Source organism: Butyrivibrio sp. X503 (assembly GCF_003625475.1).
Lineage (GTDB): Bacteria > Bacillota > Clostridia > Lachnospirales > Lachnospiraceae > Butyrivibrio.
The window spans coordinates 346,028-461,370 of record NZ_RAIQ01000003.1 but is presented as its reverse complement, the minus strand read 5'-3'; the positions used below and the strand labels follow the sequence as shown (position 1 = coordinate 461,370).

124 protein-coding genes, 2 pseudogenes and 1 other annotated feature (2 of these 127 running past the window's edge) are annotated in these 115,343 nt (G+C 42.4%); of the genes and pseudogenes, 111 read left to right on the top strand and 15 right to left on the bottom strand.

Translation table 11 applies throughout. The features are described from left to right. Positions 1-199, top strand: the 3' portion of a protein-coding gene (locus D6853_RS07590; protein ID WP_022778055.1) for a hypothetical protein. The gene continues 137 nt to the left of window position 1, outside the view; the window shows 199 of its 336 coding nt (coding positions 138-336); its start codon lies beyond the left edge, outside the window; its stop codon occupies positions 197-199. Between the two features lie 162 nt (positions 200-361). Then, a complete protein-coding gene (gene glf / locus D6853_RS07585) occupies positions 362-1,558 on the top strand; it encodes a UDP-galactopyranose mutase (RefSeq protein WP_120657396.1) in 1,197 nt (398 codons plus the stop codon). A 135-nt stretch (positions 1,559-1,693) separates the two neighbouring features. Here the strand turns inward: glf and fliD are convergent, their stop codons facing one another. Beyond that, a complete protein-coding gene (gene fliD, locus D6853_RS07580; protein WP_120657395.1) occupies positions 1,694-3,004 on the bottom strand; it encodes a flagellar filament capping protein FliD in 1,311 nt (436 codons plus the stop codon). A gap of 245 nt (positions 3,005-3,249) precedes the next feature. Between fliD and D6853_RS07575 the strand changes: the two genes are divergently transcribed. From D6853_RS07575 to D6853_RS07480, 20 genes are all read left to right on the top strand, one after another. After that, positions 3,250-5,220, top strand: a complete 1,971-nt coding sequence (locus tag D6853_RS07575) for a hypothetical protein (protein ID WP_120657394.1) — start codon at positions 3,250-3,252, stop codon at positions 5,218-5,220. 73 nt (positions 5,221-5,293) lie between these two features. Continuing rightward, positions 5,294-6,973 carry a hypothetical protein gene (locus D6853_RS07570; RefSeq protein ID WP_120657393.1) on the top strand — a complete coding sequence of 560 codons (1,680 nt, stop codon included), beginning with the start codon at positions 5,294-5,296 and terminating at the stop codon, positions 6,971-6,973. 2 nt (positions 6,974-6,975) lie between these two features. Beyond that, positions 6,976-7,770 carry a biotin--[acetyl-CoA-carboxylase] ligase gene (locus D6853_RS07565; protein ID WP_120657392.1) on the top strand — a complete coding sequence of 265 codons (795 nt, stop codon included), beginning with the start codon at positions 6,976-6,978 and terminating at the stop codon, positions 7,768-7,770. A gap of 79 nt (positions 7,771-7,849) precedes the next feature. Further along, the gene (locus D6853_RS07560; protein WP_243108314.1) at positions 7,850-8,371 is read left to right on the top strand and encodes a biotin transporter BioY; all 522 of its coding nucleotides are present in this window, start codon (positions 7,850-7,852) and stop codon (positions 8,369-8,371) included. 173 nt (positions 8,372-8,544) lie between these two features. Then, the gene (rpmG, locus tag D6853_RS07555; RefSeq protein WP_120657390.1) at positions 8,545-8,694 is read left to right on the top strand and encodes a 50S ribosomal protein L33; all 150 of its coding nucleotides are present in this window, start codon (positions 8,545-8,547) and stop codon (positions 8,692-8,694) included. Positions 8,695-8,724: 30 nt separating this feature from the next. Continuing rightward, a complete protein-coding gene (secE, locus tag D6853_RS07550) occupies positions 8,725-8,979 on the top strand; it encodes a preprotein translocase subunit SecE (RefSeq protein WP_120657389.1) in 255 nt (84 codons plus the stop codon). Between the two features lie 16 nt (positions 8,980-8,995). Then, a complete protein-coding gene (nusG, locus tag D6853_RS07545) occupies positions 8,996-9,631 on the top strand; it encodes a transcription termination/antitermination protein NusG (RefSeq protein WP_120657388.1) in 636 nt (211 codons plus the stop codon). A 144-nt stretch (positions 9,632-9,775) separates the two neighbouring features. Beyond that, positions 9,776-10,201, top strand: coding sequence for a 50S ribosomal protein L11 (gene rplK / locus D6853_RS07540; protein WP_022765113.1), 426 nt, complete (start codon positions 9,776-9,778; stop codon positions 10,199-10,201). A 13-nt stretch (positions 10,202-10,214) separates the two neighbouring features. Beyond that, on the top strand, positions 10,215-10,904 hold the full coding sequence (gene rplA, locus D6853_RS07535; RefSeq protein ID WP_120657387.1) for a 50S ribosomal protein L1: 690 nt from the start codon (positions 10,215-10,217) through the stop codon (positions 10,902-10,904). Between the two features lie 100 nt (positions 10,905-11,004). Next, a complete protein-coding gene (locus D6853_RS07530) occupies positions 11,005-12,255 on the top strand; it encodes a CapA family protein (protein ID WP_120657386.1) in 1,251 nt (416 codons plus the stop codon). Between the two features lie 41 nt (positions 12,256-12,296). After that, positions 12,297-12,426: a sequence feature (ribosomal protein L10 leader region), on the top strand. Between the two features lie 24 nt (positions 12,427-12,450). After that, entirely contained in the window at positions 12,451-13,068 is a 618-nt protein-coding gene (rplJ, locus tag D6853_RS07525; RefSeq protein WP_120657385.1) for a 50S ribosomal protein L10, read from the top strand. Positions 13,069-13,137: 69 nt separating this feature from the next. Continuing rightward, positions 13,138-13,515 (top strand): 50S ribosomal protein L7/L12, encoded by a 378-nt coding sequence (gene rplL / locus D6853_RS07520; RefSeq protein WP_120657384.1) that lies wholly within the window; start codon positions 13,138-13,140, stop codon positions 13,513-13,515. A 329-nt stretch (positions 13,516-13,844) separates the two neighbouring features. Then, positions 13,845-17,717, top strand: coding sequence for a DNA-directed RNA polymerase subunit beta (gene rpoB, locus D6853_RS07515; protein WP_120657383.1), 3,873 nt, complete (start codon positions 13,845-13,847; stop codon positions 17,715-17,717). Between the two features lie 53 nt (positions 17,718-17,770). Next, positions 17,771-21,496, top strand: a complete 3,726-nt coding sequence (gene rpoC, locus D6853_RS07510) for a DNA-directed RNA polymerase subunit beta' (RefSeq protein WP_120657450.1) — start codon at positions 17,771-17,773, stop codon at positions 21,494-21,496. A gap of 215 nt (positions 21,497-21,711) precedes the next feature. Further along, positions 21,712-22,131, top strand: a complete 420-nt coding sequence (gene rpsL, locus D6853_RS07505; protein WP_092247259.1) for a 30S ribosomal protein S12 — start codon at positions 21,712-21,714, stop codon at positions 22,129-22,131. Positions 22,132-22,262: 131 nt separating this feature from the next. Continuing rightward, complete coding sequence (gene rpsG, locus D6853_RS07500; RefSeq protein WP_026515646.1) at positions 22,263-22,733, top strand: 30S ribosomal protein S7; 471 nt, start codon at positions 22,263-22,265, stop codon at positions 22,731-22,733. A 36-nt stretch (positions 22,734-22,769) separates the two neighbouring features. Continuing rightward, the gene (gene fusA, locus D6853_RS07495; RefSeq protein ID WP_120657382.1) at positions 22,770-24,887 is read left to right on the top strand and encodes an elongation factor G; all 2,118 of its coding nucleotides are present in this window, start codon (positions 22,770-22,772) and stop codon (positions 24,885-24,887) included. 99 nt (positions 24,888-24,986) lie between these two features. Next, complete coding sequence (gene tuf / locus D6853_RS07490; RefSeq protein ID WP_120657381.1) at positions 24,987-26,177, top strand: elongation factor Tu; 1,191 nt, start codon at positions 24,987-24,989, stop codon at positions 26,175-26,177. A 163-nt stretch (positions 26,178-26,340) separates the two neighbouring features. Further along, positions 26,341-27,381: a hypothetical protein gene (locus tag D6853_RS07485; RefSeq protein WP_120657380.1), complete on the top strand. Its 1,041-nt coding sequence runs from the start codon at positions 26,341-26,343 to the stop codon at positions 27,379-27,381. A 121-nt stretch (positions 27,382-27,502) separates the two neighbouring features. Continuing rightward, complete coding sequence (locus D6853_RS07480; protein ID WP_120657379.1) at positions 27,503-28,213, top strand: GTP pyrophosphokinase; 711 nt, start codon at positions 27,503-27,505, stop codon at positions 28,211-28,213. Here D6853_RS07480 and D6853_RS07475 read toward each other — a convergent pair whose 3' ends face one another. Then, the gene (locus D6853_RS07475; RefSeq protein WP_120657378.1) at positions 28,214-29,077 is read right to left on the bottom strand and encodes a class I SAM-dependent methyltransferase; all 864 of its coding nucleotides are present in this window, start codon (positions 29,075-29,077) and stop codon (positions 28,214-28,216) included. 512 nt (positions 29,078-29,589) lie between these two features. Here D6853_RS07475 and rpsJ point away from each other — a divergent pair. The 34 genes from rpsJ to D6853_RS07305 all read left to right on the top strand — a co-directional run bounded on the left by rpsJ (position 29,590) and on the right by D6853_RS07305 (position 50,089). Further along, positions 29,590-29,901, top strand: coding sequence for a 30S ribosomal protein S10 (gene rpsJ, locus D6853_RS07470; RefSeq protein WP_013279995.1), 312 nt, complete (start codon positions 29,590-29,592; stop codon positions 29,899-29,901). A gap of 181 nt (positions 29,902-30,082) precedes the next feature. Then, positions 30,083-30,766: a 50S ribosomal protein L3 gene (gene rplC, locus D6853_RS07465; protein WP_092247238.1), complete on the top strand. Its 684-nt coding sequence runs from the start codon at positions 30,083-30,085 to the stop codon at positions 30,764-30,766. Between the two features lie 26 nt (positions 30,767-30,792). Beyond that, positions 30,793-31,416 (top strand): 50S ribosomal protein L4, encoded by a 624-nt coding sequence (gene rplD, locus D6853_RS07460; RefSeq protein ID WP_120657377.1) that lies wholly within the window; start codon positions 30,793-30,795, stop codon positions 31,414-31,416. Beyond that, on the top strand, positions 31,416-31,715 hold the full coding sequence (gene rplW / locus D6853_RS07455; protein ID WP_120657376.1) for a 50S ribosomal protein L23: 300 nt from the start codon (positions 31,416-31,418) through the stop codon (positions 31,713-31,715). The genes rplD and rplW overlap by 1 nt, the downstream gene beginning before the upstream one ends. 101 nt (positions 31,716-31,816) lie before the next feature. Beyond that, positions 31,817-32,659 carry a 50S ribosomal protein L2 gene (rplB, locus tag D6853_RS07450; protein WP_120657375.1) on the top strand — a complete coding sequence of 281 codons (843 nt, stop codon included), beginning with the start codon at positions 31,817-31,819 and terminating at the stop codon, positions 32,657-32,659. 11 nt (positions 32,660-32,670) lie between these two features. Further along, positions 32,671-32,961: a 30S ribosomal protein S19 gene (gene rpsS / locus D6853_RS07445; RefSeq protein ID WP_092247228.1), complete on the top strand. Its 291-nt coding sequence runs from the start codon at positions 32,671-32,673 to the stop codon at positions 32,959-32,961. 28 nt (positions 32,962-32,989) lie between these two features. Beyond that, a complete protein-coding gene (rplV, locus tag D6853_RS07440) occupies positions 32,990-33,385 on the top strand; it encodes a 50S ribosomal protein L22 (RefSeq protein ID WP_442857313.1) in 396 nt (131 codons plus the stop codon). 19 nt (positions 33,386-33,404) lie between these two features. Beyond that, positions 33,405-34,076 (top strand): 30S ribosomal protein S3, encoded by a 672-nt coding sequence (gene rpsC / locus D6853_RS07435; protein ID WP_022778093.1) that lies wholly within the window; start codon positions 33,405-33,407, stop codon positions 34,074-34,076. Next, positions 34,076-34,507: a 50S ribosomal protein L16 gene (gene rplP, locus D6853_RS07430; RefSeq protein WP_092247225.1), complete on the top strand. Its 432-nt coding sequence runs from the start codon at positions 34,076-34,078 to the stop codon at positions 34,505-34,507. Before rpsC ends, rplP begins: the two co-directional genes overlap by 1 nt. Beyond that, the gene (rpmC, locus tag D6853_RS07425; RefSeq protein ID WP_092247222.1) at positions 34,504-34,713 is read left to right on the top strand and encodes a 50S ribosomal protein L29; all 210 of its coding nucleotides are present in this window, start codon (positions 34,504-34,506) and stop codon (positions 34,711-34,713) included. Before rplP ends, rpmC begins: the two co-directional genes overlap by 4 nt. A gap of 31 nt (positions 34,714-34,744) precedes the next feature. Further along, positions 34,745-34,999, top strand: a complete 255-nt coding sequence (rpsQ, locus tag D6853_RS07420; protein ID WP_013280005.1) for a 30S ribosomal protein S17 — start codon at positions 34,745-34,747, stop codon at positions 34,997-34,999. A gap of 21 nt (positions 35,000-35,020) precedes the next feature. Continuing rightward, positions 35,021-35,389 carry a 50S ribosomal protein L14 gene (gene rplN, locus D6853_RS07415; protein ID WP_013280006.1) on the top strand — a complete coding sequence of 123 codons (369 nt, stop codon included), beginning with the start codon at positions 35,021-35,023 and terminating at the stop codon, positions 35,387-35,389. 13 nt (positions 35,390-35,402) lie between these two features. After that, on the top strand, positions 35,403-35,732 hold the full coding sequence (rplX, locus tag D6853_RS07410; RefSeq protein ID WP_120657374.1) for a 50S ribosomal protein L24: 330 nt from the start codon (positions 35,403-35,405) through the stop codon (positions 35,730-35,732). Positions 35,733-35,754: 22 nt separating this feature from the next. Then, positions 35,755-36,297 (top strand): 50S ribosomal protein L5, encoded by a 543-nt coding sequence (gene rplE, locus D6853_RS07405; protein WP_120657373.1) that lies wholly within the window; start codon positions 35,755-35,757, stop codon positions 36,295-36,297. Positions 36,298-36,317: 20 nt separating this feature from the next. Then, on the top strand, positions 36,318-36,503 hold the full coding sequence (locus D6853_RS07400; protein ID WP_022764364.1) for a type Z 30S ribosomal protein S14: 186 nt from the start codon (positions 36,318-36,320) through the stop codon (positions 36,501-36,503). A 178-nt stretch (positions 36,504-36,681) separates the two neighbouring features. Then, entirely contained in the window at positions 36,682-37,083 is a 402-nt protein-coding gene (gene rpsH / locus D6853_RS07395) for a 30S ribosomal protein S8 (RefSeq protein ID WP_026490024.1), read from the top strand. Between the two features lie 15 nt (positions 37,084-37,098). Further along, positions 37,099-37,638, top strand: a complete 540-nt coding sequence (gene rplF / locus D6853_RS07390) for a 50S ribosomal protein L6 (RefSeq protein ID WP_092247211.1) — start codon at positions 37,099-37,101, stop codon at positions 37,636-37,638. 21 nt (positions 37,639-37,659) lie between these two features. Beyond that, positions 37,660-38,028: a 50S ribosomal protein L18 gene (gene rplR, locus D6853_RS07385; RefSeq protein WP_092247208.1), complete on the top strand. Its 369-nt coding sequence runs from the start codon at positions 37,660-37,662 to the stop codon at positions 38,026-38,028. 18 nt (positions 38,029-38,046) lie between these two features. Beyond that, a complete protein-coding gene (gene rpsE, locus D6853_RS07380) occupies positions 38,047-38,556 on the top strand; it encodes a 30S ribosomal protein S5 (RefSeq protein WP_092247205.1) in 510 nt (169 codons plus the stop codon). A 15-nt stretch (positions 38,557-38,571) separates the two neighbouring features. Next, positions 38,572-38,766, top strand: coding sequence for a 50S ribosomal protein L30 (rpmD, locus tag D6853_RS07375; RefSeq protein WP_092247202.1), 195 nt, complete (start codon positions 38,572-38,574; stop codon positions 38,764-38,766). 127 nt (positions 38,767-38,893) lie between these two features. Next, the gene (rplO, locus tag D6853_RS07370) at positions 38,894-39,334 is read left to right on the top strand and encodes a 50S ribosomal protein L15 (RefSeq protein ID WP_026655616.1); all 441 of its coding nucleotides are present in this window, start codon (positions 38,894-38,896) and stop codon (positions 39,332-39,334) included. Further along, positions 39,334-40,656 (top strand): preprotein translocase subunit SecY, encoded by a 1,323-nt coding sequence (gene secY / locus D6853_RS07365; protein WP_120657372.1) that lies wholly within the window; start codon positions 39,334-39,336, stop codon positions 40,654-40,656. The genes rplO and secY overlap by 1 nt, the downstream gene beginning before the upstream one ends. Before the next feature lie 86 nt (positions 40,657-40,742). After that, the gene (locus D6853_RS07360; RefSeq protein ID WP_120657371.1) at positions 40,743-41,387 is read left to right on the top strand and encodes an adenylate kinase; all 645 of its coding nucleotides are present in this window, start codon (positions 40,743-40,745) and stop codon (positions 41,385-41,387) included. 17 nt (positions 41,388-41,404) lie between these two features. Beyond that, positions 41,405-42,157 (top strand): type I methionyl aminopeptidase, encoded by a 753-nt coding sequence (gene map / locus D6853_RS07355; RefSeq protein ID WP_120657370.1) that lies wholly within the window; start codon positions 41,405-41,407, stop codon positions 42,155-42,157. A 27-nt stretch (positions 42,158-42,184) separates the two neighbouring features. Beyond that, entirely contained in the window at positions 42,185-42,403 is a 219-nt protein-coding gene (gene infA / locus D6853_RS07350) for a translation initiation factor IF-1 (RefSeq protein WP_013280019.1), read from the top strand. A gap of 78 nt (positions 42,404-42,481) precedes the next feature. Continuing rightward, positions 42,482-43,573, top strand: a complete 1,092-nt coding sequence (locus tag D6853_RS07345) for a GGDEF domain-containing protein (protein ID WP_120657369.1) — start codon at positions 42,482-42,484, stop codon at positions 43,571-43,573. A 108-nt stretch (positions 43,574-43,681) separates the two neighbouring features. After that, a complete protein-coding gene (locus D6853_RS07340) occupies positions 43,682-44,767 on the top strand; it encodes a GGDEF domain-containing protein (protein ID WP_158588692.1) in 1,086 nt (361 codons plus the stop codon). Between the two features lie 110 nt (positions 44,768-44,877). After that, entirely contained in the window at positions 44,878-46,293 is a 1,416-nt protein-coding gene (locus D6853_RS07335; protein ID WP_120657367.1) for a uracil-xanthine permease family protein, read from the top strand. 133 nt (positions 46,294-46,426) lie between these two features. After that, positions 46,427-46,540, top strand: a complete 114-nt coding sequence (rpmJ, locus tag D6853_RS07330) for a 50S ribosomal protein L36 (protein ID WP_013280022.1) — start codon at positions 46,427-46,429, stop codon at positions 46,538-46,540. A 204-nt stretch (positions 46,541-46,744) separates the two neighbouring features. Next, entirely contained in the window at positions 46,745-47,113 is a 369-nt protein-coding gene (rpsM, locus tag D6853_RS07325; protein WP_092247182.1) for a 30S ribosomal protein S13, read from the top strand. Positions 47,114-47,198: 85 nt separating this feature from the next. Then, positions 47,199-47,606, top strand: a complete 408-nt coding sequence (gene rpsK / locus D6853_RS07320) for a 30S ribosomal protein S11 (RefSeq protein WP_092247179.1) — start codon at positions 47,199-47,201, stop codon at positions 47,604-47,606. A gap of 171 nt (positions 47,607-47,777) precedes the next feature. Beyond that, positions 47,778-48,368, top strand: coding sequence for a 30S ribosomal protein S4 (gene rpsD / locus D6853_RS07315; RefSeq protein ID WP_120657366.1), 591 nt, complete (start codon positions 47,778-47,780; stop codon positions 48,366-48,368). A 58-nt stretch (positions 48,369-48,426) separates the two neighbouring features. Next, the gene (locus tag D6853_RS07310) at positions 48,427-49,386 is read left to right on the top strand and encodes a DNA-directed RNA polymerase subunit alpha (protein WP_092247173.1); all 960 of its coding nucleotides are present in this window, start codon (positions 48,427-48,429) and stop codon (positions 49,384-49,386) included. A gap of 166 nt (positions 49,387-49,552) precedes the next feature. After that, a complete protein-coding gene (locus tag D6853_RS07305) occupies positions 49,553-50,089 on the top strand; it encodes a bL17 family ribosomal protein (RefSeq protein WP_120657365.1) in 537 nt (178 codons plus the stop codon). A gap of 113 nt (positions 50,090-50,202) precedes the next feature. Here D6853_RS07305 and D6853_RS07300 read toward each other — a convergent pair whose 3' ends face one another. Both D6853_RS07300 and D6853_RS07295 read right to left on the bottom strand, forming a co-directional pair. Continuing rightward, positions 50,203-51,198 (bottom strand): substrate-binding domain-containing protein, encoded by a 996-nt coding sequence (locus D6853_RS07300; RefSeq protein ID WP_120657364.1) that lies wholly within the window; start codon positions 51,196-51,198, stop codon positions 50,203-50,205. 14 nt (positions 51,199-51,212) lie between these two features. Beyond that, positions 51,213-53,204, bottom strand: coding sequence for a methyl-accepting chemotaxis protein (locus tag D6853_RS07295; protein ID WP_120657363.1), 1,992 nt, complete (start codon positions 53,202-53,204; stop codon positions 51,213-51,215). Positions 53,205-53,402: 198 nt separating this feature from the next. On the opposite strand from D6853_RS07295, the gene D6853_RS07290 reads away from it, so the two are divergent. Beyond that, the gene (locus D6853_RS07290) at positions 53,403-53,753 is read left to right on the top strand and encodes a DUF1622 domain-containing protein (protein ID WP_120657362.1); all 351 of its coding nucleotides are present in this window, start codon (positions 53,403-53,405) and stop codon (positions 53,751-53,753) included. Here the strand turns inward: D6853_RS07290 and D6853_RS07285 are convergent, their stop codons facing one another. Next, on the bottom strand, positions 53,754-54,689 hold the full coding sequence (locus D6853_RS07285) for a M15 family metallopeptidase (RefSeq protein ID WP_120657361.1): 936 nt from the start codon (positions 54,687-54,689) through the stop codon (positions 53,754-53,756). It lies immediately after the preceding gene. A gap of 98 nt (positions 54,690-54,787) precedes the next feature. Between D6853_RS07285 and D6853_RS07280 the strand changes: the two genes are divergently transcribed. From D6853_RS07280 to D6853_RS15400, 22 genes and pseudogenes are all read left to right on the top strand, one after another. Then, positions 54,788-55,648 carry an energy-coupling factor transporter ATPase gene (locus D6853_RS07280; protein WP_120657360.1) on the top strand — a complete coding sequence of 287 codons (861 nt, stop codon included), beginning with the start codon at positions 54,788-54,790 and terminating at the stop codon, positions 55,646-55,648. Next, a complete protein-coding gene (locus D6853_RS07275) occupies positions 55,632-56,483 on the top strand; it encodes an energy-coupling factor transporter ATPase (protein WP_120657359.1) in 852 nt (283 codons plus the stop codon). The genes D6853_RS07280 and D6853_RS07275 overlap by 17 nt, the downstream gene beginning before the upstream one ends. Beyond that, a complete protein-coding gene (locus tag D6853_RS07270) occupies positions 56,477-57,283 on the top strand; it encodes an energy-coupling factor transporter transmembrane component T family protein (RefSeq protein WP_120657358.1) in 807 nt (268 codons plus the stop codon). Before D6853_RS07275 ends, D6853_RS07270 begins: the two co-directional genes overlap by 7 nt. Beyond that, positions 57,280-58,059 (top strand): tRNA pseudouridine(38-40) synthase TruA, encoded by a 780-nt coding sequence (truA, locus tag D6853_RS07265; protein ID WP_199713008.1) that lies wholly within the window; start codon positions 57,280-57,282, stop codon positions 58,057-58,059. Before D6853_RS07270 ends, truA begins: the two co-directional genes overlap by 4 nt. Before the next feature lie 239 nt (positions 58,060-58,298). Beyond that, positions 58,299-58,727 (top strand): 50S ribosomal protein L13, encoded by a 429-nt coding sequence (rplM, locus tag D6853_RS07260; protein WP_026515581.1) that lies wholly within the window; start codon positions 58,299-58,301, stop codon positions 58,725-58,727. Positions 58,728-58,748: 21 nt separating this feature from the next. Then, positions 58,749-59,147 (top strand): 30S ribosomal protein S9, encoded by a 399-nt coding sequence (rpsI, locus tag D6853_RS07255; RefSeq protein WP_092247147.1) that lies wholly within the window; start codon positions 58,749-58,751, stop codon positions 59,145-59,147. A gap of 294 nt (positions 59,148-59,441) precedes the next feature. Then, complete coding sequence (locus tag D6853_RS07250; protein ID WP_243108313.1) at positions 59,442-60,050, top strand: hypothetical protein; 609 nt, start codon at positions 59,442-59,444, stop codon at positions 60,048-60,050. A 371-nt stretch (positions 60,051-60,421) separates the two neighbouring features. Then, entirely contained in the window at positions 60,422-60,577 is a 156-nt protein-coding gene (locus D6853_RS15625) for a gamma-glutamyl-gamma-aminobutyrate hydrolase family protein (RefSeq protein WP_120657357.1), read from the top strand. Beyond that, a complete protein-coding gene (locus D6853_RS07240) occupies positions 60,574-62,517 on the top strand; it encodes an NAD(+) synthase (protein WP_120657356.1) in 1,944 nt (647 codons plus the stop codon). The genes D6853_RS15625 and D6853_RS07240 overlap by 4 nt, the downstream gene beginning before the upstream one ends. A 30-nt stretch (positions 62,518-62,547) precedes the next feature. Further along, a complete protein-coding gene (locus D6853_RS07235; RefSeq protein WP_120657355.1) occupies positions 62,548-63,537 on the top strand; it encodes a guanosine polyphosphate pyrophosphohydrolase in 990 nt (329 codons plus the stop codon). A gap of 404 nt (positions 63,538-63,941) precedes the next feature. Continuing rightward, complete coding sequence (locus D6853_RS07230) at positions 63,942-65,300, top strand: circularly permuted type 2 ATP-grasp protein (protein WP_330541802.1); 1,359 nt, start codon at positions 63,942-63,944, stop codon at positions 65,298-65,300. Next, a complete protein-coding gene (locus D6853_RS07225) occupies positions 65,282-65,956 on the top strand; it encodes an alpha-E domain-containing protein (RefSeq protein WP_120657354.1) in 675 nt (224 codons plus the stop codon). The genes D6853_RS07230 and D6853_RS07225 overlap by 19 nt, the downstream gene beginning before the upstream one ends. 95 nt (positions 65,957-66,051) lie before the next feature. Beyond that, a complete protein-coding gene (locus tag D6853_RS07220) occupies positions 66,052-66,747 on the top strand; it encodes a transglutaminase-like domain-containing protein (protein ID WP_158588691.1) in 696 nt (231 codons plus the stop codon). Further along, positions 66,740-67,714, top strand: coding sequence for a M14 family metallopeptidase (locus tag D6853_RS07215; RefSeq protein WP_120657352.1), 975 nt, complete (start codon positions 66,740-66,742; stop codon positions 67,712-67,714). The genes D6853_RS07220 and D6853_RS07215 overlap by 8 nt, the downstream gene beginning before the upstream one ends. Next, on the top strand, positions 67,714-68,646 hold the full coding sequence (locus D6853_RS07210; protein ID WP_120657351.1) for a M14 family metallopeptidase: 933 nt from the start codon (positions 67,714-67,716) through the stop codon (positions 68,644-68,646). The genes D6853_RS07215 and D6853_RS07210 overlap by 1 nt, the downstream gene beginning before the upstream one ends. Positions 68,647-68,892: 246 nt before the next feature. Further along, positions 68,893-69,993: a Fic family protein gene (locus tag D6853_RS07205; protein WP_330541800.1), complete on the top strand. Its 1,101-nt coding sequence runs from the start codon at positions 68,893-68,895 to the stop codon at positions 69,991-69,993. Beyond that, positions 69,980-70,219, top strand: a pseudogene (locus tag D6853_RS07200) (tyrosine-type recombinase/integrase); the annotation flags it as partial. The gene D6853_RS07205 and the pseudogene D6853_RS07200, both read left to right, overlap by 14 nt. A gap of 42 nt (positions 70,220-70,261) precedes the next feature. Then, a complete protein-coding gene (locus D6853_RS07195; protein WP_120657349.1) occupies positions 70,262-70,744 on the top strand; it encodes a GNAT family N-acetyltransferase in 483 nt (160 codons plus the stop codon). A gap of 32 nt (positions 70,745-70,776) precedes the next feature. Further along, positions 70,777-71,076, top strand: coding sequence for a hypothetical protein (locus D6853_RS07190; RefSeq protein WP_120657348.1), 300 nt, complete (start codon positions 70,777-70,779; stop codon positions 71,074-71,076). A 78-nt stretch (positions 71,077-71,154) separates the two neighbouring features. Next, a complete protein-coding gene (locus D6853_RS07185; RefSeq protein ID WP_120657347.1) occupies positions 71,155-71,751 on the top strand; it encodes an NAD(P)H-dependent oxidoreductase in 597 nt (198 codons plus the stop codon). 76 nt (positions 71,752-71,827) lie between these two features. After that, positions 71,828-72,280 (top strand): GNAT family N-acetyltransferase, encoded by a 453-nt coding sequence (locus D6853_RS07180; RefSeq protein ID WP_330541795.1) that lies wholly within the window; start codon positions 71,828-71,830, stop codon positions 72,278-72,280. Between the two features lie 451 nt (positions 72,281-72,731). Then, on the top strand, positions 72,732-72,896 hold the full coding sequence (locus D6853_RS15400) for a hypothetical protein (protein ID WP_199713007.1): 165 nt from the start codon (positions 72,732-72,734) through the stop codon (positions 72,894-72,896). A gap of 3 nt (positions 72,897-72,899) precedes the next feature. Here the strand turns inward: D6853_RS15400 and D6853_RS07175 are convergent, their stop codons facing one another. Then, positions 72,900-73,451 (bottom strand): TetR/AcrR family transcriptional regulator, encoded by a 552-nt coding sequence (locus D6853_RS07175; protein ID WP_120657345.1) that lies wholly within the window; start codon positions 73,449-73,451, stop codon positions 72,900-72,902. 151 nt (positions 73,452-73,602) lie between these two features. Here D6853_RS07175 and D6853_RS07170 point away from each other — a divergent pair, with 151 nt between their 5' ends. The 4 genes from D6853_RS07170 to D6853_RS07155 all read left to right on the top strand — a co-directional run bounded on the left by D6853_RS07170 (position 73,603) and on the right by D6853_RS07155 (position 77,466). Next, positions 73,603-74,421: an EFR1 family ferrodoxin gene (locus D6853_RS07170; RefSeq protein ID WP_120657344.1), complete on the top strand. Its 819-nt coding sequence runs from the start codon at positions 73,603-73,605 to the stop codon at positions 74,419-74,421. 65 nt (positions 74,422-74,486) lie between these two features. Beyond that, on the top strand, positions 74,487-75,338 hold the full coding sequence (locus D6853_RS07165; protein WP_120657343.1) for a class I SAM-dependent methyltransferase: 852 nt from the start codon (positions 74,487-74,489) through the stop codon (positions 75,336-75,338). Positions 75,339-75,451: 113 nt separating this feature from the next. After that, positions 75,452-76,759: a GGDEF domain-containing protein gene (locus D6853_RS07160; RefSeq protein WP_120657342.1), complete on the top strand. Its 1,308-nt coding sequence runs from the start codon at positions 75,452-75,454 to the stop codon at positions 76,757-76,759. Between the two features lie 56 nt (positions 76,760-76,815). Then, complete coding sequence (locus D6853_RS07155) at positions 76,816-77,466, top strand: class I SAM-dependent methyltransferase (RefSeq protein WP_120657341.1); 651 nt, start codon at positions 76,816-76,818, stop codon at positions 77,464-77,466. A 68-nt stretch (positions 77,467-77,534) separates the two neighbouring features. On the opposite strand, the gene D6853_RS07150 is transcribed toward D6853_RS07155, so the two are convergent. Then, a complete protein-coding gene (locus tag D6853_RS07150) occupies positions 77,535-79,034 on the bottom strand; it encodes an alanine/glycine:cation symporter family protein (RefSeq protein WP_120657340.1) in 1,500 nt (499 codons plus the stop codon). 183 nt (positions 79,035-79,217) lie between these two features. Here D6853_RS07150 and D6853_RS07145 point away from each other — a divergent pair, with 183 nt between their 5' ends. The 3 genes from D6853_RS07145 to D6853_RS07135 are packed head-to-tail and all read left to right on the top strand — an operon-like array spanning position 79,218 to position 81,530. Beyond that, on the top strand, positions 79,218-80,738 hold the full coding sequence (locus tag D6853_RS07145) for a PP2C family protein-serine/threonine phosphatase (protein WP_120657339.1): 1,521 nt from the start codon (positions 79,218-79,220) through the stop codon (positions 80,736-80,738). A gap of 24 nt (positions 80,739-80,762) precedes the next feature. Then, positions 80,763-81,188 carry an ATP-binding protein gene (locus tag D6853_RS07140; RefSeq protein WP_243108312.1) on the top strand — a complete coding sequence of 142 codons (426 nt, stop codon included), beginning with the start codon at positions 80,763-80,765 and terminating at the stop codon, positions 81,186-81,188. Positions 81,189-81,230: 42 nt separating this feature from the next. Further along, positions 81,231-81,530, top strand: coding sequence for an STAS domain-containing protein (locus D6853_RS07135; protein ID WP_120657338.1), 300 nt, complete (start codon positions 81,231-81,233; stop codon positions 81,528-81,530). Positions 81,531-81,617: 87 nt separating this feature from the next. Here D6853_RS07135 and D6853_RS07130 read toward each other — a convergent pair whose 3' ends face one another. Genes D6853_RS07130 through D6853_RS07120 form a run of 3 tightly spaced genes read right to left on the bottom strand, consistent with a single transcriptional unit; the run spans position 81,618 to position 82,768 of the window. Further along, complete coding sequence (locus tag D6853_RS07130; RefSeq protein ID WP_120657337.1) at positions 81,618-82,145, bottom strand: hypothetical protein; 528 nt, start codon at positions 82,143-82,145, stop codon at positions 81,618-81,620. Continuing rightward, entirely contained in the window at positions 82,135-82,434 is a 300-nt protein-coding gene (locus tag D6853_RS07125; protein WP_158588690.1) for a polymorphic toxin type 44 domain-containing protein, read from the bottom strand. The genes D6853_RS07130 and D6853_RS07125 overlap by 11 nt, the downstream gene beginning before the upstream one ends. Then, the gene (locus D6853_RS07120; protein ID WP_120657335.1) at positions 82,394-82,768 is read right to left on the bottom strand and encodes a hypothetical protein; all 375 of its coding nucleotides are present in this window, start codon (positions 82,766-82,768) and stop codon (positions 82,394-82,396) included. Before D6853_RS07120 ends, D6853_RS07125 begins: the two co-directional genes overlap by 41 nt. 239 nt (positions 82,769-83,007) lie before the next feature. Here D6853_RS07120 and D6853_RS15395 point away from each other — a divergent pair, with 239 nt between their 5' ends. The 6 genes and pseudogenes from D6853_RS15395 (at position 83,008) to D6853_RS07090 (ending at position 87,015) form a co-directional block, all read left to right on the top strand. Further along, entirely contained in the window at positions 83,008-83,181 is a 174-nt protein-coding gene (locus D6853_RS15395) for a hypothetical protein (protein ID WP_199713006.1), read from the top strand. Then, positions 83,120-83,472: pseudogene (locus D6853_RS15620) on the top strand (ribose-phosphate pyrophosphokinase-like domain-containing protein); the annotation flags it as partial. The gene D6853_RS15395 and the pseudogene D6853_RS15620, both read left to right, overlap by 62 nt. 412 nt (positions 83,473-83,884) lie before the next feature. Then, positions 83,885-84,784: a polymorphic toxin type 44 domain-containing protein gene (locus D6853_RS07105; protein ID WP_207667211.1), complete on the top strand. Its 900-nt coding sequence runs from the start codon at positions 83,885-83,887 to the stop codon at positions 84,782-84,784. Continuing rightward, positions 84,750-85,247, top strand: a complete 498-nt coding sequence (locus D6853_RS07100; RefSeq protein ID WP_120657333.1) for a hypothetical protein — start codon at positions 84,750-84,752, stop codon at positions 85,245-85,247. Before D6853_RS07105 ends, D6853_RS07100 begins: the two co-directional genes overlap by 35 nt. A gap of 120 nt (positions 85,248-85,367) precedes the next feature. Further along, positions 85,368-85,580, top strand: a complete 213-nt coding sequence (locus D6853_RS07095) for a helix-turn-helix domain-containing protein (RefSeq protein WP_120657332.1) — start codon at positions 85,368-85,370, stop codon at positions 85,578-85,580. A gap of 118 nt (positions 85,581-85,698) precedes the next feature. Further along, positions 85,699-87,015, top strand: a complete 1,317-nt coding sequence (locus D6853_RS07090; RefSeq protein WP_120657331.1) for an ATP-binding protein — start codon at positions 85,699-85,701, stop codon at positions 87,013-87,015. Positions 87,016-87,109: 94 nt separating this feature from the next. On the opposite strand, the gene D6853_RS07085 is transcribed toward D6853_RS07090, so the two are convergent. After that, positions 87,110-88,480 (bottom strand): right-handed parallel beta-helix repeat-containing protein, encoded by a 1,371-nt coding sequence (locus D6853_RS07085; protein WP_120657330.1) that lies wholly within the window; start codon positions 88,478-88,480, stop codon positions 87,110-87,112. Between the two features lie 174 nt (positions 88,481-88,654). On the opposite strand from D6853_RS07085, the gene D6853_RS15585 reads away from it, so the two are divergent. The 6 genes from D6853_RS15585 to D6853_RS07055 all read left to right on the top strand — a co-directional run bounded on the left by D6853_RS15585 (position 88,655) and on the right by D6853_RS07055 (position 95,287). Continuing rightward, entirely contained in the window at positions 88,655-90,022 is a 1,368-nt protein-coding gene (locus D6853_RS15585; RefSeq protein ID WP_120657329.1) for an ElyC/SanA/YdcF family protein, read from the top strand. Positions 90,023-90,139: 117 nt separating this feature from the next. Next, positions 90,140-91,330 (top strand): CobW family GTP-binding protein, encoded by a 1,191-nt coding sequence (locus tag D6853_RS07075; protein WP_120657328.1) that lies wholly within the window; start codon positions 90,140-90,142, stop codon positions 91,328-91,330. Then, the gene (locus D6853_RS07070; protein WP_158588689.1) at positions 91,323-92,255 is read left to right on the top strand and encodes a TIGR03943 family putative permease subunit; all 933 of its coding nucleotides are present in this window, start codon (positions 91,323-91,325) and stop codon (positions 92,253-92,255) included. The genes D6853_RS07075 and D6853_RS07070 overlap by 8 nt, the downstream gene beginning before the upstream one ends. Positions 92,256-92,455: 200 nt before the next feature. Next, positions 92,456-93,238 (top strand): formate/nitrite transporter family protein, encoded by a 783-nt coding sequence (locus tag D6853_RS07065; RefSeq protein ID WP_120657326.1) that lies wholly within the window; start codon positions 92,456-92,458, stop codon positions 93,236-93,238. Positions 93,239-93,404: 166 nt separating this feature from the next. Next, on the top strand, positions 93,405-94,580 hold the full coding sequence (locus D6853_RS07060; RefSeq protein ID WP_120657325.1) for an iron-containing alcohol dehydrogenase: 1,176 nt from the start codon (positions 93,405-93,407) through the stop codon (positions 94,578-94,580). 140 nt (positions 94,581-94,720) lie between these two features. Beyond that, positions 94,721-95,287 carry a hypothetical protein gene (locus tag D6853_RS07055; protein ID WP_120657324.1) on the top strand — a complete coding sequence of 189 codons (567 nt, stop codon included), beginning with the start codon at positions 94,721-94,723 and terminating at the stop codon, positions 95,285-95,287. Positions 95,288-95,668: 381 nt separating this feature from the next. Here D6853_RS07055 and D6853_RS07050 read toward each other — a convergent pair whose 3' ends face one another. After that, positions 95,669-97,288: a mannitol dehydrogenase family protein gene (locus D6853_RS07050; RefSeq protein WP_120657323.1), complete on the bottom strand. Its 1,620-nt coding sequence runs from the start codon at positions 97,286-97,288 to the stop codon at positions 95,669-95,671. A gap of 2 nt (positions 97,289-97,290) precedes the next feature. Next, on the bottom strand, positions 97,291-98,367 hold the full coding sequence (gene uxuA, locus D6853_RS07045; protein ID WP_120657322.1) for a mannonate dehydratase: 1,077 nt from the start codon (positions 98,365-98,367) through the stop codon (positions 97,291-97,293). 160 nt (positions 98,368-98,527) lie between these two features. Between uxuA and D6853_RS07040 the strand changes: the two genes are divergently transcribed. Together D6853_RS07040 and nudC are read left to right on the top strand one after the other, a co-directional pair. After that, entirely contained in the window at positions 98,528-99,451 is a 924-nt protein-coding gene (locus D6853_RS07040; protein WP_120657321.1) for a helix-turn-helix domain-containing protein, read from the top strand. Beyond that, a complete protein-coding gene (gene nudC / locus D6853_RS07035) occupies positions 99,448-100,350 on the top strand; it encodes an NAD(+) diphosphatase (protein ID WP_120657320.1) in 903 nt (300 codons plus the stop codon). The genes D6853_RS07040 and nudC overlap by 4 nt, the downstream gene beginning before the upstream one ends. A 31-nt stretch (positions 100,351-100,381) precedes the next feature. On the opposite strand, the gene D6853_RS07030 is transcribed toward nudC, so the two are convergent. Continuing rightward, the gene (locus D6853_RS07030) at positions 100,382-101,677 is read right to left on the bottom strand and encodes an adenylosuccinate synthase (RefSeq protein WP_120657319.1); all 1,296 of its coding nucleotides are present in this window, start codon (positions 101,675-101,677) and stop codon (positions 100,382-100,384) included. A gap of 223 nt (positions 101,678-101,900) precedes the next feature. Here D6853_RS07030 and D6853_RS07025 point away from each other — a divergent pair, with 223 nt between their 5' ends. The 8 genes from D6853_RS07025 to D6853_RS06990 all read left to right on the top strand — a co-directional run bounded on the left by D6853_RS07025 (position 101,901) and on the right by D6853_RS06990 (position 112,627). Then, the gene (locus D6853_RS07025) at positions 101,901-103,619 is read left to right on the top strand and encodes a methyl-accepting chemotaxis protein (protein WP_120657318.1); all 1,719 of its coding nucleotides are present in this window, start codon (positions 101,901-101,903) and stop codon (positions 103,617-103,619) included. A 134-nt stretch (positions 103,620-103,753) separates the two neighbouring features. After that, positions 103,754-104,695 carry an ArsR/SmtB family transcription factor gene (locus D6853_RS07020; RefSeq protein ID WP_330541776.1) on the top strand — a complete coding sequence of 314 codons (942 nt, stop codon included), beginning with the start codon at positions 103,754-103,756 and terminating at the stop codon, positions 104,693-104,695. Positions 104,696-104,707: 12 nt separating this feature from the next. Continuing rightward, positions 104,708-105,601 (top strand): HAD family hydrolase, encoded by an 894-nt coding sequence (locus D6853_RS07015; protein WP_120657317.1) that lies wholly within the window; start codon positions 104,708-104,710, stop codon positions 105,599-105,601. A gap of 153 nt (positions 105,602-105,754) precedes the next feature. Continuing rightward, positions 105,755-107,989, top strand: a complete 2,235-nt coding sequence (locus D6853_RS07010; RefSeq protein ID WP_120657316.1) for a T7SS effector LXG polymorphic toxin — start codon at positions 105,755-105,757, stop codon at positions 107,987-107,989. A gap of 11 nt (positions 107,990-108,000) precedes the next feature. After that, entirely contained in the window at positions 108,001-108,726 is a 726-nt protein-coding gene (locus D6853_RS07005) for a hypothetical protein (RefSeq protein WP_120657315.1), read from the top strand. A 17-nt stretch (positions 108,727-108,743) separates the two neighbouring features. Beyond that, a complete protein-coding gene (locus D6853_RS07000; RefSeq protein WP_120657314.1) occupies positions 108,744-109,973 on the top strand; it encodes a hypothetical protein in 1,230 nt (409 codons plus the stop codon). A gap of 26 nt (positions 109,974-109,999) precedes the next feature. Beyond that, positions 110,000-111,085: a hypothetical protein gene (locus D6853_RS06995; RefSeq protein ID WP_120657313.1), complete on the top strand. Its 1,086-nt coding sequence runs from the start codon at positions 110,000-110,002 to the stop codon at positions 111,083-111,085. A gap of 69 nt (positions 111,086-111,154) precedes the next feature. Continuing rightward, complete coding sequence (locus D6853_RS06990; RefSeq protein ID WP_120657312.1) at positions 111,155-112,627, top strand: hypothetical protein; 1,473 nt, start codon at positions 111,155-111,157, stop codon at positions 112,625-112,627. Between the two features lie 23 nt (positions 112,628-112,650). On the opposite strand, the gene D6853_RS06985 is transcribed toward D6853_RS06990, so the two are convergent. Next, a complete protein-coding gene (locus D6853_RS06985; RefSeq protein WP_092248523.1) occupies positions 112,651-113,535 on the bottom strand; it encodes a LysR family transcriptional regulator in 885 nt (294 codons plus the stop codon). Between the two features lie 203 nt (positions 113,536-113,738). Here D6853_RS06985 and D6853_RS06980 point away from each other — a divergent pair, with 203 nt between their 5' ends. The 3 genes from D6853_RS06980 to D6853_RS06970 form a co-directional block, all read left to right on the top strand. Continuing rightward, positions 113,739-114,221: a hypothetical protein gene (locus D6853_RS06980; RefSeq protein ID WP_092248520.1), complete on the top strand. Its 483-nt coding sequence runs from the start codon at positions 113,739-113,741 to the stop codon at positions 114,219-114,221. 30 nt (positions 114,222-114,251) lie between these two features. Then, the gene (locus D6853_RS06975) at positions 114,252-114,857 is read left to right on the top strand and encodes a TetR/AcrR family transcriptional regulator (protein WP_120657311.1); all 606 of its coding nucleotides are present in this window, start codon (positions 114,252-114,254) and stop codon (positions 114,855-114,857) included. Between the two features lie 230 nt (positions 114,858-115,087). After that, positions 115,088-115,343: the start of a phosphoribosylformylglycinamidine synthase gene (locus D6853_RS06970; RefSeq protein WP_120657310.1), read on the top strand. It continues 3,551 nt past the right edge of the window; the window shows 256 of its 3,807 coding nt (coding positions 1-256); the start codon lies at positions 115,088-115,090; its stop codon lies beyond the right edge, outside the window.

The window sequence follows — 115,343 nt, the reverse complement described above, 5'->3', positions numbered from 1 at the left end:
AACAGTTATTAAGATGTGTGATCGTTTGAACCTTAACCCCGTTGATTTCTCAACACTTGAGCAGGGAACAGACCTTGGAAAGAAGATCGTAGAGAATCGTGTTATGCAGCAGTACGTTAAGCTTAACAAGGCAGGACGTAAGAAGATCCTTGATATGATGGGAGATTTCTCACAGCTTGATAAGTACCAGGCTGACTGATTTACAAGTAATTTGGGTTTATGAGCGCTGCATTGGCAGTAGGTTATAATTTATTATATGGTATGATTAACACCGCGGATTTGGTATAATAAAGTCCGCGGTGTTATTAGTTTGCCGCGAGAGCGGAACTTCCGCATTACCTTTTATTATGGAGGATCATACATGAAATACGATTATTTAGTTGTCGGCGCAGGCCTTTTTGGCGCTGTATTTGCCAGATTCATGGCTGAGAACGGCAAGAATGTCCTTGTTATCGACAAGAGGGACAATATCGCCGGCAATATTTATACAGAGGAAAAGATGGGCATCAACGTTCATAAGTACGGCGCTCATATTTTCCACACATCGGATAAGGAAGTATGGGAGTATGTGAACAGGTTTGCAGAGTTCAACAATTACATCAACAGTCCTGTTGCCGTTTACAAGGATGAGCTCTACAATCTTCCTTTTAACATGAATACTTTCAGCAAGATGTGGAATATCAAGACTCCCGCTGAGGCCAAGGCTATCATCGACAAGCAGGCAGATGAGGAGAAAAAGAAGATCAATGAGAAGAAGGGTACGGATACCTTCACTGCGGATAATCTCGAGGAGCAGGCTCTTTCGCTTGCGGGCAGAGATATCTATGAAAAGCTTGTAAAGGGCTACACGGAGAAGCAGTGGGGCAGAGATTGTACGGAGCTTCCGGCGTTTATCATAAAGCGTCTTCCCATGAGATTTATCTATGACAACAACTACTTTAACGACAGATTCCAGGGGATTCCCATGGGCGGATATACCAAGATGGTTGAAAAGATATTGCTTATGTCCGGAGATGAGAAGGTAAGCGGCTCGATCACGGTCAAGACAGGTGTTGATTACTATGATTTCGTTAAGCTTGCGGGCAATGTTCCCGCTGAGCCTTTTGAATCGGTTAACGGAGACTCTTTTGACAAGATCCTGTTTACAGGTATGATCGATGAGTTCTTTGGCTACAAGCTCGGAACTCTTGAGTACAGGTCTCTTAGGTTTGAGACCGAGGAGCTCCCCGATGTGGACAACTATCAGGGCAATGCGGTTGTAAATTACACGGAGCGCGAGATTCCTTATACAAGGATTATCGAGCACAAGCATTTCGAATACGGTCAGGGCAAGGGAACGATCATCACGAGAGAGTATCCCGCCGATTGGAAGCACGGCGATGAGCCTTATTATCCGATGAACGATGACAAGAACAATGAGCTCTACAAGAAGTACACCGAGCTTGCCAAGGAGTTCCCGAATATCCTCTTTGGAGGAAGACTTGGTCAGTACAAGTATTACAACATGGATCAGGTCGTAAGAGCGGCACTTGATATGTGCAAGGAGCTTGGAGTATAAGCACATTTTGATATGCTATAAACGGTCGTTTACACATATTTTTCTGCAAAAAAGAAGCAACACGCTGATGGAGCGTGCTGCTTCTTTTCTATGAGATCAAGTCACCTACCTGCAGATAGGGACTCTTAACTATGTTTAGCTGTAATTGTTGAACATCATTCCGGAATACTCGCTGGTTATGTAAGGCGATGTCGTGTTTTTCGTGGATTCCGGGTTCTTGTAATTAACAACCGGCCTGTCTATGTACTTCATCGGGTCTACCGAAATGTCTTTTGCCTTCTTGATAAGAGCATCCGTGAAGTTCTTGATCGACGAAAGCTGTCTGTTGTCGAGCGAAGCTTCGATGGCCTGCTTCAAAAGCTCTTCGTCAACCTCTATCGTTCCTTCACCGGTAAATGATATTCCGATGTCCTCGCAGCCTGTCATGTACAGCTTGGCGATTCCGATTGCTTCGGTCTTGACTCTTTCGCTCTTAAACTTGTCGTTGTTTTCGCCGACGGTATCGGTCACGAAGCTGTTGTAGCTGTCCATGATCGACATTATGTGACGGCGAAGCGCCTCGTTGTCCTTCATAACGCCTACGTGTATCGGCTTTCCGGGATCGGTCACGTCGCTAATCTGAATGTCGAACTTGGAACCTACCGTAAAGTGATTGGACACGGCGCTCTTTTCCTCACCGTTAAGGGTGAAGAGAGCGTTGGATGCGGGCCTTAGTACATTATCAAGTCCAAGTGCCGCCACAGCGCCTTTTCCAAGGTCGCCTGAGGTTTCATATATATCGAACTGGTTAAAAGAGCCTTCTCTTACGCCGGTTCTCGTTGATGTGATCTCGATGGCGCCAAATCCGTTCTCAAATTCGGTGATCTTGGCTTTAAGTCCGACGTCCGCTTTATTTATCAGTCTTTCGAGCTTTTGAAGAACGTCGATGTTCTTGTCGGAATCGTAGATATTGAATTGGAACTCGAATTCCTGCTCGCCGATCCTTACGTCAAATGCATAGCTTCCTTCCGTGAGGGCTGCCTTCTCTTCGAGAGGAAGAGGGTGTCCCTGATTGGTCTGAACGGAAGCCAGCTGCGTAACTTCAATGTCAAATCCGATAACACCGACATCCTGATCGGGAGTTTTGCCGATATAAGAAGCGGCAACTCTTCCGGGATCCGTCGTGAATGCGGAAGTGTGCGTGAGCGAAGATCTGTCTTCCTGATCGCTCAAACTGAAAATATTGCCCTGAAGCTGTCTTGCACGCTCTTTTATATCAATCGCATCATTGCGGGATTCGTCATCATTGGTCAAAAGATATAGAGGGGATTGTTTGTTGTGTTTAGCTATAGACTTATACACATCCCGAAGCTCATCTTTTCGATGCGCGTCAGCATGTGTGACATCTTTGGATACGTAATCCTGTATGAAATGGTTATAAACACCATTTAAAGATATGCCTGCCATACGTGCCCCTCCTTTCTTCCGTGATAACGTGCGCAATATATACTCTGCCAATCCATTGACATCAGTCGCACGAGGGCATGTTTAGCCACCTTTAGTTACTTACATTATATTTTTTATTGGTCAATTGTCAACTGTTTTTTATCACAAAATCGAAGATTTTACAAAAAATTTATATATGATATCTTGTAAATTGCTTTTGCACCCACGCTCATACTATAATGATGAGGTGTAAAGGACGGACTACTATGATATTTGCGATCACTGTTGTGGCGATGCTTTTGCTTTCGGCCACGTTTTCATATAAATATAAAGATTCTTTTTATAATACTTTGCCTTTGTCGCTTGTTATTACGATGCTGGTGCTCTATGTGCTGGCGTTTTTTAGGGGAATGCGGCTTATAGGTGTACTTTCCGTGCTGTTTATAGCGGCTTTGGGCATTTGCTTCTATCTTAAGACCTGTGTTTTGGCTTCTAAAGGAGTAGGCAGAAGGGACGTGGCAAAGAACAAGCTAAAAGAGTTCTTTTCTATGATCCCAGGGGCAGAGCTTGCTGCTTTTGCGCTGTTTCTTTTTGCTGTAAGACTTCTTACCGGTGATATGGTCTTTAATTGGTGGGATGACATCAATTTCTGGTCTTCGGATGCCAAGCAGCTCTTTTATCTGGGAGGATTCCCCGGAAAATACGGCAATGTTTCACCTGAGTTTGGCGATTATCCGCCCGCGGGCTCTCTGATAAAGTGGCTTTTCCTTCAGATCTCGCCGGGTGAGTACGATGAGAGCATTCAGTTCTTTGGATATTTCACGATGAATCTGATTTTCCTGCTTCCGTTGTACGGGGCGGTGAAGAGAGGGATCAATAAGATGATTGCGCAGCGGGTTGTACGCTATGCTTTTTGCGTGATCACGTTTCTTGCGATAGTTCTTTTTCCCGGCGTGTTCAGCGGGATCATCTACTACGGAACGCCTGCGGATGTGACGATGGCGATAGTTTACGGCGCACTGCTGTATATGATTCTTGAAGGCGATGTTAGCGGTCCGTTTTACTACGTCAGGATATTCCTTATGACTTCGATGCTTCTTTTGACCAAGTCCGTAGGAATAGAGTGGGCGATCTTTGCACTGGTATTTTACTTTATTATGAAAAGAAAGAGCGGCATCAGGGGCATAGTTCTTACCGTTCTCGGAAGCGGAGCGGTTTACGGAAGCTGGCTTTTGTTCTGCCTGCTAAACAGACGTGTCGCCAAGCTCACGGGCGCAGGGATAAAGATGGCTACGTCGGGAACGTATGAAGCGCCCGCGAACGCGCTTGATAAGGCGAAGTTCTTTACGCAGGGCTTTTGGACGATGCCTATCCATGCCGACAGCAATCTGTCTTTGGATATTTCAACAGGTGTCGTTGTCATATTGATATTTGCGGCGATAGTTGTTTTGGGCACGACTAAGATCATCAAGAAAAAAGAGGCGGTGAAGCTAGCAATCTTCATGGCTGTGACGGCTCTTTTGACCTATGGGATCATCTTCCTTGCGCATATTTCGATATTTATGACGGAAGATCAGTATCTGGATGCGTTTGCAATGTCGATTTCGATTTCGCGCTACGGATGTCCGTTCGCGCTGGGCGGAGTGTATCTGCTGATGTGCATGTACTATGAAGGAAAAGCGGGAGCGAACCGCGCGGGACAATCTGCATCAGCAAGTTCGGATTCTGATTCCGGCAGCAGATTTTCTGCAATCCGTACCTGCCTTGCTACATCCGCGTTTGCGATTTTTGTTTTCCTTACAGCCAATTACGTCGGCTTTTTCGGATATCTTTTTGATCATAAGCAGGCGATGGAAGAGAATGCGGCCTACGTTGACGAGATGGTCGGAGAAGACGGCAAGGCGCTTGCGGAGACTGTTTTTGCGAATAAAGAGCTCTGGGGCAAAAGAGTTCTCGTTATGCGCGACGGTCACACCTATCACTGGGTTCACAACGCTTATATAAGCGGCAAGGCATCTCCCGTTGCGCTTGTCTATGACGGCTTTATCGCTGAGGAAGACAGCGCCGAGGCGATGGCGAGGAAGATCGCGGAAAGCCATGCTTCGTATTTATATATAGAAGATGATGAGATGCTTTCGAAGGATCTTTTTACTCCTTTATTAAAAGAGGGGGCAGATTTCGAAAGCAGGAAAGTGTATAGTATTACTTATGTAAATGGCGGCGTCCTCCTGGAATGATCAGGCGCGCCGATCATATAAAGCTCCTCTGTCTGCGAGGATAAAACAACTTATAAAGGAAAGGTAATAACAAATGAAGAAAAGTATTTTTATCGGAATTGCCGGTGCTGCAGTGATGCTTTTGTCGGCATGCGGCGAAACTGATGGTGCGGAGAATGTAAGCGAAGCACAAGTGTCGCAGGAAGCATCAAATGATTCTTCGGCGGAGGCGGCATCGGAAGATACAGCTTCGGATGAAAGCTCTTTGGAGAAATCAGACAGTGGCAATGATGGAGCCTCGATTTCCGATGAGGATTGGAAAGAGTGCTACAGAGCATTTTTAAAAGAACTTGACGGTGGCGGGCAGTTTTCTCTTTTTGACCTTGATAACGATGGCGTTCCCGAGCTCTTTTTGGATGCTGATTCAAAAGGAACCAAAGAGATCTATGCGTATGACGGATCATCGAATACCGTTAAGACCACAGATGTTTACTGCGGATATCATACATCGGGATCTATCATGCTAAGGCAGATCAAGGATACAAATTATTTCATTACCGGACCTGCATTTAGCGAGGATACGGTTCTGTATAAATTTGAAAACGGTGAAGCCAAGCAGATTATAGGCTGCGGAATGGGGGCAGAGGAAAAACCATATTATTATTCCGACAGCTTTGAAAAAGAGATCACCAAAGAAGAGTTTGAAAAGACATTTAAAGACAGCACCGGAATTGAGTGGACGGCTTCTTTGCCGGGGCTTAAAGGTGACCTTGGTTTGACCGAATATCTTTCCAAGGATCTTTCGGATGATGCTTTTTATACTCCTTTTAGCGAAGCGGACAAAGAGCTCACGGCAGAAGCTGTGGGTGAGATCCCGTACTATCAACAGTATGAAATATATTCGAATTATGTATCTGCAAAGGAAAGATGGGAAGCGGATGTTGATGAACAGTCGCAAAAATTATACGATTCATTTTTGCAGGGAAAAGAAAAGGCGGTGTTCTCGGCGGACGGAGATATAAGCCAGTACATTGAGTTTTCCGAGTTTTTGACAGACGGGAAAGCATATACGATCGACGAAATTATCGCAGGGGTTACTTCTCCGGGACAATACGGCGAGCGCTGGAATTTTAATAAATACAAAGAATATTATGTGGATTGCGGCCTTGACGGGAAGCTTGAATTGGATGTATGCCTTGAGTATGATTCGGAATTTACTCCCGAATTTGTTGTGACAAATATAAACGGTAAGCTAAAGATATGTTTTTGCTGCGATTCCTGGAGCAGGAGTGAGACTAATGTTTTTTATAGCGGCAAGATATCATCCTTCGGCTCATCGGGAGCGACATCGCACGGCGGAAGGACGGGTTATATTGATGCCGACGGCGTTTATCATTTTTGGTATAGAACACATGAAGAGTATAACGGCCAAAACTGTGGTGGCGTAATTGAGGATTTCCCGGGGCTTGATGAAAATCTTCAGGTTATAGAAGAGAGTATACGTTTTGAAAATTACGAAGGTTATGATAAAGAATTAGAAAAGAAATACAATTATTACTATTTCTATATTGTTGATAAGGATGACAATGATATCGAGGATGACCCTGCTTCCGCTGACAATCCTTATGATATCGTGCGTAAAGCCTACAAGGATGCGGGATATAATGTCACCACTTACGAAGAAGCCGAAAAAATGAAGACAGATGCCCGCAAAAAGATTGGGCTTACTGATGAGATTTACAACTACGGAGATGAGTATAAGCCGGAGGAGTAGTAATGACTTCAAAAGAAAAGGTGCTTGAATTTCTTGAATCGAATAAAGGAAAGTATATCTCGGGCGAAGCCGTTGCGGAGTCGCTTGAGCTTTCGAGGACTGCGGTCTGGAAAGCGGTAAATGAGCTTCGAAAAAGCGGCTACGAGATCGAGGCTGTGAGCAACAAGGGCTATATGCTGGGGGAGTCCAGCGATATTCTGTCGGCAGCAGGCATAATCTCTTTTCTCCCGCACGAGTACCAAAAGGCTTACAAGGACGAGGAGCTTATTTGCGTCTACGACACGGTCGGTTCTACGAACCGCTTGGCAAAAGAGCTTGCTATCGCAGGAGGCGACCACGGCTCCGTTATCATAGCGAACGTGCAGACGGATGGGCATGGAAGAAGTGACCACAGCTTCTTTTCTCCAAAGGGCGGTCTGTACATGAGCATATTATTGAGACCCGAATATATGGATATCGGAGAGCTTAAGCCCGACGCTGTTACGATGGCGGTCGGAAACAGCGTCTGTGAGGCAATAGAGGATCTGACGGGAGTTTGTCCCACTCTTAAGCCTGTGAACGACCTTTATATAGGAGATAAGAAAGTCTGCGGAATCCTAACTGAAGCAGGAAGCGAGTTTGAAACGGGACTTGTTCAGTGGATAGTTGTCGGCATCGGCATTAACTTTGATTCTGACATAAGCTCTTTTCCCGACGAGATAAAAGATATCGCGACAAGCCTGTTTGAACCCGGCAAAGCCGCGGTGTCCAAGAACAAGCTTGCAGCTGAGATAATAGGAAGAATTGCTGATCTGTAAAAAGAAATTGTCAACCATTAATATATATAGGTTGACAATTAGCTTTTGTTCAATTACTATGTCTTTTGGAGGTGGAAACATGAAGACCAAAAGACTTGTTATTTGCGCACTGTTTGCTGCGCTTTTGTGTATATCTGCGTATTTGAGCATACCCACAATGCTTCCGATGGCGCCCAAGATCACAATGATGAATTTTGTGGTGTTTCTGATAGCGCTTCTTTTCCCCGGATATGAATCCTTTCTTATAGGAATAGTTTGGTTCCTTCTGGGGACTGTCGGACTTCCGGTGTTTATCGGAGGCGGCGCGGGAGTCGGATATCTTGTTGCACCTTATGGCGCATATACCTGGGCATTTCTGATCGTGTTCCTGGTTCTTCCTATTATAAGAGGAAAAAAATACAACAGAATTTGGTACAGCGTTTGCGGCATAATAGGAGTGCTTATAATTGATATAGTAGGTATGCTGTGGCTTATGCATTCTATGAGCTACGATCTTAAAACGGGATTGCTTATGGGATTCGTTCCTTTTATCCCACTTGATCTGTTAAAAGCCGTTGTGGCGGCGCAGGTAATTCCCGCATTCAGAAAGGTGCTTGATTAAGGTACCTGCGCGGAATCTGTAAGTTGTTTGGATATTTGGGAAAAAGACGCAAATTTCCGTTGACGAAGATAAAACAGTATGATATATTAGACAAGCGACATGAGATTTACGTCTTTTTTTTATGCAAAAAATTATAGTGGCGATTTAGAAGAGTACACGCCGGAGGTGAGATAATGCGTACAAGAATTACACTTGCTTGCACAGAATGCAAGAACCGTAACTATGACACAACCAAGGATAAGAAGACACATCCTGATCGTGTTGAGATGAAGAAGTATTGCCCTTTCTGCAAGAAGCACACTTTACATAAAGAAACAAAGTAATTTCATCCTTTTAGGAGGGAGACTACGGGTATGGAAGAGACCAAGGTAGTAGAAAACAAGTCCACATCTTCTAAGAAGAATTCAGGCAAGGGATTTTTTGCCGGATTGGGTTCTTTCTTTTCAGGAGTAATGGCTGAGTTTGGCAAGATCATTTGGCCTAGCCAGAATGATATGATCAAACAGACAACAGCAGTTATTGTTGTTTCTGTTATTTGCTGCGCGTTGATAGCTGTATTGGACTATGCGTTTGGATATGGAATGAATTTTCTCACATCTATATTCTAAATAATAAGGAGATAATATGTCAGAAGAAATGGAAAAGTCTTTTGAATCTGATGAGGTATTATCAGATGAGGTCGTTAACGCTGAGAACACTGAGAGCGAAGTAACGGCTGATACACAGAGTACTGATACAAACGAGAATGCTCATTGGTACGTTGTTCATACATATTCAGGCTATGAGAAGAAGGTTAAGGACAACCTTGAGAGCGCTATCATCAACAGACACCTTGAGGATCAGATCTTTGAAGTAAGGATCCCTCTTCAGGATGTAGTTGAGGTTAAGAACGGCGTTCGCAAGAATGTTCAGAGGAAGATGTTCCCCGGATACGTTCTTGTCAACATGGATATGAATGATGAGACTTGGTACGTTGTTCGTAACACACGTGGCGTTACAGGTTTCGTAGGACCCGGAAGCAAGCCCGTTCCGCTTACAGATGCAGAGATCAAGCCTCTTGGAATCAAGACAGATACAGTTTCTGTTGATTTCGGTGTTGGCGATGAGATCGCAGTAGTGGCAGGTGTTTGGAAAGATACTGCCGGAGTTGTTCAGAGAATGGATTTTGGTAAGCAGACCGCTACCATCAATGTAGATCTCTTTGGACGTGAGACACCGGTTGAGATCAGCTTCGCTGAGGTCAGAAAGATCGACCGCTGATCATTTTTGAGATTTTTATTTGATATTTAGGCATTATTATGCTTGAATATATATTGCTCGTTCATACGGGCATGTAACCGCTGGAGTGGGAGCATTGTTCCCCGGGAATAATGCGCCGACCACATATTTTCAGGAGGTGCCATAATGGCAAAGAAAGTCGAAGGATATATTAAGTTACAGATCCAGGCTGGTAAAGCAACACCAGCACCACCGGTTGGACCCGCACTTGGTCAGCACGGTGTAAACATCGTTGAATTCACAAAGCAGTTCAACGCACAGACAGCAGATAAGGGTGACGTTATCATCCCTGTTGTTATCACAGTTTATGCAGACAGAAGTTTCACATTCATCACAAAGACTCCACCTGCTGCAGTTCTTCTTAAGAAGGCAGCTAAGATTCAGAAGGGTTCAGGAGTTCCTAACAAGACTAAGGTTGCAACCGTTTCTAAGGAAGATGTTAGAAAGATTGCAGAGACAAAGATGCCTGACCTTAATGCTGTTGACATCGAGGGTGCTATGAGCATGATCGCTGGTACAGCACGTAGCATGGGAATCGTAGTAGAAGACTGATGGAGGATGAGAGATGAAACACGGAAAGAAATACTTAGAAGCTGCTAAGCTTATTGATAAGACTCAGCAGTATGAAGCCGCTGATGCAATAGCTCTTGTTAAGAAGTCTGCTACTGCAAAGTTTGACGAGACTGTAGAGCTTCACATCAGAACAGGTTGTGACAGCCGTCACGCTGATCAGCAGATCAGAGGCGCTGTTGTTCTTCCTAACGGAACAGGTAAGACAGTTAAGGTTCTTGTATTCGCTAAGGGTACAAAGCTTGATGAGGCACAGGCTGCCGGCGCAGATTATGTTGGTGGCGAGGAGCTTATTCCTAAGATCCAGAACGAAGGATGGCTTGATTTCGACGTTGTAGTAGCAACACCTGACATGATGGGTGTAGTTGGACGTCTCGGTAAGGTTCTCGGACCTAAGGGACTTATGCCCAACCCTAAGGCTGGCACAGTTACTATGGACGTAACTAAGGCTGTTAACGATATCAAGGCTGGTAAGATCGAGTACAGACTTGATAAGGCTAATATCATCCACGTTCCTGTTGGAAAGGCATCTTTCACAGAGGAGCAGCTTGAGCAGAACTTCAACGCTCTTATGGATGCTATCACAAAGGCTAAGCCTTCATCAGTTAAGGGTCAGTACCTCAAGAGCATCACTCTTGCAACAACAATGGGCCCCGGCGTAAAGGTTGTAGCTAACAAGTATTGATTACTTGCATAAAAGATTTTTAAAGGAAACGCAGTAATGCGTTTCCTTTTTTAGTGGTTGTAACAGACAAAACCACAAAATATGGTATAATAACCACGATATGAGCAGATACTATGATGATAACAGACATAACGGAAATGATTCCGCCACCATAAAGCTTTTCCTTATAACACTTGCAATAGTGCTTGTGGTGGGAATTTCGGCTCTTTTCATAATTAAGAGTATAAAGAACAACCACTCATCGGATCACGGATTTCTTGCAGGTGCCTGGGAGGATATACCCGAGGCGGGTTACGCTATGAACGCAGCGGTAACGGATGAGGAGTCTGCCAAGAAAGCACTGGAGATCCCGGAAGAGGATAAAGCATATACGCATAAGATCGCTACGTACGATGATGAGGCTGTGACCATCGGCTTTGCGGGTGATATTTTGTTTGATGAGAATTATGCGGTAGGCGATAAGTTCAAAAGAAACGGCGACACTGCGGAAGGTATAGTCGGAAGCAACCTTCTGGAAAAGATGCGCGGCGTTGACATCATGATGATCAACAACGAGTTCCCATATTCCAACAGAGGAACACCCACAGAGGGAAAGACTTATACTTTCAGAGCGCGTCCCGAGACTGCAGGTATACTTACGACTATGGGCGCTGACATTGTCTCGCTAGCCAACAACCACGCATATGACTATGGAGAAGCGGCCCTCGTAGATTCTTTTTCCCATATAAGCGATCAGGGAATAGTTTATGCCGGAGCGGGCAATAATATAGAAGAAGCGTCTCATCCTGTTTACTATGTAACGGAGAGCGGAATGAAGGTCGCTTTTATCTGCGCGACTCAGATAGAAAGGCTTGACCATCCCGATACAAGAGGAGCGACGGAGGATTCTCCCGGAGTTTTCAGATGCTTCAACGATGAACTTCTTCTTGATAAGATCAGGGAAGCCCGCGAGAAGAATGCTTACGTTATAGTCTTTGTCCACTGGGGAACCGAGAGTACGACAGAAGTTGACTATCTTCAGAGAGATCAGGCAAAAGAGATCGCGGATGCCGGAGCGAATCTGATAATCGGCGCACATCCTCATGTGCTTCAGAAGATTGAATATGTAGGAAATGTTCCTGTTGTTTACAGTCTTGGCAATTTCATATTTAATTCAAAGACCCTGGATACGGGAATGGTCGTAACAACGCTTCACAAGAACGGAGCCGTAAACCTTCGTTTTGTTCCTGCAATCCAGAGCGGCTGCACAGTAAATGAAGCGGAAGGTGAAGAGCGCAGCAGGATCCTTGGATGGATGAGGAGTATATCACCCGGAGTAAATATTGACGAAAAAGGATATATTAGTCCTTGACAACATATATCTAATATGATAAATTATCTAAGGTTGTCCGTGAAAACACGGAAACCGTGCCGAAGACAGCAGGTGTTCCGAGAGGAACGTAAAGTGAAAGCGCCTGCCGAGGAAAAGTTATGATTAGACTTTTAGCCTCTCGATGTCTTCGAGAGGTTTTTTTTCGGCGGTTAATTCTATAAGGAGGTAAAAAGAATGGCAAAGGTTGAACTTAAAAAGCCTGTAGTTGATGAGATTTCAGAGAAGATTAAAGACGCACAGGCGCTCGTACTTGTAGATCACCGCGGACTTACTGTTGCACAGGATACTGAGCTTCGTAAGAAACTTCGTGAAGAAGGCGTTACATATAAGGTTTACAAGAATACGATGATGAACTTCGCATTCAAGGGAACAGATTTCGAGCAGCTTAAGGATCTCCTTAACGGACCCAGCGCTATGGCTGTATCTACTAACGATCCTGCAGCACCCGCTCGTGTTCTTTACAACTTCGCTAAGACAGCGAAGGCCCTTGAGATTAAGGGTGGTGTTATAGAAGGAAAGTTCTATGACGCACAGGGAATGAGCGAGATCGCTTCTATTCCTTCAAAGGAAGTTCTTCTTTCCAAGTTGCTTGGCTCTATGCAGTCACCTATCGCAAACTTCGCTCGTGTTATCAATCAGATCGCAGAGAAGGGCGGTGCCGGTGAGGCAGCTCCCGCAGAGGAAGCAGCACCTGCAACTGAGGAAGCAGCTCCCGCAGCAGAAGAGGCAGCACCTGTTGAGACAGCAGAGGCTCCCGCAGCTGAGACAGCTGAAGCACCTGCAGCAGAGTGATCTGAGCATTGCTTCATGAACTAATTTAAACAAAACTAATTTATTGATTATTATACGGAGGTATATAAAATGGCAAAGTTATCTACAGCAGAAATCATTGATGCTATCAAAGAGTTAACAGTTCTTGAGTTAAACGAGCTTGTAAAGGCTTGTGAGGAAGAGTTCGGCGTATCTGCAGCAGCAGGCGTTGTAGTTGCAGCAGCTGGTGCTGGCGCAGGTGCAGGCGGAGAAGAGAAGTCTGAGTTCAACGTTGAGCTTACAGAGGTTGGACCTAACAAGGTTAAGGTTATCAAGGTTGTTCGTGAGATCACAGGTCTTGGACTTAAGGAAGCAAAGGATCTCGTAGACGGAGCTCCTAAGATGATCAAGGAGAACGCAGCTAAGGCTGAGGCTGAGGACATCAAGGCTAAGGTTGAGGCTGAGGGCGCTAAGGTTACTCTCAAGTAAGTGATATAAGCTTAAAAGCAAAAGGTCTATCACATGTTTACATGTGATAGACCTTTTATTTTTAAGCAAAACGTATATGAGGAAGTAGCACGATAGTGCGGATTCCGAATATACGTAGGATTGCGAGAGTGCGAAGCACGAAGCAATCCGTATATCACTTTTACAGGGCACTCATACTTCCTTGAAAAAAGTCCTTGACATCAAAAAAAACTAGAAGTACAATGGAAAATGCACTATTGTGGTGTAATGGGTCTTTTTGCGCGCTTTTTTAAAGTGCCGGAACAGACTCTGCAATATATATCAATACTAAAAGAACGGGGTGAATGTCAATGGAAAAAAACAGATTACATCCTACCGGCTCTGGTAAGAACATACGAATGAGCTTCCAGCGCCAGAAGGAAGTCCTGGAGATGCCGAACCTGATTGAAGTTCAGAAGAATTCATATCAGTGGTTTCTTGACGAAGGCTTGAAGGAAGTCTTTGACGATATCTCTCCTATTGAGGACTACAGTGGCAAACTCAGTCTGGAATTTGTTGATTTCAAGCTTTGCGAGGATGAGATCGACAAGAATAAGAATACGATTGAGAAGTGCAAGGAGAGAGATGCAACATTTGCTGCACCTTTAAAGGTAAAGGTTCGTCTTCATAATAAGGAGAAGAACGAGTTTACCGAGCATGAGATTTTTATGGGTGACCTCCCTCTCATGACTGCAACAGGTACCTTTGTAATCAACGGAGCTGAGCGTGTTATCGTCAGCCAGTTGGTACGTTCACCCGGTATCTATTACGATATTACATACGATAAGATCGGTAAGGAGCTTATTGCATGTACCGTTATCCCTAACAGAGGTGCATGGCTTGAGTACGAGACCGATTCCAATGACGTATTCTATGCAAGAGTAGACAGAACGAGAAAGGTTCCCGTTACTGTTCTTATTAGAGCGCTCGGAATCGGAACAAATGAAGAGATTCTTGAACTCTTCGGCGACGAGCCTAAGATTCAGGGCAGTTTTTCAAAAGACCCTTCTACAGATTATCAGAGTGGTCTTCTTGAGCTGTACAGAAAAATACGTCCCGGTGAGCCTCTTTCTGTTGAGAGTGCAGAGAGCCTTATCAACGCTATGTTCTTTGATGCAAGAAGATATGATCTTGCCAAGGTTGGTAGATATAAGTTCAATAAGAAGCTTCACTTCAAGAACCGTATCAACGGACACGTTCTCGCTGAGGATGTAGTTGATGAGTTCACAGGTGAGATGATCGCTTCAGCAGGAACCAAGGTAGACCGTGCTCTTGCTACAGAGATCCAGAACTGTGCTATTCCTTACGTATTCCTTCAGGAGGAAGAGCGCAACGTTAAGGTTCTTTCCAATATGATGGTAGACATCACACACTTCATTGACTGTGATCCTGCCGAGCTTGGAATCAACGAGGATGTTTACTATCCCGTACTTAAAGAGATCCTTGATGAGTACACAGCCAAGAACGACCCCGAAGGACTTGCTGAAACCATCAAGAAGCGCGTACATGATCTTATTCCCAAGCACATTACAAGAGAAGATATCATTGCTTCTATTAACTATAATATTCATCTTGAATACGGCATCGGTAACGATGATGATATCGACCACCTCGGAAACAGACGTATCCGTTGCGTAGGCGAGCTTCTTCAGAATCAGTACCGTATCGGACTTTCAAGACTTGAGAGAGTGGTTCGTGAGAGAATGACAACTCATGATACTGAGGAAGTATCACCTCAGATCCTTATCAACATCAAGCCTGTACAGGCTGCTGTTAAGGAGTTCTTCGGTTCATCACAGCTTTCACAGTTCATGGATCAGAACAACCCTCTCGGTGAGCTCACTCACAAGAGACGTCTTTCAGCACTTGGTCCCGGTGGTCTTTCAAGAGACAGAGCCGGATTCGAGGTTCGAGACGTTCACTATACACACTATGGTCGTATGTGTCCTATCGAGACACCTGAAGGACCTAACATCGGTCTTATCAACTCACTCGCAAGCTATGCAAGAGTAAACGACTATGGTTTCGTTGAGGCACCTTATCGTAAGGTTGACCAGTCAGACCCTGAGAATCCCAGAGTAACTGACGAGGTTGAGTATCTTACAGCCGACGAAGAAGATAATTACCATGTAGCTCAGGCTAATACTCCTCTTGATGAGAACGGTTTCTTCAAGAGAAATACAGTATCCGGCCGTTACAGAGAAGAGACATCCGCATATCCCAAGACAGCATTTGAGTATATGGACGTGTCTCCCAGAATGGTATTCTCAGTTGCTACAGCACTTATTCCTTTCCTTGAGAACGACGATGCTAACCGTGCCCTCATGGGATCAAACATGCAGCGTCAGGCAGTGCCGCTTCTTACAACAGAAGCTCCTGCAGTAGGAACAGGTATGGAGCGCAAGGCAGCCGTTGACTCAGGTGTCTGCGTTGTCGCAAGAAAAGCCGGAACTGTTGACTTTGTTGACAGCAAGCTTATCCAGATGACATACGATGACGGTGAGAAGGAAGAGTTCCACCTCATTAAGTTCCAGAGATCCAACCAGAGTAACTGCTACAACCAGAGACCCATCGTATTCAAGGGCGACCACGTTGAGGCAGGACAGGTTATCGCAGACGGTCCTTCAACTTCACAGGGAGAGCTCGGTCTTGGTAAGAACCCTCTTATCGGTTTCATGACATGGGAAGGTTACAACTACGAGGACGCTGTTCTTCTTTCAGAAAGACTTGTTCGTGATGATGTATTTACATCTGTACATATAGAAGAGTACGAGGCAGAGGCTCGTGAGACCAAGCTCGGACCCGAAGAGATCACACGCGACGTTCCCGGTGTCGGCGACGACGCACTCAAGGATCTCGACGATCGCGGAATCATCCGTATCGGCGCAGAGGTTCGTGCCGGTGACATCCTTGTAGGTAAGGTTACTCCTAAGGGAGAGACAGAGCTTACAGCTGAGGAGAGACTCCTTCGCGCGATCTTCGGTGAGAAGGCAAGAGAGGTTAGAGATACATCTCTTAAGGTTCCTCACGGAGAATACGGTATCGTTGTTGATGCCAAAGTATTTACTAGAGAAAACGGTGATGAGCTATCACCCGGTGTTAACCAGGCTGTTCGTATCTACATCGCTCAGAAGAGAAAGATCTCTGTAGGTGATAAGATGGCCGGACGTCACGGTAACAAGGGTGTCGTTTCAAGAGTACTTCCTATAGAAGATATGCCTTATCTTCCTAACGGCAGACCTCTTGATATCGTGCTTAACCCCCTCGGCGTTCCTTCCCGTATGAATATCGGACAGGTCCTCGAGATTCACCTTTCACTTGCTGCCAAGGCACTTGGATTTAACATCGCAACACCTATTTTTGACGGTGCTAACGAGAAAGACATTCAGGATACTCTTGAGATGGCTAACGATTACGTTAACAGCTCATGGGAAGATTTTGAAAAGAAATATAAGGATCTTGTAAATCCCGAGATCATGGATTATCTCTATGAGAACAGGGATCACAGAGAGCTCTGGAAGGGTGTACCGATCAGATCCGACGGAAAGGTACAGCTCCGTGACGGTAGAACAGGACAGAAGTTTGACAGTCCCACAACTATCGGACACATGCATTACCTCAAGCTCCACCACCTCGTTGACGATAAGATCCACGCACGTTCAACCGGCCCTTACTCACTTGTTACACAGCAGCCTCTCGGCGGTAAGGCACAGTTCGGTGGACAGCGTTTCGGAGAGATGGAGGTTTGGGCTCTCGAGGCTTATGGTGCTGCATATACACTTCAGGAGATTCTTACAGTTAAGTCTGATGACGTTGTAGGACGTGTTAAGACTTACGAGGCTATCATCAAGGGAGATAACATCCCTGAACCCGGTGTGCCTGAGTCATTCAAGGTTCTTTTGAAAGAACTTCAGTCACTTGGTCTTGATATCAAGGTTCTCCGTGAGGACAACACAGAAGTTGAGATCAAAGAGAGTGTAGATTACACAGAATCCGATTATCGTTATGAGATCGAAGGCGATACTTCGGGACGTGACTACGGCCAGGAATCATTTGAGGCAAACGGATATACTCAGCAGAGATTTGATGAGAGCGGCGAGCTCGTATCAGAGGTCGAGGATTCCGGAAGCTTCGATTCGGATGAAGATTTCGATGATTTTGGCGATGCATCCGATGACGAGTAATTTGCAGTAACTAATAAAGCAAAGAAAAGAGGTTACGAATGTCTGATTCAACTATGAATAAAGCAATAAATGAAGCTTCAAGCGGAAGATCAACACAGCAGCAGACTTATCAGCCGATGACTTTTGATTCCATCAAGATTGGTCTTGCTTCTCCTGAGAAGATCAGAAGCTGGGTACACAGAATAGATAACGATCCACTCAGTGGACAGGTTACTAAGCCTGAGACAATCAACTACAGAACATTAAAGCCTGAAAAAGACGGTTTGTTCTGCGAAAGAATTTTTGGACCTACCAAGGACTGGGAATGTCACTGCGGTAAGTACAAAAAGATCAGATATAAGGGTGTTGTCTGCGACCGTTGCGGCGTAGAGATCACCAAATCAAGCGTACGTCGTGAGAGAATGGGATACATCGAGCTTGCAGCTCCCGTATCACATATCTGGTACTTCAAGGGAATTCCCAGCAGAATGGGACTTATCCTTGACCTTTCACCCCGTGTTCTTGAAAAAGTATTGTATTTTGCTTCCTATATAGTACTTGATCCCGGTGAGACAACACTTGAGTACAAGCAGGTTCTCTCCGAGAAGGAGTATCAGGATGCGAGAGAAGAGTGGGGCGGCAAGTTCCGCGCAGGTATGGGCGCTGAGTCCATCAAAGAGCTCCTTCTCGATATCGATCTTGAGAAAGAGTACCAGGAGTTAAAAGAGGGTCTTGATACTTCAAGCGGACAGAAGAGAGCAAGAATTATCAAGAGACTTGAGGTTGTAGAGGCATTCAGAGAGTCAGGAAACCTTCCTGCATGGATGATCATGGACTGCATCCCGGTTATTCCTCCGGATCTTCGTCCTATGGTTCAGCTTGATGGCGGACGTTTCGCTACATCTGACCTTAACGATCTTTACAGAAGAATCATTAACAGAAACAACAGACTTAAGAGACTTATGGATCTCGGAGCTCCCGACATCATCGTTCGTAACGAGAAGAGAATGCTCCAGGAGGCTGTTGATGCACTTATCGATAACGGTAGAAGAGGAAGACCTGTAACAGGACCCGGTAACAGAGCACTTAAGTCACTTTCTGACATGCTTAAGGGTAAGTCGGGACGTTTCCGTCAGAACCTTCTCGGTAAGCGTGTAGACTATTCAGGACGTTCGGTTATCGTCGTTGGACCCGAACTTAAGATTTATCAGTGCGGACTTCCTAAGGAAATGGCTATCGAGCTCTTCAAGCCTTTCGTTATGAAAGAACTTGTTTCCAGAGGAATCTCACAGAACATAAAGAACGCCAAGAAGCTCGTTGAGAGACTTGATGAGCAGGTTTGGGACGTTCTCGAGGATGTAATCAAAGAGCACCCTGTTATGCTTAACCGTGCTCCCACACTTCACAGACTTGGTATTCAGGCATTTGAGCCTATCCTTGTAGAAGGTAAAGCTATTAAGCTTCATCCTCTTGTATGTACACCTTTCAACGCCGACTTCGACGGTGACCAGATGGCTGTACACCTTCCATTGTCAGTAGAGGCACAGGCTGAGTGCAGATTCCTTATGCTCTCACCTAACAACCTTCTTAAGCCTTCTGACGGTGGCCCTGTAAACGTTCCTACACAGGATATGGTACTTGGTATTTACTACCTCACACAGGAAAGACCCGGAGCCCTTGGCGAAGGAAAAGTATTCAAGAGCGTAGATGAGGCTATTCTTGCATACGAGAACGGTTACATTACACTTCAGTCAAGAATTAAGATCAGAATAGAGAAGAAGAACGCCGAAGGTGAGGTTTCTACAGGATTTGCAGAATCAACACTCGGAAGATTCCTCTTCAACGAGATCATTCCTCAGGATCTTGGCTTTGTAGACAGAACCAATCCCGAGAATACATTCAAGCTTGAAGTTGACTTCATGGTTGGTAAGAAACAGCTTAAGCAGATCGTTACCGCTATGATCAATACACATGGTACATTCGCAACTGCAGAGGTTCTTGATAATATCAAGGCAACAGGTTACCACTACTCAACAAGAGCAGCTATGACTGTTTCCATCGCCGATATGACAGTGCCTCCTCAGAAGCAGCAGATGCTTGATGAAGCTCAGGCAACTGTTGATAAGATCGCTGCTAACTATCGCCGTGGTCTCATCACAGACGAAGAGCGTTATCGTGCGGTAGTTGATACTTGGATGGAGACCGATAAAGAGCTCACAGAAGTGCTTCTCGCAGGTCTTGATAAGTACAACAACATCTACATGATGGCTGACTCAGGTGCCCGTGGTAGTAACCAGCAGATCAAGCAGCTTGCAGGTATGCGTGGACTTATGGCCGATACAACAGGTCGTACCATCGAGCTTCCTATCAAGTCTAACTTCCGTGAAGGACTTGACGTTTTGGAATACTTCATGTCAGCGCACGGTGCTCGTAAGGGACTTTCAGATACGGCTCTTCGTACAGCCGATTCCGGATACCTTACACGTCGAATGGTAGACGTATCTCAGGAGCTTATCATTCGTGACATCGATTGCTGCGAAGGTAAGGAAGTAATCCCCGGAATGACCGTTAAGGCATTCATGGACGGAAAAGAGACAATCGAGCCTCTTAAGGACAGAATCACAGGAAGATATTCCTGCGAGACTATAAAAGATAAGGACGGCAACGTTCTTGTTAAGAAGAATCACATGATCACTCCTTCAAGAGCCGAGAAGATTCTTACAATAGGTGTCAATGCTAAGGGACAGCCTGTTGATGCAGTTAAGATCCGTACAATCCTTACTTGCCGTTCACACAACGGAATCTGTGCTAAGTGCTACGGCGCTAACATGGCAACAGGTGAGGCAGTTCAGGTCGGCGAGGCAGTTGGTATCATCGCTGCTCAGTCAATCGGTGAGCCCGGTACACAGCTTACCATGAGAACATTCCACACAGGTGGTGTTGCCGGTGGCGATATCACACAGGGTCTTCCCCGTGTCGAGGAGTTGTTCGAGGCAAGAAAGCCTAAGGGACTTGCGATTATCTCAGAGCTTGACGGTCAGGTTGAGATCAGAGATACAAAGAAAAAGCGTGAAGTTATCGTAACCAACGATGAGACAGGCGAGTCAAAAGCTTATCTTATCCCTTACGGATCACGTATCAAGGTTCAGGACGGAACAACCATTGAAGCAGGTGATGAACTTACAGAAGGTTCAGTTAACCCTCACGATCTTCTTAAGATCAAGGGAATCCGTGCAGTACAGGATTATCTCTTAAGAGAAGTTCAGAGAGTTTACCGCTTACAGGGTGTTGATATCTGCGATAAGCACATCGAGGTTATCGTTCGTCAGATGCTCAAGAAGGTAAGAATCGACGAGAGCGGAGATACAGATTTCCTTCCCGGAACACTTGTTGATGTTCTTGATTTCGAGGATAAGAACGAGGCACTCATCTCTGAGGAGAAGAGACCTGCGGAAGGTAAGCAGGTAATCCTTGGTATCACCAAGGCAGCACTTGCAACCAACTCATTCCTTTCAGCAGCATCATTCCAGGAGACAACCAAGGTTCTTACTGATGCAGCTATCAAGGGTAAGGTTGATCCTCTTATCGGACTTAAAGAGAACGTTATTATCGGTAAGCTTATTCCTGCCGGAACAGGTATGAAGAGATACAGAAACACAGCTCTTAATACTGACGCTAACTTCGAAGATGCTGAGAAGCTCATTCTCAAGAAGAAAAAGAAAGAGGTTGAGCAGGAAGCGGTAGCCGAGGAAGAAATCGAGATCGATGACGAACTTTCGGTATCCGATGACGAAGAGTAATTCATAAGATTTAATTGTTCCTGCGAACCATGCGTGGTTCGCGGGAACGTGTTATGAAAAAATCTGTTGACAACAAAATAATAACTCTTTATAATTCATAATTGCGTGTATAAACGAAGGGGTGAAACTATGCCCTTTTGTTTTATGCTATAAATCGCGGGTTATGAACTCGCTTTTTATATTAGTTTTTCTTATCAAAATAGGAGGTAAAAGGAATGCCAACATTTAACCAGTTAGTTAGAAAGGGTCGTCAGACATCTGTAAAGAAGTCTACAGCACCTGCGTTGCAGAAGGGTTTTAACTCTCTTCACAAGAAGGCAACTGCAACAGCTTCTCCTCAGAAGCGTGGTGTTTGCACAGCTGTTAAGACTGCAACCCCTAAGAAGCCTAACTCTGCTCTGAGAAAAATCGCCAGAGTACGTCTTTCTAACGGTATTGAGGTAACAAGCTACATTCCCGGAGAAGGTCACAACCTTCAGGAGCATAGCGTTGTTCTTATCCGTGGCGGAAGAGTTAAGGATCTCCCTGGTACAAGGTATCACATTATCAGAGGTACTCTTGATACTGCAGGTGTAGCCGACAGAAAACAGGCTCGTTCTAAGTATGGCGCTAAGAAGCCTAAGGCTGCCAAGTAATTTATTTTAAGTAACAGATCTAATTTTAAAGTGTTGGTGTTCTATTCTATATATTAAGTAGTAAAGAAACCGCACGTACACTAAATTAGTGAGTACCGTTGATTTTAGCAATTCTAAAGGAGGGAAGAACCGTGCCGCGTAAAGGACATATTGTAAAACGTGACGTATTAGCAGATCCTTTATACGATAACAAGGTTGTAACCAAGCTTGTTAACCAGGTAATGCTCGATGGTAAGAAGGGCGTTGCTCAGAAGATCGTATATGGTGCATTTGCACAGGTAGAAGAGAAGGGTGGAAAGCCCGCTCTTGAAATTTTCGAGGGAGCTATGAATAACATCATGCCCGCTCTCGAAGTAAAAGCAAGACGTATTGGTGGTGCTACATACCAGGTTCCTATTGAGGTTAGACCAGACAGACGTCAGGCTCTTGCACTTCGTTGGCTTGTAACTTTCTCACGTGCAAGAGGCGAGAAGACTATGGTAGACAGACTCGCTTCAGAGATTATGGATGCATACAATAACACTGGTGCAGCTGTAAAGAGAAAAGAAGACATGCACAAGATGGCAGAAGCAAACAAGGCATTCTCACACTACAGATTCTAATCTGGTGAGATTTCAGATTTTTAGGAGGAAGAACCTTTGGCTGATAGACAATACCCATTGGAGAGAACCAGGAACATCGGTATCATGGCTCATATCGACGCAGGTAAGACTACTCTTACAGAGCGTATTCTTTACTATACCGGTGTAAACTATAAGATTGGTGAGACCTATGAAGGTACTGCTACCATGGACTGGATGGAACAGGAGCAGGAAAGAGGTATCACAATCACATCCGCAGCTACAACATGCCACTGGACACTTCAGGAAAACGGTAAGACTAAGCCCGGCGCTCTTGAGCACCGTATCAACATCATTGATACACCCGGCCACGTAGACTTCACCGTTGAGGTTGAGCGTTCACTTAGAGTACTTGACGGCGCTGTAGGCGTATTCAGTGCTAAGGAAGGTGTTGAGCCTCAGTCTGAGAACGTTTGGCGTCAGGCTGACGGATTTAATGTTCCTCGTATGGCATTCATCAACAAGATGGATATCATCGGAGCAAACTACTACGGAGCAGTTGAGCAGATCCGTAACAGACTTAAGAAAAATGCTATTATGATCGAGATTCCTATCGGAGCTGAGGATCAGTTCCAGGGTGTTATCGACCTTTTCGAGATGCAGGCATACATCTACAACGACGATAAGGGTGAGGATGTTACTATCGGTGAGATCCCCGCTGACCTTAAGGACGACGCTGAGCTTTATCATGGCGAACTCGTTGAGAAGATCTGCGATCTTGATGAAGATCTTATGATGGAGTACCTTGAGGGTAACGAGCCTTCTAAGGAGGAGCTCAAGGCTGCACTTCGTAAGGCTACTTGCGAATGTAGAGCATTCCCTGTTTGCTGCGGTTCAGCGCACAAGAACAGAGGTATCCAGAAACTTATCGACGCAGTTATCGAATTCATGCCTTCACCTGTTGATATCCCTGCTTGTAAGGGTACAGACATGGATGGCAACGAAGTTGAGATTGAGTCAACAGATAATGGACCTTTTGCAGCCCTTGCATTCAAGATTGTCAGCGATCCTTTCGTAGGAAAGCTTGCATTCTTCCGTGTATATCGTGGTACAGCAAACTCAGGTTCATATGTACTTAACAGCTCAAAAGATAATAAGGAACGTCTTGGACGTATTCTTCAGATGCACGCTAACAAGAGATCAGACCTTGATAAGGTTTACTCAGGTGATATCGCTGCTGCAGTTGGACTTAAGAACACTGTAACAGGTGACACACTTTGCGATGAGAAGAATCCTGTTATCCTTGAGTCTATGGAATTCCCTGATCCTGTTATCGAGCTTGCTATCGAGCCTAAGACTAAGGCCGGTCAGCAGAAGCTTGACGAGGCTCTTCAGAAGCTTGCTGAAGAAGATCCTACATTCAGAGCTCACACTAACTCTGAGACAGGTCAGACAATCATTGCCGGAATGGGTGAGCTTCACCTTGACATTATCGTAGACAGACTTCTTCGTGAGTACAAGGTTGAGGCTAACGTTGGTGCTCCTCAGGTTGCATATAGAGAGGCACTTACAAAGGCAGTTGATATTGAGTCTAAATATGCTAAGCAGTCCGGTGGACGTGGACAGTACGGACATTGTAAAGTTCGTTTCGAGCCCATGGATGCCAACGGAGACAATCTTTACCAGTTCGATAGCGAAGTTGTCGGCGGTGCTATTCCTAAGGAATTCATCCAGCCTATCAGCGAAGGTATCGAAGAGGCTATGAAGGCCGGAACACTTGGTGGATATCCTGTTGTAGGTGTACACGCTACTGTATACGACGGATCATATCACGAAGTCGACTCTTCAGAAATGGCATTCCACATCGCCGGATCTATGGCGTTCAAGGATGCTATGCAGAAGGGTGCACCTGTTCTTCTTGAGCCTATCATGAAGGTTGAGGTAACTATGCCCGAGGAATACATGGGTGACGTTATCGGTGATGTAAACTCACGTCGTGGACGTGTAGAAGGTATGGACGATCTCGGCGGCGGTAAGATCGTAAGAGCTTATGTTCCTCTTGCTGAGATGTTCGGATACGCTACAGACCTTCGTTCAAGAACTCAGGGTCGTGGTAACTACTCAATGTTCTTTGAGAAGTATGAGCCCGTTCCTAAGAACGTTCAGGAGAAAGTTCTTACAAATAAGGCGAAATAATTATTGATAAAACGCCGAAGTTTTAATATAATCGATGTAGTCGGTTAAATTATGTATGTAAATGTTGATTAACATTTAACCTAAGGAGGATATTTAGAAATGGCAAAAGCTAAGTTTGACAGAAGCAAACCACACGTTAACATTGGTACAATCGGACACGTTGACCATGGTAAGACAACTCTTACAGCTGCAATCACAGCAGTACTTGCTGACAGAGGATTCAGCCCTGCAGTTGCATTTGATCAGATTGATAAGGCTCCCGAAGAGAAGGAGAGAGGTATCACAATCAACTCTGCACACATCGAGTATGAGACAGAGAAGAGACACTATGCACACGTTGACTGCCCTGGCCACGCTGACTATGTAAAGAACATGATCACTGGTGCAGCTCAGATGGATGGTTCTATCCTCGTTGTTGCTGCTACTGACGGTGTTATGGCACAGACTAAGGAGCACGTTCTTCTTGCTCGTCAGGTTGGTGTTCCTTACATCATCGTATTCATGAACAAGTGTGATATGGTTGATGATCCTGAGCTTCTTGACCTCGTTGAGATGGAGATCAGAGACCTTCTTACAGAGTATGAGTTCCCCGGAGATGACACACCTATCATCCGTGGTTCAGCTCTTAAGGCTCTTGAGGATCCTAAGTGCGAGTGGGGCGACAAGATCGTTGAGCTCATGAACACAGTTGACGAGTACATCCCTGAGCCTACTCGTGAGACAGATAAGCCTTTCCTTATGCCTGTTGAGGACGTATTCACAATCACAGGACGTGGAACAGTTGCTACTGGTAGAGTAGAGAGAGGTTCACTTAACCTCAACGACGAAATCGAAATCGTTGGTATCAAGGAAGAGACATCTAAGTCTGTTGTAACAGGTATCGAGATGTTCCGTAAGACAATGGATTACTGCGAGGCTGGTGACAACGTAGGTCTTCTTCTTCGTGGTGTTGACCGTGAAGGTATCCAGAGAGGTCAGGTTATCACAAAGCCCGGCACAGTAACTTGCCATACAAAGTTCACTGCTGAGGTTTACGTTCTTACTAAGGACGAGGGTGGCCGTCATACACCTTTCTTCACAAACTACAGACCTCAGTTCTACTTCAGAACAACTGACGTTACAGGTGTCTGCAACCTTCCCGATGGTGTTGAGATGTGCATGCCTGGTGACCACGTAACAATGTCTATCGAGCTTATTCACCCCATCGCTATGGAGCAGGGTCTTAAGTTCGCTATCCGTGAGGGTGGACGTACAGTTGGATCAGGTAAGGTTGCTACAATCGTAGAGTGATCTACCTTCTAGCTTTTAGCTAAATGCAAATATAAAGAGCTTCGAGCCTTGTGCCCGGAGCTCTTTTTTATTTGCTTTTTCTATAAACATTCACCGAGTTTAAACCGATATATACGATATAAGGATAACTATACATATTTATCACTAACACAGGAGGAACCTTATGCGTATACAACAGAACACGGATGTTCAGAATAATCTTTATCCCTCACAGGAGCCGATCGATCCCGACAAAGTCAAAACAAGTGACAAAGGGAAGAATGTTTCTGTGTCAGGAGCCAATCTCAAGATTCAGAGCTTGCTTGAGCAGCGTCAGGACTTTGCTAAAAAGAATGCGCTTAAGATCGTAGCGGATGCATTTGACGGAGAGAAGAAGCTTGATGCTCAAATGCAGTCAATAAAGGATCAGATAAAATCCCTTTCTGAAGAATTAAATGAAATGAAAGAGCAGCACAAAGCGGACAATGCCATGCTCAAAGAGCTCATGTCTGAATATGGGGTTGAACCTACAAGTAGAGAGTATATTGAACTTGAGGGGTACGCCGAGAGAGCACGGAGTACTGATCCCGATACTCAGCTTTCTTTAGATGAATATAACAATCTAACTGAGTTTCAGAAGAAAGCATTGTACTATGTCTCTTCGGACCAAGATAAAACAAAAGAAATGAGGGATATAGAGAATAAGATGGCATCACTCGTCTGCGGCTATGCGGACATCAAGAGAGAACGCCTTAAATCCAATGATATGCTCGATGCCCAAAAGGAAGCTGATAATATTATGGACGCATCCACTAAGGAAGCGATAGCTCTTTTGACAAGCGACGCAGTCGAGAATATCGATGAAGAGCAGAAAGAGCGCGAAGAGGAAGCCAAGGAAGCTGCAGAAGAGAAGAAAGAGGAAAAGAAGAAAGAAGCCAAGAAGCTGGAGAAAGAGGCTCAGTTGCAGGAACTTATCGAGAATATAAAAGATAGAACAGAACTCGGACATACAACCGGCGCCGATGCTAAGAGAGCAATAGCCAGAAGAGAACGCGCGGAGGCAGAGGAGAATAATCCCGATAATTATAAGAAAGTGGTTATCACAGAGGAAAGGTCGCTTGAAGACGTGCAGGAAGATGTCAACATTGAGATAACCAACATCCTCAATAAGCTGAGTCTTTTATCCAATGATGTAAAAGGAGCTTCCATAGATAATCAAGTGTAAAATGTGTTCAAACGCCTAAAAACACGCAAGATTAGTAGTATTTTTATAATTAGTTCATAGAATGTTTAAGGCTTGCTGCTATACTGAACTTACGAGAACTACAAGAAAAGGAGTGAAGTCTATGGCAGTAAAACACGTCGACTATTCCAAGATAGATTTTGCTAAGCAGGGGGGAGATGGGAGTATCACACACAGTGATCTCGAGAATCTTCTCAAAATGAAAGATCAGTATAAAGATTTTCAGCTTCTGATGATGAAATATGATTGTGCTTTGTCGGAAGTCAGGACCAAGCTGGATGTACTCAACAAAGAGCTTTCGCTTCGAAACAACAGAAACCCTTTTGAGGCGATCAAGATGAGAATAAAGACTCCAATGAGTATCTACAACAAGTTGGAGGCAAAAGGACTTGATTTTTCACTGGATAATATAAAAAAGAACATATCGGACATCGCAGGTATAAGAGTCATTTGCTCGTTTGTCGATGACATTTACATGCTCGCCGATTGCCTTGCCAAGCAGGATGACATTGAGGTAATACAGAAAAAAGATTACATTGAAAAGCCCAAGAAGAGCGGTTACAGGAGCTTACACCTTATTATCGAGGTTCCTATATTCTTAACTCAGGAAAAAGAGTTTATGAAGGTGGAAGTTCAGTTCAGAACAATCGCAATGGACTTCTGGGCAAGTCTTGAACACAAGATGAAATATAAAAAGAACATCGAAAACCAGGATGTGATTTCCGATGATCTTAAGTTTAGCGCAGATCTTATAAATCAGCTCGATCTTAGAATGCAGCAGATACGAGAAAAGATCGATGCAAGCGAAGAATAATTATTTAGCTGTCCATCTTCCGCTTGCGCCGCAGGGAAGAACGAGACCGTTGTTTTTAACCGGAAGACCGATCTCATTTGCTTCAATTGTTCCGGGATGTATCGGATCAAGAACAGTATGAAGCATGTATGAAAGAACTGCGGGCTGTAAACCGGTTGTATACGAATTTATAAGGAAGAAAAGAGGATTATCCGAAAGGAGCTTACTCGTAAGCTGAATAAAAGGAAAAACAGATTCCTCAATCTTCCAGATCTCACCTTTGGGTCCTCTTCCGTAAGAAGGAGGATCCATTATTATGCCGTCATATTTGTTTCCTCTTCTTATTTCTCTTTCTACGAATTTAACGCAGTCATCTACGAGATATCTGATGGGGGCATCGGCAAGACCTGAGGAAGCCGCATTCTCTTTTGCCCAAGCTACCATGCCCTTGGCAGCGTCAACGTGTGTGACGCTTGCACCGGCTTTGGCGGCCGATACAGTGGCGCCTCCCGTATAAGCAAAGAGGTTGAGAACCTTGATCGGGCGATCGGCCTTCTTTATTAAAGAAGAAAACCAATCCCAGTTTGCAGCCTGCTCCGGGAAAAGACCCGTATGCTTGAAGCTGAAGGGCTTAAGATTAAAAGTAAGATCCTTATAATTAATAGTCCATTCCTCCGGAAGCTTGTGGAACTCCCACTCGCCGCCGCCTTTATTGCTTCTGTGATAATGTCCGTTGGGCTTCTTCCATCCGAAGTGTTTCTTTTCAGTGTTCCATATTACCTGAGGATCCGGTCTTACAAGCAGGTAGTCGCCCCATCTTTCGAGCTTCTCGCCGCTTGAGGTATCGATGACCTCATAATCTTTCCATCCGTCTGCAATCCACATATCTTAGTGCCTTTCTGTTTATATTATGAACAATGTCTTTTTACCTATATATAATATGATTCTAACTCATGTCCATCGTGAATGATATCACGATAATTACCGTCATTCCAATGAAATGGCAAAAGAGATTAAAATAGATCAAGTAAAATGGGCAAAAAACATTGATTTTGCGATTAAAGTGATTAATTTATAAAAAGAGGTTGCATATATCGGAAAAATGTTTTATAGTATAAGACGCTGTGACATGATAGCTATGAAGCGTGAGGTTGCTGCTTTATCCAGTTAAGCAGGTTTTCCGTGGAGCGAATGTCTAGAGGCTGCCGAGCAGCCAAACAAACTGACGACAAGTCACTGTACAGTAATTTAAGTCTGCCGACTAACCCAAGGCAGAAACGACGTGTAGAAGTTTTACAGCTTTAATTTGGTTTATTGCTTAGGACACACACGGGAGAGTGTACAGTCACCGCTTGTCGTACTTAATTCAAAAGTGCGAAAAGGAGGCGACTTTTTTTATGGCAAATCAGGTAATGAGAATTACACTTAAGGCATATGATCATCAGCTTGTTGATGCATCTGCCAAGAAGATCATCGAGACAGTCAAGAAGAACGGTTCTCAGGTAAGCGGACCTGTTCCCCTTCCTACAAAGAAGGAAGTTGTTACTATCTTAAGAGCTGTTCATAAGTATAAGGATTCAAGAGAGCAGTTCGAGCAGAGAACACACAAGAGACTTATCGATATCATTACACCTACTTCCAAGACAGTAGAGGCTCTTCAGAGACTCGAGATGCCTGCAGGTGTAAACATTAACATCAAGATGAAGTAATACATATAAGAAGTATTACATTATCTAATAAAGTAACTATTTATTTTAAACCTCTACTAGTATGATGCGAGACGCATGATGCCGTGATAACTGGAGAATTGTTCAAAACGTTGCGGAACAATTGAAGCGACATTGCGAATGAAGTAAGCATCCGCTGTAGACGTAATAAGGAGGTAAAAACATGAAGAAGGCTATTTTAGCTACAAAAGTCGGAATGACTCAGATCTTCAAAGAGGACGGTTCACTCGTTCCTGTAACAGTTCTTCAGGCAGGACCTTGTGTTGTTACACAGATCAAGACTGTTGAGAACGACGGTTACAGCGCTGTCCAGGTTGGCTTTGTTGACAAGAAGGAAAAGGTTGTTAACAAGGACAAGAACGGAAACAAGACAATTTATCATCGCCACGGTGCTACCAAGGCTGAGCAGGGTCACTTCAAGAAGGCAGGAGTTTCTTGCAAGAGATATGTAAGAGAGTTCAAGCTTGAGAACGCTGCAGAGTATGAGCTTGGTGCAGAGATCAAGGCTGATGTATTTGCTGAAGGCGACAAGATCGACGCTACAGCAATTTCAAAGGGAAAAGGATTCCAGGGCGCCATCAAGAAGAATGGTCAGCACAGAGGACCCATGGCTCACGGTTCCAAATTCCACCGTCATCAGGGTTCTAATGGTTCATCTTCAGATCCCAGCCGCGTATTTAAGGGTAAGGGAATGCCCGGTCACATGGGTAGTGTGAAAGTAACAGTTCAGAATCTTGAGGTTGTTAGAGTAGACGCAGACAAGAACCTTATTCTTGTAAAGGGCGCTATTCCCGGACCTAAGAAGGGACTTGTTACCATCAAGGAAACCGTTAAGGTTATCGGATAATAGAACACGAAAGGAGGACCATACAGATGGCTAATGTATCTGTTTACAATATGGAAGGCAAAGAAGTTGGTAAGCTTGATTTAAGCGATGCTATCTTCGGAGTTGAAGTAAATGAACATCTCGTACACATGGCAGTTCTTCAGCAGCTCGCTGACAAGCGCCAGGGTACACAGAAAGCAAAGACACGTTCTGAAGTTTCAGGAGGCGGAAGAAAGCCTTGGAGACAGAAGGGAACAGGTCATGCTAGACAGGGATCTATCAGAGCTCCTCAGTGGAAGGGCGGCGGAGTTGTATTTGCTCCCGTTCCGAGAGATTACTCTTTCAAGATGAACAAGAAAGAGAAGAGAGCTGCTCTTAAGTCTGCTCTTACAGATAAGGCTCAGAACAACAACATCATCGTAGTTGACGAGCTTAAGTTCGATGAGATCAAGGCTAAGAAGTTCGCAGAGGTTATGAACAACCTCAAGGCTACACGTAAGGCTCTTGTAGTTCTTGCAGACAATGACAAGAACGTAGTTCTTTCAGCAAGAAACCTTGCAGAGGCTAACACAACACTTACAAACACACTTAATGTTTATGATATCGTAAACGCTAGGACACTCGTTCTTACAAAGGACGCAGTAGCTAAGATAGAGGAGGTGTATTGCTAATGGCAGCATTACAGTATTATGACGTAATCCTTAAGCCTGTAATTACTGAGAAGAGCATGGCAGGTATGAGCGAGAAGAAGTACACTTTCCTTGTAAATCCTGAAGCAAACAAGACACAGATCAAGGAAGCTGTAGAGAAGATGTTCGAAGGAACAAAAGTTGCTAAGGTTAACACTCTCAATGCCAACGGCAAGAAGAAGAGACGTGGAATGACAATCGGCTTCACAGCTAAGACTAAGAAAGCGATCGTTCAGTTAACTGATGACAGCAAGGACATCGAAATCTTCCAGGGACTTTAATTTTTAGACGACTATAAACTATACGTGCGAATCCAACTTAAGTCCGGGATTCAAGTGCGACAAGCACCATGCACGTGATAAACAAAAAAGGAGAAAATATCATGGGAATTAAGAAATACGGCCCATATACCCCATCCAGAAGAAATATGACCGGTTCAGATTTCTCAGAGATCACAAAGAAGACTCCCGAGAGATCACTCGTTGTTTCTAAGAACAGCAAGGCCGGACGTAACAACCAGGGTAAGATCACTGTTAGACATCGTGGATGCGGCGGCAGAGTTAAGTACAGAATTATAGATTTCAAGAGAAATAAGGACGATATGACTGCAACAGTTATCGGTATCGAGTACGATCCTAACAGATCTGCTAATATCGCACTTATTCAGTACGAGGATGGAACAAAAGCATACATCCTTGCACCTAACGGTCTTACAGACGGAATGAAAGTTATGAACGGCGCTAACGCTGAGATCAGAGTTGGTAACTGCCTTCCTCTTTCAGCAATTCCCGTCGGTGAAAACGTACACAACATTGAGCTTTATCCCGGAAAGGGCGGCCAGATGGTTCGTTCAGCCGGAAACGCTGCACAGCTCATGGCTAAAGAAGGTAAGTACGCAACACTTCGTCTTCCTTCAGGCGAGATGAGAATGGTTCCTATCGAGTGCAGAGCAACAATCGGTGTTGTAGGAAACGGTGATCACAACCTTATTAACTATGGTAAAGCCGGAAGAATCCGTCACATGGGTATCAGACCTACAGTTCGTGGTTCTGTTATGAACCCTAACGACCATCCTCACGGAGGTGGTGAAGGTAGAGCACCTATTGGACGTTCTGGCCCTTGCACACCTTGGGGCAAGCCTGCTCTTGGTTACAAGACACGTAAGGCTAAGAAGGCTTCAAACAAGCTGATCGTAAGAAGAAGAAACGGTAAAGCCATCAAATAAGGAGGAATAAAATGTCTAGATCACTTAAAAAGGGACCTTTTGCAGACGCAAGCCTGCTCAAGAAGATAGATGCTATGAACGCAGAGGGCCAGAAGCAGATAGTTAAGACTTGGTCACGTCGTTCTACAATTTTCCCGTCTTTTGTTGGACACACAATAGCTGTTCATGACGGAAGAAAGCATATTCCTGTATATGTTACTGAAGATATGGTTGGACACAAGCTTGGTGAGTTTGTTCCCACAAGAACATTCAGAGGACATGCCGGAAGTTCTCCCGTTGAGAGAAAGAGCAGCATTAACTAAGAAGTGTCAATGAAAGGAGGTCAAATCCATGGAAATGGAAATCAAGCATAGATCAAAAATCAAAAGAGAAAGAAATCGTGACAATAAAGAGACAAGACCTTTTGCAAAGTTATCTTACGCAAGAATACCTGTTCAGAAGGCATGCTTTGTCATGGATGCTATCAGAGGTAAGGACGTTGAGACTGCACTTGCAATCCTTCAGTACAACCCCAGATATGCTTCAAGCGTAATCTACAAGCTCTTAAACAGTGCTGTAGCTAACGCAGAGAATAATAAGGGAATGAACAGAGCAAACCTCTTTGTTGCTGAGTGCACTGCAAGCAACGGCCCTATCATGAAGAGAATTCAGCCCAGAGCTCAGGGCAGAGCATACAGAATCAACAAGAGAATGAGCCATCTGACTGTTATTTTGGACGAGAGATAATTGAAAGGAGAAGCGAAAAATGGGACAGAAAGTTAATCCTCATGGCCTCAGAGTCGGTGTTATCGCTGACTGGGATTCCAAGTGGTACGCTGAATCTGGCGATTTCGCCAATAATCTTGTAGAAGATTACAATATCAGAAAATTTCTGAAGAAGAAGTTATATGCAGCTGGTGTTTCTAAGATCGAGATCGAGAGAGCATCAGATAGAGTTAAGGTTATCGTTTACACAGCTAAGCCCGGTGTTGTTATCGGTAAGGGCGGTGCTGAGATCGAAGTAACCAAGAAAGAGCTTTCAAAGCTCACAGACAAGAAGGTTCTTGTTGATATCAAAGAGATCAAGAAGCCCGATAAGGATGCACAGCTTGTTGCAGAGAACATCGCTCAGCAGCTCGAGAACCGTGTATCATTCAGAAGAGCAATGAAGTCTTGCATGAGCAGAACCATGAAGACAGATGCACTTGGTATCAAGGCATGCTGCTCAGGCCGTCTCGGCGGTGCTGATATCGCTCGTTCAGAGTTCTACAGCGAGGGAACTATTCCTCTTCAGACACTCAGAGCAGATATTGATTATGGATTTGCTGAAGCAGATACAACTTACGGCAAGGTTGGTGTTAAGGTATGGATCTACAAGGGAGAAGTACTTCCGACCAAGGCTGGTGAGAATTCAGATAAGGAAGGGAGCGATAAATAATGTTAATGCCAAAGAGAGTTAAGCACCGCAAGCAGTTCCGCGGTTCAATGGCTCATAAAATTACTCGTGGTACTACAATCACTTATGGTGAGTACGGAATTGTTGCGCTTGAGCCTTGCTGGATCAATTCAAACCAGATTGAGGCAGCTCGTATAGCTATGACACGTTTCATCAAGCGTGGTGGTAATGTTTGGATCAAGATTTTTCCTGACAAACCAATCACATTAAAGCCTCTTGGAACACGTATGGGTTCCGGTAAAGGTGCAGTAGATAGATGGGTAGCTGTTGTTAAGCCCGGTCGTGTAATGTTCGAAATCGGTGGAGTTGCCGAGGCCGATGCTAGAGAAGCTCTTCGTCTTGCGACACATAAGCTTCCTTGCAAATGCAAGATCGTTTCAAAGGCTGATTTGGAAGGCGGTGTATCTAAATGAAAATAAATAAGTATGTAGACGAGCTTAAGGCTAAGTCTGTTGATGAGCTTCAGACAGAGCTTGTATCAGCTAAGAAGGAACTTTTTAATTTAAAATTCCAGAACGCTACAAACCAGTTGGATAATACAGCAAGAATCAAAGAAGTAAGAAGAAATATTGCAAGAATCCAGACTGTAATCACACAGAATGCTAAGGCTGCTAACTAAGCCTTTTGCCTAATCTAAAAGGAGAATAATCGTGGAAAGAAATTTAAGAAAAACGCGTGTTGGAAAAGTAACAAGCGATAAGATGGACAAGACCATCACAGTTTCCATTGAGGACCATGTTAAGCATCCTCTTTACAAGAAAATCGTGAAGAGAACATATAAGCTTAAGGCTCATGACGAGAACAATGAGTGCCGTATCGGTGACACAGTTAAAGTCATGGAAACAAAGCCTATCTCCAAAGATAAGAGATGGAGACTTGTATCCATTATTGAACGTGCAAAGTAATACGAAAAAAGGAGAAATATCATGATTCAGCAGGAAAGTAGACTGAAGGTCGCTGATAACACCGGTGCGAAAGAGCTTCTCACTATCCGTGTTATGGGTGGATCTACAAGAAGATATGCGAGAATCGGCGACACTATCGTTGCTTCCGTTAAAGAAGCAACACCCGGCGGAGTTGTAAAGAAGGGTGATGTTGTAAAGGCTGTTGTCGTTCGTACTGTTAAAGAGACACGTCGTAAGGACGGTTCCTACATCAGATTTGATGAGAACGCTGCTGTTGTTATCAATGAAGATGGTACGCCTAAGGGAACACGTATTTTTGGACCCGTAGCCAGAGAGCTTCGTGAGAAGAAATTCATGAAGATCCTTTCTCTTGCTCCGGAAGTATTATAAGGAGGCGCCCATAATGTCAACATGTAAGATTAAGAAGGGCGATACTGTAAAGGTTATCGCCGGTAGAGAAATCGACAAGGAAGGCAAAGTTCTTTCTGTTGATCCTAAGAACGGTAAGGTTGTTGTAGAGGGTATCAATAAGGTTACAAAGCATGAGAAGCCTTCAGCAAAGAACCCTAACGGCGGAATTGTAGAGAGCGAAGCTGCTCTTGATATCTCAAACGTTGTGTATCTTCACAAGGGCAAGCCTACCAGAATCGGCTTCAAGGTTGAGAAGGACGAGAACGGTAAGGTTGTAAAGAAGAACCGCATCGCTAAAAAGACCGGTGAGGTTATTGACTAATTTTGGAAGGAGGTATTAAACGTTGAGTAGTAGATATAAAGATTTATACAAGAACGAGATCGTTGATGCTATGACCAAGAAGTTCGGTTATAAGAACGTTATGCAGGTACCTAAGCTCGACAAGATCGTTGTAAATATGGCAGTTGGAGAAGCTAAGGAGAATGCTAAGCTTCTTGAGAACGCTGCAAACGATATGGCTATCATCACAGGCCAGAAGCCTATCTATACAAAGGCTAAGAAGTCAATCGCTAACTTCAAGTTGAGAGAGGGCATGCCTATCGGATGTAAGGTTACACTCCGTGGCGAGAAGATGTACGATTTCCTTGATCGTCTCGTAAACCTTGCTCTTCCCAGAGTTCGTGACTTCAGAGGAGTTAATCCTAACTCTTTTGACGGAAGAGGAAACTATGCACTTGGACTTAAAGAGCAGCTCATCTTCCCTGAGATCGAGTATGATAAGATCGATAAGACAAGAGGTATGGATGTAATTTTCACAACAACAGCTAAGACAGACGAAGAGGCTCGTGAGCTTCTCAGACTGTTCAATATGCCTTTTGCAAAGTAATTATAGGAGGGAAATAACACATGGCTAAATTATCCATGAAGTTGAAACAGCAGATGAAACCTAAGTTCTCTACACGTGCATACAACCGTTGTAAGATCTGTGGTCGTCCTCATGCTTATCTTAGAAAGTACGGAATCTGCAGAATTTGCTTCCGTGAGCTTGCATATAAGGGCGAGATTCCTGGTGTTCGTAAGGCATCTTGGTAATTCTGTAGTTTTATAGTTAACTTTTATTTGTTAGGGTCATTAAAACAAAATGCATACACGCTTGCGTGTTAAGCATTTTGCGTATGACGCCTATATATTTAAACATTGCGGCTTCGTGTCTCTGCTCAATTCGGGGAGTAGTAAGGCGAAGCAAGAATAATTAAGGAGGCAATTTAAAATGGCAATGAACGATCCTATTGCAGATATGCTTACAAGAATTCGTAACGCAAATACTGCAAAGCATGACACTGTTGATGTTCCTTCTTCAAAGATGAAGCTTGCGATTGCAAACATTCTTCTTGATGAGGGTTATATTAAGAAGCTTGATGTTGTTGAAGATGGCGCTTTCAAGAATCTTCACATCACACTTAAGTACGGTGCAGACAGAAACGATAAGGTTATTACAGGCCTTAAGAGAATCTCAAAACCCGGTCTTCGTGTATACGCAGGCAAGGATGAGCTTCCCAGAGTATTAGGCGGTCTTGGTATTGCGATCATTTCAACAAACCAGGGCGTTGTAACTGATAAAAAAGCAAGAGAGCTCCAGGTTGGTGGCGAAGTTCTTGCATTCATTTGGTAAATTGGAGGTACGGGCATGTCACGAATCGGAAAAATGCCAATCGCAGTTCCTGCTGGAGTTACAGTAGAAGTTGCAGAAAATAATAAGGTGACTGTTAAGGGACCTAAGGGTACCCTTACAAGAGTATTCCCTGCTGAGATTTCTTTCTCACAGGCAGATGGTCAGATCGAAGTTAAGAGACCTGACGATCAGAAGAAGACAAGAGCTTTACACGGTCTTTCAAGAAGCCTTCTCAACAACATGGTTGTTGGTGTAACAGATGGTTTCGAGAAGAAGCTCGAGGTTAACGGTGTAGGTTACAGAGCTGCTAAGAATGGTAAGACACTCTCTCTTACACTTGGTTATTCACATCCCGTTGAACTTACTGATCCTGAAGGAGTTGAGACAGTAGTTGAGGGACAGATAATCACTGTTAAGGGAATCGACAAAGAGGCTGTTGGCCAGCACGCTGCTATCATCAGAGAGAAGAGAGCTCCCGAACCTTATAAGGGCAAAGGAATCAAGTACATTGATGAAGTTATCAAGCGTAAGGTTGGTAAGACAGGTAAGAAGTAATTAAGATAAGGAGAGTGCAAAATGGTTAGTAAAGAATCAAGACAGAAAGTTCGTGCTAAAAAGCACATGAAGATTCGTAATCGTTTCAGCGGAACAGCTGAGAGACCACGTTTAGCAGTATTTAGAAGCAATAATCATGTTTATGCACAGGTTATTGATGATGTTGCCGGCAAGACAATTGTTTCTGCTTCAACTCTTGAAAAAGATATCAAGGCAGAGCTCAAGAATACAGACGACATTGAGGCTGCTACAAAGATCGGTAATGTTGTAGCAAAGAGAGCATTAGATAAGGGCATCAAGGCCGTTGTATTTGACAGAGGTGGATATATCTACCACGGAAAAGTAAAAGCTTTAGCTGATGCTGCCAGAGAAGCTGGCCTTGAATTCTAAGAAGGGAGAAAACACAATATGAAGCGTACAATAGTTGATGCTAGTCAGCTTGAATTGACAGATAAAGTTGTAACCATCAAGCGTGTTACTAAGGTTGTTAAAGGTGGACGTAACATGAAGTTCACTGCACTTGTTGTTGTAGGTGATAACAACGGACACGTTGGTGTTGGTCTGGGCAAGTCTACTGAAGTCCCGGACGCTATCCGTAAGGGTAAGGAAGATGCTACAAAGAATCTCATCACAGTTCCTCTTGATGAGAACAACAGTATCACACATGATTTCGTAGGTAAGTTCGGCTCTGCTGAAGTTTTACTTAAGAGATCACCCGAAGGTACCGGTATCATCGCCGGAGGTCCCGCTCGTTCAGTATGTGAGCTTGCAGGAATCAGAAATATCAGAACAAAGTCACTTGGTTCTAACAATAAGCAGAATGTTGTTTATGCTACAATCAATGGCCTTGCTCAGCTTAAGACACCTGAAGAAGTAGCAGCTAAGCGCGGTAAGTCCGTTGCTGATGTAACTGCTTGATAGGAGGAAAAATCAATGGCAAAGAGTAGTGATAAGAAGCTTAAGATCACATTGGTTAAGTCCACAATCGGAGCTATTCCTAAGCAGGTGGCAACAGTTAAATCAATGGGATTTAAGAAGCTTAACAGTTCTGTTGAACTTCCCGATAACTCAGCAACAAGAGGACAGATTCAGCAGATCAGACATCTTGTAAAAGTTGAAGAAATCTAATTTTTAGATTATTCTAGATTACATGTAAATAGTATCCGGGGCTGCTCTATGTATACGCGAGTGGCAGATAGCGATATCGGCTGCGCTGAGCGGTACGAGCTCCGGAGTTAAATGAAGGAGGAATATCATGGAATTATCAAACTTAAGACCTGCTGAAGGTTCTGTACAGAGCGATAATTTTAGAAGAGGCCGTGGACATGCTTCAGGAAACGGTAAGACAGCCGGTAAGGGTCACAAGGGTCAGAAGGCTCGTTCAGGAGCTCCCAGACTTGGCTTTGAAGGTGGTCAGATGCCCCTTTTCAGAAGACTTCCCAAGAGAGGTTTCAAGAATATCAATCATAAGAATATCGTAGGAATCAACGTAAGCGCTCTTGAAGTATTTGACAACGGAGCAGTTGTGGATGTTCAGGCACTCAAGGATCAGGGTATCATCAAGAAAGAGCTTGATGGTGTAAAGATTCTTGGAAACGGAGAATTTACTAAGAAGCTTACGGTTAAGGCAAATGCGTTCAGCGCAGCTGCTAAAGAGAAAATCGAGGCACTTGGTGGAACAACAGAGGTGATCTAATGTTTAAGTCCCTAATGAATGCATTAAAGGTCAAAGAGATCAGAATGAAAATTCTTTTCACTCTCTTTATGCTTGCAGTAATCAGACTTGGATCGGCTATTCCTGTAACAGGAGTTAATATCGAGGTTTTCAAAAGTTGGTATGCAAGTCTTACAGATGGTGATAATCTTGGCTTTTTGGATCGATTCACCGGTGGATCGTTTGAGAGTATGTCAATACTTGCTCTCAGCATCACACCTTATATCACATCATCCATTATAGTTCAGCTCCTTACAATTGCTATTCCCAAGTTTGAGGAATGGCAGAAAGACGGAGAGGACGGAAGAAAGAAGCTTACAAAGCTTACAAGGTTCTTTACTATTGCTCTTGCACTTGTAGAGTCTGTTGCGATGGCAATCGGATTCTCAAGAACAAAAGATATGCTTGTGGAAGGCAATAAGGTATTCCTTGTAATTGAGATTGTAGCTGCACTTACAGCCGGTAGTGCATTCCTGATGTGGATTGGCGAAAGAATCACAGACAAAGGGGTTGGAAACGGTATTTCAATAGTTCTGACCATAAACATTCTTTCAAGAATGCCCAATGATATAGCGGCACTCTTCAAACAGTTTGTGATCGGTAAGCCTATTGCTAGGGGAGTGGTTTCTGCAATAATTATTCTTGCAGTAATCGTTATAATGGTTGTATTGGTAGTAGTTCTTAATGGCGCTGAGCGTAGAATTCCTGTTCAGTATGCCAAAAAGATACAGGGTAGAAAGACCTACGGTGGAAACCGTTCGGAGATTCCCCTTAAAGTTAATACAGCAGGCGTTATGCCTATTATTTTCGCAATGTCACTTTTCCAGTTCCCCGGTCTTATATTACAGTTAACAGGTAATAAAGGAAACGAATTCTGGACTGAAGTTGTGAATTATCTTAGCCAGAGTAACTGGTGTAATCCCAATCACTGGAACTATTCGATTGGATTAGTGGTATATATTCTTTTGCTTATCTTCTTTGCGTATTTCTATACGTCAATTACTTTCAATCCTATTGAGATTGCAGAGAACATGAAGAAGCAGGGCGGATTTATACCCGGAATCAGACCCGGAAAGCCCACAAGCGAATATCTTACAAACATTCTGAACTACATTATCTTTATCGGAGCTTGCGGACTCACCATCATCGGTGTGCTTCCCATCTTCTTTAACGGTATGTTCGGAGCTAAGGTTTCATTTGGAGGAACCAGCCTTATCATCGTGGTAAGCGTTATCCTTGAGACAATCAAGCAGATTGAATCTCAGATGCTGGTTCGCAATTACAAAGGCTTTTTGGAAGACTAATTTTTTGTAACTAAAAAGAGGTACAGGACTCGCCATGTGCGAGTCTTGCAACCTCTTATTCTACTTTTAGAGAAGGATAGTGATTTATGAAAATTATTATGTTAGGCGCACCCGGCGCGGGAAAAGGAACACAGGCTCAGATGATCGCGGAGAAGTACAACATTCCCCACATCTCAACAGGAGATATCTTCAGAGCAAATATCAAGAATGGAACTGAGCTTGGCAAGAAGGCCAAGGAGTTTATGGATAAAGGACAGCTCGTTCCCGATGAGCTTACAGTAGAGCTTTTGCTTGACAGAGTAGCTAATAAGGATTGTGAGAACGGCTATGTTCTTGATGGTTTCCCACGTACCATCCCTCAGGCAGACGTACTTGATGCCGAACTTACAAAGCTTGGTGACAAGGTTGACTTTGCCATCAATGTAGATGTTCCGGATGAGAATATCGTTCGCAGAATGTCAGGAAGAAGAGCATGTCTTAAGTGTGGTGCTACCTATCATATTGAGCATATTAAGCCACAGAAAGACGGAATCTGCGATAAGTGCGGAAGCGAGCTTGTACAGAGAGATGATGACAAGCCCGAGACAGTTCAGAACAGACTCAGCGTTTATCATGAGCAGACTCAGCCTCTTATTGATTATTATGAGAAAAAAGGTATCTTAAAATCTGTAGACGGAACTAAGGATATGCAGGTTGTATTTAATGATATCGTTAGCATTTTGAATGCTTAAGGTCTTGGTGTTAATATATGTCTATAAGTATTAAAACAGATAATGAAATAGACCTTATGCGACAGTCAGGGCATCTTTTGGCTAAGGTTCATGAAGAACTTCATGCCGCTCTTCGCCCCGGTATCTCGACTTATGAGCTCGACGAGATCGGGGAAAAGACTATCCGTGCTCTTGGCGGAATACCTAATTGTAAGAACTACGAAGGTTTTCCGGCATCTGTGTGCATATCCGTAAACGACGAGGTCGTTCATGGAATACCAAGCAGAGACAGAATCCTGCAAGAAGGAGACATAGTCTCTTTTGATACGGGACTTATATATAAGGGGTATCATTCTGATGCGGCAAGAACTTGGGGTGTCGGCAAGATAAGCGATGAGGCGCAGAAACTCATTGATGTTACCAGAGAGAGCTTTTTTGAAGGAATTAAAAAGGCTAAGGCGGGAAACAGGCTGTATGATATATCTGCGGCAATAGATGCTTATATTAAGCCACATGGCTACGGCATAGTCAGAGAACTCACAGGACACGGCATCGGAACAAGTCTTCACGAGGAACCTACGGTTCCCAATTATAAGCAGTGGAGACGAGGAATCAAGCTTAAGAAAGGCATGACAATATGTGTGGAACCCATGATTACAATGGGTGAGCGCTATGTCGGCTGGCTTGACGATGAGTGGACTGTTGTTACAGTAGACGGTTCATATGCGGCACATTATGAGAATACCATCGCCATCACGGATGGTGAACCGGAGATATTAACCATTATTTGATTTAAATTTGTAATAAGGAGATAAAAGATGTCAAAGGCTGATGTTATTGAAATCGAAGGAAAAGTAATCGAGAAGCTTCCCAACACCATGTTTCAGGTAGAGCTTGAGAACGGACACGTTGTTCTTGCTCATATCAGTGGTAAGCTCCGCCAGAACTTCATCAGAATTCTTCCCGGAGATAAGGTTACTCTCGAGCTTTCACCTTATGATCTTACAAAAGGAAGAATTATCTGGAGAGATAAATAATTATTTATCCGAATAAATAAAATAGTATAATAAAAATATAGTTGTATAATTTAACGCCTGTTCTTGTGTGAGGGATTCATGATACAGAAAATTTTCGACAGATATTTCGACAGCGTTTCGTTCATACATCATAGCAAGAAAAGGATAGCGGAGGACAACATTAGAAATACGGGGGATCTTATAATATTTCTCACTTGCGTATGCCTTTTGCTTCTTTGTTTATCGTTCTTGTTTTCAGGGAACTATCCGGTTTATGCTGCGCAGATAGTGCTTTGTCTTATCGCGGCAGGCATAGCCTTTTTTCAGAGAGTATTCTTGAGCAATATTACCGAGAGCTTTGTACTCACCAGGATTTATTGCTTTATATTCTATGCTTGGATCATACTAAGCTATTCGTATGTCGATATTATTCACAACACTGAATCCAGATGTATTTTCTTTCCGTTTGCCATGGTTGCGTTTACGGCTGTCTACGTGGACAACTTTGTGGAGACAACCTGGTTCAAGGTGCTACTTACGGCAATCTACGGTGCCATGGACTATGTCTTAAGACCGTATTATGATGTTCGAAAGGATATCATGATCGCTGTAACGGCAGTTCTTATCTCATGCTTTTGCTATTATGAGATCATAGATCTGGCTGCGGATAAGGGTGAAGACAGGAAGAGACTGGTTCAGAGAAGTACGACGGATCTTCTCACAGGCGTACTCAACAAGCTTTCTTTTGAGGAGCGATGCAACGAATATCTCACCAACAGGATAGCCGGTGCGAAATGTGTTCTTTTCATATTTGATCTGGACAATTTTAAATACGTCAACGATCATTACGGACACCAGACAGGCGATAAGGTTATAAAGACCTTTTCCCAGATCCTGCAGGGCTATTTTCATCCCAACGATGTTATAGGCAGAATCGGAGGCGATGAATTCATGGTACTTGTAATGGGTGAGATGCCGGAAGGATTTACCGAGCGCAGATGTCGAAGCGTACTTCATGAGTTTAAGACGACTACGATTGATGAGGCCTCGGGACTTACGTGCAGTATAGGAATCGTTGAGGATACCTGGGGACGCAATTTTACCCAGTTGTATCACGCTGCGGATGAAGCTTTGTATAAGGCCAAAAAGAGCGGAAAAGCTAAATTCTGCATATCTGAAAGCGTTTTATGAGCTTTTTTTCATAACTTAATAAATGTTTTATTGTACAAAATCGAGCCATGTCTTATAATTTTATGTATAGACATGGCTTTTTCTTTGTGTGTACAAGAGGATATCCAAATGTTAGAGAGATTTTATCGAGTATACGAGGGAAGCAATTTTTTTATTGCTTATAATGAGAAAAAGATAGCATCGGACAATATTAAAGCGGTTGAGCAGTCGCCAATCTTTATTACGCTCAGCATACTCATTTATTTTGTAGTATCCTGGTGCTGTAATCTGACAATACAGTTCGATGCATTTCTGTTTGTTCCCGTGATCGTGGTCGGCTTGTGCTATCTTGCGTACAGGCAGGCCGTTCCGTTCATACGCATAAGTTTTAACAGGGTAAGAGTTTTTTCGCTCGCGTTTTATTCTGTTATCTTTCTTGCGTTCGGGCTTACGGAAGCGTATATCAAACCTTCAAGAATGTCTGTGATATTGCCGATCGGAATATTTATAATCACTTCGGTATATCTCGATTATTTCGTGCGAATGCTTATATATAAGATAGGACTAGCACTTGTCTTTCTTTCAGCTGATTATTGGATAAAAAGAAATCCCGTGATCCGCGAGGATATTATCTTTATCGCACTTTCCATAATGGTCACGAGCCTTTGCTATTATGTGCTCATGAATAACATAACGGACAGAAGTGAAGTGACGCACGATATGGAGAAAAAGAGTAAGACGGATATACTCACGGGTCTTTTGAACAAAAATTCTTTTGAAGAACGAAGCAAGGAATATATCACGGAGAGAAATCCGGGCGCAAAAGCAACACTGTTTGTTTTTGATTTTGATGATTTTAAGTATATAAACGAGGACTACGGCCATCAGATCGGTGATGAGGCGCTTAAGCATTTTGGTGCTATTCTTAGAGAGTATTTTCACCCAAGCGACGTTGTCGGTCGTGTCGGCGGTGATAAGTTCATGGTGCTTGTAATGGGCGAGATGCCTGAGACCTTTATAGAAAAGAGATGTAAGAATATCCAGCAGGATCTTGCAAAGTTAAAGATCGAAGACGCCAAGGGCTTTTCTTGCAGTATCGGAATATGCGAGGACAAGAATTCGCATTCTTTCGAGGAGCTCAAAAACATGGCGGGACGTGCTTTGTTTGAGGCAAAAGAGAGAGGAAAAGGCTGCCATGTGGTGAAGCACGGATGACAAAAAACATTACGAAAAAATGCGCGTAAGTATGATATAATCTTGAATGACGGGCAATCTACCGTCGTTCAAGATTTCTTTTTATTTCTTTATTTTTATGGAGGATTGTTATGGGTGAAAAGAGACAGGCTATTTATGATGCAACAACGTTGGGGAAACCGAAGATGGCTATTTTGGGATTACAGCACATGTTTGCCATGTTCGGAGCAACTATTTTGGTTCCGATCCTTGTAAACGGATATTTCCAGGGTGAAGGACTTTCGGTACAGGTTACACTTCTTTTTGCGGGACTGGGAACTCTCCTATTCCACGTTTTTTCCAAATTTAAGGTTCCTGCTTTTCTGGGATCGTCATTCGCCTTTTTGGGCGGCTTTTCAACAGTAGCAAATTTAAATACAGGCAAATATGCCAATATGACTTACGGAGAGAAGTTACCGTATGCCTGCGGCGGAATCGTTATTGCGGGGCTTTTGTACCTTGTACTTGCGGTTGTCATAAAGCTTGTGGGAGTTAAGAAGGTTATGCGTTTTCTTCCGCCTGTTGTTACCGGACCTATCATTATGTGTATAGGACTTTCGCTTGTACCTTCTGCTATCAGTAATGCGTCAGCCAATGTATTCCTTGCATTTGTGGCGCTTGCGGTAGTTGTTATATTTAATATTTGGGGAAAAGGAATGTTCAGGATCATTCCCATACTTATGGGCGTTGTAATTGCTTATGTCGTTGCTCTTATCATGCAGGCTATAGGCTTTACCAATGCTGACGGAAGCGCGATCATCAACTTTGAGCCTATCGCACAGGCAAGCTGGGTTGGACTTCCTCCTTTCCTTATTGCCAAATTTGACATTACATCCATCTTTGTCATGGCACCTATCGCTATTGCAACTATGATGGAGCACGTTGGAGATATTTCAGCTATTTCCGCGACAACAGGAAATAACTTTATCGAAGATCCCGGTCTTCACAGAACTCTTTTCGGAGACGGACTTGCTACAGCAGTGGCAGGACTGTTTGGTGGCCCTGCAAATACAACATACGGCGAAAATACCGGTGTTCTTGAGCTTTCAAAGGTTTACGATCCCAAGGTAGTTCGTATCGCAGCTTGCTATGCTATTGTTATCAGCTTTATCCCCAAGATTTCTGATGTTATCGGAACAATGCCTACAGCGATCATCGGAGGAATAAGCTTCATATTATACGGAATGATCTCAGCCATCGGCGTAAGAAACGTTGTAGAGAACAAGGTTGACTTTACCAAGTCAAGAAACCTTATTATCGCTGCGATAATCCTTGTTTCCGGACTTGGCTTTACAAACGGTATTACGTTTGGCGGAAGCTTTCATTTCTTTGGATTCTATGCAGTAATGCCTTATATTACACTTACACCACTTGCAATAGCAGCTATACTCGGCATTCTTCTCAATATCATCCTCCCCGGAAACGATTACAATTTCGGCGAGAACTTTAAGGGTGACATCAACCGAGGAGTAAGCTTCAACAACAACGCTCAGGATGATGAAAACTAATATCGAAATATTGTAAAAAATCTATTGCCTATTGACTTTGATTATGTTACTATGTTAAATGGTCTTTTTATTTAGAGGGGATATTATGCCCTTCTTTAAGCATTATGCTGTACCATGCAGGAAAGGAGTAACAATGAAAGTTAGGTCTTCTGTTAAGCCTATGTGCGAGAAGTGCAAGGTTATTAAGAGAAAGGGCGTTATCAGAGTTATCTGCGATAACCCTAAGCACAAACAGAGACAGGGATAATTCGAGCCGTTTTCGGATTACTTTTTGATACCAATATAGAACATGCTGATCTATAGCGTATTGGAAAGATCGGATGATCCTGTCCGGTTGGGCATGTCATTTGCCCCAATCAAACAAGTAACCGCTCCGGGGTATTTTGATCGGAGCAAGAGAAGATAAGCTTCTCACAACTATTATTTATATTTATTCAATGGAGGAATTAAAATGGCTCGTATTGCAGGTGTAGATTTACCCAGAGATAAGCGAGTAGAGATCGGTTTGACATATATCTACGGAATCGGTAGAACAAGCTCAAACAAGATTCTTGAAGCAGCAAAAGTAAATCCGGACACACGTGTTCGTGATCTTACAGATGAAGAAGTTAAGAGAATTGCCGAGATTATCGGTAGCGACTACGATGTAGAAGGTGACCTTAGAAGAGAGATCGCTATGAACATCAAGAGACTTTCAGAGATCGGATGTTTCAGAGGAATCCGTCACAGAAGAGGACTTCCTTGCCGTGGTCAGAGAACTAAGACAAACGCAAGAACAAGAAAAGGACCGAAGAGAACAATCGCAAACAAGAAGAAATAATTTTTCTTTATTGTATCTGAGCATGGCAGATGAGCGAAGTAACATTATAACTAGTATTTATAGGAAGAAAGTAGGTTAGTTTAAAATGGCAAATCAGAAAGCAACTGCAGCTAAGAAATCAGCTGCAAAGAAACGTGTCAAGAAAAACGTTGAACACGGACAGGCACACATTCAGTCATCTTTCAATAACACTATCGTTACATTGACAGATGCTGCAGGAAACGCTCTTAGCTGGGCAAGTGCCGGCGGTCTGGGATTTAAGGGTTCAAGGAAATCTACTCCTTATGCTGCACAGGTAGCTGCAGAGACAGCAACTAAGGCTGCGCTTGTACATGGCCTTAAGACTGTTGATGTATTCGTTAAGGGACCCGGATCAGGAAGAGAGGCTGCAATCAGAGCCCTCGCTGCAAGTGGTCTTACAGTTACATCTATCACAGACGTAACACCTGTACCTCATAACGGATGCCGCCCGCCTAAGCGTCGTAGAGTGTAAGCAATAAAGGGGTGGAAACACATAAATTTGTGTGCTTCACAACATCAATGTAGTTACATGTGCATATATAGATTTATAGATGTATATTAAAACTCGTTGGACGAAGGTGCGCAAACACTGTAAACAACATCAGACGACCGAGGTTGTCTGAGAAAAAGAAAGGAGCCAAACATGGCAGTAAACAGAGTTCCCGTATTAAAGAGATGCAGATCTCTCGATCTGGATCCTACATTCCTTGGATATGACAAGAAGTCCAAGAGAACATCTTCAAGAACAGGTAAGAAGAGTGAGTATGCTCTTCAGCTTCGTGAGAAGCAGAAGGCTAAGTTCATCTATGGCGTTCTTGAGAAGCCTTTCAGAAACTACTATGACAGAGCTGATAGAATGAAGGGTCAGACAGGTGCAAACCTTATGACTATTCTTGAGACAAGACTTGATAACGTAGTTTTCAGAATGGGATTTGCAAGAACAAGAAGAGAGGCTAGACAGGTTGTTCTTCACAAGTTCATCACTGTTAACGGCAAGGTGATCAACGTTCCTTCATACCTTATCAAGGCAGGAGACGTTATCGAAGTTAAGGATGCTGCTAAGAATATCCAGAGATTCAAGGATATCGCAGAAATCACTGCAGCAAGACTCGTTCCTGAGTGGCTTGATGTTAACAAGGAGAGCCTCAAGGGTACAATCAAAGAGCTTCCTTCAAGGGATATTATCGACGTTCCCGTTGACGAGATGCTTATCGTCGAGTTGTACTCTAAGTAATTAGTAGGGCACATATAATAAATAACTTGTTGACTAAGCACATAAGGAGGGTATATCAGTGTTTGATTTTGAAAGACCAAATATTGAAGTTGCTGAGATCTCAGATGATAAGAAATATGGTAAATTCGTAGTAGAGCCTCTTGAGAGAGGTTACGGTATTACACTGGGCAATTCCCTTCGTAGGATTATGCTCTCATCACTTCCCGGAGCAGCAGTAAGCCAGGTTAAGATCGAAGGCGTTCTGCATGAGTTCAGTTCTATTCCCGGAGTAAAGGAAGATGTAACTGAGATCATTATGAATATCAAGAATCTTTCCATTAAGAATTCTTCAGATACCAATGAGCCTAAGACTGCATACATTGAGTTCAGCGGCGAGGGTGTTGTAAAGGCTTCTGATATTCAGGTTGACCAGGATATTGAGATCATGAATCCCGATCAGGTTATCGCTACACTTTCCGGAAAAGATGCTAAGCTCTACATGGAGCTTACAATCACAAAGGGAAGAGGTTATGTAAGTTCTGACAAGAATAAGTCAGGAGATCTTCCTATCGGAGTGATCGCAATCGATTCTATCTACACACCTGTAGAGAGAGTTAACGTAACTGTAGAGAATACTCGTGTAGGTCAGGTAACTGATTTTGATAAGCTTACACTTGATGTTCACACAGACGGTACACTTGCTCCCGACGAGGCTGTAAGCCTTGCGGCTAAGGTACTCAGTGAGCATTTAAGCCTGTTCATCGATCTTTCCGAGAATGCTAAGACCGCTGAGGTTATGGTAGAGAAGGAAGATGACGAGAAGGGCAAGGTTCTCGAGATGTCAATTGATGAGCTTGAGCTTTCAGTTCGTTCATTCAACTGCCTCAAGAGAGCAGGCATCAATACCGTTCAGGAACTTGCAAACAAGACTCCTGATGATATGATGAAGGTTCGTAATCTTGGACGTAAGTCACTTGAGGAGGTTCTTGCTAAGCTTGATGAGCTCGGACTTTCACTCAGAATAGACAGCGAACAGTAATATCTATATGAATTGATATGATATCCGCGGAGGGTAAATCCGATGCGTACCAATGCGGATTCTCATAATGGACAATGCAACAACATCATAAAAGTAAGACCGATGCGCATTTTGTGATGTACCACTGCAAGGGGAACCTTGCGAATGAGAAAGGATGTAAATAAACATGGCAATGTACAGAAAGCTTGGAAAAGCAACAAAGCCCAGAAGAGCACTTCTTCGTAACCAGGTAACAGCACTTCTTTACAACGGAAAGATTGTTACCACAGAGGCAAGAGCAAAAGAGATCAAGAAGATCGTAGAGCCTATGATCACTCTTGCAGCTAAGGAAAAAGACAACTTCGAGACACTTACAGTTGATTGCAAAGTTCCTGAGAAGGACAAGGACGGCAGAAGAGTAAAGGAAGTTGTTGACGGTAAGAAGGTTACTAAGTACACAACCGTTAAGAAGGAAATCAAGAAGGATATGCCTTCACGTATGCACGCAAGAAGACAGCTTCTTAAGACTCTTTATCCTGTACTTGATGTTCCTCAGGAGAACAAGGGAAGAAAGAGAAACACTAAGGAAGTTGACCTTGTAGCAAAGCTTTTCGATGAGTACGGACCTAAGTACGCTGATCGTAAGGGTGGTTACACAAGAATCATCAAGATCGGCCAGAGAAAAGGCGATGCAGCTATGATGGTTGTTCTTGAGCTTGTTTAATACTTGCTTGTATATTTAATGAGATTTAAAAAGAGATTTCAGAGCATATGCCCTGAAATCTCTTTTATTTTGCCTAAATTCGATTTTTCTTTTTATCTTATAATGAATATTGATTATTTGTATTGATCGATGTTCTGAGGCGTTATAGGAACAAATGGAACCCATACATACTTAAGGTCTTCTGTTGAACCTGACATCGATGATACGGATCCGCCTTTTGCCAATGTGATGGCACAGTCAACTGATACGTTTGCCTGTGACACGGTATCCTGAAGAACCGTCATATACATATCGCCGCTTCTGATGGCTGCGCAGCCGTCCACAGTAGCGTCGATACCTGCTACAAGCTTTTTGTGAGTATCATATCCATTATCCTGTAGCCATTTAATGGCGCCTATTGCCATAGGGTCATTGTTGCAGATGATACAGTCAAAGTCTTGCTTGGTCTTTTTAAAGATTTCAAGCTGGTCATACGCTACGGTATCAGACCAATCTGCGTGATCTACGAATACATAGTTTACATTTACTCCGTTATCAAGGAAGAAGTATTTAACGGCATTTGTACGCTGAGGAACAGCGGCATGGCCCTTCATTCCTTCTAAGATGATGACATTCATAGACTGAGGCTTTCCAAGGCCGTTCCAGATATATTCAGCCTGGAATCTTCCGGCGTCCTGCTCGAAAGAGCCTACATAAACGTATCTGTCACCCTTTAGATAATCGGAATCGGGTTCGTTGTTTATGAAGACAATTGGAAGATTGCCCGCTGCATTTTCCATCTGAAGGATAGTAGTAGCATCAGCCAGTCTGCATATAATGGCGTTATAGCCTTGGCCTTCTGCATCAGCGATCTGCTTCATCTGAATCTCGGGATCGCTCTGACAATACACGGTATCGATCGTACAGCCCGTTTCTTTAGCTCTCTGGTCGATCGTCTCGCAAAGAGTATTAAGGAATGTATCTGTATCGTCATGGAGACACATTAGTATTTTGGTGCCGTTTCCGTTAATTGAGCCGGCGGCGGATTTTGCACCGCAACCTGTGACAGAAAGAGCAAGCAGTATGCTGCAAAGCAGAAAAGCCACTGATTTTTTAATTCGATTTTTCATAATTGGTCTCCTTATTAAATCTTGAACTGCTGTACATAGGATGTAAGTGTCTCGGAAGTGCTTGCCAGTTTGTGTGAATTGTCAGCGACATCCTGGCTGTGCTGGGTTATGTTGTTGGCCTGCTCAACCATTCTGCGGCTGGTCTCTTGGATTTCATCAGTACTTGCGGCCTGTTCTTCCGAAATGGCTGCTACATTACTTGCAACATCATCAACCTTCTGTACATCCTGTATCATGAGGTCAATAAGTTCATTGGACTTTTCAATGTTCTGATAGATCTGGTCGAATGTTTCAACAGCGGTATTGATAAGATCGCTGTTTGCTTCGATATTCTTGGCACTGGTCTCTGCCTGTTCAACAACGCTGTCGATAGCTCTTCTTACATCATCAATAAGCTTTGCGATATTTTCGGCACTTGCTGCGGAGTTCTGAGCAAGTTTACCGATCTCGGTAGCGACAACCGCAAATCCTTTACCGGTCTCACCCGCACGGGCTGCCTCGATAGAAGCATTGAGTGAAAGAAGGTTGGTCTGCTCGGCAATCTCGGCGATAAGACCAACGATATTTGTGATCTCTTCCGAAGCCTTGCCTACTTCGTTGATTGAATTTACAAGCTGATCATTACTTGTCTTGATATCCTGCATCGCTTCAGCAAGCTGTTCCATGTCGTCTCGGCCTTTTTTACTGATCTCGACAGTTTCTTTCATGCTGTCATTGGCCTGCATGGAATTATCACGTGTATCTGAAACAACCATAGCAAGAGTAGTTGCGTTTTGAGCGATCTCATTAACCGCAACTGCAAGCTGGTCAACTGTATTATTAAGATTCTGCATAGCTTCAGACTGTGACTGTGAAGCTTCAAACATGCTCTTGGATACAATATCAGAGTTATCCGACTGCTCTTTTAGCACCTTGGATTCATCGTTGATGGTACTGAGCATCTTTCTCATGGACTGAACGAATTCGTTAACCTTATTGCCCATGACACCGATCTCATCGTTGCTTTCCTGCTTGACATCAATGGTAAAGTCACCTGCTGACATATCTGAGATGTTCTTGGTGATTCCGCCAAGAGGAGCGATAACCTTAGATACCATGAAGTTAATAAGTAATACAATGAGAATAATTGCTATGATCCCAACAATGATAAGAGTGGTAACCAGACCGGTCACGTCCTTCATAATGGTGTCTTTATCAACATATGAAACGAGGACCCAATCGGTTCCGGCAATCTGCTTTAAAGCAACTACGTTATTATCTAAGGTGACTGTCATGTAGTTTCTTGCGATGACTCTTTCGGCAATATCAGCCATGAGCTTATCACTGTCACCGGTAGTAAGCTTGGTAGAAACTCTGTTTTTATCTCTGTGAGCAAGGATCGTATTATCCGTAAGATCAACAAGGAAAGAAGAAGCCTGATCCATCTTTACTCGTGAATTAACGATGATACTGATCTGATCGAGTGAAAGATCCGCAGCAATGACCTTAAGATCGTCTGAGCCGTCGTTAATGATACCGGAAGCACTTATAACGCTGACACCGTCAGCATCTTTATAAGTATTTCCGTAGACCATGTTAACGTGGCTGAGACCCTGCTTGAACCAGATCTGTTCGGTTGGATTATCAGTGTTCTTTGTGGATTCCTCAGCTTTAAAAACTTTTCCGCTTTGCGTAGCTATATACGGGCCGTTTTTACAATAGGGATTATAACCGTATAGCTCGGTCATCATCTTAGATAGCTCTTCTTCGGGAAGATGAGCTTTTTCGACCATATGCTTTACGGTTGCGAAATTTTGAAGATTATCATTTAACCAGGCCTCAATATTGTCAGCCTGATTGGAAATTGAAGAATTTAACTGGGATGTTGCCATCGAAGTCATGCTTCTGCTGGATAGAAATCCTGAAATGATTACCAAAATAAGAATAGTAGCAACTACGGCAGGAACTAAGAACAACAGAAGTTTGTTTTTGATCTTTGTATGTCGCTTTTCGTTTACTTTTCCCATTAGTAAGTCTCCTTGAATTTTTAGATAATAACAGAAGTTAATATAATTTTATCTCTTAATTTTATATTTTTGAACGATATTTCATCAAAATTTATGAAAATATCATAAAATTAAATTTTGAAATAATCTGTATTGCGTATATAATAGAATCAGACAAATATAAGCTTTCTTACTTTCTAAATTACAAAAGGGGACAACATGGAAGCGATCTACAACAATGCGGATTACATTTTGAGGTATGTGGTTGAATATTCCACACTGTTACTGGAATTCTTTGGAATTTGCATCTTGGTATTTACGGCCGTTAAGTGCTTCATTTTCTGGCTGAAAAAAGATGAATCCATCAGACTTCAGCTTGCGCAAGGAATAGCACTGGCTCTGGAATTTAAGCTTGGAGGAGAGGTGCTTAGGACAGTTGTTGTAAGAGAATGGGCCGAGCTCGGGATTTTGGGCGCAATAATCCTTTTAAGAGCAACTCTCACATTCCTTATCCATTGGGAGATAAAGAATGAAAAAGAGGCACTTGAACCCGGGGAAAAGAAAGAGTGATCAGCCGTTCTTCTTTTCGAAGTGCTGATAATCTTTGGAAGAATTCCAATTTCCGCCCCAAGAAAAACCATGGCTTGTAAAGAGTTTGTAAGCCAGGTCATTTTGATCGATCTTATATGGAAAATCAGCGGTTCTGTCTGCATATTCCTCACTTCCTGAGGGTAATATGACGGTGGAACCGTTTTTATATTTAACCTGAGGATTGTATAGGGGATTTAAATCTATAGCAATTCCCGTGGCGTGCTTAGAAAGCTTTTTTCCGCTTGAGATAGGGCGATAATTAAAGCAGGACGTATTATTCGCTTCCATGGAAGCTTCGTCATCCGCATCAAAATCATCAATAAGCTTTATACTCTCGATGCGATAATCATTCTCATATAGTTCATGGAATATTTCCATAACATCATCGGCGATCGATTTATTGCAGATCATTTCGCCTGTCTTTGTCTCTCCTTCGAAATCAACATAGAGCATCACACAATATCTGAGATCATCCAATGAAATTTCACAATCTTTCGGATATGACACATTTGTTATCTTGGTTATGATCGAATCCGGTAAAGCCTCATAATAGAAGCCTTCGGAGTATGTGACTCTGGTGTCGGAAACGTCATTATCATATGGGATATAAGAACTGTTTGTGACACTTGAATTGACTTCATCAGTCGAAGAGGCAGTAGCACTATTTTCAATAGAAGTGGATTCTGTTGAGGAATCTTTTGCCGAGGAATGATCAGTGGATTCCGACGATGATTCTTTTGCCGAAGATGCTTCTGTGGAAGCTTGTGCCGAAGATGATCCGGTAGATGCTTGTGATGAATGGCTCTTGGCGTACTCTTCAAGGGTCTCATGTCCCGCAAAGCTTCTGGCAAGAATGGCGCACGCCACTATAAGTGCTAACAGAAAAAAGATATCTCTTTTGGATTTATTGTTCATGTGGAAAACTCCCCCGATGCGTAAATATAAATGCGAAATTACTACATAAATAGTACCACATTTATGCTATAATATTTCGATATGGTAGGTAAAAACAGATGATACGTACAGATAATCTAGTATTTGAATATATCAGAAGAGATGAAGAGGGCAATGTTGAGGGCATCACAAGAGCCGTTGATAACGTTGATCTTGATGTCAAGCCGGGGCAGTTTATTGCTATCCTCGGGCACAACGGATCGGGTAAGTCCACGCTTGCCAAGCACTTCAACGCTCTTTTGTATCCGACGGAAGGCAAGGTCATTGTAGACGGAATGGACACTTCCGACGGAGAGTACCTCTGGAATATCAGGCAGGAAGCGGGAATGATCTTCCAGAACCCCGATAACCAGATAATCGGTCAGGTTGTTGAAGAAGATGTCGGATTCGGACCTGAGAACATGGGAGTTCCGACAAATGAGATCTGGGAGAGAGTGGACGAGAGCTTAAGAGCTGTAGGAATGCTTGATTTCAGAAAGTCTTCGCCCAATCATTTATCGGGTGGACAGAAGCAGAGAGTTTCGATCGCAGGCGTCATCGCGATGCATCCCAAGTGCATCATTATGGATGAGCCGACGGCGATGCTCGATCCCAACGGACGTAAGGACGTGATAAGAGCTGCAAGGGCGCTTAACACGGTTGAGGGCATCACGGTCATACTTATCACTCATTATATGGAAGAAGTTATCTACGCGGACAAGGTTTTTGTAATGGACAAGGGACGTGTCACGATGGAAGGCACGCCGCGCGAGATCTTTTCACAGGTTGAGAAGTTAAAAGAGCTTAGGCTCGGAGTTCCGCAGGTCACACTTCTTGCTCATGAGCTTAAAAAGAACGGATTACCGCTTCCCGACGGAATACTTACAAGAGAAGAGCTGGTCGAGGAGCTTAAAAGGATTAAAAATGTCGCTAATACTTGATCATGTCAATTACATATACGATGAAGATACTGCGATGGCGCACGCTGCGCTTATCGATGTCAATCTTCAGATCCCGGATGGCCAGTTTATCGGACTTATCGGGCACACCGGATCGGGTAAGTCAACACTTATCCAGCACCTTAACGGTCTTGAGACTCCGACAAGCGGATCGGTTTACTTCAACGGCAAGGATATAAGCGATCCCGATTTTAATAAAAAAGAGCTTAGATCCAAGGTGGGACTTGTTTTCCAGTATCCGGAGCACCAGCTCTTTGAGACGGATTGCTTTAAGGACGTGTGCTTTGGCCCCAAGAACCTGGGGCTTCCACAGAAGGAAGTAGAGCTTCGCGCATATGAAGCCCTCAAGATGGTTGGCTTTGACGATGAGTATTTTTACCAGTCACCATTTGAGCTTTCGGGTGGTCAAAAGAGAAGAGTGGCTATCGCGGGAGTCATCGCGATGAAGCCGGATGTTCTCATCCTTGACGAGCCTACTGCAGGTCTTGATCCCAAAGGTAGAGAGGATATTCTCGGACTTATAAAAAGACTTCACGATGAAATGGGCATTACCGTCATACTTGTAAGCCACAGTATGGACGACGTTGCTGATTATGTGGAGAGGATCATAGTCATGAACAAAGGCCGCGTTGCCTTTGATGATATACCTGTCAACGTTTTTGCACATTACAAGGAACTTGAGGAGATCGGACTTGCGGCACCTCAGGTTACATATGTCATGCAGGAGCTTGCAAAGGCAGGCTTTCCGGTTGATGCTAAGGCAACAACTATGGAACAGGCAAAAAATGAGATTTTGAAGGCGTTTGGAAGATGCTAAGAGACATTACACTCGGACAATATTATAGAACAGATTCGGTCATTCACAGGCTCGACCCGAGAGTTAAGCTTGTGGCGACTTTTGTTTTTATCATGTCACTCTTTTTGGTGAAGAATTTTTGGGGCTATCTCATAGCGGGAGTTTTTCTTGCTGTGTGCATCAAGCTCTCCAATGTTCCTCCCAAATTTATCTTTAGGGGAATGAAGACTATCTTTTTCCTATTGCTGCTCACCATGGTGTTCAATCTGTTTCTGACACCCGGAAAAGAGCTTGTGAGCTTTTGGAAGTTTACGATCACATACGAGGGACTTAAGATGGCGTCAATGATGGCGGTAAGGCTCGTATTCCTGATCACGGGTTCATCCATCATGACTTTGACGACTACGCCCAATAACCTTACGGATGGTATGGAGAGTGTGCTCGGACCGCTTAAGAAGCTCCACGTTCCCGTACATGAGATATCGATGATGATGTCGATCGCGCTCAGATTTATTCCTATATTATTGGAAGAGACCGACAAGATCATGAAGGCGCAGATGGCAAGGGGAGCAGATTTTGAGAACGGATCATTGATAAATAGGGCTAAGAGCCTGGTTCCTTTGCTGGTACCTCTTTTTATATCGGCATTCAGAAGGGCTATGGACCTGGCAATGGCTATGGAAGCAAGATGCTACAGGGGCGGAGACGGCAGGACCAAGATGAAGCCTCTTATTTATAAAAAGAGAGATAGGATAGCCTACGGTGTTCTTTATTCATATCTTTTAGTTGCTATAGTTGTCGGAAGGATATTGTTTAGATGAGCGATTTGCACAGGATAATGCTGACAGTTTCATATGACGGCACTTCTTACAGCGGATGGGCGCTTCAAAAGAGTACCCACAATACTATAGAAGAGATGCTTAATCGCGCTATTTCGGGGCTCACCGGAGAGACTGTCGAGGTTATCGGCGCAAGCCGCACGGATTCAGGGGTTCATGCATACGGCAACATCGCTGTGTTTGATACCGCGTCAACCATTCCGGGAGACAGGTTCTCTTTTTGCTTAAATCATATCTTGCCCAAGGATATCAGGGTCGTGGCTTCAGCCGAGGTCGCTCCCGACTTTCATCCCAGGCATTGCAATACCGAAAAGACTTACGAATATCGCATATTAAATACTAAGATGCCTGTTCCTACCAAGAGGTTCTACACTTATCACTTCAGCATGCCTCTAGATGAGCAGCTGATGCAGGAAGCAGCGCAGTATCTTGTCGGAGAGCACGATTTTACCAGCTTTTGTAATGTTGAGTCGACAGCTCTTTCGCATGTTAGGACGATCAAGGATATCGAGGTTTTCAGGCACGGAGATGAGGTTATCATCCGCGTTACGGGCAACGGCTTCTTATATAATATGGTAAGGATCATAGCCGGAACGCTTATCATGGTCGGAAGGGGCAAGAACAAGCCTATCGACGTAAAAGAGATGCTTGAGAAGACGGACAGGAAGGCAGCAGGCCCTACAGCGCCGCCGGAAGGTCTTTTCCTTATAAAATACGAGTTCTTGGACGGCGTGCCGTACGTAAACGCCGAAGAGTGAGAAAACATGCGCCTTTGCGGTGTGTTTTTTTGAGGCGGAAATAGTGAGAAAATGTATTGACAATCGAGCAAATTGGGTTATATAATATCTTACTGTGTGACGCCATGTCCACTTTTATTTGAAAATGTCATATTGTTGTCCCGGTAAGCTACAATATGTACATCATATAATGTGAGAATCAGGTGAAGGGTTTTCGCATAGGTAACCAATTAAGTAATTGTTTTACTGGAGGAAATTCAATGAAAACTTATATGCCTAGTGCAACTACAGTTGAGAAGAAGTGGTATGTAGTTGATGCTACAGATATGACACTTGGACGTCTTGCTTCTAACGTTGCAAACGTACTTAGAGGAAAGAATAAGCCCATCTACACTCCCAACATTGATACAGGTGATTATGTGATCGTTATCAATGCTGAGAAGATCAAAGTTTCCGGTAAGAAGCTTGATCAGAAGATGTATTGGCACCATACAGAGTATGTTGGTCATCACAAGGAGTTCTCACTCCGTCAGATGCTCCAGGATAAGCCTGAGAGAGTTATCGAGCATGCCGTTAAGGGAATGCTTCCCAAGGGATCTCTTGGAAGAGAGATGTACACAAAACTCCACGTTTACGCAGGAGCTGAGCATCCACATGCAGCTCAGAAGCCTGAAGTATTGACATTTTAATCGGAGAGGAGAATATAAGAAATGGCAAAGTCATCTAATTACTACGGAACAGGTAGAAGAAAGAAGTCAATCGCAAGAGTTTACCTCGTATCCGGAAATGGAAATATAACAATCAACAAGAGACCTATCGATGAGTATTTCGGACTTGAGACACTCAAGGTTATCGTTAGACAGCCCCTCGTTGCTACAGAGACAACAGAGAAGTTCGACGTTGTAGTAACAGTTAGAGGCGGTGGCACAACAGGCCAGGCCGGTGCTATCAGACACGGTATCTCAAGAGCACTTCTTCAGGCTGATTCAGATGAGTACAGACCTGTACTTAAGAAGGCCGGATACCTTACAAGAGACCCTCGTATGAAGGAAAGAAAGAAATACGGTCTCAAGAAAGCGAGAAGAGCACCTCAGTTTTCAAAGAGATAATGCGCGTAGCAATGAGCCATGCGCTTGTAAAAAAGACATTCCAGATGGATGCTTGCATCCAAGCTGGGATGTCTTTTTTTTCAAGCATACGGCGAATGCCGCGACAACGAGGAACAAGCGAAGCGGTTCCGAGTCTGTCGGCATGGCGGAATCGAGGTGCCTTGTTGTGCTCAGTGTTTCTGGGGTTTTTCTTTTATCTATAATTGAAGAGGATAGAGGAAATACGTATACTATAAATTATTGATTATAGCGTAAGGTATATATATGCAAATCGAAATTTAGGAGAAAGAGTAAATGAATCTGAACAAAACAATAGCAAAATTGGGCTCGTGGATAGTGACGGTGACAGTTTTTCTGTTTGCACTGTTTTTGATAATCAACTATCCTATGGGATATTACTTTGTGTGCCTTATCCTGCCGATTGGGTTTATTATGATGACGGCAGGTCTTCACAACGAATGTGAAAACGACCGCAAAGTCGCTGCGAATACTGGTTTGATTCTTGCGGCGATATACGGCACTTTTATTATGCTGGTTTACTTTGCACAACTGACAACGGTAAACAACGAACAACTGACCGAACAGGCGGCAAAGCTGTTAGAATTCGGCAAGTTCGGGCTTATCTTTAACTACGACTTGCTCGGCTACGGTATGATGGCTCTTTCAACCTTTTTCACGGGACTGTCAATGAAGCCGAAGACCAAGACGGATAAGTGGCTCAGAGCGTTGCTGATGATACACGGAGTATTCTACTTCAGCTGCACGTTTATGCCGATTACGGGAATGTTCGTAAGAATGACCTCTGGCAGCAACGGAATCGGTGGAAGGCTTGCTCTTGTTGTATGGTGTGTATATTTTCTGCCCGTCGGAATACTTTCATTTCTTCATTTTAGAAACGAATGAAAATACGATACCTGTCACTTGGCGGCGAATTCAAATCTGTCTGGATTACTGATCGGAAGTTATCTCGGAATTTTATCTTTGAATTATACGCGCCAACTCAAGATGGATAAGTGCAAACTTCCATCGTTGGTTTGAAGTATAATTTGGAATGATGATGTAAACGCGGCTTCTCAGCTCACAATGCTGGGAAGCTGTTTTTTATATATAGAAACAATACCGATATTCTATGTGAAGCAGAGTAATGTCAAGATGGCACATAATAAGTATCTCGGATGACACATATGTTTATATTATGACAAAATGTGATATTATATGAGTTAGGCAAAGGCGCTGAAAAATATGGTACCTTTGCCTTTTTGTATGGAGAGAAAATGGTTTGCAGTTCAGTTATTCCATGTGGTCGTAGAGATGGCATGGAACAAGAATTGCTTAAACAAGCATTAGAAAAGTATATTCCTATATTAGGAATATGCAGAGGGATACAGTTACGAAATAATGACATATACGCGGAGAATTCAAAATTATGAAAAATAATATAATACAGCTTGCGGCCGCCGTGCCGGATATAAAAGTCGGTGATATAAAGTACAACATGGATCAGATTATTGAAATAGTGAAAGATCATGCAGACTGTGGAGTAATTGTATTCCCGGAACTGTCTGTGACAGGGTATTCCTGCGGGGATCTTTTTCTGAATGATTTGCTACTTGAGAAGTCAGAAGCTGCCATTTTTATGATTGCAAAAGAGACTGAAGGTACAGGAAATACTGTTGTATTAGGTACTCCGATAAGATATGTAAATAAATTGTACAATTGTGCTCCTGTACTCTCTGGCGGAAGCATTAAGGCGCTGATTCCAAAGACGTTTATTCCTAATTATTCCGAGTTTTATGAGGGAAGATGGTTTTCGTCAGGACGGGAAATAATTGGGCAAACTATAGAACTTGACGGAAATGAGATACCCTTTGGTGTAGATATTCTTGCTGAAGATACTATGACCGGAGCAATTCTTGGAGTTGAGATATGTGAAGATTTGTGGATTCCTGATAAACCAAGTACACATGCAGCTCTGGCTGGGGCCAATATCATCGCAAATCTCTCAGCTTCAGACGAACTGATTGGAAAACAGGATTATCGAAGGGCACTGGTATCACAGCAAAGTGGTGCATGTTATTGCGCTTATGTATATTCTGCCGCCGGAACCGGTGAAAGCAGCACTGATATGGTCTTTTCAGGGCATGCCCTGATAACTCAAAGCGGGAATGTTCTGAGAGAATCCATATTTCCTGAGTATCCTCATGCTGAGACTGCACTAATCGATATAGGTAGTATTATGCATGACAGAAGGAGGCAGAGTACTTTTGAGAACAATGCTACGTTATGCTATAGAAGGGTGCAGACAAACATAAGACCGATAGGCGGACCGGAAGCAAATATAGCACAAATGGCAAACATTCTTAAGAAATATGATTATCCTGTTTCCAGAAATCCATTTGTTCCTGCAGATGATGGCATAAGAGATATCAGATGCAGGCGAATTCTTCAGATTCAGGCCAATGGACTTGCAACACGAGTCAGGGCAACTGGTATTAAGAACTTAGTGATTGGCATTTCAGGAGGCCTGGATTCTACATTGGCGCTTATAGTATGCGCTGAAGCAAAAAAGATTGTTTCGGATATCTGTATTATTGCTTATACAATGCCGAACAAAGGTAATACTTCGGAACTGACATATGATAATGCCAATCGTATGATGAGACTTCTCGCAGATGAGATTCATGAAGTTCCAATAGAAGAAAGTGTTAAGCTGCATTTGCATCAATTGGGACATAGTGATAGCTATCAGGGTGAAGGTGATGTCACTTACGAAAATGCACAGGCCAGAATGCGTACCTATATTCTGATGGATGCTGCAAACATGAAAAATGCCCTGGTTGTGGGAACTGGAGATTTATCGGAATTAGCCCTTGGATGGTGCACATATAACGGAGATCATATGTCAATGTATGCTGTAAATGCATCGGTTCCTAAGACTTTAGTGAAATACATATGCAGTACTTATGCGTTTATGTGTGGAGATAAAGATCTTAAAGATGTACTTATTTCCATCTGTGAGACTCCGATTACTCCGGAATTAACCCCTAACAGTGATGGATGTATAGCTCAGTTGACGGAGGAAAAAATAGGTAAATACGATCTTAATGACTTTTTGCTTTTTTATACGCTTCGTTATGGGTTCGAACCATCGAGAGCGGCTGCATATATGTTAAAAGCTTATCCCGAGCTAAAATATGATGACGCAATAATGACAGGAAGGAATTTCTTTAAGCGGTTCTTCTCTCAGCAGTTCAAGAGAAGTTGTCTACCAGATGGTCCAAAGGTTGGTTCTGTAACCCTTTCTCCAAGAGGTGACTGGAGAATGCCTAGTGATGCGTCAGTGGCTATGTGGCTGGAAGATTTGAAGTAACTGATATTAGAAGAGGGGAGGCAACGTTATATGGTTACGCTAAATGACTACCTTTACAATGGTGATACTGTTCTCAAGATAATTCAGATGTATTCGAAAGATTTAAAGGAGTCGTCCATAAAAACCGGGAATACTGTAGATATGCTTCATAGCAATTTTCTTATACGCATGGAGGAACTACTTGTTCACAACGACTTTCTTACCTCACAGTCCCAGAGAATCAGGGAACTCTATAAGTATATGACCAGACAATATCCGCAGCTGGCGTTTACTTTCAAGGGACGGATAAAGTCCTTAATAAGAGCTGAAGAGAAGTTTAATGCTTACATAGTTGAGACAATTTATAATTACTACAAGGAAAATGGAACATTTCCTGATACAGCGCAGGTAAAGGGGAAGATAGAGCGTTTTCGGGACCTTATCGCATACAGAATAGTTATTTCCATGCCAAAGTGTCATGTGAATAATCCTGATGAGAGAAAAGAAATAGAACTTAAGTACCTTTATGAGATAGCCAATATACTTCCTGATTTTCTTGAACAGCGAGGTTTCAGTCCGGAAATGTCGACTACAAATAGCGCAGATTCATCAGATATGTTAAAAGAATCTGTGAGGCCATATTTTAAAGACTATATCATTAATCCCAGCCCCTATGGTTATGAATCTCTTCATATTACTCTCTATGACAATGAGTCCCGTAGCTATGTTGAAGTACAGCTTCGTACAAAAGGCATGGATGATTACGCTGAAATAGGGCCTGCTAATCATCTGGGATATGAAAAAAGGCAGCAAAAAGAGCGAGCTAAAAGAAACAAGATTCCTCAGGGAGAATGTATCTTTTTTGATGAAGCCTTCGAAAGAGGAATGTTGCTCCAACAGCTAGAGCTTTCAAAGGTAGATGTAAATATGTTTGGCGCAATTAATAACAGTCTGATTAACGATGGATGTGGATTATACAGAGGGCGGTTGATTCTTCCATTTGAGCACTTGTCCAGATTTCAAAATGATGTAATTGATTAATAGAAGGAGTCTTATTCTTGGTAATAATAAATACAGCTATCGATGATTTTAGGAAATCTTTGTAGAAATATAACAATTGTCTTTTTTATTCCGTATCCGTATACTTGTATACAAACAAAGGCGTTTTGATTCACTTAGTGTTTCAGAGCGCCTTTTACTTTTTCTTTTTCATTTACCTATCTTACAAGAACTTTGGAGCAATGGCGCTTCGGTTTATACCGAGGCGCCATTTTTGTCCGGGAAGAGGCTGAAGAACTGGCATATCATTATCTGGATATATTTTATGTGATATAGCAAGGAGTGTATTTGTAAAATAGATGAAAACAAGCTTAGTTCATTTTCCACATATATTTCAAGGAAATGCGATCAGATGATCGAAATACTTCAGGGGAGGAAGCAGAGGTATGACATCATATACAGATATTTTTGGAAAAAAAGGACGAGTTGAAGATATGGAGCTGTATCTTGGAGCCGGTGATGTTAACGAGCAGCTGGCGCGGTACGGGGTTAAGTTCGGTATTTATAAGAATAACGAATTTAAAGAACAGCTTTTTCCATTTGATATGATTCCCAGGGTCATAGACAATAAGGAATTTGGATATCTTGAAAAGGGGCTGAAACAAAGAGTTACAGCGTTGAATCTTTTTATTGAAGACATCTATGGCGAAAAGAGGATTGTGAAAGACGGCGTTGTTCCTGAGGAATTTATATATGCTGGCAGTGGGTATTTGTCGCAGTGCGAAGGGATAAGACCTCCGAAAGGTATTTATTCACATATTTCAGGAATCGATCTTGTGCAGGGTAAGAACGGAGAATGGTACATTTTAGAAGACAATCTTCGAATTCCTTCAGGTGCATCTTACCCAATGATTGCAAGAGAGATATCAAGGAGAAGTTCACCAGACCTTTTTAAAGGAAAACATATTGAAGACAACAGGAATTATGCTGAGCTGTTAAGACGGACCATGGATCACGTAAGTGTTGGAGGTCATACTGTAATACTGACTCCGGGACGTTATAACGCTGCATATTTTGAGCATTCCTATCTTGCAGAAAAGACAGGCGCACATTTAGTTTCCGGAAGTGAGCTGATCGTGGAGAATGACCATTTGTACTTCATTGATTATTCAGGAAGAAAAGAGAAAGTTGGTGCAGTCTACAGACGGATTTCCGATGAGTACTTAGATCCTATGAACTTCAACAGAGAGTCGGTGATAGGCATTCCTCATATTTTTGATATTTACAGGAAAGGAAATGTTGCACTTATAAATGCTCCGGGTAATGGAGTTGCTGATGATAAAGGAATCTATTATTTTGTTCCCAAGATGATCAGCTATTATCTGGGAGAAGAACCTATACTTAGCAACGCTCCGACATATCTTCCCTACTATGAAGAAGATATGAAGTATGTTCTGGAGCATTTCGATGATCTGGTTTTAAAGGATGTGGCTGAGGCAGGAGGCTATGGCGTAGTTTTTGGTAACAAGATGACCAGGGAAGAAAAGGGAAAATTCATTGAAATGCTTAAGGCTGAGCCAAGAAGGTTCATTGCACAGGAGGTCATTGATTTCCTTGATATTGACATAATTGAGAAGGGTCAGCTCCTTCCAAGAAAGGCGGATCTTAGGGCTTTTGTTCTTATGGCAGACGAGCCAATGGTTTGGAAAAGCGGGCTTACCAGATTTTCGAGAAATCCGGATTCGTTTATTGTTAATTCTTCGCAGGGAGGAGGATTTAAGGATACATGGGTATTATCTCAGTAGAAAACACGGACAGGTTATATTGGCTTGGAAGGTACACAGAAAGAGTGTATTCCACCATAAGGATTTTTGAAGCCAGATTTGACTCAATGATCGATGTGGATGATCTGGAGTATAAGGCTTTTTGCGAGAGTCAGGATATTCCTAATGTATATAAATCCAAAGAGGACTTTAGTAAAAGATATTGTTTTTCATTAGAGGATGAGAACTCTATTATTTCCAATCTGATGAGAGCATATGATAACGCCATTGTTCTTAGGGAAGAAATAGGAAGTGACACGCTTTCGTATATACAGCTGGCCGTCTATGCAATGAATCAGGCAGCTATCTCAAAAGCACCGCTTATCGGGCTTCAGAAGGTGACAGATAATATAGCAGCTTTCTGGGGAATGGCAGATGATGCTATAGACGAATCGTCAATAAGAAACATGATAAGAGTGGGAAAGTTAGTCGAGAGAATAGATCTCTATGCAAGGCTAAAAGAGCCATCTGAAAGAATCAGAAGGGAAGCAAGGCGTTTAACAAATAGGATTGATAAGAGCACCATGAGATATAGTCCCAAGATACTTGCTCATGTTAATTATCTGGTTCAGCTTGATGAACTCCCCTATGAGACACTTATTGAATCTGTTGAAAAACTGGTGGGTGATAATTCGTGAAAACGCTAAAATATGGGTATCATATGAAGCTGTCATTTAGTGGGGCTGTAAATAATCACCGTTTTACGCTAAAGTGCATACCTCATGATACGGACATGCAGCGTATTGAGAAAATGGCAGTCAGTGTTTACCCAGATAACATAACAAGTGAAAACATTGATTCTTACGGAAATATAACGCTTTTTGGTTATACCAATGAGTATCATAACAGTTTTGGATTTGACATAACAGGTATTGCGACCACAGGACTTTCAGATTATGAGAAATCTAAGGAACTGCACCAGGTTGGCATGTACAGATATCAGACCTCTATAACAAGACCAGGCAGCAAGATTTACAGCTTTTATGATGCTTTGGGGTTGCACAAGATTCATTCTTCCACAGAAAAAGCCTTGCATATTATGAAGAGATTAAGTGATTCTTTTCAATATGTTCAGGGCTGTACTGGTATGGAGACAACTGCAGAAGAAGCTTTTTCAGAGGGAGCAGGGGTATGCCAGGATTATGCCCACATCATGTTATCGCTTTGCAGAATGGAAAAGATTCCCTGCAGATATGTTACTGGCATGATGATGGGAGAGGGCAGTTCTCATGCCTGGGTAGAGATATGGGATGATAAAAAATGGATAGGATTTGATCCGACAAATATGAAACTGGTAAATGATGAATATATCAAAATATCTAATGGAAGAGATTTTTCGGACTGTCTGGTGAATCAGGGGATTTTTACAGGGAACGTTACACAACTGCAGGAAATAAAAGTAATTGTTGAAGAGGTTTTGGATGAGTGAACTAATTGAAAACATCGAGGATGTAGTGAGATTTCCGCTTCCTGTTGATGAGGAATTTGTTATAAAAAGGCACAGAATAGAACCTTCGGGAGAAAACATCGGCAAGCGGATCTGCATTGTTACCGGCATACATGGAGATGAGCTTGAAGGACAGTATGTTTGCTACGAAATTGCCAGAAGAATACGTAGGGATTCGCTGAGCCTTAAAGGCATAGTAGATATATACCCGGCAATGAATCCTTTTGGAATAGATTCCATAACCAGAGGAATACCTGCTTTTGACCTTGATATGAACCGGATTTTTCCGGGGAACTTTGACGGTGATATGAATGAATTTACTGCTTCTATGATTGTAAAAGAATTAGAAGGTGCGGATCTGGTCATTGATATTCACGCCAGCAATATTTTTCTCACTGAGATTCCGCAGATCAGAATTAATGAGAAAAGCGAAAAGGAACTAGTTCCAATCGCAAAAAAGGCCAATATGGATCTTATCTGGGTGCACGGTGCTAGTACGGTTCTTGAGTCAACTTTGGCTTATTCACTTAACAGCAGGGGAACCAACACACTTGTTGTTGAGATGGGGGTTGGAATGCGGATTACACCAGATTATGGAGAACAATTAGCGGATGGAATCATTTCTATTATGAGCGAATTAGGGATATGGGAAGGAGAAGTTCCCAAAACCAAAGAAGCAATAGTAGCTTACGATGCAGACGGAGATGATGTCTGTTATCTTAATGCGCCATGCTCAGGTATATACATGAAGGAGAAGGAGCATGGAGCTATTGTTAGAAGTGGAGAATCCGTTGGAAAAATAATAGATCCTCTTTCCGGCGATGTGCTGGCAGATATCAAAGCTCCGGAGAATGGGATGATATTTACAGTAAGAGAGTATCCTGTTGTGGAAGAGGGATCGCTTATGGGAAGAATACTCCGGGAAAAAGTTCTTAATGGGGAAAGCTAATGAAAGAAACAATAATATACTCATTTAAAGGTTTATATAGGGATGATTTCAGAGTAAAAGGCTACGAATTTGGAAGTGGGGGAAAGTCTGTCTGCATACTTGGAAGCATGAGGGGGAATGAATATCAGCAGATTTATTCATGTAGTCTTTTGGTCAAAAAGTTAAAAAAACTTGAAGTGGAAGGGAAAATTAAGGATGGCCATACACTGATGGTCATTCCATGCTGTAATCCCTACTCTGTAAACATTAAGAAGCGTTTTTGGAGCATAGATAATACCGACATAAACAGAATGTTTCCCGGCTATGATAAAGGCGAGACAACACAGAGAATAGCGGCAGGGATTTTTGAAAATATAAAAGACTATAAATATGGAATACAGTTTGCATCCTTCTATATGCCGGGACATTTTGTGCCTCAGATCAGAATGATGAAAACAGGAAATGAAAAAGTTGAACTGGCGAAGAAATTTGGTTTACCCTTTGTTGTTCTCCATAATCCAAGGCCTTTCGATACGGCAACGCTAAACTACAACTGGCAGATATGGGAAACAGATGCATTTTCAATATATACTTCAAGTACGGAAAAAATCGACAAGATAAGCGCCAGACAGGGAGTTAACGCGATACTTACCTTTCTTGCAAAAGAAGGAATAATAGAATATCAGGGATTTGCCGGTTTTTCATCTAAAGTTGTTGAAAGTGACAAGTTTATAAGTATAAGAGCAAATGCAGCAGGAATCCTTGATCCCATGGTAAAGGCTGGGGATAACGTAATGCAGGGACAGGTATTGGCATACATAATCGACCCATATACAGCAGAGATTATACAAACAATAACAGCTACAACAGATGCTGTAGTAGCGTTTGAATATGACAGTCCAATGGCATACAAAAACACCGCCTTATTTAAGCTTATACCGGGAGGCTGGTAAAGAGGTTGTATTCTTGTTGTAGTAGATGCTAAAAACAAGAATACAACATACGATATAACGCTGATAAAATAGAAGGAAATAGGTTTTGATAGGAATTGTGTCAGAATTGTATATACCGATTATCTCGCAATATAAATGAGTACGACAATTATCTTTTAAAATAATGTGCTATGACAACGAGCAGTTTTTCTCCCAAAGTTATTGATGTTTCTCCCAATATCTATTATAATTTGGGAGAATAATAAAATGCTTGGGAGAAAGGAGAAAAAGGATCGGATGAGAGAATTTGATTATTCAAAACTTGCCGATAGGACGTGGGATAACGAAATTATATCGTATATCTCAAAGATTCATGAATATAAAGGAAAACAGGAACTCTTTCTCCGGCAGAAACCTGTAGAATTGGAGCGCCTTATAGAAATAGCAAAAATACAAAGCACTGAAGCTTCCAATCGAATTGAGGGCATCATTACTACAGGGGCGCGCTTAAAACAGCTTGTGGCAGATAAAACCACTCCGAAAAACAGAGACGAAGAAGAAATATTGGGGTATAGAAATGTTCTTAATCTTGTCCATGAAAACTATGATATGTTGCCTGTTAGGAGCAATTATATTCTTCAGATGCACAGGGATCTGTTGAAATATACAAATTATTCGTATGGTGGTCAGTTTAAAACGACGCCAAACGAAATAGATATGATGCTTGGAAATGGAGAAAAGGTAGTACTTTTCAAACCACTTGAACCATATGAAACGCCTGATGCTATCAATATGATATGTGAGAATTACGAGAATGCTTTGGGTAAGGAATTAGTAGACGAGCTAATTCTAATTCCATGTTTTATTTTAGATTTCCTGTGTATTCATCCTTTTAACGATGGTAATGGAAGAATGAGCAGACTACTGACGCTTCTTTTGTTATATAGAAGCGGTTATTTTGTTGGGCAGTATATCAGTATAGAAAAAGCGATTGCCGAAACAAAAGAGTCCTACTATGATGCTTTGCAGAAAGCAGATAAAGGCTGGCACGAAGAAAAGAACGATCCGAAGCCGTTTATAAAATATATGCTTGGAGTGATACTTTCCTGCTATCGAGAGTTTGAAGATAGGATCACTGTTGTAGAAAGGGCCGGAACCAAAAGTACTTCATATGACATAGTGAAGGCGTACGTTAGCGAGAGAATTGGGAAGTTTTCCAAACAGGAGGTTTTGGTATCCTGCCCGAGTTTGGGTAGTTCTTCTGTTGAATCCGCATTAAAAAAACTTGTTGACGACGGCACGCTTATTCGTATTGGAGCCGGAAGAAATACTTTATACGCAAGAGCTGACAGTGTATCGAAGACTTAAGGCGGGCGGAGTTGAGATTATGCTCAGAAAGATGGGGGAGCAATGCGAAGTGAATCATGTTCATCCACATAAATTCAGGCGAACAATGGCCACGACAGCAATCGACAGAGGAATGCCTATCGAACAGGTACAGAAGCTTCTGGGACATGAGAAAATTGACACCACACTAGCAATGGTTGGTGTGGCAGTTCCGTTCTTTTTGATACATACCATCAATGGGGGGTAAACTTTACGATCAAGAAATAACTTTTAATGGAGCAGGAAACAAATGATCAGAGAAGTAAAAAGGGAAGAAATTTCGGAATGTGTAAGCCTTATAAAGAAAGCTTTTTTGACCGTGGCAGATGAATTTGGATTTACGGAAGAGAATGCACCGAGATTTACTGCATTTGCAACAACCGAAGAGAGATTAATGTGGCATATGGACGGAGAACATCGCCCCATGTATGTCTTTGAGGATGACGGAGTTCTTTGCGGGTATTATTCTTTGCTGATTCAGGAGAATAACGAGTGCGAATTGAATAATGTTGCGGTCTTACCGGATTATCGGCATAAAGGTATAGGGAAAAAGCTGATTGACCATGCTTTTAGTATGGCGAAAGAGCTTGGTTGCAATGTGATGAATATTGGTATTGTTGAGGAAAATGTCATGCTGCGTGAATGGTATGAAAAAGCGGGGGCAGTACATGTTGGAACTCATAAATTTGACTTTTTCCCATTTACATGCGGTTATATGAAAAAGGAACTTTAAGCTTTATATATTTTTATTTAAATGAGGATTGTATGGAAGAAATAAACGATTCAATAGTTATCAAATCAGCTGAAACTGATGATGAGTTGTGCGGAAGAGGATATGTCCACTGTACTTCATGGCAGGAAGCCTATAGAGGCATAGTATGCGACAGATATCTTGATACGATGACTGTAGAGGCTACAACAGCACGTGCCAGGAATTTCCCGGACAATACCCTTGTAGCTAAGGATGGAGATAAAGTCGTAGGATTTGCAGTTTATAGTTCATCGAGAGATGAAGATCTGCCGGATGCAAAAAGGAATGGACTCTTGGCACTCCTGTCTCAATAGTCAGAATGGTAATGAAAAGAGCATAATCTTTTCAGGTTTACCAAACTATATTTGAATTATATGTACGATGGAGATGTTATGAAAGTATTAGTTGTATATTGTCATCCAAGTAAAAACAGTTTTACACATACGATAAAGGAATCCTTTATACGAGGGCTCGAGGATGCAGGGCACTCTTATGAGGTCTCTGATTTGTATGCACAGGGATTTAATCCAGTCATGTCAGAAAGTGAATACATTAGAGAAGGATTTTATCGATTGAAAGATCCTGTAGAGAAAGACATTCTTAATGAGCAGGCGAAGATTAATTCGGCCGACATTGTTGTTTTTATTTATCCAGATTTTTGGACGGCTTCTCCGGCTATGCTTGAGGGATGGTTCCAGAGGGTATGGACATATGGCTTTGCCTATGGAGATAAACCTTCGATGAAAACCTTGGAAAAAGCCGTGTTTCTTATCACAATGGGAGGCTCATTAAAGGATGATATCAGGTTGCAACAACTTGAAGCTATGAAGACTGTTATGGCTGGTGACCGAATTCGTAACAGGGCAAAAAATTGCGAAGTATATGCATTTGACGAAATGACCAGAGGCTATGGTAATGATATAAATAGAGAAGAAAGAATCGAAACATTTTCGCAAAGGGCATATGATTTGGCGAAAGGATTAAGATAAGGTAGCCTTTTATCTCGCAATATAAATGAGTACGACAATTACGGTTTGTAAAGATGAAAGGTATTGGAGTATGGAAATGATTCGCAAAGCTGAGAAAAAAGATTTATCACGTATCGCAGAAATACAGATATTTAACTACCGCCTGTATTTCTATCCAATATTTCAAAGCGATGAATATTATTTTGCGGAATTACAGGTTCCGTCGCTCATGAAAAACTATGAAACTGAGCTTGACAGTTTGTATGTATATGATGACGGGGTTGTCAAAGGGTTTATAAAGATTGAAGGAACATATATAGCTCGGCTATTTGTTGAGCCCATCCTTCAAAATGCGTCTATAGGTACTCAGTTGCTGGAATATGCCGTGAATAAACACGAAGCTGATCATCTTTGGACACTGGAAAGAAATACAAAGGCAATACGTTTCTATGAAAGAAATGGGTTTGACGTTACAGGAGAAAAGAAGCTGGAAGAAGGCACTACCGAATATCTTGTTCTTTTAAGGAGAAATATGAATGACGGAAAATAAAAGTATTAACTTTAAATATAAATGAGTATGACAAATCGAAGTTTGTGGAGCTGACGTGTATCTGCTAGTGTTACGCTTTGTGACGAGAGGCGTTGACTTAGCCCTGTCATTATTTGAAAAACGCGAAAATTGACTAAAACAATGAAAACTCTCTGATTTAGTCAAATTTTCTTCTTACGGGAATCAAAAAAATTGACTAAATGCCTTGAAAAATGGCGATTTAGTCAAATCTCTCCTTTTGGAGCTCGAGAAATACGGAGAAATTATTGACTAAAACACATGAAAAAACCCACCTTAGTCAATTATTCGAGAAAAGCATTGAAAACTGCCCATGGCCAGAGGAAATAATAAGTTCAGATAAAGGCTATACTCCCGGCCAGACATCCCGACAACTTCTAGTTTGTTGCGCTGGTAAGTTAAATAGAATCCTTATTATAAATGGAGATAAATCATGGTAACGGGACAAGATACGATAATCAGTGATGCAATCGACTATGTTAAAGAGCTGTTTGCAGGAAATTCGGATGATCATAAGCTTTTCAATACAGAACACAATATGAATGCCAGGTCATTTATGGAACAAAAGGACCTGGCTTCAGAAACGTACAAACTATAATACTCACAGCATTTCTGAACTGAATCCTTCACGAAGGCAGGATATCAGTTTCGATGAAGGAATATACATTCCGTTTTCTATCCATTTGATGAGCATGGAATTCATTCCGCCCAAGCTGTACGCGAGAAGATACGGGAGTTCAGCCTTGTACTGCTCTGAGAGGTCTGCCGATTTCACGGAACGGAATACTTCAAAAGATCTTTCGTAGGACTCCTCAAACAGTTGCGGGAGCAGATTGCTCTGCTTCATCAGGTTCAGAATTTTGGCATGACTTTCCCAAAAATCAAAAAAGCATTGGACAACGTCCCAGTAATGGTGTAATTCGTTGTCCTTTATTGTTGATACGCATTCTTTATATAGTGAATCAAACAGGTGCTTTAGGACTTCATCCTTATCACGGAAATGACGGTAGAAAGTCTTTCTGGAAACTTCAGCTTCCTGCGTGATCTGAGTCACTGTGATCTCCCTGTAATCATATATCTTCATAACCTTGAGCATAGCATTTGCGATAGTTTTCTTAGAACGTTCTGCAATAATTCCGTTTGTATTATTCATAAGTAACAGATCTCCCGAATGTGTGACACATTAGCTATTTCTATTGATACGAGCTACATCATAATTCTATAATACTCTCGAAGAGGTTACAAGTGTTACCTCTAGAAAAGGATAATGGAAATACAGATGTCACTCATAAAGGAGGATAATCATGAAAAAAATCATTTACTGCTTCAGCGGAACGGGAAACAGCTTGCGTGCAGCAAAAGTAATAGCAGAGGTACTTAAAGACACCACCATTGTCAATGTGAGAAAAGATCCTTCGGGATACAGCGCTGAGGATGCAGACATTATCGGCTTTGTCTGCCCGGTTTACGAATGGGACATACCCGGAAGGATGAAAGAGTTTATCTCTGGGCTTTCCGTAAACCCCAATGCCTATATTTTTATGGTGGCCACGTACATAGCTGTTCACGGAAAAGCATTTGAAACTGTCGAGGATATTCTTTCTACGAAAGGTGCTCATCTGAGCTATTCCCGTGCGATCAGGTGCGTCGCAAGCCAGTGCATAGCGTATCCGCCTTTTCCGCCTGAAAAGCTCATGCTTCCTTTGATGGAAAAAAATATGCTAAAGACAGCACGCGAGATATCGGAAATGAAATTCAGAAAGTATCCGCATATGTCTTTCATAACACGAAAACTGTTCCCAAAGCTTATGGTTCCGTATCTTAATATTGAGCATGAATACGACAAAGGCTTTTTTACAGACAAAAGATGCATCGGCTGCTCAACCTGCGAGAAGGTGTGTCCTAATAAGAATATTGTGATCGAAGACGGTCGCCCTAAATGGAATCATAATTGTAACGGTTGCAACGCTTGCGTGGTCTATTGCCCCACCAAAGCGATACAGTTCAAAAGACCTAAAGCATATGATGAATTAGGAACACTTATGACAAAGCTGCTTAGTTTACCCGATAAAAGAAAGCGTTATCACAACCCGCATATCAATGCACGTGACCTGATGGTATAATGGACCATAAAAGATAATCTGATGACATATAGAAGAAATGCTTAAGAAAAGGAAAGAGAATAACAATGAACAGCAAATCTTTTGATTCAAAACGTATAGCTATGGGATATACCAAGAGGCCATGGCTTCACAAGTCAGTAATAGAACAATTAAAAAGAGATTGCGATATTGCACCGGACCATATATTCAAGAATGGTCTGGACGTCGGTTGCGGCGCGGGACTTTCAACCAAGGCGTTAAAGCTTATCTGTGATAAAGTAACAGGAACCGATATCGCGGATGCTATGGTAGAAGCGTGCAAAAAACTGTACGGAGATAACAATGCATACGCCTTCTACACTGCCAAAGCAGAAGAGACAAGACTTCCCGAAGAAAAGTATGATATCGTGACTGCCGCAGGTTGCATAAACTGGGTCGATGAAAAGATATTTATGGCAAATATGTCAGATGTCATGGAAGACGGAGGACTTTTAGTCATCTACGATTTTGGAATAACGAATCGCATGGCGAAGCATATAATGCCCGAGAGCGGACTGAATGTTTCCCCAAAGCCCGAAAGCGGAGCCGAGGTCTCACAAACCGCTGAAAGCGATGCATACACTCACTGGTACAACGATGAGTATCTGACTAGGTTTCCCAAGCCTCCAAGAAAAGAAAATAAGTGGACGCAGGAAGACCTTCCCAAAGGCTTTACCATGGAAAAACAGACCGAATATGACATGGTTTATTCTTTTACAATTGAGGAATTCGTTGATTTCATGCTGATCCAGTCTAATGTGAATACGCAGATTGAGAGCGGAACAATCAGCGCAGAAGAAGCAAAAGAGTGGATGACGAAATCTCTTTTGCCCATATTTGATAATAAAGATAGGGGACTTATCTTTAGCGGCTATAGCTGGTACATTAGAAAGAACTGACGATTTATTAAAGGAGAGAGTAATACATAAATTGACTAAATAATAAGCACAAAAGTATAATTAAACTGATAATATATACACCAAACAACTTCATGGACGAGCGGGTGAATAGTATGTCGGATAAATCATTGGAGAACTACACGTTACTAGACATTTTTGGATTATTGCAGGAGAATGTGGCTATCGTGATCCTTGCAGATACGGCGGTCAATAAGTACAGAGTTCTTGCGCGCAATAATGATTTTGCGGATTTCGTAGAAGAGACCGGAAGCTATGACGATCTTATTCAAAAGCTCTGGTTCCATATCGCTAAATCCAATGAGAAGGTATCGGAAGAATACAATGCCTTTGTGTCTTACTATGGCAAATTCAAAGGTAAGTACAGTAGGAAGATAAAGGTTTATCCGAAGGGGAGCGATACGCCTACCGTCCTTCAGATGACTGTTTATCCGATAAAAGATACAACGAAGTATGTTTACATCATGGATGAACTGTACGATGAATACGTTCAGGAGTACATGACTTCCGGTAAGGTAAACACTACGATCCAGAATACATTTCTTTTTTCCATGTATGTTGACCTTGTTAACGATACGACCAGCAGCATAAGTGTCACAGAGGTTTCGGAAGAAGTTATAAACGCGGATATTAAGTATTCCGACTGGCGCATGATGACGGTGAACATGATCTGGCCTGAGGATAAGGAGCAGTTCCTTAAGATCACGGATCCCGAATATTTGAGAACACATCTCGATCGCGGCCGCACGACCTCTTTTGACTGCCAGATGCAGAACCTCGAAGGCAAGTATATATGGGTAAAACTGATCTTCAGCAGAGCTATGACAAGTACCGAAGAGGATTTCAGATTTGTGTTCATGGTGCAGAATATTCACGATTCTTCAATGCAGCTTATGTCTGAGCTTAAGAAGTACGAGAAGCTCGCCCAGAACGACACTCTTACGGAGCTCCTAAATCAGGGCAGTATAAAGGCTGAGATAAATAACAGCATAGATAAGTACCATCGAAGTGGCATAAACGTAGCAATGATGATGCTTGATCTTGATTTTTTCAAAAAAATCAACGACACTTACGGACATTCCGCCGGAGATACTGTGCTTAAGTCACTTGCAGATCTGTTAAAAGACTTTGTGGCTGAGAAAGAAGCAGCTGTCGGCAGATGGGGCGGCGAAGAGTTTGTAATAGTTTACAACAACAAAACCGGAGATGAGCTGTATACAATCGCCGATGAACTACGGAAAAAAGTTGAAGCTACGGAATTTCCGAAGATCAGGCATGTGACATGCTCTATCGGGGTGACGCAGGTTAAAGACGAGGATACTTTTGAAGATGCATTTGACCGCATGGACAAGGCAATGTATCTGTCAAAAGAAAACGGCAGAAATACTGTCACATTGGTATAAGAAAAAGATATAAGAATAAAGACAAAATATTAAGACACAAAAGGACAGGATGAACAATGCTTGAAAAAATGGACAATTTCTTCACTGCTCGCGTTGACGGATATGACGAGCACATGAAGAGCAATATAGAAGGTGCTGATATATTCTACGGTTACACGGCATCGCTTTTGCCAAAGCCGGAAGGAGCGAACGTACTTGATCTTGGCTGCGGAACGGGCCTTGAGCTTGAAGAATTTTTTGAAATGAATCCCGGCGCCAAGGTTACGGGAATCGACCTCACAAAGTCGATGCTTGATGCGCTAAAAGCCAAATTTCCCGGTAAAGATATTACACTGATATGCGGTTCATATTTTGATGAGCCGTTTGGTGAAGATAAATATGACGCAGCCGTATCGGTTGAATCGCTGCACCATTTCACCAAAGAGGAGAAGATACCGCTGTATACGAGATTATGCAAAGCGCTGACTTCCAAGGGATATTTCATCCTTACGGATTGCTTTTCAAAGTCTGATGAGGAAGAGGCTTCACTAAGGCAGGAGCTTCTTAAGATCAGAAAAGAGCTTAATCTTCCGGATGGCGAATTCTATCACTTCGATACGCCGCTTACGGTGGAGCACGAAAAAGAGGCTCTTCTGGCAGCAGGCTTTTCTTCTGTGGAAGTTCTCAAGAACTGGGATAAAACATATACGCTTAAAGCAAGCAAATAAAATAAGCCTCAATCTTCAAATACCTGAAGATTGAGGCTTTTTATTATGTATTCGATTATTGCGAAGAATCAAGAAGCCGACTCAATCTCGCTTTCGTGGATCTCCTGAATCTTGCCGATGGCAGAGAGCATAGGCTTAACGTTTTTGTGTCTAAGCTTTCTGTCTACGTAGTTCTTGGTTATCTTAACAACCGTGCCGCTGAGCGCGATCACACCGATAAGGTTCGGGATAGCCATAAGGCCGTTAAGTGTATCCGAAAGATCCCAAGCGAGCGTAAGATCCATGGTTGCGCCGATCAGGATGAATATTACGAAAATGATCTGATATAACTTGGTGCTCTTGGTGCCGAAGAGATATTCAAAGCCCTTGCTTCCGTACTGGCTCCAGCCAAGTACTGTTGAGAAAGCAAAGAACAGGATTGCGATCGCGATGAACGCCGAGCCGAATCTTCCGAATATCGTTGAAAAAGCTTCTGCAACAAGAGCTGTGGAAACCTGCTCCGAAAGCACTTTTCCTGTATTAAGATCAACAAGTCCGCTTGAAAGAACCGCAAATGCAGTGATCGTGCAGACGATGATGGTGTCGGCAAATACCTCGAAGATGCCCCACATTCCCTGAACAACGGGCTCTCTTACGTTTGAGCTTGAGTGAACCATTACGGAAGAACCAAGACCCGCCTCATTGGAAAAGACGCCTCGCTTCATTCCCCACTGCATTGCCATTGCAACACCGCTTCCCACGATGCCGCCGCCGACAGCTTTAAATCCGAAAGCGCCGCGGAATATTGCTGAGAAAACGGCTCCGAACTGATCAACGTTGCAGATGCATACGATGAGTGCACCGACGATATATATAACAGCCATGAAGGGAACGAGCTTTTCCGTTACGGATGCGATTCTCTTAAGGCCGCCGACGATAACCATGCCCGCAAGTGCCATAAGTACGATTCCGCTTATCAAAGTGGGAATGCCGAATGCGCTGTGCATGTTAAGCGCGATCGAGTTGATCTGGCTCATGTTACCGATGCCGAATGAGGCAAATACGCAAAAGAAACTGAACATAAACGCAAGAGCTGTTCCTATATGTCTGCATCCCTTCTTGGATCCGAGTCCGTCCTTTAAGTAATACATAGCTCCGCCGCACCATTCATTTCTGCTGTTTCTGCGGCGATAGAAAATTCCGAGTACGTTCTCCGAATAATTCGTCATCATTCCAAAGAAAGCAACGACCCACATCCAGAAAATGGCTCCCGGGCCGCCCGAAACGATGGCTGCTGCAACACCTGCGATGTTACCTGTTCCGATAGTAGCGGCAAGAGCGGTACAAAGGCTCTGGAACTGTGAGATCTGAGTGTCTTCACTTCCCGTGTGCGCCGTTACTTTTTTATCCTTAAATATTCCGCCGATAGTGTTTTTTACCCAGTGCTTAAAGTGACTCACCTGGAAAAAACGTGTAAGGACGGTCATAAGTATTCCCGTGCCGACCAAAAGAACCAGCATGGGTAGTCCCCAAACAAAGCCGTTAACGGCACTGTTTATCTGTTCAACTGATGATAAAAAACTGTTCATACAACCTCCGGTAAAAAAGATATTTTTGCCCATATAGAGGGGCATTAACCGTATAAAACAAAAACGGTGCCTCATGTTATCCATGAAACACCGTCGTTTCAATAACTTATATTATCATACTCAATACAAAAAGAACAGAAAAATTTAATAATTCATCAAAACAATATACGATATAATGATAATATGAGCAAATCAAAAAAGAAAAGGTTAATAGTCGTATCAATTCTATATTTTGTTTTGACTTTGGTAATGGCTCAGCTTGTTTTCTACAGAGGGATAAACACGCTCAGACCGATATATCTTATCAATATCGGCGCGGACTTTGTGGGAATGATGTTGGGCTGTACTCTCTATGTCTGTTGCCTTATCGACCTTCAAAAGACGGGTGCTGATATAAAGTACATGATGGCCCTTATTAATGTTGTGTTTATTCAACTCTTTACGGACGGCTGTGCATGGCTTGTTGACGGAATCCCGTCTCTCAGATACCTCAATATTTTGGACAATACATTGTACTATCTGTGTGCTCCTATAGAGGCACTGCTCTTTTGGATGTACACGATGACATATTTGAAAATTAGAAAAAATCTGGTAAAAAAGCTCTTTTTGATCGTCAGTATCGGCGCCTATGTGGCCATTGCGGTCAGGATCATAAATATTTTTACCGGAATCTATTTTACTGTCGGGCAAGACGGCGTCTATGCAAGAAGCGCGCTCTATCCGATCTCTATGGTCTATTCCTATTTCACCGTTATAGCTGCGCTTGTAGTGGTTGTTCTTGAGCGTAAGCTCCTTGAAAGATATCAGGTTCTTGCATTTTTTATGTATGTGCTGGCTCCGATGCTTGTTGGCATTATAACTATTGTTGTATACGGACTTTCGCTCGGACCTGCATTATTTATGATTGCCTTGATGCTTATGTACTGCATTCTCAACGTTTCCGAGGGCCGTGAGATGGTGGCGGCATCCAGAGATATGGCACTTGCTGCGGAAATACAGGAAGATGCCATGCCAAAGGTTTATCCGTATATGCCCGAGAGAAAAGATTTTGATCTGTACGCATACATGAAGCCTGCTAAAGAGGTGGGCGGCGACTTCTATGATTATTTTATGATTGACGAGGATCACCTTGGACTGGCCATTGCAGATGTTTCCGGAAAAGGCATACCGGCGGCATTGTTTATGATGATGGCAAAAAAACTTATAAAGAATGCTCTTACTTCGGGTATGTCTCCCGCTGATACTTTATATGAGGTAAATAACAGGCTGTGCGAAGACAATAAGATGGGCTTCTTTGTGACGGTGTGGATCGGAGTTATCGATCTTTCCAGCGGTGAGAGTATATCTGTCAATGCAGGACACAAGCATCCGGTTATAAGGCATGCAGGCGGCGAGTATGAATTTGTAAAATATAAGCATTCACTTCCTGTGGCGGTAATGGAATATACCAAGTTTGTTCCGCACAATTTCAAGATGGAACCAGGAGACAGCATATTCGTCTATACGAACGGATTCCCGGAGGCCATTAATGAGGGCAATGAGCTTCTTGGAAATGACCGAATGCTTGAGATAATGAACAGATTCCCTGTGGCCAATCCCAAGGTCGCCATTGAAAACGTCATGGTCGGCATCGATGAATATGTGGGCGGTGCTGAGCAGCTTGACGACATAACCATGCTATACATGACATATTACGGGAAATGATGAGCTTCGAAAGATAGTAGTGACATGATAATTAATGAAAAAGACAATATGCTTACAGTTGAAGCGACGGTGGAAAAACTGCCGAATGTTATGAAGTTCATAGATTCCAAGCTGGAAGAAATTTCTTGTGCTCAAAAGAGTCAAAATCAAATCCGGACAGCAGTCGAGGAGTTGTTCGTCAACATCGCACATTACGCATATCCCGGAGAGATAGGTCTTGCGGAAGTTAGATTTAAATTTATAGAAAAAGAGCGTGCGGTAGAAATTTCTTTTGCCGACAAAGGAATCCCTTACGATCCGCTAAAAAAGACCGATCCCGATATCTCACTCTCTGCGGACGAAAGAGCAATCGGGGGACTTGGTATCTACATGGCAAAAAAGCTGATGGATGATTTCAGGTACGAATACAAAGATTCACAAAATATAAATACGATATACAAGCGGATTTAATGCATGCAATGAGTAGGACCTACGTGAAGGAGGGACAACATTATGCTGAACATCGAAAAAACAAAGGATAATGGAAATATGAAAATCTCGCTGGAGGGACGCCTTGATACCATGACTTCTACGCAGCTTGAGATTGAGGTTCAGAGCTCATTGGATGGCGTGGATAATCTTACTTTCGATCTTGCCAAGCTTGATTATATTTCAAGTGCGGGACTCCGAGTTCTTCTTTCCGCGCAGAAGATCATGAACAAGCAGGGAAAGATGGTTGTTACAAACGCAGCCGAAGAGATAAAAGAGATATTTGAAGTTACGGGATTTTCGGATATCCTTACGATTCAATGACGGGGCTTTTTATAGGAGTAGCACCGCAAGATTTTATAAGCTCTTTTCTGTTGCATTGAGAACTATCACTTTGTTCTTAACCTTTAGTCACCATCTATATTCTTCACTATAATACCAATTATCGCATATCTTTTCAGTTCTGAATTTATACCTTGGTTCTTCTACTTCAAATGTATTGCCTTCTTTGGGTCTACCGTGATCTAGAAGTTTACCCGATGGAGAATAATATATGCTGCAATTATATTTCCCGGCTTTATTTCTAAGTTTTATTTCAACGATATCTTCCATATCTTTAGCATCTGTACATACATAAATATAATGAACCCATAAATCTTTGAAGAGTTTATCTGCATCAATGCCTTCTGGGATTTCAGATTCATTTTCATATGTTGATGGATATTCATCGTTATCTTCCGCTTCTAATAACTGTTTGGTTATTTCTGTCAGATAATCAACATTATTTATAACATAATTTTTAATCTCCGAAGTGTCAACATGATTATTTTTAGGTTTAAATATATAAAAATTTATTCCCAGTACAATAATAGCGATAACTGGCATTATTATAGTTATTATTAAGGTAAATGTATATGTTCCATCCTTTTTAATTGTCATCGGGGAAACCTTCCTTCCTCCATTTTATACCAAGTTTAATAGCCTCTATATCTTCTGGCATTTCCCCACAATGAGGTAACAAAAATAAAAAAGGTAAATCTTTCCATGCACGTCTTTTTGTTTGAACTGCTGCTCCTCCGGAAAGTGTGAAAAAGTCGCTATAATATTTTGAAGCAATATACGAATATGTAACATTACCTAGCGTTGCAGCATCCATGACTTGACCATGATATATAAAATAATCATCTTCAGTGTGGGGGGTACGGTATATCTTTCCCGAAAGCTTCATGCCACCTTGCTTCGTCTTTAACATCCATTGGACCACCTGTTTCAACCATGATTATGAAAACCGCAGTGAAATTTGCAGAACCATCCAATACTGTCGGATCTTTTCCATCAGTATAATGATATACTTTACCTACATAATCAAAATATTGCTCTTGTTTAGCAAGCCATTTATCAATCATCTCAGAATAATCCGGTAAATTTTTATTTTTTCCTATTCGATTTAGTGTTGAAAGAGTTTTTCCACCAGATTCGTAAACCTCTTCACCGTAGCGCTTTAAAGCATTATAATACGGCTCATATACCAGTTTTCCAGGTAATCCAATGCTAGCAACCATACTACAATCCTCAAAGCCACAATAAGTGCTATTTATTTTTTTAGGTACACATTTGGATTTGGCATACTTGGCCAAGGAATGTTTGGTGCTTGAGGCATTGGAATTGGAGTATCTTCAATTCTATAAAGAGTGATATCCTCAAAAGACATTTTATATTCCTCTTTCCTTTTACGAAATATATTCTTAACAAGCATGTATATTCTAACATATAGAAAAGTAATAAAACAATAATATATACATTGAAGATCAGCGATACAAAAGCATTTGGAAAAGCGATCAGAGACAGGCGTAAGAAGCTTGGATATACACAGAAGTACATAGCTAATCTTTTGGGGCTTGATGTAGTACTGAATGAACGAGGGTATTATTTTGTGTCCAAAAAGTCCTATGACTTTCACAAGAATGAAAGTTAATAAGATACTTGCAGACTGGCATGGTGAGGACTACCTTATTCCGTGCGAGTGCCCGCGCTTTAGCAGCGGAGAGGCAAAGGGAATCCTCGGAGAATCCGTGAGGGATAAGGACATCTACATCATGGTCGATGTCTGCAACAATTCCCTTACCTACAAGATGGACGGCAGCTTGAACCGTATGTCGCCCGACGATAATATCAGGATTTAAAAAGAATAATCGCAGCCTGTAACGGAAGAGCGGCTCGGATTACCGTGATCATGCCGTTTATGTACGAAGGAAGGCAGCTTAAAGGCCTCGGAGCAAAGAGAGTGTTCATCTTCTCGACCTTCGGTCTCTTCACGAGCGGCCTTGAGAAATTCGATAAGGCATACGCCGACGGCCTGTTTACCAGAATCTTTGCAACCAATCTCATCCATCAAAAAGAAGAGCTTCTGGAAAAAGAGTATTATATGAGCGTAAATATGGGACGCTATATCGCCGCGATAATCGATACCATGAACAAAGGCGAATCCATGCAGGAGCTTTCAAAGCCCGCGCTCAGAATAAAAGAGACGATCGAGAAGTATAAAGGATAATAAAAGCATACAAAAAGAGCTTTCTCATAAAGAGAAAGCTCTTTTTATTGCTCTGATATATTATGGCATGTTAAAATATAGATACGCTTTGTTAAAAGGATTTTTCATAAAAGGGAAGGGGAAAATAATGTCTTTTGAAACGTGTACAGTTTATCGAATTCCGGAACCATCAATTCCAAAAACACCCATACCAAGAATACCCATACCTGGAATGCCAAACTCAAATATACAACTTTATCACATAAATAGCACTTATTGTGGCAGCGAGAATGGTAGCAATTCTAATCTTGAAGATTATTATGCAGCTGCATTAATGAATCTGCCGATAGATCAATTGTATAAAATGAAAAAATTAAAGCAAGAGGTTAAAACGGCAAGAGATAATTACAAGAAGGAGAGAAAAAAGAATGATCGAGATGGAAGACTGCTCGAAGAATTGCAACTATATAATACTCCTGATGCAAACTTACCGGATTATACGGAAGAAATTGATAAATGGCTTGTTGAACAGGAAAAGTATTTTGATAATGTGAAGCAATCAAATATTGCTAGAAATGTATATCCGGAGACTGGAGCCCTTGACTTTACTATTAAATTTGTAGAAAGAGTAAGGAATTTTGGGGAGATGGATATAAAACGAGACACCGTATGGCCAAATGCATTTCCTGATATACCTTATCCAGAAGGAGAAAATAGATATTTTCTTTATCATGGGCAGGTTATGGATCCTGGTACATTGGGTAATGTAACGTATTCTTATATTGGTGCAAAATATTATCCGGATTATGCTTTGTACATCGGAGGAGCTGCGGTTCAGGTAAAGGATTATAATATGTGGGATATACCGTATATGCCTACGCTTCCTTATATGGGCGATATGTCAGAAGATCACGATGCAATCGAGCTTGGAATAAAGTGGCGAGAGGAGGGATTTCCAAGTGAAGAGGAAATCAAGGACAAGCTTGAATTTAAAGAAAGGCTTCGGAAGATTAATGAAAAGATCGATATTGATATTAGTAGGGGTTAGTTTTTTTGCTTTTATATTAATAATTATAATGAATAAGCAAACGCACTATGTCAGACTGTCAGAGATTAAGCAATATGTCAAGGATAATACTGATTATTTAACCGATATATCTGAACAATTATTAGATAGACAAGTAGAATCAGATGTATATAGATTAAAAAAAGAGTTATTAATACAAAATGACAATATTGACAAATTATATTCTGATATGAATATCTTAAACATATTTGTTTGTAAGAATCTATCTTCTAGAAATGATGAGGTGCGCATAACACTAAAGGAAAAAAACGGTAATTTTATATGTGGAATTTACTATTCCCCATCAGGAAAAATTCTTAAATATGGAACCCCTCAGGAAGGGGATACTTATGAATACAATGACGAATATGGCGATCGACATATTTATCGCTCAGAAAAGATATGTGATTACTGGTATTACTTTGAAGATGATACTTGGAACTAATGAAAGTTTCCGATAAAGAATAATAACCTTGACTTAGCCGTACGACTAAATTTATGATTGTTTATATCTAATTTTGCCGTACGGCATAATTTAGCACAAAAACATTTATGAGGAAAACATATGAAGATCAGCGATACGAATGCATTTGGAAAAGCAATCAGAGACAGGCGCAAGAAGCTTGGATATACGCAGAAGTACATATCTGATTTTACGGGAATATCAGTTTCCTTTCTCTCTGATCTGGAGAACGGAAAGAAAACAATTGAGCTTGGTAAGGCTATGCACATCGCAAATCTCTTGGGGCTTGATGTAGTACTGAATGAACGAGGGTAAATATTATTTTGTATACAAAAAGTCCTATGACTTTCGTAAGGATATTTGCAAAAGTCATAGGACTTTTGTTATAATTATTGCAAAAGTGATAGGACTTTCGCAATAACATGGAGGCGATATGTATAGGGAGATTATCAAAGATCTTAGACAATGGAAGGATAAAACGCGCAGAAAACCACTGTTATTAACAGGTGTAAGGCAATGCGGTAAGACATATATTATAGATGCGTTCGCAAGAGAGTGTTTCAAAAACTATGTTTACATCAACTTCGAAGCTTCCGAAAATCTATCAGCCGTATTTGAATATGATTTTGATGTAAAAAGAATCATTACGGAAATAGAGAGAAACCTAAAGGTTAAGATCATTCCGGGTAAGACGTTGGTGTTTTTCGACGAGATTCAGGAATGTCCCAGGGCTATAACTTCACTTAAGTATTTTTGCGAAAATATGAAAGATCTTCATATTGTTTGCGCAGGATCTCTTCTTGGAGTTGCATTAAAAAAAGAACAGATATCTTTTCCTGTAGGAAAGGTAAACAGACTGCAACTCTATCCCATGAGTTTTAAGGAATTTGTTATTGCAAATGACAGGAACGATCTTATAGATGTGTTCAGCAAATGGCCGATTGATAGGGCAATTCCGGAATTATATTCTGTTCCGATGATGAAGCTTTTGAAAGAGTACTATATTGTCGGAGGAATGCCTGAGGCGGTTAAGACATGGATAGAAACTCATGATATAGATGAGGTTGAAGAAGTACAGAATGAAATTTTAAATGACTATGCAGATGATTTTTCCAAGCACGCTCCTGCGTCTGATGTTCCTAAGATAAGGTGGATATGGGATTCGGTTCCCGTACAGCTTGCTAAGGAAAACAATAAATTCGTTTTTTCACATGTTAAAGAGGGTAAAAGATCCGCAGAATTAGAGGATGCGTTACAATGGCTATGTGATGCCGGATTGATAAGCAGAACAGAGCTTGTGGAGAAACCTGAAATACCATTATCGGGTAATGCAGATAAGACATATTTTAAGGTATATATGTCTGATGTGGGATTGCTCAGAGCAAAATCCATGATCGCAGCAAAGACGATATTGGAAGAATCAGCTCTTTTTATCAAATTTAAGGGCACCTTTGCAGAAAACTATGTATTAAACGAACTTATATCGGCTGGCAAGGTACCTTATTTTTGGCGCTCGGGAAATTCGGCAGAGATTGATTTCATTTTTGAATCGGATGGCGAAATGATACCTGTCGAAGTCAAGGCGGCAGATAATACACAGGCTAAGAGCTATAGGCAGTTCTGTAAAAAATATAATCCGGGTAAAGGCTATAAGCTATCACAAAAGAATATTGCCGAGAATATGTGTGAAAACACAAAGACGTATAGTATCCCATTATATTTGGCTTGGAATATTGATCATTATAATTAAAAAGATTATCTAAATTAAAAGTCCTATGACTTTCGCAAGGATGTTTGCAAAGTCATAGGACTTTTTCACATTAATTAACCCAAAGACTTAAGTATCAGTCTTCGTTAAAATCCATAGGGATTACCTGAGTTGAGTCTGCGCCGAGTCCCTTGAGCTCTTCTGTAGCTTCAAGTTTGATAGCGTTGTTCTCGGTGGAAACTCCGATGAGCTTAAAGGTAATATTATCCTCACCGACTTTCATTTTCTGATTGGAGGCGTTGTTTCTTATAGTGTTTCCTTTACTGTTGTCTCCGCATTCCTCATAGTAAACCTCTGCTTCGTTAGCTGCGATGAAGATGTTCTTCTCTATTACGTTTTCTTCATCGTGAGCATTCTGAATGGAGATACAGTTATTGTCCGTATTCAAAACAGTGTTGTTGTAGATATGGCAAGCCTTTGCCTCACCGTTTTCTTCGGGATTGCAACCACCGATAACGATGCCGGCAAGATTATTGTTTTCTACAAGAGTGTTGTTGTACACTTCGATTCCTGTTGTAGCGGTTCCGTGGTGCTCTGTAGCAATCTCGATACCGATATCGCTGTCTGATACGTAGTTATTGAAGATATCAATGTCTTTTCCGCCGTCAACATAGATTCCGTCCGCGCAAGCGTCGCCAAAGTAAGTCATGTTCTTAGCAGATGAAATTCCGACAACGGTATTATCGTGAATCTTACCGTCGTGAGCTCTGTCTGTCTCAAGTAAAAGGAGCTCGCCTGTCTCGGGATCGGTACGCTCATAGCCGATAGCATCGATTCCGATATTGTCACAGTTGTGCACGTAGTTGCCGGAAATATCGAAGTCACCTACGTTACCGTTAACTACAAGCGCTTCACTGTTACCAAGCGTCATGTTATAGATTTCGTTTCCTGTGATTGAAACTCCGTTTACAGGTGCTTCGGGCTGACCATATACAAGGATTCCGTGTGCATTGTAGTACTCGGATTCCTCAGTGTATTTAACACCCATGTCGTGAATCTTACATTTTGAGATCGAGATTCCGTCTGAACCTGCATCTACATAAATACCCATGGGCTTAACGTCCATTGAAGGATGATCCTGGCTAAGGCCCGTGATCTCAAGACCTGTGATAGAAACGTTCTTGGCATGGACATTGATCATTGCATAATCTTCTTTTGTCGGTGTTAAGTCTGCTCCGTTAAGAACAGCACCTTCTTCACCTACAAGTTTTACTCCATCCTTTTCGATCTTTAACTGTTCGGAATAATTTCCTTTAGGGATTACGATCGTATCCCCGTTTGAAGCCTTGTCAATGGCTTCCGCGATGGTAGAAGCGTCACTACCGACTGTGATTGTGTTTCCGTCATTTGCGGCTGCACCTGCCTTACAACAAAAACCGGTTGAACACATAAATGCAAAACCTGCTATCATAAGGCTGGAAACAACATAACCCGCATTTTTTCTCATCATTTTCCCCTTTCTGATGTCTTTTGCTAAGTTGTCAGTTACTATGTTTAAAACCATAACATATGGAAGTGCCCAAAAAGTGACTAAAAAATAAAAAAGATATAAACAAAAGTTACAAAAGTATTAGCCAATCATCGCCTGATACTATATAATATGCATTGAACGAGGTGTGAGATGACTAAAATAATATATCAAATTATTGCAATATTTTTTATACTTGTATTCTATGGAATTTATTTTATAAAGATGATGCTCCAGAAAAAGAAAGGTATCGTGACCGATCAGATTGCTAAGGGTAAAACCCGCGATAAAGACTTTTACACAGAGCTTTTGATGAAGATCGCGACAATACTTGCGCCTGTGGCTGAACTGATATCAATAATAATCGGAAAATCTCAGCTTTCTTTTATGCTAAGGATCTTCGGTGTTTACTTTGCGGTTGTCGGTGTCACGGTGTTCGGAATTGCTGTATATACCATGAGAGACAGCTGGAGAGCGGGCGTCGCGGAAGATGACAAGGAAAAAAGAGATCTCGTCACGAACGGTATTTATAACTACTCGAGAAACCCGGCATTTCTGGGCTTTGATCTTGTTTACATAGGAATCCTTCTTATGTACTTTAATCCTGTATTGCTTGCTGCGACATTGTTTGCAATGATCATGCTTCATCTTCAGATATTAAGAGAAGAAAAATTCTTGGAAAGCTCTTTTGGCAAGGAATATATTGATTACAAAAAGAGAGTAAGCAGATACGCCGGAATGGGAAAGATCACGTACGTAAAGATAGTAATGTACATTTATTTCCTTATATTTATATGGTCCGTTCTGTATTTCTTTACATGCCTTGCATACGGAGGCGGATTCTTCCTTTCTTGGGTTTGGCTGTGGGTGCTTATTGCCGCATTTTCTTTTGTTAGAATAAAGATGCTTATAGCAAGGATAGGCGGAACCGAGAAATTCAAGGTTCCAATGGTGATCACATGGATATACAGGATAGCAGCCACTGCATTTATTGTTTTCTTTTTAATAACGGAAGCTAAGATCGTTGACGACATGAGCGCGGTACCGGACAAAGACCTTGATTACATAATCCTTCTCGGTGCGGGGCTTAACGGAACTGAGCCGAGTAACCCGTACAGAGTAAGGATAAAAAGAGCCGGCGAGTACCTGTCGGAAAACGAAGAAACAATAGTCATCGCGTCCGGCGGACAGGGAGAGTATGAGCAGATAAGCGAGGCTGAGTGTGCAAAAAGAGTGCTCGTAAGGGATTACGGTATCGATGAGAGCAGGATCTTTTTGGAGGAAAAGTCGACCGACACTCATGAAAATCTTAAGTTCAGTCTTGAGATAATAGGAGATCCCACGGCCCGCGTCGGCATAGTTACTAACAGCTTCCATGAGCATAGGGCGCTTGCGATCGCCAAAAAAGTGGGCTTTGAAAATGCCGATCCCGTTCCCGCGACGACTCTTTTGCCTGTAGGAATTCATTATGTTGTGAGGGAGTTTTTCGGAATGGTTGAGTTTTATCTTAGAGACATGTGATAAAGAAAGTTCTTTTAATTGACATCTTCTGCGAAGTAGTGCTAATATTGTAAATTGCAAATGAATTGCAAATCATGAAACGCAAACGATCATGGCATTTACACGCGGAGGAATACAATGTTTGGTTTATCAAAGAAACCGGTGACCATACTGACAGGATATCTTGGCTCAGGTAAGACAACGGTACTTAATGAGCTGCTTAAAAATACGGAATCAGACGGAATCGCACTGATAGTAAATGATATGGGAAGCGTTAACATTGACGCTTCCCTTATTTCGAAAAGTAACGTTACTCAGGCGGATTCCAAGATGATCGAGCTTACGAACGGATGCATTTGCTGCACTCTTCAGGAAGCCTTTATGACACAGGTCGAGGCGCTTGCAAAAGATAAGCATATCAAAAGAATCATCGTGGAAGCCTCAGGCATCAGTAATCCCGCATCGATAGCGGATGGATTCCTTATGTATCAGGAATCACACAAAAAGCTTGGCTTCTATCTTGACTCTGTTGTGACTGTCGTTGATGCCGACAGGATATACACAGAGTTTCTTGACGGTTTAAAAGAAAAGTCCGATGAAAGACAAAAAGAGATCATTGACGAGGATCCCGACATCATCAACCTTATCATGGATCAGATCGAATTCTGCAACGTGGTTCTTTTGAACAAGTGCGATCTCCTTCCCGAGGATAAAAAAGAATCGGTAAAAAAGGTGATCAGACAGTTCCAAAGAAAGGCGGAGATTGTAGAGTGCGTTTACGGCAAGGTTAATCCCGACAGGATTTTCAAAGGATCAAAGTTTGACTACGACGAGGTTATGAATTCTTCGGCGATGCAGGCTGCTCTTGCCAGAGAAAAAGCGATGGATGAAGGATGCGTTGATGAATACGGCATCAGCTCTTTTGTTTATGAGGAGAAAAGACCTTTCGATCACGAGAAGTTCAGTGCTTTCGTTGAAGAAAACTATCCCGAGAATATAATCCGCGCTAAAGGTTATATCTGGTTTTCGGATGATGACATTCATGTTCAGCTCTTTGAGCAGGCGGGAAGAAACGCATCAATATCCGAGGTTTCCAATTGGGTAGCGGCCTTTGACGAAAAGGAAAAGGAAGAGGTTATACGAAGCTTCCCGGACATCATGGAAGAGTGGGATGAAATCTACGGCGACAGGCTCAATCAGATCGTCTTTATCGGAAAGGAAATTGATAAAGCGAGCATCACAAAGATGATTGATGACTGCATAGACAAGGTTCCGTACACGGCGACTCAGCCTGAGCTTGTAAATAAGGAGAATAAGAAAATTGGGTAAGATCTATTTTGTAAACGGATTTCTGGAGGCCGGAAAGACCTCTTTTATCCAGGATCTCATCGACGAGACTTACTTCAAGATAAAGGGGCTTACTCTCATCGTTGCCTGCGAAGAGGGCAACACCGAGTACGACGATTATCTCCTTGAGAAGTCAGGCTGCATCGTCAGATACATCGAGGAGGAAGAGGATTTCCTTTCGAAGATCAAGGAGTATGAGGAGTGCCTTAAGCCCGAGCGCATCATCGTTGAGTTCAACGGCATGTGGAACAGGAAGGACTTCGAAATGCCTTGGGATCCCATGGAGATTACGGAGATTGCCATCATTGACGCAAGGACCTTCGAGCTCTATGCCGCCAATATGAAATCTCTTTTGTCCGAGCAGGTGAGGCGCGCTTACATGGCGGTCCTCAACAACTGCGACGGCTTTGAGGAGAAGCTTCCGTATTTCAGGCGCAATCTAAAGGCCGTAAATACGGGGCTCAACATTGTTTTTAAAGATAATGACGGGGACGACATCAACATCCGTTTTGAGGACGACCTTCCCTATGATCTTTCCGCAGAAGTCGTGGATGTTGATCATGACGCGTTCTCCGTCTTTTATCTTGATAGCCTTGAGAATCTCGACAGATATCTTGGCAAGACTATCAGGTTTACGGCGAAGGTCATCAAGCCAAGGGGCAAGACCAGAGAGAGTTTCCTTGCTGGGCGCTACGCCATGACCTGCTGCGAGAATGACCTTTCACTATTCGGGATCATCTGCGACTACGACGACACGGATTCAATCTCCGCCGATGAGTGGGTCACCGTTACCGGCGTTGTCGACAAAGAATTCATGGACCGCTATAACGTGGAGTTTCCGATCTGTAAGGTAAAAGAGCTTTCGCCTGCACCCAAGCCGAAGCGAGAGGTCATAAATGTGATGTAAAAAGTTCGCGAAAGCGGGCTTTTTTCTTTAAATATAAGGAGAAAGAGGGTATAATAATACGGCGAGATTCTTGAAAAATCTCGCTAAGCGAAACGTTGTCTGCTGTTCTAAATTCGACAAGACCTCATTAAGAACAGCGACATACTTATCGCTAAGCTCGAAAATACCTCGCTAAGCGAAACAGTAAGGAGTATTAAGACATGAAATCACCGGCAGAAATTGCTCAAAAATATGTACAGGTAGGAAAGGCCAAGGCCGAAGCTAAGGCTTCACAGACCTTTCTTTTAGCTATAATGGCGGGAGCCTTCATTGCGCTTGGAGGACTCGGAAGCCAGATCGCATCATGCCTTGCGGATAATGCTTCATCGGCAAGGGTTATCAGTTCTGTAGTTTTCCCTATAGGTCTTTTTATGGTGCTTGTCGGAGGAGCTGAGCTCTTCACAGGCAATTGCCTTATTACGATCCCTGTTCTCAAGAAAGAGACCGCGCCTCTTAAGATGCTTAAGAACTGGGTTATCGTTTATTTCGGAAACATGGTCGGAGGCTTTATCATTGCAGCAATTGCGGCTTTTGGCCATATCTATTCATTCGGCGACGGACAGCTTGCTTCATCAGTGGTTGCGACTGCTGTGACTAAGTCAGGCATTTCTTTTGCGGACGGAATTCTTCGCGGAATCCTTTGTAACGTCCTTGTATGCATGGCTGTATGGTGTTCTTTCGCGGCAGATGAGCTTGCAGGAAAAGTGCTTGCACTTTGGCTTCCCGTTATGCTCTTTATCATCTGCGGATTTGAGCACTGCGTTGCAAATATGTATTTCATTCCTGCAGGATTCCTTGCATCATATGTACATGGAATTCCCGCTGACGGATTATCTTTATTCGGATTCTTTGTGACAAACCTTATCCCCGTGACCATAGGAAATATCATAGGTGGCGGCATTTGCGTCGGAGCGGTTTACTACGGAGCTTATCTGAAAAAGTAAATTGTATTAGCAATATCTTTTTACCTGAACAAAAAATGAGAAGTCTTATGTCTATCTATAAATAGTCATAAGACTTTTTTTATGTCATTATAATAGGGCAGGCGCCGTTTGCAGGGGCCTGAAAGATAGGTTTTTTAATTAAACTGCTTTTGAGAAAGGGGTAATTATGCAGAATTTTACGTTCTACTCACCTACTTATTTTGTATTTGGAAAAGATACTGAGAATCAGGCCGGCGAGTACGTTAAGAAGTTTGGCGGAAGCAAGGTTCTCATTCATTATGGCGGCGGAAGCGTCGTTAAATCGGGACTTCTTGACAGGGTTAAGGCATCTCTTGAAAAAGAGGGTATTTCCTATGTGCTCCTTGGAGGCGTTAAGCCCAATCCCAGAAGCGGCCTTGTTTACGAAGGTATAGAGCTTTGCAAAAAAGAGAATGTTGATTTTGTTCTTGCTGTGGGCGGCGGAAGTACTATCGATTCTTCCAAGGCTATCGCTGCAGGTACTGTTTATGAAGGAGATTTCTGGGATTTCTATATGGGCAAGCGCATTGAAGAGGCTCTTCCCGTTGGAACCATCCTTACTATCGCTGCAGCAGGCAGTGAGGGAAGCCCTGACTCCGTTATCACCAAGGAAGAGGGTATGTTCAAGAGAGGCGCGAGCGGAGATGCTATAAGACCTAAGTTCAGTATCCTCAATCCCGCACTTACACAGACACTTCCCGCATATCAGTCTGCGGCAGGTATCACGGATATCATGGCTCATCTCTATGAGAGATATCTCACCAATACCGCTGAGGTTGAAGTTACAGACAGACTTATCGAGGCGCTTCTTCTTACAATGAAGCACGAGGGACCCAGAGTTATCGAGGATCCCAACAACTACGAGGCAAGAGCCAATATCATGTGGGCAGGAATGATGGCGCACAACAATTCCTGCGGTGTCGGAAGAACTCAGGACTGGAACAGCCACAACATCGAGCATGAGCTTTCAGCTCTTTACGACTGTGCTCACGGAGCAGGTCTTGCTGTTACAATGCCCGCTGTATTCACATATGTAATGAAGCACGATGTAATGCGCTTTGCGCAGGTTGCTACAAGAGTCTGGGGCTGCCAGATGGACTTCACCAATCCTGAGGTTACCGCTAAGGCCGGCATCGAGGCACTCAGAAACTTCCTTATCTCGATCGGTATGCCGAGGAACTTTGAGGAACTCGGAGCCAAGAAGGAGGATATTCCCAAGCTTGTTGATGTCCTTTGTAACGGCGACGGAAGACCCGGTTCAATCTCAGGCTTCGTAACTCTTAACGAGGATGATTGCACAAAGATCTATGAGATGATGTTGTGATATATAAGATGATAAGGCGCTTGAGATAATACTTTGGCGCCTTATTTTTTGATTAATTATAAAAAGTCACTTGCAAAAAAAGTTAACAGTCTTATAATATATCCATATAAAATATTTAATATGTTGGAGGATATATTGTAATGAAAAGATTTTTTAAGATTGCCGCAGTAGTAGCTATGGGAGTTGTGCTCTGCGCATGTTCAATGTCAAGTAAATCGGCAAGCTCTGAGACGGGACAGGTTAAAATTACCGTTAAAGATAGCAGCGTTGAGTTAAATCATGTTAAGCATGATTTTCCTAAGGAATATACAGTTTCCGGTGACATTGTGACCAAGCCTATCGGCATGTCTTATGCGGAAGTTAAGAAAGACGGAAATCTTGTTGGTGTAGCTACAGACGGTATGTACAAGGAAAACATTACCAAGGACAATATGGTAGATGCCGCTAATACAGCATTTATGACTTTCCACAATGTCGATACACCACTTGAGATCACACAGGATATGTTCTTGGATGGTAAGAACATTGAGGTCCTCACAATTGAGCTTACTGACGGAATAGCTGTTTTTATCGCTCAGACAGGAACACCTAATTTTGTATATATGACAGAGCTTAATACCGACAGTGAAAAGGTAATGGAAGATTTTGTCGGCTCAGCAGTTCAACAGATCGGTGGCGATGAAGACTACGCTACATTCTTTGGATAAGAATAGTAATAATTCATCTGAATCAGTCCGTCAGAAATATCGACGGAACGAAAAATGTACGTAATACAGATAATCGGCATGTACATCGTGTTTTTTCTCTGATATGCATGCCAAAATATTGATATATAACAATCTTGAATAGACATAAAAGCATGTACTTTAAGCAAATAAGCTAAAGTACATGCTTTTTCTCTTTCAAAAGTCACTGAAATAACGATAAATTTGCTGAAATCGGCATGCATATTTGCTAAAAGTCTTGATATTCATGCCTGATCACTGAAAATACACCCTGTTCAACGAATCATGCACCTAACATCACCGAAGACACACTCCATTCAGCAACTCACTCGCCTAACATGAGGCAAAAAACAAATTCTTAGATCAGCCAACATACTTTTTAAGTGTAGCTCTTACAGCGCCTTCGCCTGCGATGAGCTCTCCGAAGTAGGAGAGGACTTTTTCTGAAAGGCCTGCTTCTTCAAGGTCTACACCAAAGATAGTAGCGTCTTTAAGGATAGGAAGGAGCTTTGTCTTAAGCGCTTCCTTATCCATAGCATCGCCGAGCTTTATTCCCTCAACGAAGCTCTTAGCCTTCTCAAGAAGCGGATCGGGGCTTGGCTCAAATGCCTTGCCGTTATCGTCTACGCCCATCACATAGCGAAGCCAGCCGGCGTGTACTAGAGGAATACACTTAAGATCGGCTACATTGAGACTATCGGAAGAAAGGTAAGCTTTGATAGTCTCACCGAATCTGATGGCAAGCTTCTGCGATGTGTCTGTGGCGATCCTTTGAGGGGTATCGGGCATGAATTTGTTTGGAATTCTGACATTTACAACAGTGTCGATGAATTCCTGAGGCTTTATGACACCGGGATCTGTAACAACGGGAAGTCCCTCTACATATCCGATAGTCTTAACGAGCTTAACAAGCTCAGTGTCCTTCATTTCTTCAGAGATCTTGTCGTATCCGAGAAGACATCCGTATACGGCAAGAGCAGTGTGCAGAGGATTAAGGCAGGTGCAAACTTTCATGCGCTCAACTTTATCAACGGTTTCTTTTTCAGTGAAGATAACTCCGACCTTTTCAAGAGCGGGTCTTCCGTTCGGGAACTTATCCTCGATGACAAGATACTCGCTCTCCTCGGCGTTAACGAAGGGAGCAACCCAAGTCTTCTTGGAAGTAACAACGGCTTCAAGCTCCTCGATTCCATCGTTTTTAAGAATCTCATTAACGGAATCGTCGGGTCTTGGTGTGATCTTGTCGATCATTGACCAAGGGAAAGATACCTTGGAATCATCTTTTATATAATCAACGAACTTGGCATCTGCCTTGCCGTTTTTGGTCCACTCGTTAGCGAATGCGATGACTGCGTCGAAGAGCTTGTCTCCGTTGTGTGAGCAGTTATCTGTGCTGACCATTGCGATCTTCTTTTCGCCTGCAAGGAATCTCTCATACAAAAGAGCTGAAACCTTACCGATATAGCTCTGGGGCTTAACCGGTCCGTTTGCAAAATCATCTTTTACTGCGGGAAGAAGCTCGCCTGCGGGATTTACGAGGCTGTAGCCCTTCTCTGTGATAGTGAAGGTAGCAAGCTGAAGAGAATCGCATCTGAAGATCTCTTTTAACCTGCTGAATTCCTTATCGTCATTTGAGTCGAGAATGCATGACTCTGCGATGCTGGAGATAACTGACTTCTCAACTGAGCCGTCGGCCTTCAATGTGACAAGGAGTGAGAGGTTGTCGTGAGGTCTGTACATTTTCTCAATGATCTCATAGTCAAAACCTTCAACGACTGTGAGACCCTTGTCATTCATTCCGTCTTCAAGCATTCTCTGTGAAAGATTAGCCTGAAAAGCTCTGAAGATATTTCCTGCTCCGAAGTGAACCCACTGCGGTGCTTCTTTTGTCTTATTTATCATGGAAGCCCTGTCAAAAGAGGGAATGTAGTAGCCCTTCTCTTTCCAAGCGCTGTCCGTTAAACACTGTTCGTTAAGCTTCATGATCAAACTCCTCTCTGATGTGACTTTTCAATGGCCTCCCAAAGACCGTTGAGGTAAGTAGCTCCGAGCGCTCTGTCATAGAGACCGTAGCCGGGCATTGCAACCTCGCCCCAGATCATTCTTCCGTGGTCGGGACGGATAGGTCCGTCAAAGCCTGTCTCGTAGAGAGCCTTCATGATCTCATACATATCGAAGGTTCCGTCTGCTGAAAGGTGAGCGGATTCCTCGAAATTAGTGGGAGAGATGAACTTGAGGTTACGAACGTGTGCGAAGTGGATCCTGCCCTCAAGTGCTCTGATCATATGAGGAAGATCGTTCTCAAGGCTTGTTCCGTAAGAACCTGAGCAGAATGTAACGCCGTTGTGTACGTCATCTACAGCCTTCATGAGCTTGAGGATGTTCTTCTCGTTGTTGATGATCCTGGGAAGTCCGAATACTGACCAAGCGGGATCGTCGGGATGGATAGCCATCTTGATATCGTACTTATTACATACGGGCATGATCGCCTTTAAGAAGTAAACAATATTTTCAAAGAGCTTGTCCTCATCGATCCCTGAATAAAGCTCGAAGAGCTCCTTGATGTGAGCCATTCTCTCGGGCTCCCAACCGGGCATTACTGAGCCGTTTGTGTCGCCTGAAAGTGTCTCAAACATCTTCTCGGGATTGATCGCATCGATAGCTTCCTGTGTATATGCAAGTACGGTTGAGCCGTCTTCTCTTTTTCTTGCAAGCTCGGTTCTTGTCCAGTCAAACACAGGCATGAAGTTGTAGCATACCATGTGGATGTCTTCTTTGCCGAGGTTCTCAAGAGTCTTTATATAATTGTCGATGTGCTCATCTCTCTCTGCTGTTGCAGCCTTGATAGCATCGGATACGTTTACGGACTCGATTCCTGAAACCTTAAGTCCGCCGTCTGCAACGTCCTTTTTGAGAGCTTTGATCTCGTCCTGTGTCCAGAGCTCACCGGCCTGCTTGTTGTAAAGAGTTGTGATAACACCCTTTACACCGGGAACCTGTCTTATCTGCCAAAGCTTTACGGTATCATACTCTTTACCGTACCAGCGAAGTGTCATTTCCATAATCAGAATTTCTCCCTTCCTAAAAACCTGTTTTCAAATTTGTTTAAGGGAAAAAATAAATTTTATCCCTGAATATACAATAGATTTTTTTATGGAAAAAAAGAATGGAATAATTTGTTTCATACCTTGCAAAAATTGTCGCCGGTGCTATTATACAAATATGAAAAACAAACTCAGATCATCTTTTAACACAAGACAATATATGGTCTCGTCTGATTTTGAGGTCTATTACTATTCGGACAGGGATTTTAAGACCTTGCGGCCGCATGCGCATGATTATTACGAATGCTACCTTTTTATAGAGGGCGATGTGACCATGGAGATATTCAGTCCGGAAGGTAAGACCATCAGATACAAGATGTCTCCCGGCGATCTCATGCTTGTTCCGCCCGGGATATCGCATCATGCGCTTATGAACAATCCAGAAGAGAACTACAGGCGTTTTCTTTTCTGGATCAGCAAGGACTGCTGCAACGCGCTCATGCACGAATCTGCGGACTACATGTATCTGATAAAAAAAGCAGAGGAGCAGCACAAATACATCTATCACCTTGCTCCCGCGCAGTTTCATATGGTGGAGTCCAAGTTCCTGCGCCTTTTGGAGGAGATCGCAAGTGAAAGGTACGGAAGCACCGCGTTCAGACATCTGTGTCTGTGCGACCTTATCCTTACGATCAACAGAGTGGTCTATGATGAGGAAAACATGAGCAGCGGAAGCGATGAGCTGACTCTTTTCCAGAACATCATTGCATATGTTGAAAGTAACCTTGAAGATGCGCTTACTCTCGATGACATCGCGGGTCAGTTCTTTGTGAGCAAGTACTATGTCGCGCATCTGTTCAAGGATACGCTCGGTGTTTCACTCCATCAGTACATTATCAAAAAGCGCCTAGCCGAATGCAGAAACGCTATCACAGGCGGCGCCGGTATAACCGGAACTTATGAGAAATTCGGATTCAGAGATTATTCAAGCTTTTTTAAGGCTTTCAAAAAAGAGTACGGCATGTCTCCCAAGGAGTACCAGGGGCTGTACCTGAACAATATATTACATAGTAGCGATAAAGAAAAAGAGGCTAAAAAATGATCCAGGACATAGCACCACACAAACTTCACAACGAATATGATCCGGGCAAAAGACCCGTCGCAGAAAGCAAGATTTTTGTTTTCAGGGACAACCAAAGCGGCCGCGGAGACAAGGAACTTGCGCTTTTTCTTGATGATGAAAAAATGAGCGTTGAATTTCCGAAGTACTGCGAATTTTCAGGGCAAAAGATATCCGAAGAGAATTTCATATATCTTTTTTCCGTAGATGATGAGAGCTTTTTCCTTCTTGATAACACGGATGAAAAGACAGTTTCCGAGATCATTTCGGATAAAAGATACAGCTTTTGTTCTTTGAGAGAACTTAGAAACGATTATTACAATCCCAAAGAATATATCTACGCTGCATTTACCGCAAACCAGCTTGCCGAGTGGTATTCTGTAACGAGGTTCTGCGGAAAGTGCGGAGCAGAGAATATAAACGATCCCAAAGAGCGCGCAAGAACCTGCCCGAAATGTGGAAACAAGATATACCCCAGGATCAATCCTGCGGTGATCATCGGCGTGACGGACAAAGAGACAGATATGATCATTCTTACCAAGTACCGTGTGGGCTACGGCCACAACGCTCTTGTAGCGGGATTTACTGAGATAGGTGAGACTCTTGAAGAGTGCGTCGCAAGAGAAGTTATGGAAGAGGTTGGGCTTAAGGTTGAAAACGTAAGATACTACAAGTCCCAGCCATGGGGAATAGCAAGCGACATCCTCGTCGGCTTTTACTGTGATGTGGTTGGAAATAAAGAGATCAAGATGGATAAGGGTGAGCTCAAATACGCCGAATGGGTGAAAAGAGAAGACATCATACTTCAGCCGCTTGAGTACAGCCTTACGAATGAGATGATGACAGTCTTCAAAGATAAAGGGTATAAAGGAACGGTGTAGCATAAGCTACACCGTTTTGTTTTACATAATATTACTTTGCCAACTTACTTTCGCGGTATATTATATCGCTTCTTGCAGGACCGTTACTTACCATAGTGATGGGATATCCGATCTGCTCCTCGATGAACTCGATATACTTTCTGCAGTTCTCAGGGAGATCTTCATACTTCTTGATTCCTCTGATATCGCACTTCCATCCGGGAAGAGTCTTGAATACGGGCTTAGCCTTCTCAAGAAGGTGTGTTACGGGGAACTCTGTTGTAACCTCACCGTCGATGTCATAGCCTACACATACAGGGATCTCATCGAGATATCCGAGAACATCAAGTACTGTGAAAGCAACATCTGTTGTTCCCTGAAGTCTGCAGCCGTACTTACTTGCTACGCAGTCATACCAGCCCACACGTCTGGGTCTTCCTGTTGTTGCGCCGTACTCACCGCCGTCGCCGCCTCTTCTTCTGAGTTCCTCAGCTTCATCTCCGAAGAGCTCGGAAACGAATGCACCTGCTCCTACAGCTGATGAATAAGCCTTGGACACTGTAACGATCTGCTTGATCTCATAAGGAGGGATGCCTGCTCCGATCGCGCCGTAAGCTGCGAGAGGAGATGAAGATGTAACCATAGGATAGATTCCGTGGTCGGGATCCTTCATTGTTCCGAGCTGACCCTCGAGAAGAATTGTCTTTCCTTCCTTGATCGCTTTGTCGAGATAGAGAGATACGTTTCCAACATAAGGCTTAACCTGCTCTCTCCAGTCAATAATCTGTTTGAAGAGTGCTTCCTGATCGATGGGCTCTGCGTGATAGAGATTAACAAGGAGCACGTCCTTGATCTGCGCGATACGTGCGATCTTTTCCTTGATAACGTCATCATCCTGGAAGAACTCGTTTATCTGCCATCCGATCTTAGAGAACTTATCTGAATAAAAAGGAGCGATTCCTGATTTTGTCGAACCAAAGCTCTTTCCGGCAAGTCTTGCTTCCTCAAGTGAATCGAACTGCACATGATAAGGCATCATAACCTGAACTCTGTCTGAGATCATGATCTGAGGAGCGGGAACTCCCTTGGAAGTAATCTCATTAAGCTCATTCATGAACTTTGTGATGTCAAAAGCGACACCGTTACCGATGATGTTCATGATGTGTGAGTGGAAAACACCTGAAGGCATCGTGTGAAGTGCGAATTTACCGTAATCGTTAACTATTGTGTGTCCGGCGTTTGCTCCGCCCTGGAAACGGATAACGACATCGGCCTGGTCTGCAAGAGTATCGGTAATCTTACCTTTTCCCTCGTCGCCCCAGTTGGCACCTACTACTGCTTTAACCATTTTAAAAAATCCTCCTTAAAAATAACTCTTTTAAGCTACATGAGATATGATATACGAAAAAAGAATATAAGTAAAATCAATCTTTTTTATATTTACCATAAGCTTGACTTATTTCTCGAAATTTTATATAAATTTATACATTTTTTTGACATGCGCACATTTAAAAAGAATAAAATATTAATACGTAAAACCCTTATCTGAGTTGATTTCATAGGAGGTTAACATGGGAAAAACAGCAGGGAAGAATGAATTTGATCGGGAAGCTTTCAAAAAGCTTTCTGTCTCCGATAAGTTCAAAAAAGTATTCAACAGATTAAGACTTAACCTTGTTGTTATTTTTGTGGTGATCATTATTATCGACGTATTTTCCGTATTCAATCTGAACATGATCTACAACAGGTTCTATGAACAGAATACTCAGCAGGGCGAGATCCGTATAACCATCCAGGCGCTGGCCAAGTACTATCTCTGGGCGCTCAATGCTCATGACGATGCTGACAGAGCCGAGCAGATGCAGGGGGCAAAAGAGAAGATCCGGGAGCTGAACGACGGACTTAATTCCCTCGGAAAAGTTTACAATGACGATCTTACCGAGGTTTATCAGCACATAGCCGATATAGACAATTCCGCCGCGACTCTTGATGCCATGTTTGCCGCGGGTAATTCTCATGAAGAACTGTATGATTACTATGTTTCCAACGTCAATGAAGCGATCAAGATAGTCGTTAAGGACTTTAAGGCAATCGGTATTTCCGCTAAAGAACAGGCACAGAGGGCTTATACGACAGCTCTTTTGCTTGTGCTTATTATGACTATAATTTCTTTGGCTATTGTAGTATACGCCATCCTATATTCAAACAAATCAAGAAGAGCCCTCACCGGAAGCATACTTGGACCTATCGAATCAATCTCCAAAGCAGCGGATGACATGGCAAACGGAAAGATCGAGATCAAGATCCCGAGCGAGTCCGATGATGAGCTGGGTAAGCTGGCAAAAGACATTACGTATTCGACCGATGTTATCGAAGACATTGTAAAAGATATTACGGAGACCCTTGGACGAATGTCGACGGGAGATTTTTCCTGCGGTTCAAAGAACGAGAATCTGTATATCGGTGATTATGACGCCATTAAGAAAGCACTTGGAAATATAGCTGAGACGCTTAGCAGCACACTTCAAGAAGTAAAGAATTCTTCGTCGCAGGTATCACAGGGCGCGATCAATATGTCGCAGGGAGCAAATGACCTTGCGGAAGGCTCTACGGATCAGGCGGCAGCGGTTGAAGAGCTTACGGCTTCCGTTAACTCCTTAACCGAAAAGACAAGGCAGCTTGCGAGCGTTGCCGAAAAGAGTAAGAGCATGGCTACGGAAGTTAGGGATAACGCCGAGACTTCAGCAGCAAAGATGCATCTTGTAACAGACGCCATGACAAGGATTACCGAGGCATCCGCTGAGATCGAACTGGTCACAAATTCCATTGAAGCCATTGCCAAACAGACATCACTCCTTGCGCTTAACGCTTCAATCGAGGCTGCAAGAGCGGGAGAAACAGGAAAAGGATTTGCCGTTGTTGCCGATCAGATCGGACAGCTCGCCGATCAGTCAAGTGAAGCGGCCAAGAATACACATCAGCTCATCGCGGATACCATGGATGAGATCAGCAACGGTAATGCGGTTGTTGCAGAGACGACACAGGCACTTGATGCCATGCAGCACAGCGTAGAAGAGATAACGGAGATGATCGTTCAGACGGGAGACCTTGCAGAGCAGCAGTCTCAGAGTATGGATGAGATCGATAAGGGAATCGAGATGATCTCCAATGTCGTTCAGAACAATTCCGCGACAGCCCAGGAATCAAGCGCAGTATCGCAGGAACTTTCCGAGCAGTCGGAGAGCCTTAGTAAGCTGATAGACCAGTTTACAATAGGAAGTGATTTCTGAGTTTCGCCCCTTTTGTCATAATATTGCTTTTAAAATATGCCTACATTATAATGATGTAGATATCGATTTCTCGGTATCTGCATCATTTTTTTCGCCATTGATAATATGGGCAAAAACAGTATGCGGGGGCGCTTTTGCGCGAAAGAAAGGATACGCGTATGATACATATTAAATCCTTGGAAGACGGATTGGAACTTTTTAAGACATTGGGTTCGGATATAAGAGTTGAGATCATAAAGGTACTTCTTAAAGAGGGCAGCCTTAATATGAATGATCTTGCCGGACACCTTAACATAACAAACGGTGCACTCACAAGTCACATCAAGAAGCTTGAGGAATGCGGACTTGTCAGCGTTTCTTCGGAGGCGCTCGGACACGGCAATCAGAAGATCTGCTCGGCAACTCTTGAAAGAATACTTATAGATGTCGTTCCCGAAAAGAAGGACGAAGATATATATATGACAGACATCAAGGTCGGTCACTATCTTGACTGCCTTGTTTATCCGACTTGCGGAATCTGTTCTTCCGAGAAAGCGATTGGAGAGGTTGACGATCCCAGATATTTCACACATCCCGACAGATTTGATGCGGATGTTCTTTGGTTTACCAAGGGATTTGTTGAATACCAGATTCCCAATTTTATTCCGGGAAATAAGAAAATTGACGAGGTCTGCATCACGGCTGAGCTTAGCTCTGAAGCGCCGGGCTTTAACAACGTATGGCCTTCCGATATTTATTTTTACATTAATAATACCTTTATCGGCACATGGACATCGCCCGGAGATTACGGCGACGTAAAGGGTGTTCTTACTCCCGACTGGTGGTTCCCCATGTGGAATCAGTACGGCCTTCTAAAGATGCTCGTGATCAATCACGACGGTACGTTTATCGACGGGCTCAAGATATCTGATGTGACGACCGATAAGCTTGGGCTTACATCCAAGAGCAATATCAAATTCAAGCTCGAGGTTCCCGACACTGCAGAGCATGTTGGAGGACTTACGATATTTGGCAAAGGGTTCGGTAATTACAACCAGGACATCAATGTCAAAATGAAATATAGTGAAATTAATTAAGGAGACATCATAGTGGAACAGAACAGCAAAACCCCCATGTACAAGCGAGTGCTTGCGATCATCGGTATCGTGATATTGCTTGGCATGTACATAAATCTTTTTATTCAGGCGGTAACAGGTTCGCCTGAAACCTTCAACACATTTATATATTGCGCAGCCGCTACGGTTGCGATACCCATCGCCATATGGATATTTATTTGGGCGGCAGGTGCGGTCTTCGGAAGACATACGATGGCTTCACTGGATCTTTTTTCATCAAACAAAAGACATGACAAATACGGAAACGTTATTCCGGATGGCGAGATAGATACGGTTGTCTTTGATATAGGAAATGTCCTTGTTGATTTCGCCTGGGAGAAATTCATTGAGGACAAGGGGTTTACGGGTGAGATCGCGGAGCGTATCGGAAAGGCATCGGTTTTAAGCGATGACTGGAAAGAGATCGACCGCGGAGTGCTTCCTATCGATGAAATAATCGGGAATTTTGTTAAGAACGATCCCGAGATAAAAGAGCAGATTGAAAAGACTTTTTCCGATTTTAATAATATCTGTATCAAAAGAGAAGCAACCATCCCGTGGATAACGGCTCTCAAGGCAGCAGGCTACAAGGTGCTGTATCTTTCCAATTATTCGGGACAGGTTCTTGAAGGAACAAAAGAAGCAATGGCTTTCAGAGATGTTACGGACGGCGGTATTCTTAGCTATACCGAGCACATGATAAAGCCCGACCGCGAGATTTACGATCTTCTCGTTGAGCGCTACAACCTCACACCTTCAAAGACTGTGTTCATTGACGACACACCCGTCAACGTCGAGGCCGCCAAGAACTACGGCTGGAAAGGAATCGTCTTCAAGGATTACAAGCAGGTAAAAGAGGAGCTTGAAAAGCTTGGAGTTAAATACTAAATGATTTAAAAGTTGTACTTGATGATCGAGTGCAACTTTTTTTGATTGTGAGATGTTTTAAATATAAAGAGCAGTTGACGCTGTAATTATCGAAATGTTAAAATATATTTCACTAGGGTAAGGTATTGTGTAAAAGGGAAGAGGTAATCAAGTATGGGGATTAATAACGGGAAGTTTTATGATGCCGAACAATCTGCACAGTATTATGAATATCTTAATACTTCAAAGAAGGCATATGATGGTTACGCAGATGTAACAAGATTGGCCAATAACGATTTTGATGCTAATCCTTTGTTTATAGGAATGACTGCCCGAGCACTCAAGAAATTTATAAAACTTGGCACAGGTAAGTTGATAAACGATACTACCGACATGCATGATATGATGATCAAGGATCAGAGATTTATCATGGAAAGTTTTGAAAGTATGGTTGATCCGTCTTCAAATGCCAGGATAGAATACGATACTCTTGAAATAATAAACAATGATTTCAAGCATTTTTACAGGAGATTTAAAGAGATAGCAAGTGAAACAAACAGTATAATGGATGATCTGAATGCTGAATTTGGGGATGAAGTTCCCGGAGACTTTCCATATCCGAACAGTAAGGCTGCGCTTGCTTCATTCGAAGATATATGCGGTGGAGATAATCCCGAAGGCGGTTATTTCAAAGAGTGCCAGAATAGGCTTGTCGAATTTGACAATACAATGAACAGTTACCTTAAAGGAAGAGAGACTCCCTTTAACAGTGCTGATCTTAATAAGAGAATGAAAGCTGTCTCAGATATCATATGGGGATACCATTACGATGATCCTAAGATGGCTAAATCCAATGTTGAAGTTATTGGAAATCCAAATATCAAAACTGTAAGGAATCTTAATGATCGTTTGGATATGTTCTGCGGTAATATTGATAATTATTTCCATGGTAAAGGCAATGATATCGCGATTACCCAAGGTGAACTCAGAAGAAACGGTGGTGGTACATTTTTGTGTCCTTTTGGTGCTATTGAAGCTGCCAATAATCCGTTGTCCAAGAAGATCATTTCTCTACCATTCTATAATCATTTCAAAAATTATATAACAGAAAATGCAAGAAAGCATCCGGTAAATAGAGATGCATATAGAGTAACGCCTATGGAATCAGCGCTTGCTTTTGAAGTGGGCGGAGCGATGAAAAGCTTTATTGAAAAAGGTAATCTTTCGAATCTTAGAAAGAATGCACTGGTTTTCTATAATGATTTTCAGCAGGGCGGAGTTAATTCCATGATAGATCTTGTCGCAGGAACATGTACATTAACCGGAGTTTCTAACCTGTTGGCAAATTCGAATGCTCAAAATGCAGCACTACCTAATGCTATGACTGTTCCGGGGCTTTTAAATGCTAACACTTTAGCTACGGGAATGAATATACCCATAACAAATCTATGGAATCATTTCGGTAACGTTATCAGTGAACAGGGTCTATCTTCATTAAAGAATTATTTTCAAACAGCTGGATATGTTTCCGTTTATGGGGCATCGTTCTTTGATAAAAGTAAAGTTGTTGCGTCTCCTTCACTTACAATTAAGACTTTACCGAAAATAGTCATTCCGAAAAAAAGTGTTGCGGATCAAACAATTACTGTAGATGATTCGAAAAGAGTAAGATCCGGTGCTGTTGATGAGAATTTTATTATTGTAACAGGATTATATGATTCAAATGGTAATCCTGATACGGGATTTGGCGGAGCTCAAAAGTGGTTTAAAGATGAGGCTGATATGGGTGAATTATTGGCTAAGTACGGATGCGGAGTAATCGCTTCCGTAAATCAGTACCTTTATTTAACGGGGCAGAAAACCATTTCTAAAGAAGACTATATGAAGTTGGTATATGAATATCTGGATGCTAAAGATTTGATAGAGCCAAAACAGGAACGGTACTCAGAGCGTAGAAGACAACAGATAAGAGGCCCGGTAAAAGGTGCTTTTCCCGGTGAGATGACAGATTTTGTCACTAATATGTGTGAAAAAGAGGGTGTGAATATTACCTCGAACTGGGATTATACAAAGGATTATGAAGCGGATTATGATAGTATGAAACAGCAGTTGGACAACGGAATACCGGTTGTTTGGGGATTGTTTGATTGTGGAGGAGAGGAAGTGGCCTTTTATTCCTACGAGCCATCAACCGGAGAATATTCTAAAGTCGATGGTGCTTCGAGTCACTATGTCACTGCAACTGCCATATATGAGGAAACTGATGATAATGGGAATTTAAGAAGAATGGTTGAGATTTCTTCGTGGGGACAAACTTTTTATGTAGATTATGATCAATATATTGAAGTGGTTTCAGATGCCCGTATTAATAATCCGTTTTCGAGTATAACATATACTGAGATAAAATGAGGTACAAATTTATGAATAAAAGAAGAAAAATCATATTCACCCTAGTCTTTTTATTGATGCTCTTGTCAGCCTGTGGAAGTGTGAATAATTCCAAAGTAAAAATGTCATACGGAAAGTGGGAAAAACAGATTGGACTATTTTCCAAAAAGAATCTAACAACAAATGTCTATATATTGGATAGTGCCGAGATGGAATTGAAGTTGACTTATAAAAATGGGCTTGAAGGTTATAAAGAATTATGCGATGTGGTTAACGCGCATAATAAATTTGTAGAGGATAATCCGGGCTATTTTCCGAATGGTTTTGCCATAACATTTACAAATGAGTATGTAGATGAGATGTCACCTTCCTTTTTCTCAAATATTAGTGATGGCTCAAATGGGATAGATTATTTGGATGAATTAGCGGAATCTGATACGTCAAAGCTTCAATATATGTGTATAAAAATGGACAGCGTCGAAGTTGAGGTTGAAGGAAGCGAAGATATTCAGATAGATGTGCCGATTGTTATACTTCAATCTCATAGTGATTCGTACACACCAAAAGGAAAAATGTATGCATTTTTGAAAGAGGTCAATAATCCCAAGCAGATCATAATTGATTATTGGGAAGAGGGATATGATCTTAATGAAGTGTGTAAAGATATTAGAGAATATGTACCTGATGTAGAAATCTATAAAGTTATACATGTAAAAGGAAAAGATCATCTGGAAAAATGCGTAGACACTGATCTTTAAAAAGAGAAAGGGTAAAAATGGGGAAATTACAATCAACAACAAAAGGTTTTGATAAAAGTGGTAGCAATACACTGTATTTGGACAACCCTACATATACCAGATTACAGGGTATAGTGCGAAACAGCGCAGGTGACATGGTATTTGATGAATCACCTTTTAATATGGAAAATAAAGTTTGCGGGACTGAATGTATGATGCGTCTTGCGGACTATTGGCACCGTGTTGCTGATAGCGACAAGCGCCTTAGAAAATTTTTGACAGAAGATGTCGACCATATTGTGACTGAAATTCAAGCATCAATTAATAAAACGGATGCTGCGTTGTCAAAGGCTTTAGCTGTTGATGAAACAAATGCACGGCGAATTACTAAAAATATAAATGCAAAAGACTTTGCTAAAAATAATACCGCCGTGAATGTAAACTTGAAAGCAATAAAAACCTCTGCGGTTGCTTCTCCGGCTTTAGGTGTTTTTCCGGGAGTGACCGGGCCTATAGTAACGGAACCACTTATTACTATATCTGCTGAGGATTTGCAAGAGGCAGCTCAATATTTAATAGAAGGCTATATTCCTGAAAATTGGAGTAACCAAAAACTACTTATTGTATTATATTTACTCAGCCAAACTACAGGAGTAGGTGCCATTGCTTCAATATCGCACTATCTGAAAAATAGAATATCTATTGCCGACGTTTACACTCCCGGAGAGTATATTGAGAATCAGTGGCAGTGGACGGATGTCAGTTACGGCCTCAATCCACCGGGAGATGCCGGAACTATGGCATACTCCGGTTGTGAGCTTATTGCTATAGTTAATGCAATGCATTCGCTGGGGTATGATATGAGCGTTGATGAAGTTGCTGAACTTATCAGGCAATATGAAGGAAGAGGGGCTACTTTAGGCGGAATATGGGGAACTTCTCCCACGGTGATATATGAGAATCTTTGTTCGCAAGGATATGATATTCAGCTGTGTCAGAGCACTGATTATTCAGAGATTAAAAAGATAGCCGAATCCAGCGATACATTAATTGTAACTGTTTACAATGATAAAAATGATCTTACCCAGATGATCCATACAGTAAATATTGAGATAGTAACTCATACAGACGGATCGTATGGCTATATTGTTCATAATTCCGGACTGGAAAATAAAGAGTTTTCAGATATAGAAGATGCAATAAAGCATATTGGTTCGGATAGTGGTAATTCGGAGAATATACAGGTTATGGGGATTTCAAATCCATAAAACAGATTGGAGAGAAAAAGATAATTATGAAAAAAGCTATAACTAAGATAATAACTGTTTTAGTGGTTGTGTCTGTTGCGATATCAGCACTTGTCGGATGTTCATACAATGATCCATGGCGAAGGATCGCAGTAACTCAGCTTGGACCTAATGATGAGAACCTACAATATGTTTATAGAGTGGTTAAAGGAGAAAAGTATCCGGGTACAGTGATTGTAGGAACTGATGTTGAAAGTGGAGAAGATACCAAGCTGTTTGAAGTTGAAAACACAGAATCTGACAGGATACATGAAGTGGTTGAATGCAGAGGCGGTGTTTTGTTTACTTTAAGCAGACCCTATGCTAATACAAAATATTCTTTAAACTATCTAAGCTTTAACAGAGATTTTCAGAATATCGATATGCAGACACTATATGCTTCTGAATTTAATCTGATCTTAAGGGAAAAAGACGGCGAGATCAGTTTGATTGAAAACTATGATCAGAAATTTGTTATAAGTTATGGGACTCATGATATGTCGTGGGACGAGATGCAGGAAAGCGATAAAATAGAAGAGCATTCGCTTTATGATGATATACCTGAGCGTAGCTATATAATGAATGACGGAATGGAAGTGGTTTTAAAAAAGAACTTTGGTGAAGAAAATTATACCGGAGTTGTTGGAGATAACACATATGCGATAGACAGTATAAGCGGCAAGGATTATATCTATGCGCAGTGGGGATGCTTCTCCGAGGTTGACGGGAAGCTGTATGGCATAATAACAATTCCGAAGAACAGGCTTAGTAAAAACCGAATGAAAGGCGGAAGTACAGCACTGCATTCAGATTATGTCAAAAAAGAGGTGTTGTTCAGCCTTGATGTAACGACCGGAGAAAACAACGTTGTGTATCAGACAAAAAAAGGCAGGATCATAGGCTTTACAAGCGATACTGTTTATCTTATCGATAAGAACGATATTTACAAAGTTGATATTGCTTCCGGACAACAAGAGAAGCTTACCACGATACAAGCGAAAAAAAATACAGACCTTGATTTTAGATGGATAGGTTCAAGACTATTCATTTTTGAATCGCTTACTCAAGAAACGGTAGCTGTTATAGAAGGATAAAATATTTACTACAGATTTTTTATTGTAGACATTTTGTTATAAACGTTGAGAATGGGGAAGTTGAAGGATATGCATAAGTTTAGAAAACATTTTTTGGTAATGGCAATTACGACACTTTGTCTTACAGGTTGCAATTTCGCAAAGGATATAACACCCAAAGTGGGAATGGGACAGGCGACCGAGACCGAGGCAAAAGTAGAAGAGAGCAAGGAAGAAGCATCAGTGGAACAGACTACTTCAGATGTCGAAAAGTATGCTTCGGAAGAAACTTATGCGCCTGAAGTGAATGAAGATCTTCTTGAGGCAATCGAGCAGATTTCAATTTCTTATGATGAGTTTTCCGCCGATAAAGAAACGAAAAAGGATACCTGGCAGGAATATTTCATAGATCATTTCATTCGTTCCGATTGGGATGGATACGCTTACAGGCAGCAGAAGATCGAAAAGGATAATCATTGTATCGCAACGAAAGAGCAGATTGAGTATGTCCAGTATTCGCTTACGGGAATCGATATATCTTTTGACTCTATGAAAGAAGACAGTATTGATGTGAGCAGTACCGTGAATGCTACCAACAATACTTATTGCGAGATCAAGGATTATGAAGTAGGCGGGGAAGATATACTCGGTGAGGGCAAGATCAATATTACCGCTAATATTGAAATAGGACGCGGAAACACTGATGAAGTAAAAACATATGGGATATATGTTGTGCTTGCGGAAAATCCTAAGAGCTGCTTCGGTGGATACAGTATTGTTTCCTTATTTAGAAATGGTGTTTTTGAGTTCAATGAGGCTGCTACCGAAATCAACGGAAATGTTGAAGACGGCTCAGAACATTCTTTTTATGGATGGTGTAATCGTATAAGTGATGAATCTACTTATAGTCATTTTGAGTTTGATGAAGCTGATGACGATATTGTTTATGCCGCAGGTGTTTCTGTAGATATAACAAGTAAGCAGCGCAAATTTATTGAGGCCAATCCTTATGAAGAGTTTAAAGTAACATACGTTTACACAAAAGATATGGATAATCATGCAGTTGAAAGTGTGAAGGCGACAAATATCGAGATTGCGGATGATAATTTCAAGAATAGGAAATCCGCGGAAGGAGACCCGTTAAAGGGCTTGGTTGCCGATGATATACTTGAGAAATTCCGTGCTTCAAGACCTGTAAAAAAACCCGATTCCGTTGAGTATGAAGCAAGAGCGCTCGGACACTGGGTACAAGAAACTATAGGTAAAGACGGATTTTCTGAGGAACTTAGGGAAAAAGGCACGGATATAGGTAATGGCTATGAGTTCTGCTTCGGAACAGATGTAGGCAACAATTTTGATAACAATGTTCCCAGAATGTATGAAGTGTACTTTACGCTAAAGGACTACTACAATTCCGACGGAAAGAACAATAAAGAGTATTATGATGATCTTATAGAAGATAATGAAGACCTTGGCAACGGAGATCCTAAGAAAATAGATCAAATGTATTCTGACCTTCAGGAATTCATCAGTATGTGCAACAACGTTATCAGGGAGCGATAAGTCCGTTTAGGAAGTCCGAAGCTTCAGGCTTTTATAAGCTCAACGAGCTTCCTTGCGGCAATCGACAGCGGTCTTGTTTCGTTTGTGATAACGCAGATCTTTCTTTTGGGGATCATCTTATTAAAACGAAGCTCGAATAAAACTCCGCTGTCGAGATACTCTTTTGCAAAGTCCTTGACAACGCAGCCGACTCCCAGGTTTCTAAGCGCGAACTGCACGATCATGTCGCTTGTTGCGAGCTCGAACTCCGGGTGAAGCTCGGCACCGTTCTCGGTTAAAAGAGAACTTATATAATCTCTGGTACTTGTCTTTCCTTCAAGCATTATTAACGGAACGTTTGAAAGATCTGAGAAGTCCAGCATCTTATTTTTATATTGAATAAACTTACGGCCGGCTACAAATGTATCTTCTATCTCGGAAACGGGGAAGAAACTGTAGCCGTCTTTTTCTTTAAAGGGCGTGGAAATAACGCCGAAATCAATCTTGTCATCTTCAAGAGAAGAAAGCGTCTCGGGTGTGGGACCGTTGGTTACGGTAACTTTGATTCCGGGGTAGAGCTCATGGAATTTTTCAAGATAGGGCAGCAAAAAGAATCTGAGCGTCATATCGCTTGCACCGATCCTGACTTCTCCGGCATCCAGATGAAGGAGCTGCGAAAGGCGCTGCTCTCCGAGCTCGATCTGCTCATAACCTCTTTCGATATATCTATATAGAAGATTTCCTTCACTTGTAAGCTTCATTCCTCTGGAAGTCCTCTGAAAAAGAGTGCAGCCGAGGGACTTTTCAAGCTGATGGATCGACTGTGTCACGGCGGGCTGGGAAATAGACAGCTCTTTTGCCGCTAGAGTTATGCTTGAAAGCTTTCCTACATAATAAAAGGTTTTATAATATTCGAGGTTGTTGGTCATAGATTCCTCCAAAGAAGGATTATTTTATTAGTGATGTACGTATTGCATAAATCTATTTTGACACGTATATCATTATTAATCAAAATGGATATTGCACTTAGCAAATCTGCTTGCTATAATGTTTGAGAACTCGGACAGGAGTTTTTTTGAGTGCCACAAATTCAGTTAGAAACGGCCGAAAGCCAGAACAGGAGCGGAATTTCATGAGCATGGAAAATGACAACAATGTCAATGAGAACAGTGTTGAGGATATTATTTTAAGATATCGACCCGAGCTTGCGAAGATTACACCTTACCTTAATTGGCTTAAAGAGAACGTCAAGGTTGAGGTCGCTCAGACCTATTCAAACAGCGAGCTCAAATCTATACCGTTTCCGGTATACGATTCCAATCTTTTGGGCTTTGTAAAGGCGGCTCAGACCACCAATCTTCTAGATCGCAACTACGTCTATGTTTACAGCGAGAATCACCTTAGAAACTATAAGGACGAGCTTCTTTTTATACAGGAAGCCGGAATCACGGACATGGATGCTCTTGCGGGAATCCTTTCCAGTTACATATTAAGAGGAATGGTAAAGGGCTCTGTTTGGTCGGAAGGTGTGGCTACGGGAGTTCTGTATCAGGTAGTCAAGAAGATGGACGAACTGATCAAGTTCTGGGGACAGGATAACCTTTCAAGACAGTAACATTCACAAGTAGCAGAGGATAGCGGACGAATGGGAGAGAAATCCACCATCAAAAAGAAGTACATTCTTGGCAAGGCCAGAGAAGTCTTCGCCGAAAAAGGCTTCAAGAATGTCACAATGAAGGATATTGTAGATGCCTGCGACATAAGCCGTGGGGGTCTTTATCTCTATTTTTCCGGTACAGATGAATTATTCCTTGCAGTTCTTGCAGACGATATTGCAGAAGACGATGAAGAAGCCGTAACGGCAGCTCTTTCCGGCAATGCATCTGCAGGTGATATGTTAGCTCTTTTCCTAAAAGAACAAAAGAAAGAGATCCTCAGGAAAAAGAACAATCTCACTGTCGCTACTTATGAATACTTTTCCGTTAATAAAGTATCGGCTAAGGATAATCCCCTTAAAAAACAGTTTGATACCGCAGTTAAAATAGTTGAAAAGCTTATTGAAAACGGCGTTGAAAGTGGTGAATTCTATTGTGAGAACCCTCTTGGATGTGCTCGTAATCTTATGTACGTTGTGGAAGGTCTCAAGATCACTTCCAAGACGGTAGGTATTAATGAAGAAGTCATTGATAAAGAGCTTATGTATGTATTAGAGGGATTAGTGCCCGATGAATTAAATAATAACAGTAATTAATAAAGAGTGCTTTGAACCATCGGCACTCTTTTATTTAAATGATATAGGCGTCAGAAGTCATAAATGCGTACATGCTTGCATGTTAAGCATTTTGACTGTATGACCCGAACAAATATGAGGAAATCAGCGGATTCCGAATGTTTGTAGAATTGCGAAAGCAGCTGTGCTGCGGAGCAATTCGTATATCATGTATACAAATACTTTTAAACCAATATATGTGAGGAGATATTATGAGCACGGTAAAACGAATCTATGTTGAAAAGAAAGCCCCCTATGCCGGAAAGGCTAAGGAACTCAAGGCAGAGATCAAGGGCTACCTTGGCATTAAGAGTGTGGAGGAGGTACGTATATTCATCAGATATGATGTTGAGAACGTATCCGAAGACGTCTTTGAAAAGGCATGCAATACTGTATTTTCAGAGCCCCCTGTAGACATTCTTTACAGAGAAAGTATAGAGATTCCTCAGAATGCAAAAGTATTCAGCA

Excerpts from the sequence above, each read along its gene's own strand:
- fliD (WP_120657395.1), bottom strand. The coding sequence starts at position 3,004 with ATGGCAGGCATATCTTTAAATGGTGTTTATAACCATTTCATACAGGAT.
- D6853_RS07485 (WP_120657380.1), top strand. The coding sequence starts at position 26,341 with ATGCGTATACAACAGAACACGGATGTTCAGAATAATCTTTATCCCTCA.
- rplB (WP_120657375.1), top strand. The coding sequence starts at position 31,817 with ATGGGAATTAAGAAATACGGCCCATATACCCCATCCAGAAGAAATATG.
- D6853_RS06985 (WP_092248523.1), bottom strand. The coding sequence starts at position 113,535 with ATGACCAACAACCTCGAATATTATAAAACCTTTTATTATGTAGGAAAG.
- D6853_RS07085 (WP_120657330.1), bottom strand. The coding sequence starts at position 88,480 with ATGAGAAAAAATGCGGGTTATGTTGTTTCCAGCCTTATGATAGCAGGT.
- D6853_RS07100 (WP_120657333.1), top strand. The coding sequence starts at position 84,750 with ATGAAAAGATCGATATTGATATTAGTAGGGGTTAGTTTTTTTGCTTTT.
- rpsK (WP_092247179.1), top strand. The coding sequence starts at position 47,199 with ATGGCAAATCAGAAAGCAACTGCAGCTAAGAAATCAGCTGCAAAGAAA.
- rplD (WP_120657377.1), top strand. The coding sequence starts at position 30,793 with ATGGCTAATGTATCTGTTTACAATATGGAAGGCAAAGAAGTTGGTAAG.
- D6853_RS07135 (WP_120657338.1), top strand. The coding sequence starts at position 81,231 with ATGCTGAACATCGAAAAAACAAAGGATAATGGAAATATGAAAATCTCG.
- secE (WP_120657389.1), top strand. The coding sequence starts at position 8,725 with ATGGAAGAGACCAAGGTAGTAGAAAACAAGTCCACATCTTCTAAGAAG.
- D6853_RS07300 (WP_120657364.1), bottom strand. The coding sequence starts at position 51,198 with ATGAAAAATCGAATTAAAAAATCAGTGGCTTTTCTGCTTTGCAGCATA.
- D6853_RS07250 (WP_243108313.1), top strand. The coding sequence starts at position 59,442 with ATGAATCTGAACAAAACAATAGCAAAATTGGGCTCGTGGATAGTGACG.
- rplM (WP_026515581.1), top strand. The coding sequence starts at position 58,299 with ATGAAAACTTATATGCCTAGTGCAACTACAGTTGAGAAGAAGTGGTAT.
- D6853_RS07295 (WP_120657363.1), bottom strand. The coding sequence starts at position 53,204 with ATGGGAAAAGTAAACGAAAAGCGACATACAAAGATCAAAAACAAACTT.
- D6853_RS07010 (WP_120657316.1), top strand. The coding sequence starts at position 105,755 with ATGGGGATTAATAACGGGAAGTTTTATGATGCCGAACAATCTGCACAG.
- D6853_RS15585 (WP_120657329.1), top strand. The coding sequence starts at position 88,655 with ATGACTAAAATAATATATCAAATTATTGCAATATTTTTTATACTTGTA.
- D6853_RS07195 (WP_120657349.1), top strand. The coding sequence starts at position 70,262 with ATGATCAGAGAAGTAAAAAGGGAAGAAATTTCGGAATGTGTAAGCCTT.
- D6853_RS07170 (WP_120657344.1), top strand. The coding sequence starts at position 73,603 with ATGAAAAAAATCATTTACTGCTTCAGCGGAACGGGAAACAGCTTGCGT.
- D6853_RS07345 (WP_120657369.1), top strand. The coding sequence starts at position 42,482 with ATGATACAGAAAATTTTCGACAGATATTTCGACAGCGTTTCGTTCATA.
- rpsI (WP_092247147.1), top strand. The coding sequence starts at position 58,749 with ATGGCAAAGTCATCTAATTACTACGGAACAGGTAGAAGAAAGAAGTCA.
- D6853_RS07165 (WP_120657343.1), top strand. The coding sequence starts at position 74,487 with ATGAACAGCAAATCTTTTGATTCAAAACGTATAGCTATGGGATATACC.
- D6853_RS07065 (WP_120657326.1), top strand. The coding sequence starts at position 92,456 with ATGAAATCACCGGCAGAAATTGCTCAAAAATATGTACAGGTAGGAAAG.
- D6853_RS07275 (WP_120657359.1), top strand. The coding sequence starts at position 55,632 with ATGTCGCTAATACTTGATCATGTCAATTACATATACGATGAAGATACT.
- D6853_RS07570 (WP_120657393.1), top strand. The coding sequence starts at position 5,294 with ATGAAGAAAAGTATTTTTATCGGAATTGCCGGTGCTGCAGTGATGCTT.
- rpsL (WP_092247259.1), top strand. The coding sequence starts at position 21,712 with ATGCCAACATTTAACCAGTTAGTTAGAAAGGGTCGTCAGACATCTGTA.
- D6853_RS07205 (WP_330541800.1), top strand. The coding sequence starts at position 68,893 with ATGCTTGGGAGAAAGGAGAAAAAGGATCGGATGAGAGAATTTGATTAT.
- D6853_RS07090 (WP_120657331.1), top strand. The coding sequence starts at position 85,699 with ATGTATAGGGAGATTATCAAAGATCTTAGACAATGGAAGGATAAAACG.
- D6853_RS07475 (WP_120657378.1), bottom strand. The coding sequence starts at position 29,077 with ATGTGGATTGCAGACGGATGGAAAGATTATGAGGTCATCGATACCTCA.
- rpoC (WP_120657450.1), top strand. The coding sequence starts at position 17,771 with ATGAATAAAGCAATAAATGAAGCTTCAAGCGGAAGATCAACACAGCAG.
- D6853_RS07145 (WP_120657339.1), top strand. The coding sequence starts at position 79,218 with ATGAGCAAATCAAAAAAGAAAAGGTTAATAGTCGTATCAATTCTATAT.
- D6853_RS07030 (WP_120657319.1), bottom strand. The coding sequence starts at position 101,677 with ATGGTTAAAGCAGTAGTAGGTGCCAACTGGGGCGACGAGGGAAAAGGT.
- rpoB (WP_120657383.1), top strand. The coding sequence starts at position 13,845 with ATGGAAAAAAACAGATTACATCCTACCGGCTCTGGTAAGAACATACGA.
- rpsE (WP_092247205.1), top strand. The coding sequence starts at position 38,047 with ATGAAGCGTACAATAGTTGATGCTAGTCAGCTTGAATTGACAGATAAA.
- D6853_RS07140 (WP_243108312.1), top strand. The coding sequence starts at position 80,763 with ATGATAATTAATGAAAAAGACAATATGCTTACAGTTGAAGCGACGGTG.
- D6853_RS07050 (WP_120657323.1), bottom strand. The coding sequence starts at position 97,288 with ATGAAGCTTAACGAACAGTGTTTAACGGACAGCGCTTGGAAAGAGAAG.
- rplO (WP_026655616.1), top strand. The coding sequence starts at position 38,894 with ATGGAATTATCAAACTTAAGACCTGCTGAAGGTTCTGTACAGAGCGAT.
- glf (WP_120657396.1), top strand. The coding sequence starts at position 362 with ATGAAATACGATTATTTAGTTGTCGGCGCAGGCCTTTTTGGCGCTGTA.
- D6853_RS07000 (WP_120657314.1), top strand. The coding sequence starts at position 108,744 with ATGGGGAAATTACAATCAACAACAAAAGGTTTTGATAAAAGTGGTAGC.
- rplF (WP_092247211.1), top strand. The coding sequence starts at position 37,099 with ATGTCACGAATCGGAAAAATGCCAATCGCAGTTCCTGCTGGAGTTACA.
- rplN (WP_013280006.1), top strand. The coding sequence starts at position 35,021 with ATGATTCAGCAGGAAAGTAGACTGAAGGTCGCTGATAACACCGGTGCG.
- rplX (WP_120657374.1), top strand. The coding sequence starts at position 35,403 with ATGTCAACATGTAAGATTAAGAAGGGCGATACTGTAAAGGTTATCGCC.
- D6853_RS07185 (WP_120657347.1), top strand. The coding sequence starts at position 71,155 with ATGAAAGTATTAGTTGTATATTGTCATCCAAGTAAAAACAGTTTTACA.
- D6853_RS07575 (WP_120657394.1), top strand. The coding sequence starts at position 3,250 with ATGATATTTGCGATCACTGTTGTGGCGATGCTTTTGCTTTCGGCCACG.
- nudC (WP_120657320.1), top strand. The coding sequence starts at position 99,448 with ATGATCCAGGACATAGCACCACACAAACTTCACAACGAATATGATCCG.
- secY (WP_120657372.1), top strand. The coding sequence starts at position 39,334 with ATGTTTAAGTCCCTAATGAATGCATTAAAGGTCAAAGAGATCAGAATG.
- D6853_RS07480 (WP_120657379.1), top strand. The coding sequence starts at position 27,503 with ATGGCAGTAAAACACGTCGACTATTCCAAGATAGATTTTGCTAAGCAG.
- D6853_RS07270 (WP_120657358.1), top strand. The coding sequence starts at position 56,477 with ATGCTAAGAGACATTACACTCGGACAATATTATAGAACAGATTCGGTC.
- D6853_RS07360 (WP_120657371.1), top strand. The coding sequence starts at position 40,743 with ATGAAAATTATTATGTTAGGCGCACCCGGCGCGGGAAAAGGAACACAG.
- D6853_RS07175 (WP_120657345.1), bottom strand. The coding sequence starts at position 73,451 with ATGAATAATACAAACGGAATTATTGCAGAACGTTCTAAGAAAACTATC.
- rplW (WP_120657376.1), top strand. The coding sequence starts at position 31,416 with ATGGCAGCATTACAGTATTATGACGTAATCCTTAAGCCTGTAATTACT.
- D6853_RS07155 (WP_120657341.1), top strand. The coding sequence starts at position 76,816 with ATGCTTGAAAAAATGGACAATTTCTTCACTGCTCGCGTTGACGGATAT.
- D6853_RS07400 (WP_022764364.1), top strand. The coding sequence starts at position 36,318 with ATGGCTAAATTATCCATGAAGTTGAAACAGCAGATGAAACCTAAGTTC.
- D6853_RS07215 (WP_120657352.1), top strand. The coding sequence starts at position 66,740 with ATGAGTGAACTAATTGAAAACATCGAGGATGTAGTGAGATTTCCGCTT.
- rplR (WP_092247208.1), top strand. The coding sequence starts at position 37,660 with ATGGTTAGTAAAGAATCAAGACAGAAAGTTCGTGCTAAAAAGCACATG.
- D6853_RS07105 (WP_207667211.1), top strand. The coding sequence starts at position 83,885 with ATGTCTTTTGAAACGTGTACAGTTTATCGAATTCCGGAACCATCAATT.
- D6853_RS07220 (WP_158588691.1), top strand. The coding sequence starts at position 66,052 with ATGCAGCGTATTGAGAAAATGGCAGTCAGTGTTTACCCAGATAACATA.
- rplP (WP_092247225.1), top strand. The coding sequence starts at position 34,076 with ATGTTAATGCCAAAGAGAGTTAAGCACCGCAAGCAGTTCCGCGGTTCA.
- map (WP_120657370.1), top strand. The coding sequence starts at position 41,405 with ATGTCTATAAGTATTAAAACAGATAATGAAATAGACCTTATGCGACAG.
- rplC (WP_092247238.1), top strand. The coding sequence starts at position 30,083 with ATGAAGAAGGCTATTTTAGCTACAAAAGTCGGAATGACTCAGATCTTC.
- rpsH (WP_026490024.1), top strand. The coding sequence starts at position 36,682 with ATGGCAATGAACGATCCTATTGCAGATATGCTTACAAGAATTCGTAAC.
- D6853_RS07025 (WP_120657318.1), top strand. The coding sequence starts at position 101,901 with ATGGGAAAAACAGCAGGGAAGAATGAATTTGATCGGGAAGCTTTCAAA.
- rpsS (WP_092247228.1), top strand. The coding sequence starts at position 32,671 with ATGTCTAGATCACTTAAAAAGGGACCTTTTGCAGACGCAAGCCTGCTC.
- D6853_RS06995 (WP_120657313.1), top strand. The coding sequence starts at position 110,000 with ATGAAAAAAGCTATAACTAAGATAATAACTGTTTTAGTGGTTGTGTCT.
- rplJ (WP_120657385.1), top strand. The coding sequence starts at position 12,451 with ATGGCAAAGGTTGAACTTAAAAAGCCTGTAGTTGATGAGATTTCAGAG.
- D6853_RS07095 (WP_120657332.1), top strand. The coding sequence starts at position 85,368 with ATGAAGATCAGCGATACGAATGCATTTGGAAAAGCAATCAGAGACAGG.
- D6853_RS15400 (WP_199713007.1), top strand. The coding sequence starts at position 72,732 with ATGGTAACGGGACAAGATACGATAATCAGTGATGCAATCGACTATGTT.
- D6853_RS07305 (WP_120657365.1), top strand. The coding sequence starts at position 49,553 with ATGGCAATGTACAGAAAGCTTGGAAAAGCAACAAAGCCCAGAAGAGCA.
- infA (WP_013280019.1), top strand. The coding sequence starts at position 42,185 with ATGTCAAAGGCTGATGTTATTGAAATCGAAGGAAAAGTAATCGAGAAG.
- rpsC (WP_022778093.1), top strand. The coding sequence starts at position 33,405 with ATGGGACAGAAAGTTAATCCTCATGGCCTCAGAGTCGGTGTTATCGCT.
- D6853_RS07160 (WP_120657342.1), top strand. The coding sequence starts at position 75,452 with ATGTCGGATAAATCATTGGAGAACTACACGTTACTAGACATTTTTGGA.
- D6853_RS07285 (WP_120657361.1), bottom strand. The coding sequence starts at position 54,689 with ATGAACAATAAATCCAAAAGAGATATCTTTTTTCTGTTAGCACTTATA.
- D6853_RS06975 (WP_120657311.1), top strand. The coding sequence starts at position 114,252 with ATGGGAGAGAAATCCACCATCAAAAAGAAGTACATTCTTGGCAAGGCC.
- rpmD (WP_092247202.1), top strand. The coding sequence starts at position 38,572 with ATGGCAAAGAGTAGTGATAAGAAGCTTAAGATCACATTGGTTAAGTCC.
- D6853_RS07210 (WP_120657351.1), top strand. The coding sequence starts at position 67,714 with ATGAAAGAAACAATAATATACTCATTTAAAGGTTTATATAGGGATGAT.
- rplV (WP_442857313.1), top strand. The coding sequence starts at position 32,990 with ATGGAAATGGAAATCAAGCATAGATCAAAAATCAAAAGAGAAAGAAAT.
- D6853_RS07565 (WP_120657392.1), top strand. The coding sequence starts at position 6,976 with ATGACTTCAAAAGAAAAGGTGCTTGAATTTCTTGAATCGAATAAAGGA.
- D6853_RS07005 (WP_120657315.1), top strand. The coding sequence starts at position 108,001 with ATGAATAAAAGAAGAAAAATCATATTCACCCTAGTCTTTTTATTGATG.
- rpsM (WP_092247182.1), top strand. The coding sequence starts at position 46,745 with ATGGCTCGTATTGCAGGTGTAGATTTACCCAGAGATAAGCGAGTAGAG.
- D6853_RS07240 (WP_120657356.1), top strand. The coding sequence starts at position 60,574 with ATGAAAAATAATATAATACAGCTTGCGGCCGCCGTGCCGGATATAAAA.
- tuf (WP_120657381.1), top strand. The coding sequence starts at position 24,987 with ATGGCAAAAGCTAAGTTTGACAGAAGCAAACCACACGTTAACATTGGT.
- uxuA (WP_120657322.1), bottom strand. The coding sequence starts at position 98,367 with ATGGAAATGACACTTCGCTGGTACGGTAAAGAGTATGATACCGTAAAG.
- D6853_RS07055 (WP_120657324.1), top strand. The coding sequence starts at position 94,721 with ATGAAAAGATTTTTTAAGATTGCCGCAGTAGTAGCTATGGGAGTTGTG.
- rpmC (WP_092247222.1), top strand. The coding sequence starts at position 34,504 with ATGAAAATAAATAAGTATGTAGACGAGCTTAAGGCTAAGTCTGTTGAT.
- D6853_RS07335 (WP_120657367.1), top strand. The coding sequence starts at position 44,878 with ATGGGTGAAAAGAGACAGGCTATTTATGATGCAACAACGTTGGGGAAA.
- D6853_RS07290 (WP_120657362.1), top strand. The coding sequence starts at position 53,403 with ATGGAAGCGATCTACAACAATGCGGATTACATTTTGAGGTATGTGGTT.
- D6853_RS07075 (WP_120657328.1), top strand. The coding sequence starts at position 90,140 with ATGTTTGGTTTATCAAAGAAACCGGTGACCATACTGACAGGATATCTT.
- truA (WP_199713008.1), top strand. The coding sequence starts at position 57,280 with ATGAGCGATTTGCACAGGATAATGCTGACAGTTTCATATGACGGCACT.
- D6853_RS07150 (WP_120657340.1), bottom strand. The coding sequence starts at position 79,034 with ATGAACAGTTTTTTATCATCAGTTGAACAGATAAACAGTGCCGTTAAC.
- D6853_RS07120 (WP_120657335.1), bottom strand. The coding sequence starts at position 82,768 with ATGGTTGCTAGCATTGGATTACCTGGAAAACTGGTATATGAGCCGTAT.
- D6853_RS06980 (WP_092248520.1), top strand. The coding sequence starts at position 113,739 with ATGAGCATGGAAAATGACAACAATGTCAATGAGAACAGTGTTGAGGAT.
- D6853_RS07280 (WP_120657360.1), top strand. The coding sequence starts at position 54,788 with ATGATACGTACAGATAATCTAGTATTTGAATATATCAGAAGAGATGAA.
- rplA (WP_120657387.1), top strand. The coding sequence starts at position 10,215 with ATGAAACACGGAAAGAAATACTTAGAAGCTGCTAAGCTTATTGATAAG.
- rpmG (WP_120657390.1), top strand. The coding sequence starts at position 8,545 with ATGCGTACAAGAATTACACTTGCTTGCACAGAATGCAAGAACCGTAAC.
- D6853_RS07040 (WP_120657321.1), top strand. The coding sequence starts at position 98,528 with ATGAAAAACAAACTCAGATCATCTTTTAACACAAGACAATATATGGTC.
- D6853_RS07235 (WP_120657355.1), top strand. The coding sequence starts at position 62,548 with ATGGTTACGCTAAATGACTACCTTTACAATGGTGATACTGTTCTCAAG.
- D6853_RS07060 (WP_120657325.1), top strand. The coding sequence starts at position 93,405 with ATGCAGAATTTTACGTTCTACTCACCTACTTATTTTGTATTTGGAAAA.
- D6853_RS07340 (WP_158588692.1), top strand. The coding sequence starts at position 43,682 with ATGTTAGAGAGATTTTATCGAGTATACGAGGGAAGCAATTTTTTTATT.
- rpsJ (WP_013279995.1), top strand. The coding sequence starts at position 29,590 with ATGGCAAATCAGGTAATGAGAATTACACTTAAGGCATATGATCATCAG.
- D6853_RS15625 (WP_120657357.1), top strand. The coding sequence starts at position 60,422 with ATGGTTTGCAGTTCAGTTATTCCATGTGGTCGTAGAGATGGCATGGAA.
- D6853_RS07180 (WP_330541795.1), top strand. The coding sequence starts at position 71,828 with ATGATTCGCAAAGCTGAGAAAAAAGATTTATCACGTATCGCAGAAATA.
- D6853_RS06990 (WP_120657312.1), top strand. The coding sequence starts at position 111,155 with ATGCATAAGTTTAGAAAACATTTTTTGGTAATGGCAATTACGACACTT.
- rpsD (WP_120657366.1), top strand. The coding sequence starts at position 47,778 with ATGGCAGTAAACAGAGTTCCCGTATTAAAGAGATGCAGATCTCTCGAT.
- D6853_RS07225 (WP_120657354.1), top strand. The coding sequence starts at position 65,282 with ATGGGTATTATCTCAGTAGAAAACACGGACAGGTTATATTGGCTTGGA.
- D6853_RS07530 (WP_120657386.1), top strand. The coding sequence starts at position 11,005 with ATGAGCAGATACTATGATGATAACAGACATAACGGAAATGATTCCGCC.
- D6853_RS07130 (WP_120657337.1), bottom strand. The coding sequence starts at position 82,145 with ATGACAATTAAAAAGGATGGAACATATACATTTACCTTAATAATAACT.
- D6853_RS07230 (WP_330541802.1), top strand. The coding sequence starts at position 63,942 with ATGACATCATATACAGATATTTTTGGAAAAAAAGGACGAGTTGAAGAT.
- nusG (WP_120657388.1), top strand. The coding sequence starts at position 8,996 with ATGTCAGAAGAAATGGAAAAGTCTTTTGAATCTGATGAGGTATTATCA.
- rplK (WP_022765113.1), top strand. The coding sequence starts at position 9,776 with ATGGCAAAGAAAGTCGAAGGATATATTAAGTTACAGATCCAGGCTGGT.
- rpmJ (WP_013280022.1), top strand. The coding sequence starts at position 46,427 with ATGAAAGTTAGGTCTTCTGTTAAGCCTATGTGCGAGAAGTGCAAGGTT.
- D6853_RS07190 (WP_120657348.1), top strand. The coding sequence starts at position 70,777 with ATGGAAGAAATAAACGATTCAATAGTTATCAAATCAGCTGAAACTGAT.
- rplL (WP_120657384.1), top strand. The coding sequence starts at position 13,138 with ATGGCAAAGTTATCTACAGCAGAAATCATTGATGCTATCAAAGAGTTA.
- D6853_RS07125 (WP_158588690.1), bottom strand. The coding sequence starts at position 82,434 with ATGAAGCTTTCGGGAAAGATATACCGTACCCCCCACACTGAAGATGAT.
- D6853_RS07560 (WP_243108314.1), top strand. The coding sequence starts at position 7,850 with ATGAAGACCAAAAGACTTGTTATTTGCGCACTGTTTGCTGCGCTTTTG.